The 115,343-nt window shown below is 66.3% G+C and carries 105 protein-coding genes, 1 tRNA gene and 1 riboswitch (1 of these 107 running past the window's edge); of the genes, 65 read left to right on the forward strand and 41 right to left on the reverse strand.

Going from position 1 to position 115,343, the window contains the following annotated elements; all coding sequences use genetic code 11:
* Positions 1-79: 79 nt before the first annotated feature.
* The 6 genes from ASC63_RS07890 to guaA all read left to right on the forward strand — a co-directional run bounded on the left by ASC63_RS07890 (position 80) and on the right by guaA (position 6,963).
* Positions 80-1,810 (forward strand): glycerol-3-phosphate dehydrogenase/oxidase, encoded by a 1,731-nt coding sequence (locus ASC63_RS07890; RefSeq protein ID WP_055811632.1) that lies wholly within the window; start codon positions 80-82, stop codon positions 1,808-1,810.
* 141 nt (positions 1,811-1,951) lie between these two features.
* Positions 1,952-2,509, forward strand: a complete 558-nt coding sequence (locus ASC63_RS07895; protein ID WP_055811634.1) for a cation:proton antiporter regulatory subunit — start codon at positions 1,952-1,954, stop codon at positions 2,507-2,509.
* Between the two features lie 2 nt (positions 2,510-2,511).
* A complete protein-coding gene (locus tag ASC63_RS07900) occupies positions 2,512-3,912 on the forward strand; it encodes a cation:proton antiporter (RefSeq protein ID WP_082487389.1) in 1,401 nt (466 codons plus the stop codon).
* A complete protein-coding gene (locus tag ASC63_RS07905; RefSeq protein WP_157487629.1) occupies positions 3,872-4,756 on the forward strand; it encodes an SURF1 family protein in 885 nt (294 codons plus the stop codon). The genes ASC63_RS07900 and ASC63_RS07905 overlap by 41 nt, the downstream gene beginning before the upstream one ends.
* 4 nt (positions 4,757-4,760) lie before the next feature.
* The gene (locus ASC63_RS07910) at positions 4,761-5,291 is read left to right on the forward strand and encodes a DUF3817 domain-containing protein (protein WP_082487391.1); all 531 of its coding nucleotides are present in this window, start codon (positions 4,761-4,763) and stop codon (positions 5,289-5,291) included.
* Between the two features lie 85 nt (positions 5,292-5,376).
* Positions 5,377-6,963 carry a glutamine-hydrolyzing GMP synthase gene (gene guaA / locus ASC63_RS07915; RefSeq protein ID WP_055811642.1) on the forward strand — a complete coding sequence of 529 codons (1,587 nt, stop codon included), beginning with the start codon at positions 5,377-5,379 and terminating at the stop codon, positions 6,961-6,963.
* Between the two features lie 7 nt (positions 6,964-6,970).
* Here guaA and ASC63_RS07920 read toward each other — a convergent pair whose 3' ends face one another.
* Positions 6,971-9,556, reverse strand: coding sequence for a LuxR C-terminal-related transcriptional regulator (locus ASC63_RS07920; protein WP_162242886.1), 2,586 nt, complete (start codon positions 9,554-9,556; stop codon positions 6,971-6,973).
* A 430-nt stretch (positions 9,557-9,986) separates the two neighbouring features.
* Here ASC63_RS07920 and ASC63_RS07925 point away from each other — a divergent pair, with 430 nt between their 5' ends.
* The 4 genes from ASC63_RS07925 to acs all read left to right on the forward strand — a co-directional run bounded on the left by ASC63_RS07925 (position 9,987) and on the right by acs (position 18,864).
* Positions 9,987-15,701: a beta strand repeat-containing protein gene (locus ASC63_RS07925; RefSeq protein ID WP_157487630.1), complete on the forward strand. Its 5,715-nt coding sequence runs from the start codon at positions 9,987-9,989 to the stop codon at positions 15,699-15,701.
* 89 nt (positions 15,702-15,790) lie between these two features.
* Positions 15,791-16,102, forward strand: coding sequence for a hypothetical protein (locus tag ASC63_RS07930; protein WP_055811649.1), 312 nt, complete (start codon positions 15,791-15,793; stop codon positions 16,100-16,102).
* A gap of 137 nt (positions 16,103-16,239) precedes the next feature.
* Positions 16,240-16,872, forward strand: coding sequence for an acetate uptake transporter (locus ASC63_RS07935; protein ID WP_055811652.1), 633 nt, complete (start codon positions 16,240-16,242; stop codon positions 16,870-16,872).
* A 12-nt stretch (positions 16,873-16,884) separates the two neighbouring features.
* On the forward strand, positions 16,885-18,864 hold the full coding sequence (gene acs, locus ASC63_RS07940) for an acetate--CoA ligase (protein WP_055811655.1): 1,980 nt from the start codon (positions 16,885-16,887) through the stop codon (positions 18,862-18,864).
* A 104-nt stretch (positions 18,865-18,968) separates the two neighbouring features.
* Here the strand turns inward: acs and ASC63_RS16280 are convergent, their stop codons facing one another.
* The 3 genes from ASC63_RS16280 to ASC63_RS07950 all read right to left on the reverse strand — a co-directional run bounded on the left by ASC63_RS16280 (position 18,969) and on the right by ASC63_RS07950 (position 20,699).
* Positions 18,969-19,139 (reverse strand): hypothetical protein, encoded by a 171-nt coding sequence (locus ASC63_RS16280; RefSeq protein WP_157487631.1) that lies wholly within the window; start codon positions 19,137-19,139, stop codon positions 18,969-18,971.
* Between the two features lie 95 nt (positions 19,140-19,234).
* On the reverse strand, positions 19,235-20,050 hold the full coding sequence (locus ASC63_RS07945; RefSeq protein WP_055811658.1) for a Bax inhibitor-1/YccA family protein: 816 nt from the start codon (positions 20,048-20,050) through the stop codon (positions 19,235-19,237).
* Positions 20,051-20,123: 73 nt separating this feature from the next.
* Positions 20,124-20,699, reverse strand: coding sequence for a hypothetical protein (locus tag ASC63_RS07950; RefSeq protein WP_055811660.1), 576 nt, complete (start codon positions 20,697-20,699; stop codon positions 20,124-20,126).
* A gap of 60 nt (positions 20,700-20,759) precedes the next feature.
* Here ASC63_RS07950 and ASC63_RS07955 point away from each other — a divergent pair, with 60 nt between their 5' ends.
* The 4 genes from ASC63_RS07955 (at position 20,760) to ASC63_RS16865 (ending at position 26,086) form a co-directional block, all read left to right on the forward strand.
* Positions 20,760-21,785: a glycerophosphodiester phosphodiesterase family protein gene (locus ASC63_RS07955; protein ID WP_055811664.1), complete on the forward strand. Its 1,026-nt coding sequence runs from the start codon at positions 20,760-20,762 to the stop codon at positions 21,783-21,785.
* Between the two features lie 155 nt (positions 21,786-21,940).
* Entirely contained in the window at positions 21,941-24,439 is a 2,499-nt protein-coding gene (locus ASC63_RS07960) for an ATP-dependent helicase (RefSeq protein ID WP_055811667.1), read from the forward strand.
* Between the two features lie 73 nt (positions 24,440-24,512).
* The gene (locus tag ASC63_RS07965; protein WP_055811669.1) at positions 24,513-25,553 is read left to right on the forward strand and encodes an FUSC family protein; all 1,041 of its coding nucleotides are present in this window, start codon (positions 24,513-24,515) and stop codon (positions 25,551-25,553) included.
* Positions 25,554-25,567: 14 nt separating this feature from the next.
* Positions 25,568-26,086 (forward strand): YbhB/YbcL family Raf kinase inhibitor-like protein, encoded by a 519-nt coding sequence (locus ASC63_RS16865; RefSeq protein WP_442915066.1) that lies wholly within the window; start codon positions 25,568-25,570, stop codon positions 26,084-26,086.
* Between the two features lie 52 nt (positions 26,087-26,138).
* On the opposite strand, the gene ASC63_RS07975 is transcribed toward ASC63_RS16865, so the two are convergent.
* Genes ASC63_RS07975 through ASC63_RS07990 form a run of 4 tightly spaced genes read right to left on the reverse strand, consistent with a single transcriptional unit; the run spans position 26,139 to position 29,179 of the window.
* The gene (locus ASC63_RS07975) at positions 26,139-26,561 is read right to left on the reverse strand and encodes an acyl-CoA thioesterase (RefSeq protein ID WP_055811675.1); all 423 of its coding nucleotides are present in this window, start codon (positions 26,559-26,561) and stop codon (positions 26,139-26,141) included.
* Complete coding sequence (locus tag ASC63_RS07980) at positions 26,558-27,469, reverse strand: SDR family NAD(P)-dependent oxidoreductase (protein WP_055811678.1); 912 nt, start codon at positions 27,467-27,469, stop codon at positions 26,558-26,560. Before ASC63_RS07980 ends, ASC63_RS07975 begins: the two co-directional genes overlap by 4 nt.
* Positions 27,466-27,939: a MaoC family dehydratase gene (locus ASC63_RS07985; protein WP_055811681.1), complete on the reverse strand. Its 474-nt coding sequence runs from the start codon at positions 27,937-27,939 to the stop codon at positions 27,466-27,468. The genes ASC63_RS07980 and ASC63_RS07985 overlap by 4 nt, the downstream gene beginning before the upstream one ends.
* A 49-nt stretch (positions 27,940-27,988) precedes the next feature.
* Entirely contained in the window at positions 27,989-29,179 is a 1,191-nt protein-coding gene (locus ASC63_RS07990) for a thiolase family protein (RefSeq protein WP_055811683.1), read from the reverse strand.
* 226 nt (positions 29,180-29,405) lie between these two features.
* On the opposite strand from ASC63_RS07990, the gene ASC63_RS07995 reads away from it, so the two are divergent.
* The 7 genes from ASC63_RS07995 to ASC63_RS08025 all read left to right on the forward strand — a co-directional run bounded on the left by ASC63_RS07995 (position 29,406) and on the right by ASC63_RS08025 (position 35,009).
* Complete coding sequence (locus ASC63_RS07995) at positions 29,406-30,623, forward strand: ABC transporter substrate-binding protein (RefSeq protein WP_157487632.1); 1,218 nt, start codon at positions 29,406-29,408, stop codon at positions 30,621-30,623.
* A 2-nt stretch (positions 30,624-30,625) separates the two neighbouring features.
* On the forward strand, positions 30,626-31,387 hold the full coding sequence (locus ASC63_RS08000) for an ABC transporter ATP-binding protein (protein WP_055811689.1): 762 nt from the start codon (positions 30,626-30,628) through the stop codon (positions 31,385-31,387).
* The gene (locus tag ASC63_RS08005) at positions 31,384-32,061 is read left to right on the forward strand and encodes an ABC transporter ATP-binding protein (RefSeq protein WP_082487395.1); all 678 of its coding nucleotides are present in this window, start codon (positions 31,384-31,386) and stop codon (positions 32,059-32,061) included. Before ASC63_RS08000 ends, ASC63_RS08005 begins: the two co-directional genes overlap by 4 nt.
* A 2-nt stretch (positions 32,062-32,063) precedes the next feature.
* Entirely contained in the window at positions 32,064-32,918 is an 855-nt protein-coding gene (locus ASC63_RS08010) for a branched-chain amino acid ABC transporter permease (RefSeq protein ID WP_055811692.1), read from the forward strand.
* Complete coding sequence (locus tag ASC63_RS08015; protein ID WP_200936817.1) at positions 32,915-33,967, forward strand: branched-chain amino acid ABC transporter permease; 1,053 nt, start codon at positions 32,915-32,917, stop codon at positions 33,965-33,967. The genes ASC63_RS08010 and ASC63_RS08015 overlap by 4 nt, the downstream gene beginning before the upstream one ends.
* Complete coding sequence (locus ASC63_RS08020) at positions 33,957-34,460, forward strand: MarR family winged helix-turn-helix transcriptional regulator (protein ID WP_082487397.1); 504 nt, start codon at positions 33,957-33,959, stop codon at positions 34,458-34,460. The genes ASC63_RS08015 and ASC63_RS08020 overlap by 11 nt, the downstream gene beginning before the upstream one ends.
* A 102-nt stretch (positions 34,461-34,562) precedes the next feature.
* Entirely contained in the window at positions 34,563-35,009 is a 447-nt protein-coding gene (locus ASC63_RS08025; protein ID WP_055811695.1) for a MarR family winged helix-turn-helix transcriptional regulator, read from the forward strand.
* Positions 35,010-35,038: 29 nt separating this feature from the next.
* Here ASC63_RS08025 and ASC63_RS08030 read toward each other — a convergent pair whose 3' ends face one another.
* From ASC63_RS08030 to ASC63_RS08050, 5 genes are all read right to left on the reverse strand, one after another.
* Positions 35,039-35,503, reverse strand: coding sequence for a MarR family winged helix-turn-helix transcriptional regulator (locus ASC63_RS08030; RefSeq protein WP_055815168.1), 465 nt, complete (start codon positions 35,501-35,503; stop codon positions 35,039-35,041).
* Between the two features lie 44 nt (positions 35,504-35,547).
* Positions 35,548-36,300: a maleylpyruvate isomerase family mycothiol-dependent enzyme gene (locus tag ASC63_RS08035; protein ID WP_055811697.1), complete on the reverse strand. Its 753-nt coding sequence runs from the start codon at positions 36,298-36,300 to the stop codon at positions 35,548-35,550.
* A gap of 1 nt (position 36,301) precedes the next feature.
* Entirely contained in the window at positions 36,302-37,171 is an 870-nt protein-coding gene (locus tag ASC63_RS08040; protein WP_055811700.1) for a fumarylacetoacetate hydrolase family protein, read from the reverse strand.
* Positions 37,168-38,253, reverse strand: a complete 1,086-nt coding sequence (locus ASC63_RS08045; RefSeq protein ID WP_055811703.1) for a cupin domain-containing protein — start codon at positions 38,251-38,253, stop codon at positions 37,168-37,170. Before ASC63_RS08045 ends, ASC63_RS08040 begins: the two co-directional genes overlap by 4 nt.
* Before the next feature lie 99 nt (positions 38,254-38,352).
* Positions 38,353-38,844, reverse strand: a complete 492-nt coding sequence (locus tag ASC63_RS08050) for a DUF3237 domain-containing protein (RefSeq protein ID WP_235492007.1) — start codon at positions 38,842-38,844, stop codon at positions 38,353-38,355.
* Positions 38,845-38,984: 140 nt separating this feature from the next.
* Here ASC63_RS08050 and ASC63_RS08055 point away from each other — a divergent pair, with 140 nt between their 5' ends.
* The 11 genes from ASC63_RS08055 to purH all read left to right on the forward strand — a co-directional run bounded on the left by ASC63_RS08055 (position 38,985) and on the right by purH (position 52,799).
* Positions 38,985-40,805, forward strand: coding sequence for a CocE/NonD family hydrolase (locus tag ASC63_RS08055; RefSeq protein ID WP_055811707.1), 1,821 nt, complete (start codon positions 38,985-38,987; stop codon positions 40,803-40,805).
* A 3-nt stretch (positions 40,806-40,808) separates the two neighbouring features.
* Positions 40,809-42,365, forward strand: coding sequence for an ABC transporter substrate-binding protein (locus ASC63_RS08060; protein WP_055811710.1), 1,557 nt, complete (start codon positions 40,809-40,811; stop codon positions 42,363-42,365).
* Between the two features lie 73 nt (positions 42,366-42,438).
* Entirely contained in the window at positions 42,439-43,380 is a 942-nt protein-coding gene (locus ASC63_RS08065; protein WP_055811713.1) for an ABC transporter permease, read from the forward strand.
* Positions 43,377-45,128, forward strand: coding sequence for a dipeptide/oligopeptide/nickel ABC transporter permease/ATP-binding protein (locus tag ASC63_RS08070; protein WP_055811716.1), 1,752 nt, complete (start codon positions 43,377-43,379; stop codon positions 45,126-45,128). The genes ASC63_RS08065 and ASC63_RS08070 overlap by 4 nt, the downstream gene beginning before the upstream one ends.
* Positions 45,128-45,961, forward strand: coding sequence for an ATP-binding cassette domain-containing protein (locus ASC63_RS08075; protein WP_055811719.1), 834 nt, complete (start codon positions 45,128-45,130; stop codon positions 45,959-45,961). The genes ASC63_RS08070 and ASC63_RS08075 overlap by 1 nt, the downstream gene beginning before the upstream one ends.
* 87 nt (positions 45,962-46,048) lie before the next feature.
* On the forward strand, positions 46,049-47,035 hold the full coding sequence (locus ASC63_RS08080) for a LysR family transcriptional regulator (RefSeq protein ID WP_055811722.1): 987 nt from the start codon (positions 46,049-46,051) through the stop codon (positions 47,033-47,035).
* Positions 47,036-47,167: 132 nt separating this feature from the next.
* Complete coding sequence (sucC, locus tag ASC63_RS08085; protein ID WP_055811725.1) at positions 47,168-48,331, forward strand: ADP-forming succinate--CoA ligase subunit beta; 1,164 nt, start codon at positions 47,168-47,170, stop codon at positions 48,329-48,331.
* Positions 48,332-48,346: 15 nt separating this feature from the next.
* Complete coding sequence (sucD, locus tag ASC63_RS08090) at positions 48,347-49,234, forward strand: succinate--CoA ligase subunit alpha (RefSeq protein WP_055811728.1); 888 nt, start codon at positions 48,347-48,349, stop codon at positions 49,232-49,234.
* 115 nt (positions 49,235-49,349) lie between these two features.
* Positions 49,350-50,564: a cell division protein PerM gene (locus ASC63_RS08095; RefSeq protein WP_055811731.1), complete on the forward strand. Its 1,215-nt coding sequence runs from the start codon at positions 49,350-49,352 to the stop codon at positions 50,562-50,564.
* A 52-nt stretch (positions 50,565-50,616) separates the two neighbouring features.
* Positions 50,617-51,210: a phosphoribosylglycinamide formyltransferase gene (gene purN / locus ASC63_RS08100; RefSeq protein WP_055811733.1), complete on the forward strand. Its 594-nt coding sequence runs from the start codon at positions 50,617-50,619 to the stop codon at positions 51,208-51,210.
* The gene (gene purH, locus ASC63_RS08105) at positions 51,207-52,799 is read left to right on the forward strand and encodes a bifunctional phosphoribosylaminoimidazolecarboxamide formyltransferase/IMP cyclohydrolase (protein WP_055811740.1); all 1,593 of its coding nucleotides are present in this window, start codon (positions 51,207-51,209) and stop codon (positions 52,797-52,799) included. Before purN ends, purH begins: the two co-directional genes overlap by 4 nt.
* A gap of 108 nt (positions 52,800-52,907) precedes the next feature.
* Here the strand turns inward: purH and ASC63_RS08110 are convergent, their stop codons facing one another.
* Positions 52,908-53,387, reverse strand: coding sequence for an Lrp/AsnC family transcriptional regulator (locus ASC63_RS08110; protein ID WP_055811741.1), 480 nt, complete (start codon positions 53,385-53,387; stop codon positions 52,908-52,910).
* A gap of 94 nt (positions 53,388-53,481) precedes the next feature.
* On the opposite strand from ASC63_RS08110, the gene ASC63_RS08115 reads away from it, so the two are divergent.
* The 4 genes from ASC63_RS08115 to ASC63_RS08130 all read left to right on the forward strand — a co-directional run bounded on the left by ASC63_RS08115 (position 53,482) and on the right by ASC63_RS08130 (position 60,013).
* Positions 53,482-54,576, forward strand: coding sequence for a Glu/Leu/Phe/Val dehydrogenase family protein (locus ASC63_RS08115; protein WP_055811742.1), 1,095 nt, complete (start codon positions 53,482-53,484; stop codon positions 54,574-54,576).
* Positions 54,577-54,585: 9 nt separating this feature from the next.
* The gene (gene ddaH / locus ASC63_RS16795) at positions 54,586-55,836 is read left to right on the forward strand and encodes a dimethylargininase (protein WP_327063341.1); all 1,251 of its coding nucleotides are present in this window, start codon (positions 54,586-54,588) and stop codon (positions 55,834-55,836) included.
* A 515-nt stretch (positions 55,837-56,351) separates the two neighbouring features.
* Positions 56,352-58,202 carry an ABC transporter ATP-binding protein gene (locus ASC63_RS08125; protein ID WP_055811743.1) on the forward strand — a complete coding sequence of 617 codons (1,851 nt, stop codon included), beginning with the start codon at positions 56,352-56,354 and terminating at the stop codon, positions 58,200-58,202.
* The gene (locus tag ASC63_RS08130) at positions 58,199-60,013 is read left to right on the forward strand and encodes an ABC transporter ATP-binding protein (protein ID WP_055811744.1); all 1,815 of its coding nucleotides are present in this window, start codon (positions 58,199-58,201) and stop codon (positions 60,011-60,013) included. Before ASC63_RS08125 ends, ASC63_RS08130 begins: the two co-directional genes overlap by 4 nt.
* A gap of 16 nt (positions 60,014-60,029) precedes the next feature.
* On the opposite strand, the gene ASC63_RS08135 is transcribed toward ASC63_RS08130, so the two are convergent.
* A complete protein-coding gene (locus tag ASC63_RS08135) occupies positions 60,030-60,347 on the reverse strand; it encodes an MGMT family protein (RefSeq protein WP_235492010.1) in 318 nt (105 codons plus the stop codon).
* 28 nt (positions 60,348-60,375) lie between these two features.
* Positions 60,376-60,828, reverse strand: coding sequence for a GNAT family N-acetyltransferase (locus ASC63_RS08140; protein WP_055811748.1), 453 nt, complete (start codon positions 60,826-60,828; stop codon positions 60,376-60,378).
* A gap of 137 nt (positions 60,829-60,965) precedes the next feature.
* Here ASC63_RS08140 and ASC63_RS08145 point away from each other — a divergent pair, with 137 nt between their 5' ends.
* From ASC63_RS08145 to ASC63_RS08160, 4 genes are all read left to right on the forward strand, one after another.
* Complete coding sequence (locus ASC63_RS08145; RefSeq protein ID WP_157487634.1) at positions 60,966-62,603, forward strand: beta-N-acetylhexosaminidase; 1,638 nt, start codon at positions 60,966-60,968, stop codon at positions 62,601-62,603.
* A gap of 21 nt (positions 62,604-62,624) precedes the next feature.
* Positions 62,625-64,130 (forward strand): glycoside hydrolase family 3 protein, encoded by a 1,506-nt coding sequence (locus ASC63_RS08150; protein ID WP_235492011.1) that lies wholly within the window; start codon positions 62,625-62,627, stop codon positions 64,128-64,130.
* 53 nt (positions 64,131-64,183) lie between these two features.
* Positions 64,184-64,969 (forward strand): glucosamine-6-phosphate deaminase, encoded by a 786-nt coding sequence (locus ASC63_RS08155; RefSeq protein WP_055811751.1) that lies wholly within the window; start codon positions 64,184-64,186, stop codon positions 64,967-64,969.
* An 87-nt stretch (positions 64,970-65,056) separates the two neighbouring features.
* On the forward strand, positions 65,057-67,267 hold the full coding sequence (locus ASC63_RS08160; protein ID WP_055811754.1) for an NADP-dependent isocitrate dehydrogenase: 2,211 nt from the start codon (positions 65,057-65,059) through the stop codon (positions 67,265-67,267).
* 95 nt (positions 67,268-67,362) lie between these two features.
* Here the strand turns inward: ASC63_RS08160 and ASC63_RS08165 are convergent, their stop codons facing one another.
* From ASC63_RS08165 to ASC63_RS08175, 3 genes are all read right to left on the reverse strand, one after another.
* On the reverse strand, positions 67,363-67,782 hold the full coding sequence (locus ASC63_RS08165) for a hypothetical protein (protein WP_157487635.1): 420 nt from the start codon (positions 67,780-67,782) through the stop codon (positions 67,363-67,365).
* 140 nt (positions 67,783-67,922) lie between these two features.
* Positions 67,923-69,101: an N-acetylglucosamine-6-phosphate deacetylase gene (nagA, locus tag ASC63_RS08170; protein ID WP_055811759.1), complete on the reverse strand. Its 1,179-nt coding sequence runs from the start codon at positions 69,099-69,101 to the stop codon at positions 67,923-67,925.
* The gene (locus ASC63_RS08175; RefSeq protein WP_055811762.1) at positions 69,098-69,451 is read right to left on the reverse strand and encodes a YrdB family protein; all 354 of its coding nucleotides are present in this window, start codon (positions 69,449-69,451) and stop codon (positions 69,098-69,100) included. Before ASC63_RS08175 ends, nagA begins: the two co-directional genes overlap by 4 nt.
* 254 nt (positions 69,452-69,705) lie before the next feature.
* Here ASC63_RS08175 and ASC63_RS08180 point away from each other — a divergent pair, with 254 nt between their 5' ends.
* Positions 69,706-70,914 (forward strand): MFS transporter, encoded by a 1,209-nt coding sequence (locus ASC63_RS08180; protein ID WP_055811765.1) that lies wholly within the window; start codon positions 69,706-69,708, stop codon positions 70,912-70,914.
* 16 nt (positions 70,915-70,930) lie between these two features.
* Here the strand turns inward: ASC63_RS08180 and ASC63_RS08185 are convergent, their stop codons facing one another.
* Both ASC63_RS08185 and ASC63_RS08190 read right to left on the reverse strand, forming a co-directional pair.
* Positions 70,931-72,859, reverse strand: a complete 1,929-nt coding sequence (locus tag ASC63_RS08185) for a sigma-70 family RNA polymerase sigma factor (RefSeq protein WP_055811767.1) — start codon at positions 72,857-72,859, stop codon at positions 70,931-70,933.
* A 449-nt stretch (positions 72,860-73,308) separates the two neighbouring features.
* Positions 73,309-74,340 carry an N-acetylglucosamine kinase gene (locus ASC63_RS08190; protein WP_055811769.1) on the reverse strand — a complete coding sequence of 344 codons (1,032 nt, stop codon included), beginning with the start codon at positions 74,338-74,340 and terminating at the stop codon, positions 73,309-73,311.
* Positions 74,341-74,505: 165 nt separating this feature from the next.
* Here ASC63_RS08190 and ASC63_RS08195 point away from each other — a divergent pair, with 165 nt between their 5' ends.
* The 7 genes from ASC63_RS08195 to ASC63_RS08225 all read left to right on the forward strand — a co-directional run bounded on the left by ASC63_RS08195 (position 74,506) and on the right by ASC63_RS08225 (position 82,116).
* On the forward strand, positions 74,506-75,471 hold the full coding sequence (locus ASC63_RS08195; protein WP_055811771.1) for a MurR/RpiR family transcriptional regulator: 966 nt from the start codon (positions 74,506-74,508) through the stop codon (positions 75,469-75,471).
* Positions 75,468-76,241, forward strand: coding sequence for a sugar isomerase domain-containing protein (locus ASC63_RS08200; protein WP_055811774.1), 774 nt, complete (start codon positions 75,468-75,470; stop codon positions 76,239-76,241). Before ASC63_RS08195 ends, ASC63_RS08200 begins: the two co-directional genes overlap by 4 nt.
* A gap of 85 nt (positions 76,242-76,326) precedes the next feature.
* A complete protein-coding gene (gene ngcE, locus ASC63_RS08205) occupies positions 76,327-77,733 on the forward strand; it encodes an N-acetylglucosamine/diacetylchitobiose ABC transporter substrate-binding protein (RefSeq protein WP_055811777.1) in 1,407 nt (468 codons plus the stop codon).
* On the forward strand, positions 77,730-78,731 hold the full coding sequence (locus ASC63_RS08210; protein ID WP_055811780.1) for a carbohydrate ABC transporter permease: 1,002 nt from the start codon (positions 77,730-77,732) through the stop codon (positions 78,729-78,731). Before ngcE ends, ASC63_RS08210 begins: the two co-directional genes overlap by 4 nt.
* Entirely contained in the window at positions 78,728-79,633 is a 906-nt protein-coding gene (locus ASC63_RS08215) for a carbohydrate ABC transporter permease (RefSeq protein ID WP_082487401.1), read from the forward strand. The genes ASC63_RS08210 and ASC63_RS08215 overlap by 4 nt, the downstream gene beginning before the upstream one ends.
* Positions 79,634-79,747: 114 nt before the next feature.
* Positions 79,748-79,870, forward strand: a riboswitch (ZMP/ZTP riboswitch).
* 73 nt (positions 79,871-79,943) lie between these two features.
* A complete protein-coding gene (glyA, locus tag ASC63_RS08220) occupies positions 79,944-81,236 on the forward strand; it encodes a serine hydroxymethyltransferase (RefSeq protein WP_055811783.1) in 1,293 nt (430 codons plus the stop codon).
* Between the two features lie 4 nt (positions 81,237-81,240).
* Complete coding sequence (locus ASC63_RS08225) at positions 81,241-82,116, forward strand: bifunctional methylenetetrahydrofolate dehydrogenase/methenyltetrahydrofolate cyclohydrolase (protein ID WP_055811786.1); 876 nt, start codon at positions 81,241-81,243, stop codon at positions 82,114-82,116.
* A 10-nt stretch (positions 82,117-82,126) separates the two neighbouring features.
* Here ASC63_RS08225 and ASC63_RS08230 read toward each other — a convergent pair whose 3' ends face one another.
* Positions 82,127-82,657: a gamma carbonic anhydrase family protein gene (locus ASC63_RS08230; RefSeq protein ID WP_055811789.1), complete on the reverse strand. Its 531-nt coding sequence runs from the start codon at positions 82,655-82,657 to the stop codon at positions 82,127-82,129.
* A gap of 101 nt (positions 82,658-82,758) precedes the next feature.
* On the opposite strand from ASC63_RS08230, the gene ASC63_RS08235 reads away from it, so the two are divergent.
* The gene (locus ASC63_RS08235) at positions 82,759-84,291 is read left to right on the forward strand and encodes a purine-cytosine permease family protein (protein ID WP_055815178.1); all 1,533 of its coding nucleotides are present in this window, start codon (positions 82,759-82,761) and stop codon (positions 84,289-84,291) included.
* A gap of 8 nt (positions 84,292-84,299) precedes the next feature.
* Positions 84,300-84,836: a cysteine hydrolase family protein gene (locus ASC63_RS08240; protein ID WP_235492012.1), complete on the forward strand. Its 537-nt coding sequence runs from the start codon at positions 84,300-84,302 to the stop codon at positions 84,834-84,836.
* A gap of 12 nt (positions 84,837-84,848) precedes the next feature.
* Here the strand turns inward: ASC63_RS08240 and galK are convergent, their stop codons facing one another.
* Together galK and galT are read right to left on the reverse strand one after the other, a co-directional pair.
* Complete coding sequence (gene galK / locus ASC63_RS08245) at positions 84,849-86,009, reverse strand: galactokinase (RefSeq protein ID WP_055811795.1); 1,161 nt, start codon at positions 86,007-86,009, stop codon at positions 84,849-84,851.
* Entirely contained in the window at positions 86,006-87,169 is a 1,164-nt protein-coding gene (galT, locus tag ASC63_RS08250; protein ID WP_442915053.1) for a galactose-1-phosphate uridylyltransferase, read from the reverse strand. Before galT ends, galK begins: the two co-directional genes overlap by 4 nt.
* 53 nt (positions 87,170-87,222) lie before the next feature.
* Between galT and ASC63_RS08255 the strand changes: the two genes are divergently transcribed.
* Together ASC63_RS08255 and ASC63_RS08260 are read left to right on the forward strand one after the other, a co-directional pair.
* The gene (locus ASC63_RS08255; protein ID WP_055811798.1) at positions 87,223-87,996 is read left to right on the forward strand and encodes a DeoR/GlpR family DNA-binding transcription regulator; all 774 of its coding nucleotides are present in this window, start codon (positions 87,223-87,225) and stop codon (positions 87,994-87,996) included.
* A gap of 9 nt (positions 87,997-88,005) precedes the next feature.
* Positions 88,006-88,941, forward strand: a complete 936-nt coding sequence (locus tag ASC63_RS08260) for an aldose 1-epimerase family protein (RefSeq protein ID WP_055811800.1) — start codon at positions 88,006-88,008, stop codon at positions 88,939-88,941.
* 67 nt (positions 88,942-89,008) lie between these two features.
* Here ASC63_RS08260 and ASC63_RS08265 read toward each other — a convergent pair whose 3' ends face one another.
* Both ASC63_RS08265 and ASC63_RS08270 read right to left on the reverse strand, forming a co-directional pair.
* Complete coding sequence (locus ASC63_RS08265; protein WP_055811803.1) at positions 89,009-89,581, reverse strand: YceI family protein; 573 nt, start codon at positions 89,579-89,581, stop codon at positions 89,009-89,011.
* Positions 89,582-89,731: 150 nt separating this feature from the next.
* On the reverse strand, positions 89,732-90,145 hold the full coding sequence (locus tag ASC63_RS08270) for a hypothetical protein (protein WP_055811806.1): 414 nt from the start codon (positions 90,143-90,145) through the stop codon (positions 89,732-89,734).
* A gap of 114 nt (positions 90,146-90,259) precedes the next feature.
* On the opposite strand from ASC63_RS08270, the gene ASC63_RS08275 reads away from it, so the two are divergent.
* Complete coding sequence (locus tag ASC63_RS08275; protein ID WP_055811809.1) at positions 90,260-91,336, forward strand: DNA glycosylase AlkZ-like family protein; 1,077 nt, start codon at positions 90,260-90,262, stop codon at positions 91,334-91,336.
* A gap of 81 nt (positions 91,337-91,417) precedes the next feature.
* Here the strand turns inward: ASC63_RS08275 and ASC63_RS08280 are convergent, their stop codons facing one another.
* Complete coding sequence (locus ASC63_RS08280) at positions 91,418-91,846, reverse strand: hypothetical protein (RefSeq protein WP_157487637.1); 429 nt, start codon at positions 91,844-91,846, stop codon at positions 91,418-91,420.
* A 378-nt stretch (positions 91,847-92,224) separates the two neighbouring features.
* Between ASC63_RS08280 and ASC63_RS08285 the strand changes: the two genes are divergently transcribed.
* Positions 92,225-92,827 (forward strand): hypothetical protein, encoded by a 603-nt coding sequence (locus ASC63_RS08285; protein WP_157487638.1) that lies wholly within the window; start codon positions 92,225-92,227, stop codon positions 92,825-92,827.
* A gap of 62 nt (positions 92,828-92,889) precedes the next feature.
* Here the strand turns inward: ASC63_RS08285 and ASC63_RS08290 are convergent.
* Positions 92,890-92,962 (reverse strand) — tRNA-Lys (locus ASC63_RS08290).
* Positions 92,963-93,027: 65 nt separating this feature from the next.
* Complete coding sequence (locus ASC63_RS16500; RefSeq protein ID WP_200936819.1) at positions 93,028-93,192, reverse strand: hypothetical protein; 165 nt, start codon at positions 93,190-93,192, stop codon at positions 93,028-93,030.
* A gap of 71 nt (positions 93,193-93,263) precedes the next feature.
* On the opposite strand from ASC63_RS16500, the gene ASC63_RS08295 reads away from it, so the two are divergent.
* Entirely contained in the window at positions 93,264-93,893 is a 630-nt protein-coding gene (locus ASC63_RS08295; RefSeq protein ID WP_055815184.1) for a hypothetical protein, read from the forward strand.
* Positions 93,894-94,257: 364 nt separating this feature from the next.
* On the opposite strand, the gene pstB is transcribed toward ASC63_RS08295, so the two are convergent.
* The 8 genes from pstB to ASC63_RS08335 form a co-directional block, all read right to left on the reverse strand.
* On the reverse strand, positions 94,258-95,037 hold the full coding sequence (pstB, locus tag ASC63_RS08300) for a phosphate ABC transporter ATP-binding protein PstB (protein ID WP_055811818.1): 780 nt from the start codon (positions 95,035-95,037) through the stop codon (positions 94,258-94,260).
* 17 nt (positions 95,038-95,054) lie between these two features.
* On the reverse strand, positions 95,055-96,143 hold the full coding sequence (gene pstA, locus ASC63_RS08305; RefSeq protein WP_055811820.1) for a phosphate ABC transporter permease PstA: 1,089 nt from the start codon (positions 96,141-96,143) through the stop codon (positions 95,055-95,057).
* Positions 96,143-97,084 (reverse strand): phosphate ABC transporter permease subunit PstC, encoded by a 942-nt coding sequence (pstC, locus tag ASC63_RS08310; protein ID WP_055811823.1) that lies wholly within the window; start codon positions 97,082-97,084, stop codon positions 96,143-96,145. The genes pstA and pstC overlap by 1 nt, the downstream gene beginning before the upstream one ends.
* Positions 97,085-97,196: 112 nt before the next feature.
* Positions 97,197-98,294, reverse strand: coding sequence for a phosphate ABC transporter substrate-binding protein PstS (gene pstS / locus ASC63_RS08315; protein ID WP_055811826.1), 1,098 nt, complete (start codon positions 98,292-98,294; stop codon positions 97,197-97,199).
* A 126-nt stretch (positions 98,295-98,420) separates the two neighbouring features.
* Positions 98,421-99,356 (reverse strand): NUDIX hydrolase, encoded by a 936-nt coding sequence (locus ASC63_RS08320; RefSeq protein ID WP_055811829.1) that lies wholly within the window; start codon positions 99,354-99,356, stop codon positions 98,421-98,423.
* A complete protein-coding gene (locus ASC63_RS08325) occupies positions 99,353-101,530 on the reverse strand; it encodes an RNA degradosome polyphosphate kinase (RefSeq protein ID WP_082487403.1) in 2,178 nt (725 codons plus the stop codon). Before ASC63_RS08325 ends, ASC63_RS08320 begins: the two co-directional genes overlap by 4 nt.
* 135 nt (positions 101,531-101,665) lie before the next feature.
* Positions 101,666-102,688: a GNAT family N-acetyltransferase gene (locus ASC63_RS08330; protein WP_055811835.1), complete on the reverse strand. Its 1,023-nt coding sequence runs from the start codon at positions 102,686-102,688 to the stop codon at positions 101,666-101,668.
* Complete coding sequence (locus ASC63_RS08335) at positions 102,657-103,349, reverse strand: response regulator transcription factor (RefSeq protein ID WP_055811838.1); 693 nt, start codon at positions 103,347-103,349, stop codon at positions 102,657-102,659. Before ASC63_RS08335 ends, ASC63_RS08330 begins: the two co-directional genes overlap by 32 nt.
* A gap of 89 nt (positions 103,350-103,438) precedes the next feature.
* On the opposite strand from ASC63_RS08335, the gene ASC63_RS08340 reads away from it, so the two are divergent.
* The 3 genes from ASC63_RS08340 (at position 103,439) to ygfZ (ending at position 105,698) form a co-directional block, all read left to right on the forward strand.
* On the forward strand, positions 103,439-103,735 hold the full coding sequence (locus ASC63_RS08340; RefSeq protein ID WP_055811840.1) for a hypothetical protein: 297 nt from the start codon (positions 103,439-103,441) through the stop codon (positions 103,733-103,735).
* A 174-nt stretch (positions 103,736-103,909) separates the two neighbouring features.
* Positions 103,910-104,557, forward strand: coding sequence for an FABP family protein (locus ASC63_RS08345; protein WP_055811843.1), 648 nt, complete (start codon positions 103,910-103,912; stop codon positions 104,555-104,557).
* Positions 104,558-104,561: 4 nt separating this feature from the next.
* Complete coding sequence (gene ygfZ / locus ASC63_RS08350) at positions 104,562-105,698, forward strand: CAF17-like 4Fe-4S cluster assembly/insertion protein YgfZ (RefSeq protein WP_055811846.1); 1,137 nt, start codon at positions 104,562-104,564, stop codon at positions 105,696-105,698.
* Here the strand turns inward: ygfZ and ASC63_RS08355 are convergent, their stop codons facing one another.
* Entirely contained in the window at positions 105,699-106,520 is an 822-nt protein-coding gene (locus ASC63_RS08355; protein ID WP_055811849.1) for a hypothetical protein, read from the reverse strand.
* A gap of 44 nt (positions 106,521-106,564) precedes the next feature.
* Here ASC63_RS08355 and ASC63_RS08360 point away from each other — a divergent pair, with 44 nt between their 5' ends.
* Positions 106,565-107,332 carry a phosphoglyceromutase gene (locus tag ASC63_RS08360; RefSeq protein ID WP_055811852.1) on the forward strand — a complete coding sequence of 256 codons (768 nt, stop codon included), beginning with the start codon at positions 106,565-106,567 and terminating at the stop codon, positions 107,330-107,332.
* 25 nt (positions 107,333-107,357) lie between these two features.
* Here ASC63_RS08360 and phoU read toward each other — a convergent pair whose 3' ends face one another.
* Complete coding sequence (phoU, locus tag ASC63_RS08365) at positions 107,358-108,011, reverse strand: phosphate signaling complex protein PhoU (protein ID WP_055811856.1); 654 nt, start codon at positions 108,009-108,011, stop codon at positions 107,358-107,360.
* A 200-nt stretch (positions 108,012-108,211) separates the two neighbouring features.
* On the opposite strand from phoU, the gene ASC63_RS08370 reads away from it, so the two are divergent.
* Positions 108,212-109,393 (forward strand): sensor histidine kinase, encoded by a 1,182-nt coding sequence (locus ASC63_RS08370; protein ID WP_055815187.1) that lies wholly within the window; start codon positions 108,212-108,214, stop codon positions 109,391-109,393.
* The gene (locus ASC63_RS08375) at positions 109,390-110,070 is read left to right on the forward strand and encodes a response regulator transcription factor (protein ID WP_055811859.1); all 681 of its coding nucleotides are present in this window, start codon (positions 109,390-109,392) and stop codon (positions 110,068-110,070) included. Before ASC63_RS08370 ends, ASC63_RS08375 begins: the two co-directional genes overlap by 4 nt.
* 18 nt (positions 110,071-110,088) lie before the next feature.
* Here ASC63_RS08375 and ASC63_RS08380 read toward each other — a convergent pair whose 3' ends face one another.
* Positions 110,089-110,616, reverse strand: coding sequence for a hypothetical protein (locus tag ASC63_RS08380; RefSeq protein WP_235492013.1), 528 nt, complete (start codon positions 110,614-110,616; stop codon positions 110,089-110,091).
* Positions 110,617-110,735: 119 nt separating this feature from the next.
* Here ASC63_RS08380 and ASC63_RS08385 point away from each other — a divergent pair, with 119 nt between their 5' ends.
* From ASC63_RS08385 to rlmB, 4 genes are all read left to right on the forward strand, one after another.
* Entirely contained in the window at positions 110,736-111,218 is a 483-nt protein-coding gene (locus ASC63_RS08385; protein ID WP_055811864.1) for a CarD family transcriptional regulator, read from the forward strand.
* An 81-nt stretch (positions 111,219-111,299) separates the two neighbouring features.
* A complete protein-coding gene (gene ispD, locus ASC63_RS08390; RefSeq protein ID WP_055811867.1) occupies positions 111,300-112,502 on the forward strand; it encodes a 2-C-methyl-D-erythritol 4-phosphate cytidylyltransferase in 1,203 nt (400 codons plus the stop codon).
* Between the two features lie 9 nt (positions 112,503-112,511).
* Complete coding sequence (gene cysS / locus ASC63_RS08395; protein WP_055811870.1) at positions 112,512-113,945, forward strand: cysteine--tRNA ligase; 1,434 nt, start codon at positions 112,512-112,514, stop codon at positions 113,943-113,945.
* Positions 113,942-114,976 (forward strand): 23S rRNA (guanosine(2251)-2'-O)-methyltransferase RlmB, encoded by a 1,035-nt coding sequence (rlmB, locus tag ASC63_RS08400; protein WP_055811873.1) that lies wholly within the window; start codon positions 113,942-113,944, stop codon positions 114,974-114,976. The genes cysS and rlmB overlap by 4 nt, the downstream gene beginning before the upstream one ends.
* Before the next feature lie 69 nt (positions 114,977-115,045).
* On the opposite strand, the gene ASC63_RS08405 is transcribed toward rlmB, so the two are convergent.
* On the reverse strand, positions 115,046-115,343 hold the 3' end of the coding sequence (locus tag ASC63_RS08405; RefSeq protein WP_055811876.1) for a DUF4032 domain-containing protein. The gene runs 995 nt beyond the window's last position; the window shows 298 of its 1,293 coding nt (coding positions 996-1,293); its start codon lies off the right edge, out of view; it ends in the stop codon at positions 115,046-115,048.

Here is a 115,343-nt window from a genome sequence, read left to right on the forward strand (position 1 = left end):
ACAGACGGCCCCGGAGGCTCGCGCGCAGGGGCTCGAGCTTACGGCGGTGCTCGCCTCCCCGCCGCGTGGGAGTGTACTGATGGTCAAGCAGCCTGAACCTGTCTCATACCCGTCGAAGCTCGGTCCGGCCGAACGTACCAAAGCCATCGCCGCGCTGAAGGGCGCGGAGCTCGACATCCTCGTTGTTGGCGGAGGAATCGTGGGCACCGGCAGCGCCGTGGATGCCGTCACTCGCGGCCTCAATGTCGGCCTCGTCGAGGCGCGGGACTTCGCCTCCGGCACGTCGAGCCGGTCCTCGAAACTGGTGCACGGAGGCATCCGGTACCTGGAGCAGCTGGACTTTCGGCTGGTGCGCGAGGCCCTGATCGAGCGCGGACTGCTGCTGCAGCGCATCGCGCCACACCTCGTAAAGCCGGTTCGTTTTCTGTATCCGCTGAAGCGCCACGTGGTCGAGCGGGCCTACATCGGGGCAGGCATGCTGCTGTACGACATTTTCTCCTACACGGGCGGCCGACCACCCGGGGTGCCGCACCACCGCCACCTGTCGAAGCGCCAGGTGCAGCGGCTCATTCCGAGCCTCGCGAACGACGCGTTCATCGGCGGCATCACGTACTACGACGCGCAGGTGGATGACGCCCGTTACGTGGCGAATCTGGCCCGCACGGCGGCACACTACGGTGCACACGTCGCCAACCGTGTGCGCGTCGAAGGCTTTCTCAAGGTGGGGGAGCGCGTCGTCGGGGTCGAGGCCCGCGATCTGCTCACCGATGAGTTGTTCGAGATTCATGCGAAGCAGGTGGTGAACGCCACCGGCGTGTGGACCGACGACACGCAGTCGATGGTGGGCGAGCGCGGCCAGTTCAAGGTGAGGGCTTCGAAGGGCATCCACCTGGTGGTGCCCCGCGATCGCTTCCAGTCGAAGTCGGGGCTGCTGCTGCGCACCGAGAAGAGCGTGCTGTTCGTCATTCCGTGGGGCAGGCACTGGCTCATCGGCACGACGGATACGGACTGGCACCTCGACAAGGCGCACCCCGCGGCGACGGCCGCAGACATCGACTACCTGCTCGAACATGTGAACTCGGTGCTCGGGGTTCCGCTCACGCGCGAGGACGTCGAGGGCGTCTATGCGGGTCTGCGCCCCCTGCTGGCGGGTGAGTCCGATCAGACCTCCAAGCTGTCGCGGGAACACCTCGTGGCGCATTCGGTGCCGGGGCTGGTCGTGATTGCCGGCGGCAAGTGGACCACATATCGCGTGATGGCGAAGGATGCCATTGACGCCGCCGCCGACGCGCTCGACGGCAAGGTCGCGGCCTCGACGACCCAGGACATCGCGCTGGTCGGGGCCGAGGGGTATCAGGCCGCATGGAACAAACGGGGGCGGATCGCGGCGCGCAGCGGGCTGCATCCGGCGCGTGTCGAGCACCTGCTGAACCGCTACGGAACGCTCACGGAAGACCTGCTCGAACTGATTCGCCGCAGGCCCGAACTGGGCGAGCCGCTGCCCGGCGCCGACGACTATCTGGGCGCGGAGGTCGTGTATGCGGCGTCGCACGAGGGCGCCATTCATCTGGACGACGTGCTCGCCCGGCGTACCCGTATCTCGATCGAGGCGTGGGATCGCGGTGTGTCCGCCGCCCCGGTCGCGGCTGCGCTGATGGCGGATGTTCTGGGCTGGGACGCGGACCGGCAAGACCGCGAGGTGGCCTTCTACCTCGAGCGGGTAGCGGCCGAGCGCGCCAGCCAACAGCAGCCCGACGACGAGTCGGCCGAGCGCATCCGCCTGAGCGCCCCCGACATCGCGAACGCGTAGCGCCTGCGCCCGCCGCGGGACCCGGCACAGGACCACCCGCGCCCGCCCGGCGGTGGGTGCGGGCGGGCGGAGCCCGAGGCAGGCCGGGGCAGTGCTCAGATAGGATTAAGGCACTACCTAAAAACCTCAGGAGACACCACCATGGTCGACGTTCGACGGGTCAAGCTTCCCGGGGTCGGAGTGCTGCATACCTTCGTGACGGATGATGGCGGCAAGGTCGGCGTCATAGCCCACCGCTCCGGCCACAGCGACCTCATCACCTTTTCAGACGACGCCGACGGCGCGGATGTCACGAAGGTCTCCCTGAGGCTGAGCGAAGACGAGGCGCACACGCTTGCCGAACTGCTCGGCGGCACCCAGATCACCGAATCGCTGACGGCTCTCGATCAGATTCCCGGGCTCTCCATCGACTGGTTCACGGTGGACTATGACGACCACATCGCCGGGCAGACGCTTGGTCGCCCCGGCGACCGCGGCCTGGTGGGTCTCACCGTCGTCGCCGTTGTGCGCGGGGACTCCGCGAACCCCGCACCCTCGCCCGACTTCAAGGTCTTTCCCGGAGACACCCTGGTCGTCGCCGGTTCCCCTGAGAAGGTCGCCAAGGCTTTCGTCTTCTTCCGCTCCGGTGAGCTGCCCACGGCAACCACCTCCATCACCGCAACCGCAACGACCTCGTCCGACTCCCCGCCCGGGGTCTGAGCATGCACCTCGGCGAAGACCTCATTGTTCTCGGCATCCTGCTGGTCGTCGCGTATGTATTGGGGCGCCTCGGTAAGCTGATCGGCCTTCCCGCCATTCCGATCTACATGCTCGTCGGCGTGCTTGCCAGCCCGCACACGGGGTGGTTCCCGCTCAACTTCGATTCGAACTACATCGAGCTCATCGCCATTTTCGGGCTGATTCTGCTGCTGTTCAGTCTCGGCCTCGAGTTCGATCAAGACGAGTTCTTCGGCAGCGCGGGCAAGCTGCTCATCTCAGGCGGCCTCTACATCGTGCTCAACATCGGTGTCGGCTTCGCCTTCGGCATGATGACGGGCTGGGGTACCCGCGAGGCGCTCGTGATAGCCGGCATGACGGGCACGTCCTCCAGCGCCATCATCACCAAGCTCCTCATCGAGCTGCGGCGCCTGCCCAACCGCGAGACCCCCATGATTCTGGGCGTGACCGTGGTGGGCGACATCTTCATCGCGATCTACCTCGCCATCGTCTCTGTCGTGCTCAGCGGTAAGACCCAGATCTGGCCCATCGTCTTGCAGCTCTCCATCGCCTTCCTGTTCCTCATTGTCATGTTCACCATCGCCCGCTGGGGCGGCAGGGTCGTCTCCCGGCTGGTGCGCACCAAAGATGACGAGCTCTTCACGATTCTCTTCTTCGGTCTCGCCGTTCTGTTCGCCGGTATCGGCGAGCTCATCGGGGTGACGGATGCGATCGGCGCGTTCCTGATCGGCCTCGTGTTGGGAGCAAGCAGGTACCGCAACCGCATCGAGCGGGTTGCCGTGCCGCTGCGCGACGTCTTTGCCGCCTTCTTCTTCCTCAACTTCGGGCTCTCGTTGAACGTCGCGGAGTTTCCCCAGGTGATTCTGGTCGTGGTTCTCGCGGTTCTGATGACGTTCGTGCTCAACATCGTCTCGGGGCTGCTGATAGCCCGGTTGCACGGCTTCGGAGTGGCCGAGGGGGTCAACGCGACGGCCATTCTCATCAACCGCGGTGAGTTCACGCTGATTTTGGCGACGCTCTCGCTCGCTGCCGGCCTCGACTCGCGGCTGGCACCGTTCGCCGGGCTCTACGTGCTGGTCATGGCCGTGCTCGGCCCCTTGTTTGCAGCGAATTCCGAGCGAATAGGTGCTGTACTGGTGCGCGGAAGGCAGGCAAAGGTGCCCACGAACCGCAACCCGATGCTCGATGAGGAGATCGCCCTGGTCGAGGCTGCAACTTCCGGTAAAGACCTGGAGACGGATCTCGGCACCAGGCAGGCCGTCGATCGGGTGATCGAGCAGGCGATGCGGCAGGCCGATCCTGGCAACAGGGCAGACCCGGGCCGCAGGGCTGAGCGAGGCGATCGTGCCGAGCGACCGAGCACAACGAACAGGAACGACGATTAGCGAGACACTGACCCCCGAGACCTCGCTGCTGCGCATGATGGTGCGCCCCCGCTGGATCGGCGCCCTCGTTCTCGCCATGGCGGTCGCGGCCGGTTTCGCCTGGCTCGGCCAGTGGCAACTCGGGCGCGCCATTGACTCCGGCACCGAGGTCGTCTCCCCGACCGAGCACCTGGCCGAGTTGAGCAGCATCGCGAAACCGGGAGGACCCATCCGCGATGCCGTGACGGGCCAGCGTGTCACGGTGAGTGGCACGTTCAACCCGAACGACTATCACCTCATCGAAGACCGACTCAATCGCGGCAGATCCGGTTACTGGGTGGCGGCGCACTTCACCCTGAGCACACCGGATGCCTCCGGCCGGCCCGTCGCCCTCGCCGTCGCCCGCGGGTGGGCGCCCAGCAAGGCCGCGGCAGAGGCCGCCGTCACACGGCTCGAGTCCGAGCCGGCGACCACCGTGACGCTCACCGGTCGCCTCCTGCCGACGGAGGCACCCGTGGTGCCCGACCCGAAGGCCGACCCGCTGACGATGACCATGATGTCGGCCGCGCAGCTCTACAACCTGTGGTCGGATGTCGATGGCACCGACGTGTACGACGCCTACCTCGTCGATCACGAACCCGTGCCCGGTCTGGATGCGATCTACTCGCCGCCGCCCATCCAGCAGGTCACGCTGAACTGGCTGAACATCTTCTACGCCGTGGAATGGGCCGTGTTCGCCGGCTTCGCGCTGTACTTCTGGTATCGCCTCGTGAAGGACGCGAAGGAACGCGAGGATGAGGACCGAGCGGAGACACTCGCATCCGGTGACATCGGCGAGGGTGACATCGGCGAGAACGTAGACTGAAACCATGCCCTCCGACCTTCCTCCCGAGCGCAGCCAGTCCCTGCCCGGCCGCATTCTGGCCCAGCTTTTCGCACCAGAAAAGGCGCGGACGCGAGCCGTCGACATCCCCAAGATCCCGGGCGCGCTGAAGTGGTACCAGGTCTCGGCGTACGTCACCGGCATCATGCTGCTGCTGCTCGTGGCCGAGATGATCGTCAAGTACGGCTTCCACTATTCGCTCTACGCATTCGGCAACCACGGCGCGCTCGCGCTCGTGTGGTGGGACCCCACCGGCACGCTGCCGACCGCGACCGGCATGGACGTGAGCACGGCCATCCTCATCGTGCACGGCTGGCTCTACGTGGTCTACCTCTTCTGTGACTTCCGGTTGTGGAGCTTCATGCGCTGGTCGGGACCGCGGTTCCTCCTGATCGCCGCCGGCGGCGTCGTACCGTTCATGTCGTTCATCGTCGAGGGCATCATCACCAAGCAGGTCAAGGCCTTCCTCGCCACGCACCAGGCGCAGGCCAGATCAACCGTGGAGGCATCCCATTAGCACCGAGCCCGCGGCCACGACCGCGCCCGACGCCGAGCGTGAGGCCGGCGCGTCTGAGACCACCGAGTCCGCACGCACGGAGTCGGTGAAGAACACCGACGGCAGCCCTGTTGTCTCGCACCCGGTTCTCGTCGTCGACTTCGGGGCGCAGTATGCGCAACTGATCGCCCGGCGCGTGCGCGAGGCATCCGTCTATTCGGAGATCGTGCCGCACACCATCACGGCGAGCGAGGTCGCGGCGAAGAGCCCGGCCGGCATCGTGCTCTCGGGCGGGCCGTCGAGCGTGTACGAAGAGGGCGCCCCGAGCTTCGACCCGGCGATCTTCGACCTCGGCGTACCCGTGCTCGGCATCTGCTACGGCTTCCAGGTGATGGCCACGGCGCTCGGTGGCGAGGTGGCGCACACCGGCCAGCGCGAATACGGCTCGACCGACGTGCGGGTGACGGATGCCGGCGTGCTGCTGGCGGGCCAGCCCGACGCGCAGACGGCCTGGATGAGCCACGGCGACTCCGTGTCGAAGGCGCCGGAGGGCTTCTCCGTGCTGGCATCGTCGGACTCGACGCCCGTCGCGGCGTTCGGGAACGATGAGCGGCGTCTCTACGGCGTGCAGTGGCATCCGGAGGTGAAGCACACGGCGCACGGGCAGCGCGTGCTCGAGAACTTCCTGCACCGCGCGGCCGGCATCCCCGCCGACTGGAACAGCGGCAACGTCATCGCCGAGCAGGTCGCGGCCATCCGCTCGCAGGTCGGTGGCGGCAAGGTCATCTGCGGGCTCTCCGGCGGCGTCGACTCCGCCGTCGCGGCGGCGCTCGTGCACGAGGCCGTCGGCGACCAACTCGTGTGCGTCTTCGTCGACCATGGCCTGCTGCGCCAGGACGAGCGGCGCCAGGTCGAGGAGGACTACGTGGCTGCCACGGGCATCCGCCTCGTCACCGTTGACGCCCGCGAACAGTTCGTCGGCGCGCTCGCCGGCGTCAGCGACCCCGAGCAGAAGCGCAAGATCATCGGCCGTGAGTTCATCCGCACCTTCGAGAAGGCGCAGACCGACCTCATCGCCGAGGCGGCGGAGGAGGGCGACCCGATCCGGTTCCTTGTGCAGGGCACGCTCTACCCCGACGTCGTCGAGTCCGGCGGCGGCAGCGGCACCGCGAACATCAAGAGCCACCACAATGTTGGCGGACTGCCGGAGGACCTGCAGTTCGAGCTGGTCGAACCGCTGCGCACCCTGTTCAAGGACGAGGTGCGTACCATCGGCCGGCAGCTGGGCCTGCCCGAGGAGATCGTGGCACGTCAACCGTTCCCGGGGCCAGGGCTCGGCATCCGCATCGTCGGTGAGGTCACCGAGGAGCGCCTCGAACTGCTGCGCAAGGCGGATGCGATCGCTCGCGCCGAGCTGACCGCCGCCGGTCTCGACGGCGAGATCTGGCAGTGCCCGGTGGTGCTGCTGGCGGATGTGCGCTCGGTTGGAGTGCAGGGCGACGGACGCACGTACGGGCACCCGATAGTGCTGCGGCCCGTCTCGTCGGAAGACGCCATGACGGCGGACTGGACGCGCCTGCCCTACGACGTGCTCGCGAAGATCTCCAACCGCATCACCAACGAGGTTGACGGTGTGAACCGGGTAGTGCTCGACGTGACGTCGAAGCCGCCGGGCACCATCGAGTGGGAGTAACGCGGCCTCACGGCGCGGCCGGTGTTGCGAGCAAACCGAACTCGTGTGCCCGCGCTACCGCGCCGTCACGCGATTTCACGCCGAGCTTGAGGTAGAGGTTGCGCACTTGCGTCTTGACCGTATTGCGTGAAACGAAGAGGTCATCGGCCACTGCCTGTGTGCTCATCCCTTCTGCGATGCGTTCGAGAATCACCTGTTCGCGTTCGGTCAGTTCGACCAAACGCAGTTCACGTGGAAACGGAGTCGGCGTGCTTCCAAGCTCATCGAGCACATCGGATTCATGGCCCGATTCAGCAATCAGGGCGGTCAGCTCGTGGCGCGGTATGGCCATCAACGGGCGAAGAGTCCCGGTGGTTCCCACGCTATCGAGGGCGTGTCGCAGCAGTTCGCGCGCGGCGGCTGTATTGCCTAAGCGGCCTTCGGCACTGGCAGCGATAAGCAGCAGTTCCTCCGGCGAGTATTGCGTGCCTGTACGGGCCAGCCCCGCGGTCGCGCTTCGAAGCGCACGTTCGGGCTGTCCGGAGAGCAGGGCGAATCGGGCTCGTACGGAGTCGAGAGCGGAATGATGTGGTGCGCTTGTCAATAGTCGCTCGGCTTGGTTGGCCAAGCCGAGCGCGATGAGTAGGTCCGCCTCGACGGCATCGAGCAGCGGCTGCATGGTGGACTGATGGCGGAGCCACGGGGCCCGGTTTCGCTTCTCTTGCCGCACCAGGGCAAGGGCGCCGAGCCGATCCCCCCACTGGAGGGCGTACCGTGCCCGCGTGTACGCGACGAAGGGGCTCCAGCTCTGTTCGACGCGGGCAGTGATCTCGACACGGGCCATTGCATCGGTCGCCGCCACCCGGTCGAGCCGATCAATCGCTATCAGCGTTCGAGCCAGTGCGCCGCTGAGCGAAACCCATCGCGCCATCCAGTCGCTTTTGCTGTACGGACGATCGTGGCGGTCGAGCCAGATCAGTGCCTGCTTTGTGCTGCCGAGCAGCGAAAAGAAGAGCGCGATTTTGCCTGCGGCGTCGACCGACACGTGTTCTGATGTGGAGGCCGGGGCGAGCTCGTAGGCAAATCGGAGAACCTCGATCGCACGAGGGAGGTCATCGGCAAGACCTCGGGTGATGCCGACCTGCAAGAAGCTATTCGGCGCCTGCGCTACCACGGTGTCCGGCTGATGAAACCGGCCGACGCGTCCGATGAGTTCGGCTTTGTCGGCGTAGCGGAGGGCGTGCGCCAGTCGTCCGCGCATACGCATGGCGATCATCATGGCTGTCGCCGTGCCCAGTGCCTGTCGCGATAGAGGCGACCGGGCAAGGGCTTCGAGCTTGCGCGGTGTCTCTGGCAGAGGATCGGGCAGCGAGAGTAGGAGGTCGTCCGTCGGCGATGCCAGGTTCATTCGGATGTCACGTACCGCAGCGGCTTGCGGGTGAGTGGCGATGAGCGCGTGCGGAATAGCGGCGAATGCCACATCGAGCTCCGGCATGTGCATTTTGAGCAGCTCGGGCCAGCCATGCTCGATGATCTGAACCGCGTGCTTCAGATCATTTGCCTTCAGCGCGTGCCTGAGTGCCGGCGCGAAAGCGCGGCGGTCAAAGTACCAGGACGCGAGTCGGGAATGGAGCGCCGTCACCCGCTGCGGCTGTCGTCGTTCGAATTCCTCGCGGAGTGCGGCCCGGGCAACGGGAAGCCAACGATAGACGAATTCATCGCCTTCCCAGTTGGTGGTGAGGACCCCTTCCTCTTCGAGTCGTCTGAGATGGCATGCGGCCCGCTCGTCACCGCTCACCGCCACAGTGAGCTCCTCCGTCACCGAATCGGGCAGCGCTGTTGCGAAGATGACATTCAGCCGTTCATCCATTTCGAACTCCGGGACGAGGCGACGCCGCAGGTAATCTCGAGCGACTCGAGCCGACACCGTCTCAATGTCGATGGGCCCTGGTCCCGCACGGCCCAGCTCGAGGGTGAGCGCCCGGGTCGGCTCAGGCCAACCTTGACCAGCCGCGTGCACGGCGCGGATCTGACCTTCGTCGAGTTCGGCCCCGAGCACTTGTGCCAACTCGGCAGTCTCTCGAAAGTTGAAAGCCAGGTCGCGGGCGCGGATCATGGTCGCGCTGAGGTCGGACCAGACGACCGAGTCGAAGATGTCATTGCGTCGAACGCACACGATGACCTTCAGCCCGCGCCTCCGCGCGATCAATTCGTGCAGGCCGTCCTGGATCTCCCGATCGGCAACCGTGTCGAACCGATCGAGGATGATTGTCAGCTCGGAAGAACGAACATGCACGACCGAGAGGATGGCGGCGTACGGCGATGCGGCGGACGCATCGAGAATGATGCCGCTCACCGTGAAAGCGCTGGCGAGATCCGACCAAAAGGTTCGCGAGGTCGAGTGCTTTGCATCCATCCAGATGATAGCGGCGCTATCGTCACGGCGTGTGTTCGCCCATACGGAGACTGCTGTTGTCTTGCCGAACCCGGCAGGACCCTGAATAACGATGAGCGCGGAGTCCTTCTCAATCGCCGCGTGCAACCGCTCGCGGCGGACGACCTTCTCCGGGGCGCGGGGGAGTGCTCCTCTCCAATGGAAGGCGACGTCGTCCACGTCGCGAGCGCCACTGTCCCGCTTGTGCTCGCGATCTCCTATGCCTGCCGTTGACCGCACCGTCCTCCCCCTGTCCCGAGAACGGTCCCCCAACGCCTCCTCGGCAGATCGCCCCGAACGGCGAGGCGACGGCCGCGCCGTTGTGTTCATCTCCGTAGTGCCCGGGACCGGTCCGGTCACGAGCCTATCGGATCGCCCCATTCACGTGCTCGTCATCGTCGGACGACGTCCCACCCGGCGTCTGACCGGATTCCGCGACCTCCGTCTTTGCACGAGACCGCGCAGCGACCAAGGGTGAGGACCGGGGTGATTTATTGGCTCCCTACCGAGAACGCCGGTATGCAGCCAGTTAGATGGAGATGTGGTGGGCCGTCTGGACGATTCGCCACCCCTCGCGCTCGTCATCGGATGGCTTTGGAGGCCTCTGAACATGAATACTCTTTACGCCCTCGGTGGCACGCTGGTTCGCCGGGCAATGGCCGTTGTCGGTTTGCTCAGGAAGCGTCCGATCCTGGCCTCCGTCGTCGCAGTGCTTCTCGCCGTGACGACCATCGGCGGCGTCGCGGCCGCACCGGCGATGGCGGCGCCCGGCGACCTCGGCGTGACGGTCGAGTGGGTGGATCTGAGTGGGAATGGCGTCACGGATCTCACCGCTTCGACCAGCTCTCAGACGGACCTGCAGGAGCGGTTGGTGGGTGTCCGCGTGGGCTACTCGTGCGGTTCGACCGCGTGCGCGTCGGCGTCGGTCAAGGTCGACGCTATGCCCCTCGACCCGACGTACTCCTCCTACCGGTTCGCGGCGTTCAGCAGCGCGACCCTTCCCACCGGCGCCACCCGATCGGGCAATGATGCCAATGGGTACACCATCGCTCTCGGCAACCTTGGCGCGGGTTCGAGTGGTTCGTTCGTGATGTTGTACACCTACCAGGTGCGCGCGACGGCGCCGTCGCCGCAATCGTTCTTCCCCGAAGGCTATGCGGCGCGGACAGCCGCCACGATCACCTCACCCGGGCTGACCTCGGCATCCGCCGCGGATGCGGTCACGTGGCACATCGTGACTCCCGACCCTCAGATCAGCTTCTTCACCGCAAGCACAGCAGGCACCCAGCTCGTGACCGCCCGCGCGGATTCGGACTACACGTACACCGATTACATGACGTCCGGCTGTTTGTGGGACGGTGGAGGACACGGCGAACCCGTGTACGAGTGTGCCAGGAGTTACACCGCCAGCCAGACACTCCCAGCGGGCGCCGTGTTCGTCTCCGCCTCCAACGGGGGCGACTACAACGCCCAGACCAACACGGTCACCTGGACCGACACCGGCAAGGACGCGGCGACGGGATGGGGCCTTCTGTCGGGAGTCGGCAGCCCGCGCACGGTAGTCGTACGGTTTCCGTCGTCGATGATCACGGACCCGAACAACTGCGTGATCAACGTCGATACCTCGCTCGCCGTCGACACCACCTACCTCAGTGGCGCGACAAGGTCGGCCTCGTCGTCGACCCGGCACACCGTCAACGGATGTACCCCATTTGCCTCGGGTTCATCGGAGAAGTTCTCCACATCGAGCTTCGCGACCGGAACCTCCGACACCGTGGTCTGGGCGGGCAGCAGCCAGCAGTGGACGGTGCGGGTCTACAACCGCTCGAATGTTCCCGCCGTCGGCACGATCACCGAGACCCTCGACCAGGCCGGTCTGCCGGTGAATCGAATCACCAGCCCCAATGGTTCCGCGACCATGACCCTCACGCTCGATGACGCCACTGTCGTCACATACACGGGCGCCGACTACACCGCGCCGGCCGGCCGCACGATTGCGTCGGCCACCGTTGTGACGCCGACAATCGCTGGTCCGAACAACGTGGTGACCGACCAATCGAAGTCAAACTACGTTCCGATCCGGTTCTACTACACGGTCACCGGCACGGTGCCCCTGGACGGGTTCAGCCGCACCAACACCGCACAGGTCTCGCTCGCCTTCCCCGACAATCCGGAACTCGGCACCCTGAGCGCAGCTCCGGCGAACGCCACGGTGCTCGTCACGCGAAAGCCGGCCGTGTTCGCACCGACCCTCACCGCGGCGGTGCCCGGGGGAGGCAACCCCGTTTCCGGGCAGCTGGTCACCTTCACCATGACCGGCGTCACGAGCAATCAGGAAACAGGAGTCGCCTCTCAGCCGCAGTATGTGTTCGTCGCTCCGGCCGGATGGACGATTCAACCGAACTCTGCTGCGATCGTCGGGCTCTCCGACGCTACCTTCACGTACAAGACCGTTGTCGTCAATGGCGAGACGCGGCAGGCCGTCTACGCCGCCCGTCCCGCGGGCACGGTCTGGGGCATCAACGCCACCTGGCCTGCGATGACGGTGAAGGCCTCGCCCGACGCATCGCTTCCGGCCAATACCCTGAGCACCGCCCAGTTCTATCAGGGCGACGCCGGGCACAACTACGGCGCGAAGAGCGCCGTCTGGGGAGCGACACTCGGCAACGCGTGGGGCTCGTACCGCTACGATGACGCGGCCGACCTCGATGGTGATGGCGTCACCACCGAGTCGTACGCGTACGTCGAGACGCAACTCAGGATCGGCTCGGCGTCGGGACTGGTCGTGACCAAGGAGATCTGCAAGCCCGACAGCAGCCAGAGCGACGGCTGCCTCTGGGTGTCGGACCCGTCCAGCGCAGTCCCGGTCTCGCCGAACACCCCCGGCATTAAGTACCGCGTGACGATCAGCAATGGCGGTAACACAGCCTTGTCGAACGTCGTCGGCTACGACATCCTCCCGTACCCGGGCGACACGGGCGCAACGTCCGCGTCGGCCGCGACCTCGCGCGGGTCCACCTTCACCGAGCACATCAAGAGTGCGAGCGGTGTGACGGGCGTCACGCTGGCCTATTCGACCTCGGCGAATCCGTGCCGAGCGGAGGTCTACCCGAGCGCGCCCGGTTGCGTGAGCGATTGGGGCAGCACCGCGGCTGGCGCACAGGCGGTCAAGATGACGGTCGACGCCCTCGCCGTCGGCGCATCCGCGCAGTTCAGCTACCTTGCCGACGTGATCGGCGATCCCGCCGCAGGCGACAAGGCGTGCAACTCGGTCGCGGTCTCCTCCTCGAGCACCCCGGTCACCGAGCCGCCCGCCGTCTGCGCGGTGGTGGAGGCTGCCGATCTCTCCGCAAGCGGACCGGCCACGATCGACACGCAGATCGGCCGCCCGACCACCGTGCCGTTCACCTTCGAGAACATTGCGGGCACTTCGACACCGGCAACGGTGAAGATCACGCTGACAGCCGGGGTGGATGTCACCGACCTTGCGCCCGCCGGCTGGACCTGCACGGCGGCTACGGCCGCTCCGGTGACCGGTCCGGCCGAACTGAACTGCACCCGCACGCCCGATTTCGCGGTGGGCTTTCCGGCGACGATGAACCTGGACACCATCGTCACCGCCACCGGAGCATCCATCACGTCTGCCATCGCAGGCTCGATGTTCGACGCGAACGCAGACAACAACGAGCACACCACGAAGTTGGTCGCCACGGCGGCCGCCACCAGCCTCGCGGTGACCAAGGGCGACGGTGTGAGCGCGGCGAGCGTCGGAGAGAACCTGACGTACTCGATCGACGTCAAGAACCCGCTCGCCTTCGAGCCGCTCGGCGCCGTCACCATCACCGACACGCTTCCGGCGGGTCTGCAGTTCGTCTCGGCGAGCAACGGCGGTAAGTTCGACGATGGCGTCGTCACCTGGACCCTCAAGGCTCTGAGCCCCGCCGCGACCGGCACCGTCTCCGTCACCGTTCGCGTGCTCGACTCGGTGGCGGACCACTTCACCAACGGAGTACAGGCAACGGCGGCCGATCCGGCCTTTCCCGGTCAGAAACTCACCGGTTCGGCGACCGATACCGACGCCCTCGCCGCGCTCAGCCTGACGAAGACTGGATCGGCATCCAACGCCACCAACCCGGCGCCCGGCGACACGATCACGTACACCTTCACCGCGCGCAACACGGGCGGTGCACCTCTGTCTGGGGTGGGGATTACGGACACGATGGCCGGTCTGTCGGCTATTACGTTCGGGGCCTGGCCGTCGAGCGCAGGCACTCTCGGCGAAGGTGAGCAGGTGAAGGCCACGGCCACATACACGCTCACCCAGACCGACATCGATGCGGGCAAGGTTGTCAACACGGCCCAGACCTCCGCGACGACGGCCGACAAAGCCGCCGTGGACGCCACGGCCGGCACGACGGTCAATCTGGGGCAGGCTCCGGCCATCCAGTTGACCAAGTCCGGCGAGGCACTGATCGCGACCGCGGGTGATCAGGCCACCTTTACTCTGGTGGCGAAGAACACCGGAAACGTCACCCTCACTGGAGTGGATCTGACCGACTCGCTGGGCGGCCTCTCGGCGCTCAGCTACAGCTGGCCCGCGGGGCCCGGCCTGCTTGTGCCCGGCCAGTCCGTGACGGCGACGGCGGGCTACTCGCTCACCCAGGACGACGTGGATGCCCACTATGTGGAGAACGACGCCACCGTGACCGGCACTGCGCCGAACGGCGCCGCCGTCGCCGCTGACGCCACGGTGCGCGTGAATGTTCCATCGACGACGAGTCTGAAGCTGACGAAGTCCGGCACCGTGAATAGCGCCGGGGACGCGGCTGTGGGCGACATCATCACCTGGAGCTTCGAGCTGGTCAACGACGGCGACGTCACCCTGACCAGCGCCGATATCGACGATACCCTCAACGGCGTATCGGCCATTTACTACACATGGCCGGCGGCAGACGGCGTCCTCGCTCCGAACGCGACCGTGACAGCCACGGCCACATCGACGATCACGCAGGCAGACGTCGATCGTGGCTACGTCATCAACGAGGCGACCGCTTCCGCGAAGCCGGCGAGCGGTCCTGCCGTAATCGCCACAGGGGAGGCGCGAGTCAACCTCGCGCAGCATGGTGCGCTGACCCTGACCAAGAAGGGAACGATCGGCGCCGGCGAGGTCAAAGCGGGTGACAAGATCAGCTACACGTTCGATGTCGAGAACACCGGAAACGTCACCGTCGACGGCGTCGACATCGCCGATCCGCTCCCGGGGTTGACGTCCGTCACCTACGGGGCGTGGCCGGGCGCAAGCGGCGTGCTCGCGCCCGGCTCGAAGGTCAGCGCGACCGCCGTTTACGCGGTGACACAGGCCGACATCGACGCCGGCACCGTGCACAACGCAGCCATCGCAAAGGCTAAGACGCCGACGGCCGGCGACGTGCTCGGAACCGCGGAGACGGACGTTCCGCTTGCCGCGACCGCGAGCATCCGACTGGTGAAGACGGGAAACTATGGCGGCGCTGCTCTCGCCACACCGGGTGGGCTCGTCGACTTCACCTTCGAGATCACCAACACCGGAAACCTCACCCTCACTCGCCTGGGTATCACCGACGGGCTCACAGGGCTCTCGAACATCAGCTACGCGGCCTGGCCGGGTTCATTCGCGACGCTCGCGCCTGGGCAGAAGGTGACGGCAACGGCCACTTATGCAGTGACCCAGAAGGACATTGACGCGGGAGCAATCGTCAACGCCGCTACGGCGGTCGGCACTCCTTCGCGCGGCTCCGTTGTCACCAGCGACAGCGAGGTGACCGTGGCCTTGCCGAGCACGTCCGGGCTGGCTGTCGTGAAGACCGCGACCCTGAGCGACGCGAACCACGACTCCAAGGCAAATCCGGACGAGGCCATCGGGTACACATTCGCGATCACGAACACCGGAACGGTCACCATCACGGATGTCGGAATCGACGATCCGAAGGTGGCTGTCACCGGTACGATCGCCGCGATCGGGCCGGGCCAGACGCTGGTGCTGACGAGCAAGGCGTACACCGTGACGCAGGCGGACGCCAAGGCGGGCAAGGTGGTCAACACGGCCACTGCGCATGGCACGCTGCCAAACCAGATCACGATCGTCTCCGATCCGTCTACAGCGACCACTATCGCCGGAATCGTGCCGGCTCCGATCGTGCAGACACCGACTGAGGTCGCCGCCGATGCGGCGCTCGCTCGCACAGGCTCCGACGTCGGCTTGGGCGTGCTCGCGGCGAGCCTCTTGTTCGTCTTGGCCGGACTCCTGCTCGTGGTGATCAACCGTCGTCGACGTCGAAACGCCTAACATGCCGAGCGGCTCCTCGACGGGCCTCAGCTGGTCGAGGAGCCGCGAGCGTGGAATGGTGGAGGGATACCGTTCGCCGAGGAGGTACCGTGCGCAATTCGAGCAGAGTACGTGATCAGCCGGCGCTGACGACGTCGAGCGGCAAGAGCTGGCTCATCATGGGGGCGCTGCTCGCGATCATCAGCGTGATAGTGCTGATCCCGTTGATGCAGCGGGAACCGCGGGCGGTCGCCGTCATCGGCGTCATTGCCGTCGTGGTGCTCTACGCGGTCATCGTCGTGGCGCGTCTGCTTGTCGGGCCGGGACGGCTGCGACTGGGCATCATGGCCATTGCGATGCTCTGCATGGCGGCCAGCGCGCTGACCTGCGTGCTCATCATCGCCGGCGCGCAACCCCGATAGTTGTCCTGAGCCTCACTGCCGCCGTGGGAGCGCCCACCCTCGATGGGCGGATGCGCCCCTGCCTCTGGACGGCTCCTGAGCGTATCGTGTGAATCGCGGACCGGCATCGTGGCCGATCGCGGAAGGAGGCGACCGAGATGTCGCATACCCAGAACACAGGATTCCCCGCCGTTCCCGAGGCTCCGGCTTCGCCCGCAGCCGCCGTCGCCGCGGCGTTCGGCGACCCCGCCGGGCTCGGCCTCGGCGCATTCGCGCTCACCACCTTCGTACTCAGCGTCGTCAACGCGGGCTGGGTCGCCGGCGGAGCCGTCGGCGCCGTCATGGGCCTCGCGCTCTTCTATGGAGGGGTTGCGCAACTCTTCGCCGGCATGTGGGAGTTCGCCAATCGCAACACCTTCGGTGCCGTGGCATTCAGTTCGTATGGTGCTTTCTGGCTGTCGTTCTGGTACTTGGAGACCTTCGTCAAGGTGCCCACCGCCGACGCCGGTGCCGCGGTCGGGCTCTACCTTCTGGCGTGGGGAATCTTCACGCTGTACATGACCATCGCGGCGTTCCGCACGAACTGGGTGGTCTTCCTGGTGTTCGTCTTCCTGACCCTCACCTTCTTCGCCCTCGCGATCGGCGAATTCTCCGGCACGAAGGGCATCTCGACGCTCGGTGGCTACCTGGGCATCCTCACCGCGCTGCTAGCTTGGTATGGTTCGTTCGCAACGGTGACCAACTTCACCTTCAAGCGGGTCGTGCTTCCCGTCGGCCCGTCAAGCAAGTAGCAAAGGCGCACTATGACAGACGCATCGGCACAGTCCGACCAAACGATTTCCAATCTGCTGCACGAGAACCGGCGTTTCGCCCCGAGCGACGCGTTCGCCGCTCAGGCGAATGTGAAGGCGGATGCCTACACGGAGGCATCCGAGGATCGCCTCGCGTTCTGGGAGAAGCAGGCCAAGAGGCTGTCGTGGAGCGAGCCGTGGACGCAGGCCCTGGACTGGTCCAACCCGCCGTTCGCCAAATGGTTCGTCGGCGGCAAGCTCAACGCCGCATACAACTGCCTTGACCGGCACGTGGAGGCCGGCCTCGGCGATCGTGTCGCGTACTACTTCGAGGGCGACCGTGGCGACACCCGCACGATCACCTACAGGGAGCTGACCGAGCTCGTGTGCCAGGCGGCCAACGCGCTCACCGAGCTGGGTGTGAAGACCGGTGACCGGGTGGCCATCTACATGCCGATGATTCCGGAGACGGTCGTCGCCATGCTCGCCTGCGCGCGCCTCGGCGCCCCGCACACCGTCGTGTTCGGCGGCTTCTCCGCCGATTCGCTGCGCAGCCGCATCGACGACTGCCAGGCCCGCGTTGTCATCACGGCCGACGGGGGATTCCGCAAGGGCGCCGCGTCGCCGCTCAAGCCGGCCGTCGACCAGGCCATCGCCGATGGCGCCGACGTCGACACCGTGCTCGTCGTCAAGCGCACCGGCGACGACGTCGAGTGGACCGATGGCCGCGACGTCTGGTGGCACGACACGGTGGAGAAGGCCTCGAAGACGCACGAGGTGCAGGCGTTCGACGCGGAGCATCCGCTGTACGTCATGTACACCTCGGGAACCACGGGCAAGCCGAAGGGCATTCTGCACACCACCGGCGGGTACATGGTCGGCTGTTCATACACGCAGTGGGCCGTGTTCGACCTCAAGCCCGAGACGGATGTCTACTGGACCGCCGCCGACATCGGCTGGGTCACCGGGCACAGTTACATCGTGTACGGCCCGCTCGCCAACGGCACCACCTCGGTGCTGTATGAGGGCACGCCGGATTCGCCGCACCAGGGCCGCTGGTGGGAGATCATCGACAAGTACAAGGTGACGCAGCTGTACTGCGCGCCCACCGCCATCCGCACACTGATGAAGTGGGGGGCGCAGGTACCGGCCAAGTACGACCTCTCCTCGCTCAAGCTGATCGGCTCGGTCGGCGAGCCCATCAACCCGGAAGCGTACGTCTGGTACCGGCACCATGTCGGCCACGACAACACGCCCGTGGTCGACACCTGGTGGCAGACCGAGACGGGCATGATCATGATCAGCCCGCTGCCCGGTGTGACCGCCGGCAAGCCGGGCGCCGCCATGAAGGCCCTTCCCGGAATCGTGGCGGACGTTGTCGACGACGCCGGCAACTCGGTGCCGAACGGATCGGGCGGGTACGTCGTGCTCACCGAACCGTGGCCCGCCATGCTGCGCACGATCTGGGGGGACGACGACCGCTACGTCGACACGTACTGGTCGCGGTTCCCCGGCAAGTACTTTGCCGGCGATGGCGCGAAGAAGGACGAGGACGGCGACATCTGGCTGCTCGGCCGGGTGGACGACGTGATGAACGTCTCGGGTCACCGGCTCTCGACGACCGAGATCGAGTCGGCGCTGGTGTCGAACCCGAAGGTTGCGGAGGCGGCGGTTGTCGGGGCATCCGATGAGATGACCGGCCAGGCTGTCGTGGCGTTCGTGATTCTGCGCAGTGAGGCCGCCGACGGCGGGCCGCACGTGGTCTCGGAGCTGCGCGAACACGTCGCCAGTCAGATCGGCAAGCTCGCCCGGCCGCGCCAGATCATGGTCGTGGCCGAACTGCCCAAGACCCGCAGCGGCAAGATCATGAGGCGGCTGCTGCGCGATGTGGCCGAGAACCGCGAGATCGGCGACGTCACAACGCTGGCCGACTCCACGGTGATGGATCTGATCCAGACGGGTATGGCGAGCGGCTCCCACACCGACGACTAACGCGTTTTGCGCGTGGGCTACCCGCTCACGAGTCGCGCCAAATGGCCCTCTCCGTATGCTGGGGAGGGCCATTTGGCACGAGTCGGCATGACGACGGCAGCGGGCTATGGCGTCTCGTCGGAATCGGCCCCGCCGGGCGGGGCGGGGATCGGGTTCGCGCGGGCGCCGAGCTCGTCCCGAATCGCCTTGCGCACGATCCAATAGACGAGAAAGAGCACGACGGCGACCGGCACGAGGTATAGCGCAAGGGTCGCGAGCATAGCGAGAATCTGCATGCTGCAGCGTACCGCGCCTCACAAGCACGGCGACGGATGCGCGCTAGCTGCGCGCGGCATCGGGCGTGTGAAGCGGCCCCGCCCCCGAAGGCGGGCTAGTTGCGGGAGAGGGCGAACATGCGCAGGAACTCGATGTAGAGCCAGATGATCGTGACCATGAGGCCGAATGCTCCGGTCCAGCCGTACTTGCGCGGGGCGCGGTTCGCGACGCCGTTCTTGATGAAGTCGAAGTCGAGCACCAGCGAGTACGCGGCCATGATCACGGCGAGCACGCCGATGATGATGCCCAGCGGGATGCCGAAGACCAGCTGCGAGCGCCAGCCGAACGCCATGTCGCTGTTGCCGAAGATCATGAAGCCCACATTGGCGAGGCTGAACACCCCATAGCCGATCATGGCGATGAGAAAGACCTTGGTGGCCTTCTTGGAGGCGCGCACCTTGCCGCTGGCGAACAGCGCAAGCGTGACGCCGAAGACCACGAGCGTGGCGAGCACGGCCTGCATGACCACGCCGCCCCAGTTAGCCTCGAAGAACGCCGAGATTCCGCCGATGAACAGGCCCTGTGCTGCGGCGTACGCGACGATCAGCGGCGCGGATGGCTCCTTCTTAAAGGCGTTGACGAGACCGAGAACGAGGCCGACCACAGCGCCGGCGATCCAGACATACGGCACGAACCAGCCGACGCCGGCAGCAAGCAGCAGCACGATGAAGAGCACCACCGTCTTGCCGATGGTGTCTTCGTAGCTCATGCGGTCGGTGTCGGAGGAGGTTGCCGACGGAGACTCATAGAGGTTCTGCAGGCCCTCGGCGGTGGCCAGCTGCGTGGCCTGGGCGGTCTCGGTGGCGAATGCTGCGCCGTTGCCGGGCTTGAACGCCGGGTTCTTCGAAAGGGCGGGGTTGCGGGATGCCATGTGTTCCTCTGCTCTCGCGTACATCACGTGATGCACGTAATGGGCGGGCATGAACGCCGCCGTTCACCTCAATCTATCGGAGATCACCCGTGTCGCGGCTGATAGTTCCATGGGTGCTTGATGCTGCGCGGGATGCGGTCCACGCGGAGAACGCGCGGGCGGTCCAGGCGCATCCGACTGTCACGATGGCACCCGCGGTAAGCACTACCCACCCCGAGTTGTAGTCGACCTCGATGCCATCGGGGATGGTACCGCTCACGAGTATCCCGAGCAGAATGGGGGCTATCGCGAGCACGAACGCGAGAGGCGGGCGGTGCCGCACGAGCAGCCAGGCAGCGAGGATGACCGCCAGCGACCCCGCGAATCCGCCGCCGCCGAGAAGCAGGCACGATGCCAGGATCGCCGGAACGAACACCGTCATGCGCCTCCAGCCGACCGAGGGCAGAATCGTCCAGCCGATGGCCTGCAACAGGCATCCGAGGGCGAGAAATTGCAGGCTGTACGTCGTGGTGATCTGCACGGATGCGACGCCCAGCGTGACGAGCGCGAGGCCGGCGAGAACACGTGGCCGGTAACGACCCCAGCGCAACGGCAGCAGCGACGTGGGCTCGACCCAGCGCGGGGCGGTCGGAGTGGGCGCGGCGGTCACGATATCGATTGTGGCACTCTCGCCAACGGAGCTCGCGAGGGCGCGTCATAGTATCGAGCCATGGGCTCGCATCCGTCTCCCGTCGTCATCGGTCACCGTGGAGCGAGCGGCTACCGCCCCGAACACACCGCCGCAGCGTACGAACTCGCCTTCGCGCTCGGCGCCGACGCGGTTGAGCCCGACATCGTGGCCACGCGCGACGGTGTGCTCGTGATTCGGCACGAGAACGAGATCTCGACCACCACCGATGTGGCCGACCACCCCGAGTTCGCCGATCGTCGCGCGACGAAGACCGTCGACGGCGTCGAGCTCACCGGCTGGTTCACCGAGGACTTCACCTGGGCGGAACTCTCGGGTCTGCGAGCCACGGAGCGGCTCGGCCCGCTGCGACAGGCGAGCAGCACCTTCGGCGGCCTCTACCCGATTCTGCGCCTGGCCGACCTGTTCGAGATCGCGGATGCCGCCTCCGCGCTCGCGGATCGCCCCATCGGCATCGTGGCCGAGATCAAGCACCCCAGCTATTTCGCCGGCATCGGCCTGCCGCTGGACGAACTGTTCGCGGCCGAGGTGAAGGAGAGCGGCTGGGACCAGGACATGCTCACGGTGGAATGTTTCGAGAAGACGGTGCTCTCGCAGGTTCATGCGCGCGGCATCCACAGCGAACGGGTGTATCTCGTGGAGGCGAGCGGTGCGCCGTACGATCGCGTGGCATCCGCGGGCAGTGCGGCGGTTGAGTATGCGCACGATGTGACCGAGCGCGGCCTGTACGAGCTGGCATCGGCTCCGCCCGTCGAGCGCGTGAACGGGGTGAGCGTGAACACCTCGATGCTGTTCGAGACGGATGCCACGGGTGCGGCAATCGGTGTCACCGGACTTGTCGACGATGCCCACTCGGCCGGACTCGGCGTGTTCTGCTGGACGCTGCGCGCAGAGAACCGCTTTCTCGCCCCGAACTTTCGCCGCGGCGAGCGCGATGCCGACTACGGCGACTGGCGCTCGCAGTTCGGCCTGCTGCTCAGCTCGGGTGTCGACGGCGTCTTCGCCGACCAGCCGGACCTGGCCGTGGCCGTGCGCGACGGGCGGTAGCAGAGCCTCTTCGCTGGTTGAGGAGCGGTCGAGGGACGAGGCCGCGTCTCGAAACCTGCGTGGCGCGGCTGGTTTCGAGACGCGCTCGTTCCTCGCGCTCCTCAACCAGCAGAGGCGGGCGCTTGTCAGGGGCCTCGCCTAGAATTGGCTTCACGATGACCTTTCTGATCGAGCCTGACTCCGGCGCGCCCGGGCGTACCGCCGCGACCCCCGTGATTGTGGACGGAGCGGCAGGGCCCGGCGGCTCGGGCGAGGCATCCGACCGCCTGCTCGACGGGCTCAACCCGCAGCAGCGCGAGGCGGTCGAGTACCGCGGGCCAGCCCTGCTCATCGTCGCGGGCGCCGGCTCCGGCAAGACGAGCGTGCTCACCCGACGCATCGCGAGTCTCATCGATGCCAGGGAGGCGTGGCCCAGCCAGATTCTCGCCATCACCTTCACGAACAAGGCCGCGGCCGAGATGCGCGAGCGCGTCGAGGCGCTCATGGGCCAGGCCGCGCAGGGCATGTGGATCTCCACCTTCCACTCGGCGTGCGTGCGCATCCTTCGCCGCGAGGCCGAGAGCCTCGGCAAGACGACCAGCTTCACCATCTACGATTCGGGCGACACGCGCGCCCTCACCAAACGCATCATCAAGCAGCTGGATGCCGACACGCTCGGCTTCACCGTCGCATCCGTCTCGGGCAAGATCTCCAAGCTCAAGAACGAGCTGGCCGATGTCGAATCCTACGCGCGCGATGCCAACCTGAACGACCCGCAGGAGGTCATGTTCCTCGAGATCTGGCGGCAGTACACGCGCGAGCTGCGGCGCGCAAACGCCTACGATTTCGACGATCTCATCGCCGAGACCGTGTACCTGTTTCGGGCGTTCCCGAAGATCGCCGCGCTGTATCAGCGCCGCTTCCGGCACATTCTGGTTGACGAGTACCAGGACACGAACCATGCGCAATACTCGCTCATCCGCGAACTCACCCAGCCGGTCACGGCCGAGCTTGCAGATGACATGGAGGCGCAGGGGCTGCATGTGAGGGCGATGCAGGATGCCACGGGCGCGATTCCCGGCGCCTCGCTGACCGTCGTGGGCGACTCCGACCAGTCGATCTATGCGTTCCGCGGGGCGGACATCCGCAACATCTCGGAATTCGAGCGGGACTTTCGTGGCGCCAAGGTGGTGCTGCTCGAGCAGAACTACCGCTCAACCCAGAACATTCTCTCCGCGGCCAATGCGGTGATCTCGCACAACTTCGATCGCAAAGACAAGAAGCTGTGGACGAGCGTGGGCGACGGCGAGAAGATCGTGGGATTCACGGGCTATTCCGGTCATGACGAGGCGCAGTTCGTGGCCGACGAGATCGAGAAGCTGCACGCCGCCGGCACCGATTACCGTAACATCGCCGTCTTCTATCGCACCAACGCACAGACGCGCGCGCTGGAGGAGATTTTCATTCGCTCGGCGTTGCCGTACCGCATCATGGGCGGCACCAAGTTCTACGAACGGGCCGAGATCAAGGATGCGATGGCGTACCTGATCAGCGTCGCGAACCCGCAGGATCCGATGGCGCTGCGCCGCATTCTGAACACACCGAAGCGCGGTATCGGGCCGGCCACCGAGACGCAGCTGAACAACTGGGCCGAAGACAACCAGGTGAGCTACCGCCAGGCCATGCGCGACGCCGGCTCGCTCGGTCTCGGGCCCAAGGTGACCGGGGCGATTCTGCAACTGGCGACGCTGCTCGACGAGGCGGCGGCCATGATCGACCCGGATGCCCCGGGCGGCGTCGAACCCGCCTCTGCGGTGCTGACGTTTCTGCTCGAGAAGAGTGGTTTCATCGAGGCGCTGCGCACCAGCCGTGACCCGCAGGATGAGGCGCGGGCAGAGAACGTGGACGAGCTCGTGGCGGTGACCAAGGAGTTCGCGAAGAACAACCCCGACGGCACGCTCATCGACTTTCTCACCGAGGTCTCGCTCGTGGCCGCCGCCGATGATCTCGACGATTCCAGCGGAACCGTCTCGCTCATGACGCTGCACACGGCCAAGGGCCTCGAATATGACGCCGTTTTCCTCACCGGCGTCGAGGAAGATCTGCTGCCGCACCGCATGTCGGCCGCAGAGCCGGGCGGGCCTGCGGAGGAGCGGCGGCTGTTCTACGTGGGCATCACGCGGGCGCGCAAGCGGTTGTATCTCTCGCTCGCGATGACGCGCGCACAGTATGGCGAGACCGCCGTTGCGATGCCGAGCCGGTACCTGCAGGAGATTCCCGGTGAACTGATCGACTGGCGGCAGTCGCCGGGCACGGCGACCAGCCGTGGCGGCACGCAGACGCGCGCGCTGAACGGTCGGCGTGATTCACTCTCCGGCTCAAGCGGATACGGTGGCCGCGGCGGCGAGACCCGGGCGGGCGGCCGCTGGTCTGAGAGCCCGGCGCTCGCGCCGGGCAAGCCCAAGGCGGAATGGCCCAACCGCGTGACGGGCACGGTGCGCGACAATGGTGACCTGACCCTGGAAGCGGGGGATCGCATTCGGCACAGCGATTTCGGCGAAGGTCGCGTGAACGCGGTGACCGGCGAGGGCACCAAGCGCGTGGCTCACGTGCAGTTTGACGCGGCGGGTACGAAGAAGCTCCTCATCAAGATTGCTCCCATTGAGAAACTCTGACGAGCTTCACCCTCCTTATTGGCGACACAATGCGTCTGTGTCGCCCCCATTGAGAAACTCTGACGAGCTCTAGATGATTCGCCGCTGGCTTCCGGTGGTTCGGGGCCTGGAATTCGAGGTGGCGACCCGGGCCGGAATTGCGGTGGCCGTTCCGCTGTTCGCGCTGTATGCATCCGGGCGCATGGATCTCACCGCGTACGCCTCCTTCGGCGCCATGACTGCCCTCTACGGGCGCAGCGAGCCGTACCGCGCGCGGCTACGCACGGTAACCGCAGCAGGCATCGGTCTTCTCGTGTGCATCGCGCTCGGAGCTGTCATGGCCGCGGCATCGGCGCCGCTCGCCGTGGTCGTGCTGGGCCTGCTCGTCGTGATCGCAGCCGGCATCATCACGGAGGCGCGGGTCGGAATGTTTCCGCCCACGCCCATCTTCTTCGTGTTCGCGTTCACGGTGTGCGCGCTGTTGCCGACTCCGCTCGGAGAGCTCGGCGGCAGGCTGCTTCTGGCGATGGCCTGCGCGGCGTTAGCCTGGCTGCTCGTGATGTCGGGGTGGGCGGTTCGACGGCTGGCGGGCGAACGCAACTCCTCCCTGTTCAAGGCTCTGCCCCGACGACCAGTGCGGCGCCGTCGTGTTTGGCGGGATCGGGCAGTGCTCTTCTCCATCGCGCAGAGTCTCATCGGAGTTCTTGCCGCCGGCGCCATAGCCATGGCGCTCGGAATCGGGCATCCGTACTGGGCCGTTGTCAGCGTGATAGCGGTGCTCCCGCCTCCGGGGGCGAAGCATTCCATCACTCGCTCACTGCACCGCATTGCGGGAACGACGGCCGGCGTTGTGGTGACGGGCCTCATTCTTCTGCCAGGGCCGTCGCAACTGCTGCTCATCATCGTTGTCATCGTCGCGCAATTCGGTGCGGAGATTCTCGTCGGTCGCCACTACGGGGCAGCGCTGCTGTTCATCACCCCGCTTGCCATTACCGTGTCGCACATGGCCAGTCCGGTGCCGGTCGGGCAACTTCTTGTGGACAGGGTCATCGAGACCGCGCTCGGCGCCGCGATTGGGCTCGTACTTGTACTGCTGGCGCGTGTGGTCGAGCCGCGGCTCGCGCGACTGCGCTGACGCCGAACTTCCTCATCTGCGCCCACGGGCCAGGCGTCGGCGATGTTACCGAGCAGCGCACAGGCGCGGGCGATCGCGCTCTCTCACCCGACCTCGCCTGGACAACGCCGCCGATCGGCACAGCGGAACTCGTGCTCATCGTGCAAGACCCTGACGTGCCTATCGGGAAGGCCGCGACCCATGCGCTCACTCGAGGCATAGACCCGGCGCTGCACTGCATCCCTGAGGGTGGTCTCACCCAGCCCAGCTCGATTGGCGGACTCAAACCCGGCACAGGCGCCCTCGGCCACCGCGGTTGGGCCGGCCCCATGCCGGTACGCTCGCACGGTCAGCACTCCTACGTTTTCCAACTCTTCGCCCTGAACTACCCGCTCGAGCTGCCCGACACCTTCACCCTTGCCGCCCTCGGCCGCGATACCCCTGAGCCCGAGCGCCATGCGCTGACTGTATCTGCGTGCGCTCAATTCAGGAGTTTCTTGGCGACACGCCGCTCGCGCATGCCCGGGCGCGGCGTGTCGCCAAGAAGCTCCTGAATAGTGCGCGGGTCAGGGCGGCTCAGTGCGGCTCAGTGCGGGTCAGAGCGGCTCACTGCCCGCGCGGGGCGGTGAGGGCGGCGCGTAGCTCCGCAGGCAGGGGCTCCGGGGTGCCGTCGGCACCGACGTGCACGGCGGCCGTCGTGCCTTCGAAGCACAACTCGTCGTCGCGCAGCGCCCGCCACGCGTAACCGATCGAGGATGACCCGACGCGCGCGACCTCGATCTCGAGCACGAACTCGTCGTCGAAGGCGAGCGCCCGGTGGAACGTCGCCTCCACGTGACGGCGAGGAAAGACCGTGAGAACGGATGCCCCCGCCGCACGCAGCAGCTCATGCTCGGCCAGCTCCGCCCAGCGGAACGCGGCGGTGTGATGGATGCGGCCGCCGGCATCCGTGTCCACCCACTGCACGCGCAGACGCACGCGCACGAGTGGACCGGTGCCGCCGCCGGGCTCGGCCGCCGCCTCGGTCATTCGATCGGGGGAAGAACGATGCCGGATTTCTGCTGGTGCTCGGCAAAGGTCGCGGGCCACGCTGCCGAGATCTCGTCTGCGCTCCAGCCGCCTTCGCGGTATTCGAGCGAGATCTCATCGGAGTGTGAGTACAGCGACAGCTTGTCTCCGCCGATGCCTATTGCCTGCCCCGTGACCGACGCCGAGTCGTCTGAGGCCAGCCACACGAGCACGGGGGCCACATCCTCCGGCCCGCCGAGCGCGTGTTCCTGGCGCACCACGCGGGGCAGCGGCTTGCCCGCCTCGTAGTCGGCGTAGACATCCTTGTAGATCGGAATCGTGGCCGTCATGGCGGTGAGCGCCGTGGGCACCACCGCGTTCACGGTGATGTTCGCGCGGGCCAGCTCGAGCGACCAGGTACGCGCCATCGCCACGATGCCGGCCTTCGCCGCCGAGTAGTTGGTCTGGCCGAAGTTGCCGTGCTGGCCGGCGGGGGAGCCGATCACGATGATGCGCCCGCCCTCGCCCTGCTCGCGCATGCGGATCGCTGCGGCGCGCCCCGTGGTGAACGTGCCGCGCAGGTGGGTCTGAATGACGAGGTCGAAGTCGTCGTCGCTCATCTTCCACAGCACGGTGTCGCGCAGCACTCCGGCGTTCGTGACGAGAATATCGAGGCGACCGAACTCCGAGACAGCCGTCTCGACGAGCTTGTCGGCCGTTTCGGTGGGGCCCACCGGCGCGACGACGGCGACGGCCTTGCCGCCGGCATCCGTGATCGAGGCGACGGCGGATGCCGCGGTGTCGGGATTCACGTCGTTGATCACCACGGATGCGCCGGCCGCTGCCAGCGCCTTCGCGTAGGCGAGCCCGAGCCCCTGCCCGCTGCCCGTGACGATGGCGACCTTGCCGTCGAGGCTGATGCCGCTCATGCGTAGTACCTCACGATCATGACGGAGACGGCGACCGGCTTGGCCTGGCCCTCCGCCTCGAAGGTGTTCTCATAGACGGCCTGAACGCCGCCGGCGACATCGGTGACGCTCGTGAGCACCGAAGAGACGCGGATGCGCGCCCCTACCAGCACGGGCGCCGGAAAGCGCAGCTTGTCGAGTCCGTAGTTGATGCCGGTGCCCAGGTCGGTGACCTCGATGAATTCCTCCATGAGCGGCACGATGAGCGCGAGGGTGAAGTAGCCGTGCACGATGGTGCCGCCGAACGGCGTGTTCTTGGCGAACTCCGGGTCGATGTGCACGCGGTTGTGGTCACCGGTGAGGTCGGCGAACTGGTTCACCTGCTCCTGCGTGACGGTGCGCCACGACGATGGGCCGAGCTTCGTGCCGACCAGGTCTTTCAGGCCGGCGATGGTCGTCGAGGTCTTGACGACGGGGGTGTCAGTAGTCATGGACGGTTCCTCTTTCTTGTGGGGATGGTGTGTGGTGATGCAGGAGTGCTCAGTCGCCGACCTTGATCAGCACGGCGCCGGCGGAGTCGCCCGCGGCGCATCCGGCGAAGAGACCGATGCCTCCGCCGCGAATGTGCAGTGCCTGAATGAGCTCGGCGATGGAGCGGGCCCCGGTGGGCCCCTGCGGGTGCCCGTAGATGAGCGACGAACCATACGGGTTCATCTTCTCCAGCGGGTAACCGGTCTCACGCGAGAACCACAGGTCGTTGACGGCGAACGGGTTGTGGCTGGTCATGATGTCGACCTGGGAGATATCGACGTCGGCATCGGCGAGCGCCCGGCGGGCCGCGCCGACGGGAGCCTTGGGCATGAAACCGGGGTCGGCCCGGCTGAAGCCCGTGGAGAGAATCTGCACGCTCACGCCGTCCTGGCCGATCTCGCGTGCGCGCTCCTCCGTGGCGACCACGATGCCGGCTGCGCCATCCGCCGGATGCGTTTGCGAACCGAAAGTGACCACCCCACCCTCCTGCCCCGCTTTGAGCGCGGCGAGGCCCTCGGCCGTGGTCGGGAAGATGCCGTAGTCCTCCTCGAGGAAGGTGTCTGCCTTGCGGCCCGGGATACGCACGGGAACCATGTAACGCTTCTGGAACTCCCGGTCGTTGTCGAGCGCACGGGTGTACTGCTCGTAGCGCTGCAGGGTGAGCTCGTCGATCTGCTGCCTGGTGAAGCCCGCGTCGGCCGCCGTGTTCTCGGCGGTGGAATACATGCCCTTCCTGGTGGTCGGCTCGAAGGCCATCGGGTCGTTCACCCAGTGCTCGGTCACGGGGGCGGCACTCGGTGTGGTCTGGCTGGCGAAGACCATGAGGGGACCGTTGCTGGTGCGGTCGGTGAGCACGCCGATGGTCGTCTCGTGCGCCCCGAGCTCCACCTGGGCGGCGAGGTGCTCGACTACCGCGGCGGATGTCGCACACGCCCGGGCGATCCACGGACCGGAGTACGCGCCGGCACCCAGGCGGCGCGCCATGACCGTGACACCCCAGAAGCCGTTGGGCTGTGGAACGGTGCAGCCCAAGGCCCATTCGGTGATCTCCTCGGCCGGGAGGCCACGCTCGTCGAGAGCCCTGCGGGTTACGTCTTCTGCCATGTCGAGGCTGTTGAGATTGGCGAGCGGCCCCTGCCATTTAGAGAACGGGGTGGCCCACGAAAAGCCCATTGGAACGAACGCTTTGTTGAACCGCATCGAAGCTCCCATGTCGTCGCTGACGGCGGCACCGACACGGCCGCACCTCTAAAGATTATCAGGTTTACTGTTAGTTGCAATACTCAATCGTGACGTCGTGTTTCGTGGACGGAGGCGACTCCATGATCGAGGGTTGACGCGACCCACCGGGTCGTTCATACTTTCTGGTAGTCAGGCAACCTGATAATCGCCCGGCTCCTGCATTCAACGACGAATCGGAGTGACCATGAGGTCCAAGACATTGCTCGCCGTCACAGCGTTTGCGACGGCATCCATCACAGCACTCGCACTGGCGGGATGTACCACCAGCACGGGGGGCGCATCGCCCTCGAGCGGCACCAGCGGCCCCATCAAGATCGGCGCCGTCATGCCACTGACCGGTCCGCTCGCGGCTCTCGGCGCCGGCGACAAGGAGGCGGCCGAGCAGACGGTCGCAGACATCAACAAGGCCGGCGGCATCAAGGGCCAGAAGATCGAACTCACGGTCGTCGACGACAAGACCAACCCCACCGAGTCGGTCAAGCAGTTCAACCAGATGGCGTCTGACAGCAGCTATTCGGCGATGCTGGCGAGTTCGATGACGTCTGCGGCGCTGGCGGTCAGCTCCAGCATCAAGCAGTACAAGATCCCGACGATCGCGCTCAGCCCCGTCGATCAGTATGTCGACGGCAGCAATTCGTACGCGTTCACATCGCCCGGCAGCACGAAGATTTATGCCGCGGCACTCGTGAACTATTGGAAGTCGATCAACGTCAAGACCGTCGCCGTGGCCTACACCGGCACCGACCTGTACGGTCAGACCGGCGAGAAGTCGACCAAGAGCCTGGCCGAGGCGGCCGGCATGAAGATCGTGCTCGACGAGGCCTACGACCCCGCCGCGACGGACTTCACGCCGTTGATCACCAAGGTGGTCGCCGCCAAGCCCGACGCCTTCGTGCAGTGGGGCTCCGGACCGGCGCCCGTCATCATCACGAAGCAGATCGCAGGCAAGGGCGTGCCCTTCTTTGTGACCGGCTCACAGGCGTCGAACCTCTGGCTGCAGCCGTCCGGTGCGGCCGCCGAGGGCGTCATCGGTGCCACGACCGCTGCACTGGATCCTGACGCCATCCCGGCCGGCCCGTACAAGGACCTGGTGATGGCCGTGGCCACTCCGTGGCGCGCCCAGAATAAGAATGTGAACCCGCCCGAGTTCGCGTATGGCGGCGCGACCGCGATCGAGTTGCTCAAGAACGCCATCGAAAAAGCCGGCTCGACCAATCGCGACAAGATCCGCGATGCGCTGGAAACGACCGATCTGCTTACCCCGAACGGTCACTATCACTACAGCAAGACCGACCACATGGGCCTGGACGCCAGCGCCATCGGCATCATGGTCGTCAAGGATGGTGTCTGGAAGGCGACTGACTACCAGGTAAGCGCGTTCAAGACGAACGTCCCGAAGTAACGATGCTCGAAGTCGACCGGCTCTCCCGGGCGTTCGGCGGCGTCTACGCGGCGCGGGATGTCTCGCTTACCGTCGCAGACGGCGAACTTCGCGGGGTGATCGGCCCGAATGGTGCAGGTAAGTCCACGCTGTTCACGATGATCAGTGGGCACCTGCATCCGCATTCGGGCCGCATCACCCTGGACGGTGAGCACATCGACCGGCTCCCGCCGCACCGGCGGGCTCAGCTCGGCGTGGCGATCGTGTTCCAGGGGGCGCGGATCTTCCCGGGGATGTCGGTGCTGACCAACGTTGCCGTGGGCGCCACCGCTCGCACCAGGGCGGGGGCGGCCAGCGCCGTGCTGCGCCTGCCGCGGCACCGGCGCGAGGAGCGTGAGATCTTCGCCGCAGCGCACGAGGCGCTGGGTCGGGTCGGACTGGCGGACTGGGCGAATCGTGACGCCGAGCAGCTTCCGCTGGGCCAGCAGCGGCGACTGCAGCTGGCACGGGCGCTGACCGCCCGGCCGAAGCTGCTGCTGCTGGACGAGCCGGCGTCGGGCCTGCGCGCCAACGAGCGGCGCGAGCTGTCGCAGCTGATCCGCGAGCTGCACGGTGACGGCATGACGATCATGCTGATCGAGCACGATGTGTCGATGGTGACGACCCTCGCCGATCGAATCACGGTGCTGGATCTGGGCGAGGTGATCGCCGACGGTACCCCTGACGAGATTCGCCGTGATCCGCGCGTGATCTCGGCGTACCTGGGCCAAGGGGCCGCGGCATGATGCTCACCGTTGAGGACCTCGTCGTGCACTACGGTGCGGCCACGGCCCTGGATGGAGTGTCGCTGAGGGTGGATGACGCGGAGCTGGTCGCTCTGGTCGGCCCGAACGGCGCGGGCAAGACGTCGCTCGTGAACGCGGTCTCGGGGCTGGTCAAGCCCGTGTCCGGCCGGATCGAGGTCGGCGGACGCGTGGCGCAGGTGCCCGAGGGGCGGCAGATGTTCGGCGAGCTCAGCGTCGAAGACAACCTGCGCCTGGGCGCCTGGCGGCACCGTCCGAAAGACCTCTCTCCGGTGTACGAGCTGCTGCCCGATCTGCAGCGGCTGCGCAAGCAGCGAGCCGATACCCTGTCGGGGGGCCAGCAGCAGATGGTAGCGGTCGGGCGGGCACTGATGGCCCAGCCCGATCTGCTTGTCGTCGACGAGCTGTCGCTTGGCCTCGCGCCCATGGTGGCCGCCCAGCTCGTCGATCACCTCGCCGCGCTCAACCGCTCGCAGGGGACCGCCGTGCTGCTCATCGAACAGGAGATCGGCTTGGCCTTCGAACTGTGCTCGCGCGCCTACGTGCTCGAATCCGGACAGATCGTCGCCGAGGGTCCCACTTCGCGGCTGCGCGACGCCCCCGAGCTGCAGGACGCCTACTTCGGCGGACTGGATGTCACGGAAGTGGAGGACTGATCGTGGAGGATCTGATCACCTATGTGTTGTCCGGCCTTGCGCAGGCCGGATCCTTCGCGCTGGTCGGCAGCGGACTCGTCGTCGTCTACCGGGTCACCCACGTGCTCAACTTCGCGCAGGGCATGGTCGCCGTGTTCGGCGCGATGATCTCATACTCCCTGCTCAGTGGCATCCTGCCGCACGGTCTCGCGGAACTCGTCGCCGTGCTGTGCTGCGCCGTGATCGGCGTGGTTCTGGGCGTCGCGGCGATCGGCAAGCGCGGCACCCCGCCGATGATCTCGCTGCTGATCACCCTCGGGCTCGGCATGATCGCCGAGGCCGTGGTCGTAGCAATGTGGGGCCAGACACCGGTCTCGCCGCCGGGAGTCACCGGCTCGGTCGAGATCTTCGGTGTGAGCCTGGAGACCCAGCGCATCGTCGTCTTCCTGGCTGCGCTGGTCGCCTTCGCCCTGCTGAGCCTGTTCTTCGCACGAACCGACATCGGCAAGGCGCTGACGGCGTCGGCATCCAACCCGCGTGCCGCGCGGCTTGTCGGAATCAACACCCTCGCGATGGGGCTGATCGCGTTCGCGATCGCCGGCGCGCTCGGCGGGCTTGCCGGAGTGCTGATCGCCCCCACCACCGCGATTTCGGTCGCCTCGGACCTCCCGCTCATCCTCAGTGGTTTCGCCGCCGCAATCTTCGGTGGTCTGCGCAGCCCGTGGATGACCTTCCTGGGCGCGGTGATCCTGGGGGTCGTCGGACAGCTGGTCGCCGCGTATGGCAACGGCTCATACCAGACCCCGGTGGCCCTGCTGATGATGCTGATCATCATGATCGTGCGGGCCGGCACCATGGCCCCGGAGGAGGCGAAATGAGTACCAACACCATGCGCGTGCGTGCGGGCGTGGGCCCGGCACGCTGGATCGCCGCCGTCGTCGTGTTCGTCATCCTGGGGCTGGTCCCGCTCGTGCTCACCGATCTGACGTTCTTCGTTCAGACGGTGCTCGCGGCGGTGGTGGTCACCGGACTGTCGCTGTTCATGGGCTACGCCGGCCAGGTCTCACTGGGGCAGAGCGCGTTCGTGGCCATCGGCGGGCTCGCCGTTGCGACGCTGACCGTCAACCTCGGATGGCCGCCGCTGCTCACGCTGGTGCTGGCGCCCGTTCTTGGCGCTTTCGTGGCTGCCCTCATCGGCTGGCCACTGCTGCGCCTGCGCGGACACTACCTCGCCTTCGGCACCCTGGCCGTGCTGCTGATCCTGCAGACGGTCATGGCGACCGTGCCCTTCCTCGGCGGCGGCGTCGGCATCTTCGGTATCCCGCCGCTGTCGGTCGGACCTCTCATGTTCAGCGGTCAGCTGCCATACGCCTACCTTGCGCTTGCCGTTCTGGCCGCCGCCATGGTGGCCGCGCACAATCTCGTGAACTCCCGGTTCGGCCGCGGCATCCGCGCGCTTGCCGGCAGTGAGAGCGCGGCGGCCTCCAGCGGCGTTTCGGTGCTGCGCAGCAAGATCGTGGTGTTCGCGATCGCCGGCGCTTTCGCGGGGCTGGCCGGCGGCATCGGCGCCTTCTTCACGCCGTTCGTCAGCCAGGACACCTACCCACCATTGGCCTCGTTCGGCTACGTCATCATGGCGATGATCGGCGGTCTGGGAACGCTCTGGGGCGGAGTGGTCGGCGCCGTGGCGATCAGTTTGTGGCTGCAGCTGCTGAGCGCGCTGGCCGCACTGCCCGGTCTGCCGCCGACGGCGGGGCCCATCCTGCAGTACGCCGGCTACGGCATCGTGTTGGTCGTGTTCCTGCTGGTGCTGCCCCGCGGCATCGTTCCCTCGGTGGCGTCTGCAGCGTCGTGGTGGCGTTCGCGTCGGCGCCCGCCGCCGACCAGCGAGGCCGCGCGAGAGGAGGACGTCGTCGATGCCCGATAGCGCGCCGTCCGCCGCCACGGTCACGACCGAGGTGCCGCCGGTGACGATGCTGTTCCTCATCAAGCAGGTCGAGCTCGCCGCCCGCTCCCGCCTCGATCAACTGAGCGCAGCGCACGGCATCACCACGATCCAATACACGGCTCTGACGGTGCTTGAACGGCACACGGGCCTGATCGCCGCGCAGCTGGCACGGATGTCGTTCGTGCGGCCGCAGAGCATGACCCAGTTGCTGGATGCCCTCGAATCGCGTGGACTCGTGCGCCGTGTGCCCGATCCGTCGTCGCGGCGTCAGATGCAGATCTCGCTCACCGATGCCGCGCGCGAGCTGCTGGACCGGATGCGCGTGGCCGCCGTCGAGATCGAGCAGGACATGACGTCGAGGCTGTCTTCCGCAGATGTGCAGCTGCTGGGCGGGATGCTGCAATCCTGCCGGTTGGCGCTCGCGGACAGCGCCCACGATCGCCCGTGCGATGCGCCCGTGTCGCGAGCGTAAAGCGGATGCGCCGGGCGCGACACGCGCTCCTGCGGACCGGCGGCATCCGGGCGTGGATAATGGCTGAGTCCGATCGCGCCGAGGTCAGGAAAAGGAGACACCATGACTGCCCAGCCCACCACTGCAGCGACGTTGCTCTATCTCACCAAGCAACTTGAGCTCGCGATGCGTTACCAGCTCGACGATGTCGCCGATGCGGAGAAGCTCACTTCCTTGCAGTACACGGCGTTGACCGTGCTGGAGCGGCATCCCGGCCTGACCTCGGCCGAACTCGCCCGCAACTCCTTCGTGCGCGCCCAGACAATGGCGCAGATGGTGAACACGCTTGAAGGCCGAGGGCTCATCGAGCGGAAGCGCGACCCGGCAAGCAGACGTCAGTATCTGCTGGCGCTCACCGACGAGGGTGCGCGGGTGCTCGACCGGCTGCGTGAGCCGGTCGCCGACATCGAGAAGCGCATGGTCGCCGGTCTGGGAGACGCGGAGGTCGCCGCCTTCCGCCGCGCACTGCGGTTTTGCCGGGTTGCCCTCGGCGGTGGCCAGGCGCACTGACGCCAAGAACACGGGTGCCAGGGCGCGGCTCAGGAGGCGGCGGTGGGCGCGTCGCGAATGACCTCGCGCACATCCGGAGCGTCGAGCAGTGCGGTGAGCAAGCGCTGCAGTTCGCCCCGGTCGGCCGGGGCCAGCGTGTCGGTGAGAATGTGATCAACCCGCTGCACGCGCGGGATCAGTAGCTGCCATTCGGCCTCGCCGCGCTTGCTGAGGTGCAGAATATTGCGCCGCCGGTCCTTCGTGTCGCGAATGCGTTCGATGAGACCGCGGGCCTGCAACCGCGCGACGATGTCGGCGATGGTCGAGCGGTCAAGGTCGAGACCGTCACACAGCTCGCGCTGGCTGGAGCCCGGGGTGCGGTGCAGCAGATTGAGCACACCGAACTGCACGCTGGTGACCTCTGCCGAGACCTCCCGCTGCCACACCGCGACGTGCGCCTGTTGCGCGCGCCGGATGAGAAAGCCGGTGAAGGTGGAGAGGTCGAGAGAGTTCATAGGCGACGATTGTCCCACGGCGTGGAACGTGCGGTCGCTCGCGGTCATATCCAGCGTGGTGCGCGAGCGGCGGCGTCTCCGTCTGCCGTGAGCACGCCCGTGGTGCCGCGGCCGGATGCCCATTGCGCCAGGCGCGCCGCGGTACCGCGCAAGATGACCGGCGTTTCGGATGCCTCGCCCACCGTGATCGACTCCTCACGATCGCTGGGCTCGAGCACGAACGATGGGATTCCCTCCGCCTTCTGGCGCTTCGCCCAGTTGCCGGCGATGTCGGCCAGCAGCCTGTCGAGGAACTCGGGCGGAAAATGCTCGAAGCGGCCGCCGTTGTCGAGGTCAACGGCGTGCAGCCACACCTCGCGGGCCCGCATCCAGGCCGTCTCAGAGACGGGCACGACGCGCCCCTGGGCGGTGCGCACCTGGTTGCTCCAGGCATCCGTCGGCAGGTCACGCCACTCCACGTTCAGGTGCACAATCGCGTGATCGGAGAGGTTGCGCAGCGCGAGCACGTTGAGGGTCGAGCCGTACTCGATCTCCTCGTTGCGCTGCGCCGCGGATGCGTACATCGGCGTCTCGACGCCCGTCGCCGCCCACTCGGTGAGCCGGGTGAGCGCGCGGGCGTTGTAGCCCACGTGGGCAATCACGTGCCGCCGCTGCCAGCCGGCCAGCAATGACGGCCCGTCGTATTCTTCGTCGCTGAGTTCGTTGAGCTTGCGGGAGAAGTACGCGCTGCCGCGGCGTGCGAGCAGCAGGTCGGCGGCTATGCGGGGATCGGTGACCTGATCTCTGCGGGCGACCACGTCACTGCCCCTTGCGCACGGGGTTGGTGAGCGTGCCGATGCCGTCAATCGTGGTGGTGAGCACCGAGCCGTCGGCGAGGTAGCGCGGGGGTTTGCGCGCGTGGCCGACGCCGCCGGGCGTTCCGCTGGCTATCACGTCGCCGGGGTTCAGCGTGAAGATCGTCGAGATGTACTCGACGAGCGCCTCCGGTCCGAAGACGAGGTCGTCGGTGGGGGTGTGCTGCACGAGCTCGCCGTCGACATCCGTGCGCAGCTCGGGGCCGGGGGAGAATTCGTCGGTTGTGACGAGATACGGCCCGAACGGCGTGGTGGCCTCGAAGGTCTTGCCCTGGAACCACTCGGGCGTTCGGTACTGGAAGTCGCGCATGGTCACGTCGTTGATCACGGCGTAACCCGCGATGGTCGCACCGGCTTCGCTGGCCGGCGTGCGACGTGCCGTCGCGCCCATCACAATGGCCAGCTCGCCCTCCCAGTCGACGGCATCCGCGGCCTCGGGCGGCAGCACGATGGTGTCGTACGGGCCGATGAGGGCCTCGGGGTACTTGGCGAACAGCGTCGGAAACTCGGGCAGCTCGCGCCCCATCTCCCGAATGTGGTTGGCATAGTTCAGGCCGACGCAGACGATCTTGCTCGGGCGGGGAACAACGGGTGCCCAATCGGTGAGCGCGAGATCATCGAGTTCATGGATGGTTCCGGATGCGCCGCGCGCGGCATCCTGCCACCCCGCCGATGCGAGCAAGGCTCCCACATCCGCGAAGCCGGCGATCTCGATGGCGATGTTCTCGTCGATGCGCACCGCGACGGTGCCGGTCTCCTGCGTGCTGCCTGTCGCGGCGCTGCTGCTCCCGACGCGGAGCGTGCCGAGCCTCATTTCGTTTCCGCCGGAACGTAGCTGCGGGCGAAGGAGAGGCGGTCGATGATCGGACCGTCATTGAAGCGGAACAGGTCGAAGGAAGCGGTGGTGGAGGCGTGCAGCGACCACGGCACCCAGCTGGGCACCACGAAGATGTCTCCGGTTTCGAGTGTGTGTTCCTCACCGCCGAGAACGACGCTGCCCTCTCCCTCGAAGACCTGCCACACCGAGGATCCGACCTCGTGGCGGGTGGGCGTTTCCGCCCCCGGGCGCAGCCGGTGGAACTCGCAGCGGATCGTCGGCATCACGTCGCCGCCGGTGGTGGGGTTCGTGTAGCGAATGGCGGCGTGGCCCTGTTCGACGGTGGCCGGGTAGCCCTCGTCTTCGAGCTTGAGCTGCTCGCGCAGGGAGGCATCCGTATGCTCCCAGCGGTAGGCCGAGAGCGGGGAACTCGTGCGGTTCTCGAGCCCGGAGAGCGGGCGCAGGCCGGGGTGCGCCCAGAGGCGCTCGGCGCGGGAAACGTCGGGGGAGGCCTCGTCGGTGACACGCTCGGAACCGTATTCGAAGAAGCCGACATCGGTGTAGTTGGAGAACGGAATGTCGAGGCCGTCGATCCAGGCCATGGGGTTGGCCGTGTCGTTGTGGTGGCCGTGGAAGTTCCAGCCCGGCGTCAGCAGCAGGTCGCCGCGGCGCATCGCCACTGGGTCGCCGTTGACGACGGTCCACACGCCCTCGCCCTCGACCACGAAACGGAAGGCGTTCTGGCTGTGGCGGTGCTCGGGCGCCGTCTCGTGACCGCCGAGGTACTGGATGGCGCACCACAGGGTGGGAGTTGCATAGGCCGTGCCTGGCAGGCCCGGGTTGCTCAGGCCGACGGCGCGGCGCTCGCCGCCGCGGCCCACGGGAACGAGGTCGCCGGAGCGTCGGGCGATGTCGTAGAGGGTCTTCCAGCGCCAGACGTATGGGATCGCCTGCGGTGAGGGCGCCATCGGCATGAGGTCGTCGCGCTGGGTCCACAGCGGCGACATGTGGTTCGCGTCGAAGTCGCGGTAGAGCTGCTCGAGCTCCGGGGTGTCTGCTGTGCCGTCCATCTGCTGCATTGCAGTTCCTTCCTGGCGGTGCGTGGCATCCGCGCCACTAAATAGTCAGTACCCCAACTATATGCACGGATGCTCGCTACCGCCACACCCGTCTCGCCGTCAGTCGACGACGAAGACGTTGAGGCGCACCTCGTCGGGGTAGCGCTCGCCCGTGGCGACCAGGATGCGTGAACCCAGCCAGGACCAGCGCTCTCCGGATGCGCTCATGCGTGGCGAGCAACGAAAGTAGATGCGCGACGGATCGACCTCTTCGCCACGAACCAGGGCAGCGATATCGTCGGCGTCGCCGGCGCGCAGGCCGAAGTTGTCCACGTAGATGTGTTCGCCGTCATCCGTCTCGATGGCGTACTTGGCGACGAGCTCGGTCACGCCCGGCGAGCGCAGCAGCTGGTAGTCGGCGCCCGCCGCCAGCACGGTGCCGCGCAGTTCGGGGCCGACCACGCGGCCGCCCGTGATGGGAATGATGCGGCGAGGGCCGTCATCCATCATGCCGAGCTCGATCGGCGTGCCGACCTGCACAGAGATGGTCGCCAGAAAGGTAAGCCCGGGGGTGCCGGTCGTGTGGATCGCCACGTCGCTGTCATGAATCACGAGGGCGACACTAGCAACGGTTCAGCCGCCACCGCGATGACGAATTTACCGGCATCGCACGCCGGAATAATCACCTTGACGACCGCGATGAGCCCCCCTCAGAATCGGTCACAACCCGCACTCTCAACCCAAGGACGGCAATGAAGCCCGAGACTCCCGATGCCGACGTCACCATCGTCTTCGACGCTACGTGCACCCTGAGCGACGGCACAGTGCTGCGCGCGAATGTCTACGCGCCGCGCACAGACGAGAAGGTGCCGGTGCTGCTGCTGCGGCATCCGTACAGCAAAGACAACCCGTTCGTCATGGGCTACCTCGATGTATTCCGAGTGGTGCGTGCCGGCTACATCGTGGTGATTCAGGATGTTCGCGGCCGGTTCGCGTCGGACGGCGAATTTGCGCCGACCACGCAGGAGCAGGCGGACGGCGTCGAGGCTGTCGCCTGGGCTGCGGCTCTTGCCGGCAGCAACGGGATTGTCGGCACCTGGGGGGCCTCATACGGTGCCGAGACGCAGTGGAGCTCGGCGCTCGGGCGCCCCGCGGCATTGAAATCGATGGTCACGGTCAACAGCCCTTCTCATTCGCACACGCGCGGATTCGTGATGCGCGGCGGTGCCCACGAACTCGGCAGCCGGCTGGGATGGGGCCACGGCGCCGTCGGCCTGGAGTCCACTCGACGGCACAACCCACCCGGCGCCGAAGGCTTCGCGAATGCGCTGCGTGCGCACGCCGAGGTGCAGGATCTCTTCGACGACGACAAAATCTTCACGACCCGCCCGCTGCGCGATCTGCCGACCGCGGAGCCGATGCTCACCTGGGTGGCCGAATCACTCGGTCGCGACTCCACCGACCCCTGGCGCAGCATTAATATGACGGCCGGCCACTATGACGACATCGATCAGGCCGTCTTCGTCGTGGGCGGCTGGTATGACGTCTTTCTCGGCTCGACGCTGGAGCAGTACCGCGGTGTGCTGGAGCATACGAAGCGGGCGGGTTTGCCGCTGCCGCACCTCGTCATCGGTCCCTGGTCGCACACTTCCCAGGCAGATCGGCTGGGCGAGCTGGCTTTCGGCACCTTCAGCTCGGCTTTCTTTCCGGGTGCGGATGTCGGCCTGACTGAGCAACATCTGCGCTGGTACGACGCGACGCTCAAGGGGCGCACCGAACTGCTGGAGAACGTACCGCCGGTGCGCATCTTCGTGATGGGCGAGAACCGTTGGCGCATCATGAATGAATTCCCGCCGCGAGCGCACGAGTTGCAGCGGTGGTACCTCGGCGCGGATGGCGAGCTGGCGTTGCAGCCGGGGCACGAGGCATCCGGCTCGAGCTATTCATATGACCCCGCCGACCCCGTGCCCACGCGCGGCGGCGCCACGCTGTTGCCGCCTCCATACCAGCCGGGCCCCTTCGACCAGTCGCCGCTCTACGAGCGCAGCGACGTGCTCTCGTTCACCTCGGCGGCCCTCGACGAGGACGTCACCGTGATAGGCGATCTCGAGGTGACGTTGTTCGCCTCGTCGTCGGCCGTGGACACCGACTTCGTCGCACGCCTGTGCGACGTGTATCCGGACGGTCGCTCCATGCTGATCGCGGACGGCATCATCCGTGCCTCCGCGCGCGAGAACGACGGATCGCTCGGCTCGGCCGGCCCGCGACCCTCGCCCATCGAACCGGGCACCGTGTACGAGTACCGCATCGATCTGTGGGCGACCGCCAACACCTTCCTGGCCGGGCACCGCATTCGCGTGGATGTCACCTCCAGCAGCAACCCGCGCTGGGACCCGAACCCGAACACGGGCAAGACGGCGTACACCTCGGCCGAGAGGGTCGCGGCCGAACAGACGATCTTTCACGATGCGGCTCACCCGAGCCGCATCACCCTGCCGATCATCGGCACGCCCGGCACCGAGACGGGCCGCGCAGTTCCTGCATCGGATTCGACGAAGAATGAGAGGCAATAGATCATGAAGAGCAAGAGATATGTGCTCGCGGCCGTCGTGGCCGCGGCGGCACTCGTGCTGACCGGATGCTCCGGTGGCGGCACGAGCGCCACAAAGTCGGGACCCCCGACCCTGACAGTGGGAATGTCCACGGCGCCGGTGAGTCTCGACCCGCTCAAGGCGGCAAGTGGCAGCCCCAACCGCTGGTTTGAAGACCCCGCGTACGCGGCACTGCTGAACACCGACAAGGACGGCAAGCTGATTGCCGGCCTCGCCACCAAGTGGGGCTACGTGGGCACCGACAACAAGAAGTTCGAGCTGACGCTGCGGCCCGGTTTGAAATTCGCCGACGGCACACCACTGACCGCGAAGGAAGTCGTCGCGTCGTTCCAGTATTTCGTCTCGACCGGCACCGGACCCACGAGAGCCTACTTTCTCGATATGACGTTCACGGCAGAGGGAGCCGACAAAGTCGTCATCACCAGCAAGACGCCCAACCCGATGATCGACAGGCTGATGACTCCGGACTACTACGCGGCTGACCCGATCAGCCCCGCGGGCATCGCGAATCCCAAGGAAACCGCGGCCAAGACTTTCGGGGCCGGCCAGTACGTGCTCGACTCCAGCCAGACCGTCGCAGGCGATCACTACGTTTATACGAAGAACAAGAACTTCTACGACCAGAGCCTGATCAACTATTCCAAGATCACCGTCAAGGTCATTCCCAACGTGACGCAGCAGGTTCAGGCCCTGAAGACCGGGCAGATCGACGTGATGTCCGGTGACTCCACCGTGGGCGGCACCGCGACGGGTGCGAACCTCACAGAGATCCACCACGCGTCGAACTGGAGCGGACTCTATCTTCTCGACCGCGACGGCAAGGTCGTTCCGGCGCTCAAATCGGTGAAGGTTCGCCAGGCACTGAACTACGCGGTGGACCGGGCGGCTATCACCAAGGCGGCCTATGGCGCCTATGGCAAGGCAACTGCGCAGCCAGCAACCGTGGGCGGCCCGGAAAATGGATACGACGCATCATTGGATGACACATATCCGTACGACGTCGCGAAGGCAAAGTCCTTGATGGCCGATGCGGGATATGCCAATGGGTTCACCCTGCCGGTCTTCTACCAGTCCTTCAGCGCCGCCGACACCAAGATGATCCAGGCGGTCTCCTCCCAACTCGGTGACATCGGCGTGAAGCTCCAGCTCAAGCCGAACGCGAACTTCGGCGACTGGGTGAACGATCTCGTCGGCGGAAAATTCGGCGCCACGGTATTGGGCGGCGGCGGGGGACCGCAGTACATCAATACGGCATTCGGATTCCTGCCGACCGGCGTCATGAACTCGTTCAAGGTGGTGGATCCGGCGGTCGTCAGTGCGTACGACACGCTCGCCGCGGCATCCGGCGACCAGGTGGGGTCGGCCGCTAAAGCGGTGACCAAGGTACTCGTCGACAACGCGGATGCGCTGCCCATCGCGCAGACCGACGCGATCTACATGTTCAACACCAAAGTCTCCGGTGTGCAGTTCGTGGGCCAGACCGGCGACCTCACGTCGATCATCGACTGGTCCAACAAGTAAGTCCGTAAGCGGTGGGGCACCGGACGTGCGCCGGTGCCCCGCCATCCATTCGTCATCTTTTCCAAAGGTCAGCATGCTGCGCATCATCGTTCGACGACTCCTGATCTCGATACCGCTGCTCTTCGTGGTCTCGGTGATCACCTTCGTGCTGCAGAGCTTCGTGCCGGGAGATCCGGCACGTTCGCTGCTCGGCGTGTTCGCCACGCCCGAGCAGTATGCGGCGTTGCGGCAGACGCTGCATCTGAACGAGCCGATCCTCGGCCAGTACTGGATCTACCTGACGGGCGTCTTCCACGGTGATCTGGGCACGTCGATCTTCACCGGCGACCCGGTGCTGACCACGCTGGGGCAGCGCGTGCCGGTGTCGCTGTCGATCATCCTGGGCGGCACGCTCGTCTCTGCGCTGATCGGCATCTCCCTGGGCGTATTCAGCGCTACCCGGGGGCGAGTGCTGCGACGCGTCATAGATGTGGTCTCTCTTGCCGGATTCGCCCTGCCGAACTTCTGGGTGGGGCTGGTGCTGGCGTCGATCTTCGCGGTGTCACTCGCGATCCTGCCGGCGACCGGCTACATCCCGTTCGCGCAGTCACCGAGCGGATGGGCGCAGAGCCTCATCCTGCCGGTCGCCGCACTCGCTCTCTACGGCATCGCCTCCATCGCCAAGGTGGCGCGCGACGGCGTGATGACGGCGATGGGGATGGACTACATTCGCACGCTGCGGGCATCCGGGGTGCCGGAGCGCTCGCTGGTGTGGAAGCACGCGCTGCGCAACTCGGGCCTGTCGATCTCGACCATGATCGGGCTGGTCTTCGTGGGCTCTCTCTCGGGCACGATCATGGTGGAATACGTGTTCGTGCTGCCAGGGCTTGGCTCTCTCGCGGTGGATGCCACGAACAAGCACGACATCCCGGTGATCCAGGGTGTGGCGCTGGCCTTCACCGTTCTGGTCGTCATCGTCAACCTGATCGTCGACATCGCGTACGGCATCATCGATCCGAAGGTGCGTCTTTCATGAGTGCTCCCGACACCATCGCTCTCGCGGCCGCCACGACGCGCCCCGCACGCTCGGGGGCGTGGCGCGCGCTGCTCGGCAAACCGCTGGCGCTGGCCGCTCTGATTTTTCTCGTGGTCGTCACGGTCGCGGTGTTTCTGGCGAAGGTGATTGCCCCCTATGGTCCGCTGACACAGCAACTCGATCATCTGCTCGAGGGGCCATCGGCTGCCCACCTGCTGGGCACGGATGCGCTCGGTCGAGACGTTCTCAGCCGCCTGCTGTACGGAGGCCAGCCGGCCCTGGTGGGCGTGCTCATCGCGGTCGTCGCCTTTGTGGTTACCGGTGTCGTTCTGGGCATCCTGGCCGGCTACCTCGGCGGCTGGGTCGACCGCCTCATCGGCGGCATAGTGGATGTACTGATGGCGCTCCCCGGCATCGTGATAGTGCTGGTGGTGCTGTCGGTCTTCAGCCAGAGTCTGTTCGCATCGATGCTCTCGTTCGGCTTGTTGAGTTCGGGCACGCTGGTGCGCATCGTGCGCAGCGCCTGTCTGTCACTGCGCGAGGAGCTTTTTGTTTCGGCCGCGGTGGTCTCCGGTTTGGGCCATATGCGTATCATGTTGCGGCACGTGCTGCCCGGCCTCATCGGCCCGGTGATCGTGCAGCTTTCCCTTTTCAGTGGCATCACCCTGGCCGTGCAGACCGGGCTCGGCTTTCTGGGCTTGGCCACGGTTCCGCCGGCGCCGAGCTGGGGCGGGATGGTCGGTGAAGCCGCGACGGTCATACAACAGGATGGCTATCTGCTGCTGGTCACCGGGGGAACTATCGCGCTCATGACCCTGGCGTTCGGGTTGCTCGGTGATGGCATCCGCGATCTGAACGCCGAGCAGAAGAGCTCGGGCTCGGCGGCGAGAAGGCCCTCGCGTCGGGCGCGTGCCATCGCGGTGCACGCGAGAGGCGCGCTCGCGCCGACGGCTCCCGGCGCGGTGCTGGAGGTGCGCGACTATTCGGTCGGCTTCGATTCGGGTCACGGCGTCGTTCCCGTCGTACGGGAGGTGTCGTTCTCGCTCGCCGCCGGTGAGATCCTCGGTCTGGTCGGCGAGTCAGGCAGCGGCAAGACGGTGACGGCCTTGTCGCTGCTGGGGTTGTTGCCGGCCAGCGGGCGAGTGCTCGGCGGTGACGTGTGGCTTGCCGGCCAGAGCATCGCGGGATCGAGCAGCGCCCAGTATCGCCGGGTTCGGGGGCGTCGCATCGGCCTGGTCTCCCAGGAACCGATGGTGGCCCTGGACCCCTTGTTCACCATCGGCTCGCAGCTGGGTGAGGTGCTGCGGCATCTCTCGGGCGGCTCGTCGGCCGCACGCAAGGCCAGAAGCGTCGAGCTGCTGGCCAGCGTGAGGCTGCCCGATCCTGTGGATGTCCTCCGCAAGTATCCGCACGAACTTTCCGGCGGCATGATCCAGCGGGTAGCGATAGCCATTGCGCTGGCGGGAGACCCGCAGATTCTCATCGCCGACGAACCGACCACGGCACTGGATGTGACGGTGCAGGCCGGTATTCTCGACCTGCTTCGCGAGCTGCGCGAGAGGCGCAACATGGCGGTGATCCTGGTCACCCATGATCTGGGCGTGGTGGCGGATGTCTGCGACCGGGCCGTGGTGATGTCGCACGGCGAGCTTGTGGAGGCCGCGAACGTCGAGGACCTCTTCTCTGCCCCGCAGCACGAGTACACGAAGAAGCTGATCGCGGCGACGCCGTCACTGGTGAGGATCTGATGGACACCACAGCACTGCTCGAGGTCGACTCTCTCGCCGTCGAATATCGCAAGACAGGCCTGCGCGCATCCGTCAACCGCGTCATCGACGATGTTTCATTCCACATCGGCACCGGGGAGACGCTGGCGCTGGTGGGGGAGTCGGGCTCTGGAAAGTCGACGATCGGTAAGGTGATTCTCGGGCTCACCCCTGCCGCGGCCGGCAGCATCCGATTTCGCGGCCGTCAGATCGACTCCCTGAGCGCTCGCGCGCGGCGGCCCCTGGCGAGCGAACTGCAGGTGATCTTTCAGAACCCATACGGTTCGTTGAATCCCTCGCTGAAAATCGGGCGCATCCTGGCCGAGCCCTTGCTGGCGGCCGGCCGCAGCCGCCGCGAGGCCATGGGGCAGATAGCGGATTTGCTGAGCGTGGTGAACATGCCCGCCGACACGGTGGATCGTTACCCGGGTGACTTCAGCGGCGGACAGCGGCAGCGCATCGCCATTGCCCGAGCCCTGGCCCTGAAGCCGAGTCTGGTGGTGTGTGACGAACCCACCAGCGCGCTGGACGTCTCCACCCAGGCGGCGGTGCTCGAGTTGCTGGCCGAGTTACAGCAGAGGCTCGGAGTCTCGTATCTCTTCATCACGCACGACCTCGCCGTCGTGCGCCAATTCGCCGACCGCACCATCGTGCTCCAGAACGGCCGCATTGTGGAGGAGGGCTCCAGCAGCGACGTTTGCGAGAGGCCACAGCATCCATACACGCAACGGCTCGTCGCCGCGGCGCCGGTTCCTGACCCCCGCCTGCAACGTGAGCGGCGGGAACGACGAAATGCGCTCGCGGCCGCCGGGTAGCAGGCACCGGTTCGTTGCCGTGGCCCATCGGCTACAGTACGAAGCTATGCGCCACAACGACGAGACGCGCCGACGGCGGTGCCCCCGATGAGCCAGTTCACGCTGCGCCAGTTGCAGTACTTTCGCGCCATCGCCGCGACAGGCAGCATCAGTGCCGCGGCCGAACGTGAGCGAGTCTCTCGCTCGGCCATCGCATCCTCTCTCGACGAGCTTGAACGCGGGCTCGGCATCCAGTTGTGCACACTGTACAAGTCACACGGTGTCGTGCTCACCTCGGCCGGCGAGGAGGTGCTGGGCCGGGTGATCTCCCTGCTCGTGCAGGTGGAAGAGCTGGAGGCGACCGGCAGCGAGACGAAACTGGCCGGGGCGTTCACCATCGGATGCTTCTCCTCGCTCGCCCCCACCATCCTCCCCACCATGCTCAAACTGTTCGCCGAGACCCATCCGCACGCCCAATTGAACTTCGTCGTCGGGTCGGAAGACATGCTGCTCGAAAAGTTGCGCGCAGGTGAGCTGGAGCTCGTGGTCTCGTACGATCTCTCACTGGACAAGGCGTTCAGCACGGTTTCGCTCTACGAGACGCGCATGCATGTGATCCTCGCCGGGGATCATCCGCTCGCCCAGGCCGACGCCGTGCGAGCCGAGCAGCTGCGCGACGAGCCGCTCATCCTGATGGAAACACCCCCGAGCGCCGATGACATTCTGGGATACTTTGCCGCGCTGGGCATCGCCCCGAACATTCGCCACCGCACCTCGCATTTCGAGTTGGCGCGTGCGCTGGTCGGCGCGGGCCTCGGTTATTCGCTGTTCATTCAGCTGCCGAAGATCAGCCTCAGCTACGAAGGCAAGCCGGTGGTCGCCCGACCGCTGGTGCCCACGCCGCATCTGGAGCGCGCGCAGATCGCCTGGCCGGCGGGTCGACGGCTCTCGGCGAAGGCACGCGCATTCATCGCGCTCGCGAAAGAAAACGTCGACGCGTACGCGCCGGTGTCGGTATACCCGTCGACGGGGGAGGTCGCGGCGCTCGGCGCTGCGGCCGAGCACCATGGCGGTCAGCAAGTGGTCACGGGGTAAAGGTAGAGTGCTTGTGGCGAATTTATCTCGGCATCGAGCTATCTGCCGAGCGATCAGCCGCCCAGGAATGCACAGCAGTCACGGTGCGACACGTCACAAACGTGATCGGGACCATCAGCGGATTGGATAAGCGTGGATCTTTACGAGTATCAGGCCAGAGACCTGTTTGAGCAGTATGGCGTTCCGGTTCTGCCGGGCATCATCGCGGATACCCCCGAGGAGGTGCGCGCAGCTGCCGAGAAGCTCGGCGGCGTTGTCGTGGTCAAGGCCCAGGTGAAGGTCGGCGGGCGTGGCAAGGCCGGCGGCGTCAAGGTCGCCAAGACTCCGGATGACGCCGAGGCCGCGGCCCGCAGCATCCTGGGGCTCGACATCAAGGGCCACGTCGTCAAGCGCGTCATGGTCGCCGGTGGTGCCCGCATCGCGCAGGAGTTCTACTTCTCCGTGCTGCTCGACCGGGCCAACCGTTCCTACCTCTCGCTGTGCAGCGTCGAGGGCGGCATGGAGATCGAGCAGCTCGCCGTCGAGAAGCCCGAGGCGCTCGCGCGCATCGAGGTCGACCCGCTGGGCGGCATCGACGAGGCCAAGGCGGCAGAGATCGCCCGTGCCGGCGGATTCCCCGACGAGCTGATCGCCAAGGTCGCCCCGGTCATCTCCAAGCTCTATGACGTCTACAAGGGCGAAGATGCGACGCTCGTCGAGGTCAACCCTCTCGTGCTCACCGAGGAGGGCGACATCATTGCCCTCGACGGCAAGGTCACGATCGACGAGAACGCTGACTTCCGGCACCCGAACCACGCCGAGCTGGAAGATGCGGCCGCCGCTGATCCGCTCGAGGCGAAGGCCAAGGCCTCCAACCTCAACTACGTGAAGCTCGACGGCCAGGTCGGCATCATCGGCAACGGCGCCGGGCTCGTGATGAGTACGTTGGATGTCGTTGCCTACGCGGGTGAGAAGCACAAGGGTGTCAAGCCGGCGAACTTCCTCGACATCGGAGGCGGAGCATCCGCATCGGTGATGGCTGCCGGTCTCGACGTGATTCTGAACGACGCGCAGGTCAAGAGCGTGTTCGTCAACGTCTTCGGCGGCATCACCGCGTGCGACGCTGTCGCGAACGGCATCGTCAAGGCGCTCGAGATTCTGGGCGACGACGCGAACAAGCCGCTGGTCGTGCGTCTCGACGGCAACAACGTGGAGGAGGGCCGCCGCATTCTTGCCGAGGCCGCGCATCCGCTCGTCACGCTGGCGAGCACCATGGACGAGGGCGCCGACAAGGCCGCCGAGCTGGCTTCGAAGTAAGGGACCAATACACACATGTCAATCTTTCTCAACAAGGATTCCAAGGTCATCGTTCAGGGCATCACCGGCGGCGAGGGCACCAAGCACACGGCGCTCATGCTCAAGGCCGGCACCAAAGTCGTCGGCGGCGTGAACGCACGCAAGGCCGGCACCACGGTGACGCACGGCGATGTCACGCTGCCCGTGTTCGGCACGGTCGTCGAGGCGGTGAAGGAGACCGGCGCGGACGTGTCGATCGTCTTCGTGCCGCCGGCATTCGCCAAGGATGCCGTGCTCGAGGCCATAGAGGCCGAGGTTCCGCTGGTGGTGGTCATCACCGAAGGCATCCCCGTGCAGGACTCGGCCGAGTTCTGGGCGACGGCCAAGGCCAAGGGCGGCAAGACCCGCATCATCGGCCCGAACTGCCCCGGCATCATCACGCCCGGCGAGTCGCTGGTGGGCATCACGCCCGCCACCATCACCGGCAAGGGCGAGATCGGCCTGGTGTCCAAGTCGGGCACGCTCACCTACCAGATGATGTACGAGCTGCGCGATCTGGGCTTCTCCACCGCCATCGGAATCGGCGGCGACCCGGTGATCGGTACGACGCACATCGACGCGCTCGCCGCGTTCGAGGCCGACCCCGAGACCAAGGCGATAGTCATGATCGGTGAAATCGGCGGCGACGCCGAGGAGCGTGCTGCCGAGTTCATCAAGGCACACGTCACCAAGCCGGTCGTCGGCTACGTCGCGGGCTTCACCGCTCCCGAGGGCAAGACGATGGGCCACGCCGGCGCCATCGTCTCCGGCTCGGCGGGCACCGCGCAGGCCAAGAAGGAGGCCCTCGAGGCCGCCGGTGTCAAGGTCGGCAAGACGCCGAGCGAGACCGCCGCCCTGCTGCGTGAGGTCTACGCCGCGCTCTAACCGCACCTCTGCATTACCGGATGGCCCGCCTCGGCGGGCCATCCGTCGTTAAGGCTCGTCCCGCCGCGCGCGCCGCATCCGTCGTTTTCGGAGTCGGCAGGTAGGCTCGGCCCAGATGAACCGCACAACCGTCGCCCTGCTCGCCGCGCTGGAGGCGCTCATCGCCGTAGCCGTCGGGCTCGGCATCGTGCTCGTTCCCCTCACCATCCTGTGGGCGGTGCAATTCGACCTCGGCATCGACTGGGCCGTGTTCTTCAAGGCGGCGGCAGACGTCTGGCTGCTCGGTCACGGCGTCGACCTCACCATCACGCTGCCGGCGACAACCGCCGCGGCGCTGGGGTTGCCGGGGGCATCCGTGCCATTCCCCATGACCATCGCACTGCTCGGCTTTGCCCTGCTGGCGCTGCTCTTCGGCGTGCGCACGGGCCTGCGGGCCGCCCAGACGCCCTATTGGCGCATCGGCATCGTCTCGGCCGTCGTCGTCTACGGCCTGCTCGGCACGGTGATCGCGCTGTCGGCCCGCAGCGCCCTCGTGGCGTTCCCGCTGTGGCAGGGTGTACTGCTGCCGACCTTCGTCTTCGCACTCGGCGTCGCCGTCGGTGTCTGCGCAGGCATCGCCCGGCACGCGCGCGGTGATACGGATGCCGCCGCTCGCGGCATCCGCGCCCGTTTCGCCGCCCTCGCCCCGGCCACCCGCGACGGCATTCTGGCTGCACTGCGCGGAGGCACCGCCGCCACCGCCCTGCTGCTGGCCGCGGCCGCCGTGCTCACCGCCCTGCTCGTCGTGGTGAACTTCGGCACCATCATCGGCCTGTACGAGGGCCTGCACGCCGGCGCTCTCGGCGGCTCGGTGCTCACCCTGGGGGAGTTGGCTCTGCTGCCGAACCTGGTCGTCTGGGCGGCGTCGTGGCTCATCGGGCCGGGCTTCGCGCTCGGCACCGGATCCTCCGTCGGCCCGATGGGCACGCAGTTGGGGCCGATTCCCAGCCTGCCGCTCTTCGGGGTACTGCCGCAGGGCGAACTCCTGTTCGGCTTCATCGGGCTCGTTGTGCCGTTGATCTGCGGCTACCTCGCCGGGGTACTCGTGCGCTCGCGTGTTGCCGCCGTGCCGGGCAGCGCGCGAACCGCAGGGTGGAGCGCGGCAACGGCCCTCGGCATCGGTGCGGTTGCGGGCATTCAGCTCGGTCTGCTCGCCTGGTGGTCCGCCGGTGCGTTCGGCCCGGGGCGCCTGCACGAGGTGGGCCCGAACCCGTGGCTTGTCGGTGTGCTCGCGGCGATCGAGGTTGCCGTTGCGGCCGCAATAGGCCTGCTCTCCCGCGCGCGCCGCTGATCGATTCACGGCCGGCGATCGCTGCTCATTCGAGCACCGCTAGGCTGGGTGGGTGCTCTCACTTGTCGTCCTCATCTCTGGCGGCGGATCGAATCTGCGCGCGTTGCTTGAGGCATCCGAAGACGCCGAGTTTCCGGCGCGGGTCGTGGCGATCGGCGCCGATCGTGACGCAGACGGGCTGGCCCTCGCCGAGGAGTTCCGCATCCCCTCGTTCACGGTTCCGTTCACCTCGTTCGAGTCGCGCGAGGAGTGGGGCGACGCCATGCTCGAACAGATCCAGCAGTGGCAGCCCGATCTCGTGATCCTCTCCGGGCTCATGCGCCTGCTGCCGGTGCGGGTCGTCGACGCCCTCTCGCCCCAGCTGATCAACACGCATCCGGCCTATCTGCCCGAATTCCCCGGCGCGCACGGCGTGCGCGACGCGCTCGCCGCGGGTGTCGCCGAGACCGGCGCGAGCCTCATCGTGGTCGACAACGGCATCGACGCCGGGCCGCTCATCTCCCAGCAGCGCGTGCCGATCGAGCCTGCCGACACCGAGGCCACCCTGCACGAACGCATCAAAATCGTCGAACGCTCCCTGCTGGTGCAGGCCGTGCTCGATATCGCCAATGGTCACATCAACCTCAAGGAGTTACCCACCGCATGAGCGCCCCCAGCCAGGATCCCTCTCTCTACCGCGTGCGCGACGTCGTGCCTATCACGCGCGCGCTGATCTCCGTCAGCGACAAATCCGGCCTGCTCGAGCTGGCGGCGGCGCTCTCCGCGGCGGGCGTCGAGATGGTCTCCACGGGGTCGACCGCCGCGAAGATTCGCGACGCGGGCTTCGAGGTGACGGATGTCGCGGCCCTCACGGGGTTCCCCGAATCCCTCGACGGCAGGGTGAAGACGCTGCATCCTGCGGTGCACGCCGGACTGCTCGCCGACCTGCGTCTCGAGTCGCACGAACAGCAGCTGGCCGAGCTGGGCATTGCGGCGTTCCAACTGGTGGTCGTCAACCTGTATCCGTTCGCCGAGACTGTGGCATCCGGCGCCTCGGAGGATGACACGGTCGAGCAGATCGACATCGGCGGGCCTTCCATGGTGCGCGCCTCGGCCAAGAACTACGCGAATGTCGCCGTGGTGGTCTCGCCATCCGGTTACGAGGAGATCGCCTCGGCGCTGGCCGCCGGGGGAACCACACTGGAGCAGCGCAAGGCGCTTGCCGTCGCGGCCTTTCGGCACACCGCAAGCTACGACGTGAATGTGGCCACCTGGCTCGGCGGCACGGTCTCGAGCGATGCCGGTGACACGGGCTTTGCGGGCTGGATCGGCGGCTACTGGAACCGCGCGAGCATTCTGCGCTACGGCGAGAACTCGCACCAGCGCGGCGCCCTCTACGAGCAGGGCTTCGGGCTGCCCGGCATCGCCCAGGCCGAGCAGCTGCACGGCAAGGCTATGTCGTACAACAACTACGTCGATGCCGACGCCGCCCTGCGCGCGGCATACGACTTCGATGAGACCGCGGTGGCGGTCATCAAGCACGCCAACCCGTGTGGCATCGCCGTCGGCGACGATATTGCGGATGCGCACCGCAAGGCTCACGCCTGCGACCCGGTGTCGGCCTACGGCGGCGTGATAGCGGCCAACCGCACCGTGACCCTGGCGATGGCCGAGACGGTGAAAGACATCTTCACCGAGGTGCTCGTGGCCCCCGACTTCGAGCCGGATGCGCTCGAGCTGCTCTCCACCAAGAAGAACCTGCGGCTGCTGCGCCTGCCCGCCGGCTACGACCGAGCCATGGAGGAGATGCGGCAGATCTCCGGCGGCATGCTCGTGCAGAGTCGCGACAACTTTGACGACTTCAGTTCGGACGGCTGGCAGCTTGTCGCAGGAGACGAGGCGGATGCCGCGACGCGCGCCGACCTCGAGTTCGCGTGGAAGGCGTGCCGGGCCGTGAAGTCCAACGCGATCCTGCTCGCGCACGACGGCGCATCCGTCGGGGTGGGCATGGGCCAGGTGAACCGTGTGGACTCGTGTGCGCTCGCCATCACGAGGGCCGGTGAGCGCGTGACCGGCTCGGTCGCGGCATCAGACGCCTTCTTCCCGTTCGCGGATGGCGCCCAACTGCTCATCGACGCCGGCGTCCGCGCAATAGTGCAGCCCGGCGGCTCGATTCGCGACGAGGAGGTCGTCGCCGCGGCGACGGCGGCCGGCGTCACGATGTACTTCACGGGCGAGCGCCACTTCTACCACTGAGGCCTTCCACTCCTCCGCACCCGCTGGTTGAGGAGAGGTCGACGAAGGAGGCCTCGTCTCGAAACCAAGGGTGCGCGGCTCGGTTTCGAGACGCTCGTTCCTCGCTCCTCAACCTGCGGAGGCCTGGCCGAGCAGGGCGGTCGTGCGGAACGGGATGAGGTCGCGCAGCACGAGTGAGGTCGAGGTGCGCCGAATGCCGGGGCACGCCAGAATCTCCTGGCTCACCCGATACATGTCATCAGGATCTCGCGCCACCACCTGTAGAAACAGGTCGCTCTCGCCGGAGATCGCCGCGCACTCCAGCACCTCGGCGATCTGCGCGAGCGAATCCATCGCGGCGGGGAATTCGGTCTGGTCCAGCTCCGCCGTGATGATGGCGCGCATGGGCCGGCCGAGGGCATCCGGGGGCACGCGCACACTGTTCGGCAGCAGCGTGCCGTCGGAGGCGAGCCGCTCGAGTCGAGACTGCACGGTTCCGCGGGCCAGGCCCAGGCGCTGCGCGAGCAACACCACGGGAACCCGCGGGTCGTCTTCGAGCGCGAGCAGGATGCGACGGTCGGTGGCGTCGAGAGTGGGCACAGTGCACATCCAATTCGCATAAACTGACGGATGACTTGATCATATTGCCTTATGCCCTGTGTCGCACTTGCGCAGATCGCCGCATTGTATTGAGATCAGCATCATGGATGCCCACTCCGCCCAGAACATCGACCTGCTCGCCACCACCGGCGACGCTCTGCCGCACGAACGCCTTCTCGTGGTGAAGGGGCCGCGCAGTGGCCTCACCATGAGCCTCGCGGTGCACTCCACCACACTCGGTCCGGCGCTCGGCGGATGCCGCCTGTGGCACTACGACAACTGGGTCGAGGCCGTCAACGACTCCCTGCGCCTGGCCGAGGGCATGACCCTCAAGAATGCGGCGGCGGGACTCAACCGTGGCGGTGGCAAAACCGTGATCTACCTGCCCACCGGAACGGTGCTCGACGCCGAGCAGCGTCGTGACGCCATGCTCGATCTCGGCGACGCCATCGAGAGCCTCGGCGGTGCGTACATGACCGCGGAAGACGTCGGCACCAGCGCCGAGGACATGGCCGTCGTCGCCAGCCGCACTGCACACGTCTGCGGCCTGCCCTCGGCGGATGGCGGCGTGGGTGAGCCCAGCGACGCAACGGCCGCGGGCGTCTATGCCGCGCTGCTCGCGACCCTCGACGAGGCATTCGACAGCCGCGAGGTTGCCGGCCGTCACTTCATCGTTCTCGGTCTCGGCCACGTGGGCTCATTGATCGCCACACGCCTCGCCGCCGCGGGCGCACAACTCACCGTCACCGACGTCAACCCGGCCAAGCGCGAGTTCGCCACGACGCTCGGCGCGAGTTGGGTCGAGCCGGATGCGGCGCACCGGGTGCAGGCCGACGTCTTCGTGCCGGCCGGCGTCGGCGGCGTGCTCACCGACGAGGTCATCGACGCCCTGCGCGTGCGAGCCGTCGTAGGCCCCGCCAACAACCAGCTCGCGCGCCGTGACGGAGCCGCGCGCCTGGCCGCGCGCGGCATCCTGTGGGCCCCGGACTTCGTGGTGAACGCGGGCGGGGTCATCTTCCTGGCGATGATGAACGAGGAACAGCCCTCGATCGAGGTGACGAATGCGCGCATCGAGGCCATCGGCGAAACAGTTGCGCACATCTTCGCCGACGCGAAGCAGCGTGGCATCACGACCCTCGTCGCGGCCGAGGAGATCGCGGCGGCGCGACTCGGAAAACTCATAGACATCGTCCGGTAGTCTCGCAGCGTGAGTGAAACCGCTGCGCCCGTGCCCGCATCCGTCAGCCCGTCGCAGGGGAGCGGTTACCTGCAGAGGGTGATCGCCTCGCTACTCACCGCACTGGTTGTGGCGTTCGTGGCGTTCGCCGTGAACGTGCTCATGCTGTTCGGTGCCAACGGCGCCTCGTGGGCGGCCCTCGTGAGCCTCAGCGACTACTTCGCGCTCGGCACCGTGATTGTCTTCGTGCTGCTGTTCATCGCGATTCTGCTCGGCGCCCTGTCGCGGTGGTACGTCACCCTTATCGCCGGCGTCCTTGCCGGCGCAATCGGTGCTCTGCTGGGCAGCGTGTTGAAGGTCGACGGAGGCTCGATCACCTCGGCGCTCATCGGGCCACTTTTTGCGACGCTCGGTGGCATCAATCTGATCACCTGGCTTGCCGTCACGGTGGTGTTCGTCTTTCTCGCTCCGCCACTGTACGCGGCGATTCTGCGGCGTGCCGGCCGCGGTGTAGCATCCGGTCGCCGGGTGGCGTTCGTGCGCCTGCCCGCCTCGAACCTGGCCGACGGCCTGACAACGCACATCGACCGCGTGGCGATCGACGCCGAGTTGGCGGACGCGCAGTGGGACGCCTATGTCGCGGCCTTCGTGGCCGCAGGCTGGACGCCCGTCGAGGTCGCTCCCGCCGATGACCTGGCCGACTCCGTGTTCGTCGAAGACACGGCCGTCGTGCTGGGTGACACCGCCATTATCACGAGCCCCGGCGCCGAGTCGCGTCGCGACGAAACCAGCGGCACCGAGGCCAAGCTCAGCGAATACGCGCTCCGCATCACGCGCATCGAGCAGCCCGGCACGCTCGAGGGCGGCGACGTTCTGCAGGTGGGCAAGACCGTCTACGTGGGCCGCGGCGGGCGTACGAATGCCGAGGGCATTCGCCAGTTGCGTGCCATCGCCGGGCCGCTCGGCTACATCGTGATAGCCGTGCCCGTCACGAAGGCGCTGCACCTCAAGAGCGCCGTGACCGCGCTGCCCGACGGCACCGTCATCGGCCACCCCTCGCTGGTGGATGATCCCGGCCTGTTCGAGCGGTTCCTGCCGGTTCCCGAGGTCGCCGGCGCACAGGTCAACGTTCTCGGCCACGACACCGTGATGATCTCGGCCAGCGCACCTGAGTCGGCGGCGCTCATCGAAGACCTCGGCTACCGTGTGATCCGAGTCGACATCAGCGAGTTCGAGAAGCTCGAGGGCTGCGTCACCTGCCTCTCGATTCGCCTCGACTAGCGGCCCGGGCCGTCCGTCCGTCACTGAATAGCGGATGCCGCGCTCGGCGCGCCGCTCCTGCTCGCGCGACACGCGACATCCGCCCCGCAGCTCCGCCGTCCGGCGAATCGCTCACGCCGATCGGCGAAGTTGCGGCGCAGTCTTGCACACGGCTGCCGGTGCGGTATAGCCTGTAGGGCTGCCATGTGCGAGTTGCCGATACGGCCCTCGCGTGTGATTGCCGCGTCGTTACAGACGGTGCTGTGAAGCCGACAAATACCGGGAGTGTGTCATGACAGAGACAGAGAATATCCAGACCGCTGCGTGTGCGGTTCGGGGTGCTGTCTTCGGCATCCCCGCGCTCACGCCAGCCGGGTAAAGGCCGCCAGAGACTCACACTTCGGCGCAGCTCGCGCCGCTCACGACGTCGGATCGTCCCTCGAGGCGACCGACCTCTCGCATCCCGCGGAATCGGAACGTTTCACCTTTCCGGGCGCTCATACATTCATCACCATCACAGAAACTTGAGTTCACCTATGTCTGCCCCCGCTGACCACCAGCATCCGCTCATAGTCGAGCCCGCAACCGCGGCTCGACCGGGAACGGTGCGCACGCTCATGCGCATCTTCCCGTTCGCGAAGAGCGCGCTGCCGCGCATCTGCCTCGGCATGGTCGCCGCCTTGCTCGCCAGTCTCGTCGCGCTCGCCATCCCCCAGGTTCTGGGCTGGCTCGTCGACGGTCCGCTCTCCAGCGGTGACACCGCGCAGGTGTGGCCCGCCGTGATGATCGTCATCGGCCTCGGCGCCGGTGAGGCCGTGTTCATCGCGCTGCGCCGCTGGTTGGTGCTCACGCCCGGCACCCACATCGAGGCGAAGATGCGCAACGCGCTCTACGCGCGGCTGCAGGATCTGCCGGTGAACTTTCACGACCGCTGGCCCAGCGGCCAGTTGCTCTCGCGCGCCGTCAGCGACCTCAACCTCATTCGCCGCTGGCTCTCGTTCGGCATCGTGCTGTTCGTGGTCAACATCCTCACCATCGTGGCCGGCTTCATCATTCTGATCAGCTGGAACTGGGTGCTCGGCCTCATCTTCTTCGTCTGCTCGATTCCGCTGTGGATCTTCGGCTTCGTGTTCGAGGGAAAGTACTCGGTGATAGCGCGCCGTAGCCAGGACCAGGCCGGCGACCTGGCGACGGCCGTGGAAGAGTCGGTTCACGGCATCCGCGTGCTGAAGGCGTTCGGGCGCGGCAAGTACGCCCTCAAGAACTTCGCCTCGCAGGCCGAGCAACTGCGCGGCACCGAGATCGAGAAGGCCAAGGCCATTGCCGGCCTGTGGCTGTGGCTGTTGCTGATTCCCGATGTTGCCTTCGGCATCTGTCTCATCGTGGGTGTCTGGTTCGTGTCACAGGGCGAGATGACCACGGGCAACCTGGTGGCGTTCTTCGCCACCGCGACGGTGCTGCGCTTTCCGGTGGAGTCCATCGGATTCCTGCTGTCGATGACCTTCGACACCCGCACCGCCGCCGACCGCTTCTTCGACGTGATGGACACGGTGAACACCATCACCGACCCCGAGCAGCCGAAGCGCATCGAGAATCCGCGCGGCGAACTCGTCTTCGACGACCTGCACTTTCGTTACCAGGACTCGCCGGATCGTTTCGGCGATCTGCTCGACGGCGTGAGCCTGACGGTGCAGCCCGGAGAGACCATGGCCCTGGTGGGGCTCACCGGATGCGGCAAGTCCACGCTCACCGCCCTGACGACCCGCCTGTACGACGTCACCGGTGGCGCCGTGAAGATCGACGGCGTCGACGTGCGCGATCTCACGCGCGTCGACCTGCGCCGGGCCATAGCAATGGCCTTCGAAGACGCCACACTGTTCTCGGCGTCGGTGCGCGAAAACGTGCTGCTCGGTCGTGACGACATCGCTCTCGATTCGGCAGAAGCGGATGCGGTGCTCACTGAGGCACTCGAGGTCGCGCAGGCCGGTTTCGTCTACGAGTTGCCGGAGGGCATCGAGACGAAGGTCGGCGAGGAGGGGCTGAGCCTCTCCGGTGGCCAGCGCCAGCGCCTCGCGCTCGCGCGCGCCGTTGCGGCGAACCCGAGCGTGCTGGTGCTCGACGACCCGCTCTCCGCTCTGGATGTCGACACCGAGGCGCTCGTGGAGGCTGCACTTCGCCGGGTGCTCGCATCCACCACAGCGCTGATCGTGGCGCACCGCCCGTCGACCGTCATGCTCGCGGATCGCGTGGCGCTCATGCAAGACGGCCGCATCACGGCCGTCGGGCGGCACAGCGAACTGCTGGCCACCAACGAGCACTACCGCTTCGTCATCTCCAGCCTGGAGGACGAACAGGACGAACAGATTCTTCAGGAGGTGAACCTGTGAGCACGGCAACGGTTCTCGGCGTCGAAGGCGAAGAACGCAACGACTTCACGAAGCAGGAGTCGCGTCAGATTCGCGCCCGTTCGCTGCGTCTGCTGGGCTCCCTGCTCGCCCCGCTCAAGCTGCGTGTGATTCTGACCATGCTCATCGTCGTGGTGAGCACGGCGGCGCAGATCGTGGGCCCGATTCTCATCGCGTACGGCATTGACAGCGGTCTGCCGGCCCTGCTCAAGCAGGACTGGATACCCCTGGCCATGGCCGGCGTCGCGTACCTGCTCTCGGGCATTGCCGGTGCGGCGCTGATCGCGTGGTACACGGTGCTTTCGGCGCGCATCAGCCAGGCCATTCTCATCGACCTGCGCAAGCGGGTCTTCCTGCAGACGCAGCGGCTGAGCCTTGAGTTTCACGAGTCGTACACCTCGGGCCGCATCATCTCGCGTCAGACGAGCGACCTCGATTCGATTCGCGAGCTGCTCGACTCGGGCATCAACCAGCTCGTACAGGGCTTCCTGTACATGCTGTTCATCACCATTGCGCTGTTCACGCTCGACTGGGTGAGCGGCGTGGTGCTGCTGTGCTCGCTCGTGCCGCTGTACTTCTTGACCCGCTGGTTCCAGAGGCGTTCGCAGCGCCTGTTCCGCATCTCGCGGGTGGCCTCGGCGAAGGTCATCGTGCAGTTCGTCGAGACCATGACGGGCATCCGCGCGGTCAAGGCGTTCCGCAAGGAGAAGCGCAACGAGAAGGAGTTCGGCACCCTCGTCGAGGAGTACCGCGACGTCAACAACAAGACGATCCAGCTGTTCGGAATCTTCGATCCCGGGCTGGTGATGATCGGCAACGTCACCGTCGGTGTCGTGCTGCTGATCGGCGGGTTCCGAGTGGCCGAGGGCCAGCTGGCGATCGGCGCACTGCTCGGCGTGCTCTTGTACACGCGTCGCTTCTTCGACCCCATGGAGGAGATGGCGATGTTCTACAACTCCTACCAGTCGGCGGCCGCGGCGCTGGAGAAGATCTCGGGCGTGCTCGAGGAGGCGCAGAGCGTTCCCGACCCGGCGCATCCGGTCGACCTGTGGGAGTCGGCGGGGCACGTGCGCTTTGATGGCGTGCGCTTCGCCTACAAAGAGGATCGGGTGATTCTGCCCGATTTCAGCCTGGATATTCCGGCGGGGCAGACCATCGCGCTGGTCGGCTCGACGGGCGCGGGCAAGTCCACGCTGGCCAAGCTGATCTCGCGGTTCTACGACCCGACGGTGGGTGAGGTCACGCTCGACGGCGTCGACCTGCGTTCACTGCACCCGAAGGATCTGCGCCGTGCCATCGTGATGGTGACGCAGGAGGCGTACCTGTTCAGCGGTTCGGTGGCCGACAACATCGCCATCGGCAAGCCGGATGCGACGCTCGAGGAGATCACGGCCGCCGCGCGCGCGGTCGGAGCAGACGAGTTCATCCAGGGCCTGCCGAACGGCTACGACACCGATGTGAACAAGCGCGGCGGGCGCGTCTCGGCCGGTCAGCGTCAGCTCATCTCGTTCGCGCGGGCCTTTCTGGCGAACCCGACTGTGCTGATTCTGGATGAGGCGACCAGCTCGCTCGACATTCCGAGCGAGCGGCTCGTGCAGCAGGCGCTGCAGACGCTGCTGGCCGACCGCACCGCGGTGATCATCGCGCACCGCCTGTCGACGGTGGCGATAGCCGACCGGGTGCTTGTGATGGAGCACGGCATGATCGTGGAGGACGGCACGCCGGATGACCTGATTGCTGGCACGGGCCGCTTCGCCCAGCTGCACGCCGCCTGGCGCGACTCGCTCGTGTGACCGCGCTTCGGCAGGCTCAGCGACCGGTGTCCGGTCGCCAGCGCGCCGTGCGCAGGTCGATGCGGTAGCTGCCGTCGGCGCGATCCGCGAGCGGCGTGTTCTCGGCGCGATAGTGCTCGAGCGCGCGCGCATCGTGGCAGAGGGGCGGTTCGCCACTGGCTCGGATGACCCGCCACCAAGCCACGTCGCTGCCGTAGCGCGCCATCACCTGGCCGACCACGCGCGCGCCGCGCGATCCGAGTTCGGCGGCGATGCCGCCATAGGTCATGACCCGGCCCGGGGGGATATCTTCCACGATGGCCAGAACGTGCTCGACGAAGGATTCGTTCAGCACGGGGCCACCTGCGCCGCGCCGCGATGGCTCAGAGCTGGAGGGCACCGATCGTCTCGCTGTACTGCGTCTCGCCGACATCGGTGAACCCGATGCGGTGGAAGAACGCCTCCGGTCCGTCTTCGCCGGGCTCCCAGATCACGGTGATGCGGTCGAAGCCACGGGCGCGGGCTTCCTCGGCCAGCGCGCGGGTGGCGAAGGTGCCGACGCCTTGGCCCTGGGCCTCCGCGTCGACGTTGATGCGCCAGATGCAGGCGCGGAATTCCTCATGCTCGGAATCCGGGTCGAAGTTTCCATGGATGAAGCCCACCACATCGTCACCGAGGGTCACGACCCGCTGCCACGAGGTGTTCGGATTGATCACCGCGGAAGCCGCAGAATAGGAGACCGGCGCGATGAACTGCTCTTGTCCAGGCTTGAGGGTCAGATTGTTGGCGGCCACGATGTTCGACGCAGACAACTCTTCCAGTTTCAACTCAGCCATGGCAACAGGGTAACCGACCCCGGTGATCGGCGGATAGTCAGCAATTGCGCGGACAGCGAATATGACGGATGAATCGCGTCTCTCCTTTCGGGTTCTGAGGGTGCCGGATGCATGGCGCGGGATGCGAAACTGGGGCCATGCTGATTCCACGGCCGGCCTCGTTCGACGAGCGCGACGGAGAGTTTCTGCTCGACGCTGACACGCGCATTGCCGCGCCCGCCTCCCTCAGCGGCGTCGTCGCCTGGCTGCAGGCGGCGCTGAGGCCGGCAACCGGGCTGCCGCTCGGGCAGATCGCCGATACCGCGTCCGCCGGCGGCGACAACGCAATCGAGCTGTCGCTCGAGCCGTCCCTGGGTCATGAGGCGTTCCGCCTCGAGGTGGTGAGCGAGGGCATCCGCATCACCGGCGGCGACGCCGCGGGCGTCTTCTACGGCTGCCAGGCACTGCTGCAATTGCTTCCGCCGACGGTCTATCGACGTGCAGCGGTGGCCGACGCGCACTGGCGCATCCGGTGTGTGAGCATCACGGATGCGCCGCGCTTCGGCTGGCGGGGTGCCATGCTCGACGTCGCCCGGCACTTCATGCCCAAGCACGATCTGCTGCGCTTCATCGACCTGATGGCCATGCACCGCCTGAACACCCTGCATCTGCACCTGACCGAAGACCAGGGCTGGCGCATCGAGATCAGGCGGTACCCGCGGCTGACCGAGGTCGGCTCCTGGCGCCAGGAAAGTCAGGTGGGGGCCGAGGGCGGCGGCCCAGCGCCGGGCTTCGACGGTCGACCGCACGGTGGCTTCTACACGCAGGACGATATTCGCGAGATCGTCGCCTATGCCGCGGCGCGCTTCGTCACGGTGGTGCCCGAGATCGAGACGCCGGGCCACGCGCAGGCCGCCATCGCCGCGTACCCCGAGCTCGGCGTCACGAGCGAGTCGCTGAAGCCCTGGACGCGCTGGGGCGTCAACGAAAACGTGCTGAATGTCGAGGAGAGCACGCTCGAGTTTTTTACGAACGTCTTCGATGAGGTCATGGAGCTGTTCCCCTCCGCCTATATCGGCGTCGGCGGCGACGAGTGCCCCAAGGTGCAGTGGGCCTCGGATGCGCGCACCCAGAAGCGCATGCGGGAGCTGGGAGTCGAGAACGAGGAGCAGCTGCAGAGCTGGTTCATCACCCGTCTCGACGACCATCTGACCGCACGCGGACGGCGGCTGTTCGGCTGGGACGAGATTCTCGAGGGAGGGCTCGCCCCTGGGGCGACTGTCGCATCGTGGCGCGGCATGGCCGGCGCCATCGCGGCGGCCCGTCGTGGCCACGACGTCGTCTCCTGTCCCGACGACCAGGTGTACCTCGACTACCGGCAATCGGATGCCCCTGACGAGCCCATCCCCGTCGCGACGGTGCTGAGCGTCGAAGACGTCTACGCCTTCGATCCGGTCCCTTCCGAGTTGAGCGCCGCCGAGGCCGCGCACGTGCTGGGCGGGCAGGCCAATATCTGGACCGAGCACATGGATTCGCCACGCATCGTCGACTACTTTGCCTTTCCGCGCCTGTGTGCGCTCGCCGAGGCGCTGTGGAGCACGGGGGAGCGCGACTATGCGGAGTTCTCGACGCGCCTCGACGAACACCTGGCGCGCCTCGACGCCATCGGCGTCGAATACCGCCACCCGGATGGCCCGCGACCGTGGCAGACACGTCCCGGCATCCCGGGGCGGCCGGCCACCCGCGCGCAGCGCGAGGAATACATGGCGCAGATCACCGCGGGCATTGCGGACTGAACTGTGCCGACGATGACCGATATGCGACGCACAGTGGCGGCAACCCTTCTGCCCGGCTTCGAGGGCACGACCCTGCCGGAGTGGCTGCGGGCGCGCCTCGTCGATGGTTTGGGCGGCGTGTGCCTCTTCGGTGAGAACGTCGTCTCGGCGGGCCAGCTGCGCGCGCTCACCGACGCGATTCTCGACGCCAATCCGCTCGCCGTCATCGCCATCGACGAGGAGGGCGGCGACGTCACCAGACTGTTCGCCTCAACAGGATCTCCGTACCCCGGCAATGCCGTGCTCGGCCGCTGGAACGACCTGGAGGCGACCGCAGCAGTCGGGCGTGAGGTTGGCAGGCAGCTGCGCCTGGCCGGCTGTACGGTGAACTTCGCCCCGGACGTCGACATCAATTCGAACCCGGACAACCCGGTGATTGGGGTGCGCAGCTTCGGAATCGACCCCGAGGCCGTGGCCAGGCACAGCGCCGCATGGGTGACCGGGCTGCAGAGCCAGGGCGTTGCCGCAAGTGCGAAACACTTTCCCGGTCACGGTGACACGGCCCAGGACTCGCACCTGGCCCTGCCGGTCGTTGACCGCTCGCTCGAGGAGCTTCGGCAGCGTGAACTCAAGCCGTTCGAGGCGGCCATCGCCGCGGGCACACGCACCATCATGACCTCGCACATTCTGCTGCCCCAGCTCGACGCGCAGAACCCGGCGACACTGAGCCGACGCATTCTGCAGGGGCTTCTGCGCGACGAGCTCGGCTTCGAGGGCGTGATAGTCAGCGACGCACTCGACATGAAGGGCGCGAGCGGCGTGACGGGCATCCCCGTCGCCGCGGTGTGGGCCCTCGCGGCCGGCTGCGAGCTGCTCTGCATCGGAACCAGGAACACGGATGCGCAGCTCGGCGAGATCGAAGAGGAGATTCTGACGGCGCTCGGCGACGGCCGCCTCGAGTCGCAGCGTGTCGAGGCCGCCGCCGCTCAGGTGCGCGGCCTCTCCCGTGCGCTCGCGGCGCAGCGCCGCGACATCCCGATTGCGGCATCCGCCGACCGCGTCGAAGCCGATTCGCACGATGAGGCTGCCGAGGACGCCCGGGTGATCGCCGCCTTCGATGTGCAGCCCGGTGCGCACACGTGGCCCGGGCGTGGCTCCGCACGGTATACCGTGATGCGCATGGACAGCGTTGCGAACATCGCCGTCGGCGCCGCGCGTTGGGGGCCGTTCGCCGAGACCGCGCAGAATCCGGATGCCGCGGCATCCGTCGCATTCAGCGGCCAGCAGCTCCTCGCGTTCGCTGCCGGTGATTCGCTCGATGCGGCGCTCGCCATCGAGACTCCGGTGCTGCTCATCGGCAGAAACAACCACCTGCATGCTTTTGTGCGCGACGCCGTGGACGCACTGCGCGCGGCAGGGGCGTCGGTGCTTGTCGTGGATATGGGCTGGCCCTCGGAGGATCGTCGCTACGCGGATGTTGCGACGTTCGGCGCGACCCGACTGATCGGCCGCGCCCTGCTCGCCTGGCTGCGAGGGGATGCGTCGTGAGACTGACGATTGATCCGGCCCTGATAGGCGCCGGCGACAGGGAGGCGTTCTAAATGGCGGAAGTGGTTATTGTCGGCTCGGAGGCCGAGGCGGGCGAGATCGTCGCCGACAGTATTCAGGAGCTCGTGGCGCAGCATCCGGATGCCGTGCTCGGCCTGGCAACAGGATCGACACCGCTGTCGGTCTACCGCGCCCTCGCCGAGCGCGTGCGTTCGGGAAGGGCCGATCTGAGTGCCGTGCGCGGTTTCGCGCTCGACGAGTATGTCGGAATTGCGCCGGGGTCTCCGCAGAGCTATCGAACCGTGATCGAGACCGAGGTCGTGGGGCCGCTGGGGCTGGACCCCGCGCGGGTGCAGGTGCCGAACGGCACCCTCGAGACTATTCGCGCGGCAGGCGCCGACTACGAACGGGCCATCGTCGCGGCTGGCGGCATCGACGTGCAGATTCTGGGCATCGGAACCGACGGCCACATCGGGTTCAACGAACCGGGCTCCTCGTTCGCCTCGCTCACCCGGGTGAAGACCCTCACCGAACAGACGCGTCGCGACAACGCGCGCTTCTTCGACTCGCCAGACGACGTGCCGGTGCACTGCATCACGCAGGGGCTCGGTACGATTCTGCGTGCCAGGCATCTCGTGCTGCTCGCCTTCGGTGCGGGCAAGGCGGATGCGATCGCCGCCGCCATCGAGGGACCGCTGAGCGCCAGCAATCCCGCCAGCGCCATCCAGCTGCATCCGCACGCCACCGTCGTGCTCGACGAGGCCGCGGCTGCGGCACTCTCCGACCGCGACTACTACCGCTACGCCTGGGCCAATAAGCCCGAATGGCAGGGTCTCTGACCGGCCAGCAGCACACCGTTCAGGTTCTCCCTATATCTTGATATCAAGACAAGTTCAACGCACGCGACGCCAAGGAGTTACCGCACGATGGCAAAAATCATCTACACCTACACGGACGAGGCGCCGATGTTGGCAACTCACTCGTTCTTTCCCGTCATCAGCGCCTTCGCGGGCACCGCGGGTGTAGACATCGAGACGCGGGACATCTCCCTCGCCGGCCGCATCATCGCGGCGTTCCCCGAGAAGCTAACCGACGAGCAGCGGCTCGGCGACGCGCTCGCTGAACTCGGAGCTCTCGCCACCACGCCCGAGGCGAACATCATCAAGCTGCCGAACATTTCGGCGTCGCTGCCGCAGTTGAAGGCCGCCATCGCAGAGCTGCAGGCCAAGGGCTACGAGCTGCCTGACCACCCCGACGACCCGCAGACGGACGACGAGAAGCATGTACGCGCTCGCTACGACAAGCTCAAGGGTTCTGCCGTGAACCCGGTGCTGCGCGAGGGCAACTCCGACCGCCGCGCGCCGCACTCGGTCAAGGAGTACGCACGCAAGTACCCACACCGCATGGGCGCCTGGACGGCAGACTCGAAGACCAACGTCGCCACCATGGGCCACGACGACTTCTTCTCGAACGAGAAGTCGGTTGTCATCGCCGACGACGACGTTGTGCGCATTGAGCACGTGAACGCGGCCGGCGTGGCCACCACGCTGCACCCCGGCCTGAAGGTTCTCCAGGGGGAGGTCATCGACGGGACCTTCCTCAACGTTGCGAAGCTGCACGGTTTTCTCGCCGAGGCGATCGCGCGCGCGAAGGCTGAAGATGTGCTGTTCTCCGTACACCTGAAGGCGACGATGATGAAGATCTCCGACCCGATCATCTTCGGACACGTGGTGCGAGCCTTCTTCCCCGCCGTGTTCGACAAATACGGGGCCGATCTCGAGGCCGCCGGTCTCAGCCCCAACAACGGTCTCGGCGGAATCCTGGACGGGCTCGGCGCGCTGGAGAATGGCGCCGAAATTCGCGCCGCATTCGAGCAGGGTCTGAAAGATGGCCCGCGTCTCGCGATGGTCAACTCCGACAAGGGCATCACCAACCTGCATGTGCCGAGCGACGTGATAGTCGATGCCTCGATGCCGGCCATGATCCGCAGCTCCGGCCACATGTGGGGGTCGGATGGCGCCGAGCACGACACCATCGCGGTCATCCCCGACTCGAGCTACGCGGGCATCTACCAGGCCGTGATCGACGACTGCCGTGCCAACGGAGCCTACGACCCGACCACGATGGGATCGGTGCCCAACGTCGGCCTCATGGCCCAGCAAGCCGAGGAATACGGTTCGCACGACAAGACGTTCGAGATTGCCGAGGCGGGCACCGTGCGCGTCGTCAACGCGGCGGGCGAGACCCTCATCGAGCACGAGGTGCAGGCCGGTGACATCTGGCGCGCCTGCCAGACCAAGGATGTTGCGATTCGCGACTGGGTGAAGCTCGCCGTGCACCGCGCCCGCGCGACAGGAACCCCGACGGTGTTCTGGCTCGACGAGCATCGCGCGCACGACGCGAACCTCATCGCAAAGGTCAACCAGTACCTGCCCGAGCACGACACTGCCGGCCTGGACATCCGTGTGCTCGCACCCGCCGAGGCCGCGACGCTGTCGGTCGAACGCATCCGCCGCGGCGAGGACACCATCTCGGTGACCGGCAATGTGCTGCGCGACTACAACACTGATCTGTTCCCGATCCTTGAGCTCGGCACGAGCGCCAAAATGCTGTCGATTGTTCCTTTGCTCAGCGGTGGCGGTCTCTTCGAGACGGGTGCGGGCGGCTCGGCTCCGAAGCACGTGCACCAGTTGGTGGACGAGGACTACCTTCGGTGGGACAGCCTCGGCGAGTTTCTCGCGCTGGCCGCGAGTTTCGAGCACTTCGCCGACGCGAACGACAATGCCAAGGCCCGCGTGCTCGGCGCGGCCCTCGATCGTGCCACCGGAACTTTCCTTCTTGAGAACAAGTCGCCGGGCCGTGCTCTCGGCACGATCGACAACCGTGGATCGCACTACTTCCTCGCCCGCTACTGGGCCGAGGAACTGGCGAAGCAGACCGACAACTCTGAGCTCGCCGCCGCATTCGCACCGCTGGCTGCCACGCTTGGTGAGAACGAGCAGAAGATCGTCGATGAACTGATCGCCGTGCAGGGTTCGCCCGTCGACATCGGCGGTTACTACAAGGTGGATGCGGCGAAGACCGACGCGGTCATGCGGCCGTCGGCCACGTTCGTCGAGGCCCTCGCCTCGTTGTAAATTCCGGTAACCCGTGTGCGGGGCCCGAGCGGATCATCCGCTCGGGCCAACAATCCGTACGGGCAGCGGCTCTGAGGCAGCCTCGCGCACGTGAATTACAGGGTGCAGGCCTTCTGAAGCGCGGTAAAGGTGTCGCTCATCTTCTGCGACGACTTCTCAACGGCCGCGGTGTCTGGGTTCTTGGGGTCGGCGGCGAGCTTCGCGAAGTCGCCCGAGAAGTCGTTCATTGCCGCCGCAGCCTTGTCGGCCAGCGGCTTGATGTCAGACTGGGTCACCTTGCCTGCCGCGGTCGTGAAGGACGCCGCCATGTTCTTCATGGACTTCGCCGCGCCATCCGGATCGGACTGGAAGTTGCTCATGCTCGACGAGACCTCGCTCGACGCGGTCGAGACGCTCTGGGCGATGGATTTGCATGCGTCGATCTTGCTCTGACCGCCGGCACAGCCGGTGAGCAGCAGCGTCGTCATGGCGACGCCGGCCAGCGCAGAGACGAGAGCTCTCCTGCGATTTTTCATGTGTTCCCCCTGGTTGTGTGCACGGCGTTGTTGGGTGCACGGCGCTGCTCTACCCCCGTTCGGGGGCAGCGCACTTCAGCATACAGATTTGAAACCTACGGATGTGACGTCCCGCGTCAGCGACGCTGCCTCCGGAGCGCCTATTCGCGTGAGCCGGCCGGGAGCGCCGTTCCGGCAGCCCACACTTGCTGTACCGCCCATTCGTGGTCGAGCAGCACGGCGTCGGCGGCGAACCCCGGCCGCAGGTGTCCGAACTCATGTGACAGGCCGAGCGCTGTGGCCGGCGTGGCCGTCAGTGCCTCGACAGCGGCCCTCGGCTCGATTCCGCTCTGCGTGACGGCGATGCGCAACGCGGCATCCTGGGTCAGGGTCGAGCCGGCTATGGAGTTGGTTCCCGAAAGCACCGCCAGACCATCCGTCACCGTCACATTGAGCGAGCCGAGTCGGTAGTCTCCGTCGGTCGATCCGGCTGCGGCCATGGCATCCGTGATCAACGCGACACGGCCCGGTGCCGAGCGGAACGCCAGACGCGCCACCTCGGGGTGCACGTGCAGGCCGTCGAGAATGAGTTCGAGGGTGACGTCATGATTCTCGAACGCCGCGATGATCGGGCCCGGCTGCCGATGATGGATGCCGTTCATCGCGTTGAAGGTGTGGGTGAGCAACCGTGCACCCACCTCGAACGCCCGCTTGGTCTGTTCGTAGTCGGCCTCGGTGTGCCCGATGCCCACGATGACGCCGGCCTCGAGCAGCACCTCGATGGCCTCGAGCGCATTCGGGCGCTCCGGCGCAATGGTGATCTGGCGCAGCGTGCCGCGTGCGGCGCCGATGAGTTCCTCGAGCATCTCGGGCTGCGGGTCGCGAATGAAGGCGGGGTCGTGCGCACCGCGCCGCTCGATGGCGAGGAAGGGGCCCTCCAGGTGCGAGCCCAGAATGAGCGGATCGAGGTCGGTGAGGTCGGCGATGGTGCTCAGGCTCTCGCGCAGCTGCGCCAGCGGGTTCGCCACCAGGCTGATAACCGAGCGTGTCGTGCCGTGTGCCCGGTGGGTCGCCAGACCGGCGAGTATCTCCTCGGGTCCGTTGTCGAAGCCGTGGCCGCCACCTCCGTGACCGTGCAGGTCGATGAATCCGGGTGTCAGCCAGCCCCCGCCGGCATCCGTCACGTTTCTGCCTTCGACGTGCTGCCGCCAGCCGTCGCCGTGGCCGACCGCGGTGATGCGGTCCTCGCTGCTCACCAGCCAGAAATCGTCGATCTGACCGTCGGCATCGAGTTTGCGGGCACCATGAATGACCGCCCCGGATGCCTCGGCCCCGGTCATGCGAGTTCCTTGCGACCGCTGAGAATGCCGCTGGCCGTCGCCACGACCGCGAAGACGATGGCGACGATCGGCTGCCCGAGGTCCCACCATGCGAGCGCGGCAGACGCCATCACGATGATCTCCACCAACGCCCGGCCGAATGGATCGATGCGGAATACTGCGCGAGGGGAGCGGAACAGCGCCCAGAGCACTATCGCGATGGCGGGGGCGCCGATGCCGACCACGATGTTCCATGGCAAGGGCCAGGCCACGAACCCCCAGAAGCAGAGCGTGAAGAACGCGAAGAGTTCGAGCACGAATCTCAGTACGTCGTTGGGGCCGATCGAGGTCTGCGCGCGCGTCTCACTCACCCTGCCATCGTACCGGCACTCCTTTTTCAGGAAATACTGGCCGGTGGCTGGATAATCCAGCCGGGCCGCCGTATTTTCTCTGGGCTGGTGTTCGGGGCGGGCGCGGGCATCCGGGTCTCGGGTAGACTGATGGCGGTCGAACGGATCTCGCACGGCCCTGGGCGCGCACAAGAGCGCGTAGTCGACCCGCACCGAAACGTCGCATGACGCGCGTAGGGAATGAGCGGGGAACGCCTTCTGTTGGCAATCCACGTATGTCTCTTACAGAAAACTCCGTCGTCAAGAAGGCGCAGCGGTTCCCGTGGACGGGTCTGCTCGTGCTCGCTGGGGCCGTTTTCCTGTCGGTCACGAGCGAGATGCTGCCCACCGGGCTGCTGCCCGATATGAGCGAATCGCTCGGTGCGAGCCAGTCTCAGATCGGTCTGCTGGTCACGGTTTTCGCTTTCACCGTCGTGGTCACAAGCACCCCCGTCTCCGCGCTCACGAGGCGCTGGCCCCGGCGCAATCTGATGGTGGCCATCGTGCTCGTGCTGGCACTGAGCAACCTGCTCACGGCGATCTCGCCGAACTACGCCGTCGTGGTCGGCACCCGCATCCTGGGCGGCATCGCGCACGGCGTGTTCTGGGCCGTCGTCGGCGCATATGCCGGGCACCTGGTGCCCAGGGAGCAGATCGGTCGCGCCGTCTCGATCACCCTCGGCGGCGGCACGCTCGCCTTCGTCTTCGGCGTTCCTCTTGGCACGGCACTCGGTCACATCTTCGGCTGGCGGCTGACATTCGCGAGCGTCGGCCTGCTCATGATCGTGGCCGGGATGCTGGTGTGGCGGTTCCTGCCCGGCGTCACGCATAACGACGGGCCGTCGACGGATGCCGCGACCGGCGAGCGTCCGCGGCGCGATCCGACGGTCTTCGCCGTCATTCTCGTGTGCGTGGTGACCGCCATCATCATGACCGGCCACTACACGTTCTACACATTCATCGCCCCGTTCATGATCCAGTCCATGCACGTTGATCGCGGCGATGTCGGTGTGGTGCTGTTCGCCTACGGAATCGCCGGGGCGATAGGCCTCGCGCTTGCGGGATCGGTACTGGGCCGCCGCCCCCAACTCGGACTCATCATCGTCATCGTCGTCAGCGCCCTGGCCATTGCCGCGGTCGCCGTGTTCGCGGCCCAGCCGCTGCTCGGCATGGCCTCGCTCATGCTCTGGGGCCTGGCCTTCGGCGCGCTGCCCCCTCTCTTGCAGACGCGCCTGCTGCACACCTCATCGGCGGCATTCCGCGACGTGGCGAGCGCCATCTACACCACGGGATTCAACGTCGGCATCGGCGGCGGGGCACTGCTCGGCGCGGTGCTGTACGACGTCAGCGGAGTGCGGGATCTGCCCTGGGTGTACCTCGGCATTCTCGTGGTGGCGCTCGCCCTTGTGCTCATGATCGGCGCGCGCAAGCGGCGACCCGCCTGAGGCGTTACCCGCGTCGTTACGAGGCGTTGATGAGCACCAGGACACTCACGGATGTCTCCACCCCGAATCGGGTCGGGTCCCCCGCGTCGACATAGCGAACCGCAACGGTGTGGGTACCGAAAAGGATCAGTCCCGAAATCGGCAGATCGAAGCCCAGCGTGCCGCTCTCAGGGATGAGGTATTCACCTGCATCCCAGATCGCGTCGAATCGTGCTTCGACGCGGGCGCCCGGAGTACCGGAGAGCTGAATGTGTACAGATCCGAGGCCGAGCACGGGAGCGCCGTCGATCGGCTGGTCGAGAACGGGGGCGTGCAACTCGACGGCCGCGGTCGTGCCCGCCGGTGAGGTTCCGGCGAAGTTGGTCTGCGACACGCTGAAGGGGCCCGGATCGGCGATCTGGTCGGTCTTCCACTTTCCCGACGCGTCGACGCTCACCCTCGCGAGGGTCGCGTTCGCCGCATCGGACGTCGCGGCCATGCGAGTCATGGCCGCCCCGCTCGTGGCCTGCGTCACCGTCACCGTTGCGCCCGGTTCACCCGTGCCTGAAAGTACGGGGTAATAGAGCCCGCCTCCCGTGTCGGGCGCGTTCACGACGGGCGCCCCGGGTACCACGACGGGCGGAGGTGTCGTGGGTGGTGTTGGGGGAGTGGTTGGGTCGACGGGAGGTGTGACGGGCCGGGTCGGCTGAGTGACCGGCGGTATCGCTGCTGCGGTCTGCGGCGTCACCCCGGCGCCGGCATCCGGCTCGTCATCGGGGTCGACCCGAGAGCCCGGCGATGGCGCAATGACCGGCGGTGCTGTCACAGGCGGTGTCGTGCCCAATGCGGGTGGCACGACCACGTCGACGGGCGGTGGCGCAGCATCCGTCGTCTGTGTCGGCGCGGCGACGTCGATCGACGAGATCGGTACGGCGTCGCCGCGAAAGAGCACGGGGCCGAATACCAGAGCGGCCGAGACGCCGGCGACAGCGAGTGCCGACACCGTGATGGTGCCGATGACGGCTCCGGATGCGCCCAGCGCCGCGCCTCCAGCGTTCGCGCCAGCGGTCACCGTGCCCGGTGCGCCCGCGCTCCCTGCCGAGCCGCCGACTGCGCCGTTCGCGCCGAGAGCCACCATGGTCACGTGGCCGCCGGATTGGATGAATGCCGAGTACGCGGCCGCCCCGCCCACGCCCGCCACGAGCGGTAGCAGCACCAGGGCGAGCCGCGAGCCGACCTCATCGGCTTCGGCGGCGACGATGGTGCAGCGGGCGCAGCCGGCCAGGTGTCGCTCGATGCGCACGGTCTCGCGTTTGCCGAGGCTCCTGCGTGCGTAGCCGCCGAGACGATCCACGGTCCAGCGGCACTCCGATCCGGCCGGCAACGTGGCGAGGTGCGCCTGGATCCACGCCTGTCGCAGGCCCTCACGTGCGCGATACGTGAGAGCGGCGACGGCGTTCGCCTTCATTCCCAGCAGCGGGCCGATCTGCTGCGGGGTCATCTGTTCGACCTCGCTGTACCAGAGCGCTTCCTGCCAGCGGGTCGGCAGGCTGCGGAACGCGGTGGCGGTGAGTGAGTGGTCGAGAGCGTTCAGCGCATTCTCTTCGCTGAATTCAGGGTCTTCAATCTCCTCCGCGTGCTCGATAGCAATCTCATGCCTGGCCCGCCCCCAACCGGCAGCCGTATTGCGAATCGTGGTGAAGAGGTACGGGCGGAACGCGCCGTTCGGCCCGCCGCCCGACTGCACGGCCTTCAGTATCCTGGCAAACGCCTCGGAGACCACATCGTCCGCATCGAAGCCGCTCGTGTATGAGCGGGCGACCGCGAGCCCTGCGGCCGAGTGCCGCCGCCAGAGTTCCGCGTACGCCGCAGTGTCTCCGCTACGACTCAGGGAGATGAGTTTCTGGTCAGAGAGGAAGCCATCGGAATACGGGTCGTCGGATGCGCGCGCACGGATGCGTGCCACGGCGTCTCCTCTCGTCCCGGGCGTGCTGGGGCGTATCTGCAGGATGAGTCGGGTGCGCCCAGGTTCCCTCTCAAAAGAGACGCGGCAACCGGCCATTCATGACGCCGATCTTTTCAGATCACCGGCATGGACTCAGCCTTCTCCCAGACTATCTTTTCCCAACCCGCGTCATAGATCGGTTGTCGTGCCGTCTCTCTCTATGACGGGGCGATTGTGCGCCGTCAGGTGCTCGCGACAACTGAAAAGACACCCAACGGATCGGGGGATCCGCTGGTGCCCCGCATCATTCGACCGCGTTGCGGGGCGAGCTACGAGAATCCGACCCGAAAGGGTTCTCAGCAGCTGCGGCAGTCGTGGGGGTTCTTCCGGGGGGATGAGCGACAGCCGCAGTACGAGAGGGGCGGATGCCCTGGCATCCGCCCCTCTCGCGGCAGTTCTGGCCGTCTCGTCTAAGCCGGTTGTGGTTCTTGTGGGCCGGCCGTTGCCCGCAGCCGCGTCACATCCGCCTCGATGCGATCGAAGATCGTCTGGTTCACCCGGATGCCTGCCTTCAGCAGGGCGAGAACGGCGGCGCCGACGGTTCCGTCGCCAACCTGCCGGATGTCGGTGGCATCGGAGCGCGCAGTGAGCACGGGGGTCAGCGGCCCGGTCTCCCCCAGCATTCCGCTGCGCAGTACGCTGCCGCCGAGCACGAGGGGGCCGCTCACCTCGGTGCTCTGCACCGCATCGAGCATGGCAACCAGATCGCTTGCAGCCACGGCGAGGATTGCCGACGCCACCTGGTCGCCCGAGGCCTGGAACGCGAGCGGCGCGAAGCGGGAGAGTTCGACGGGACGCAGCTCGTAGAGCGCCTCGATGAGCCGCAGGAGAACGATGGGGCGCCCTTCGACCCGTTCTTCGTTGGGGTCGGGTGTGAGGTTCAGCGCGCTCAGCAGCCCCTCGGTCAGCGCCGTCTGTGGCCCCAGTCCGTCGAGCGCTGCGACGACCGCGCGCGCGACCTGGTGGCCGATCCAGTAGCCTGAGCCGGCGTCGCCTACGAGCCACCCGGTTCCGCCGCAGACGGTCTCGAGGCGATGATCGCGCACCCGGGCCGCCACGGCGCCGGTGCCCGCCGCAAGCGCGTAACCGTTCGGCGACGGGGTGCCCGAGCAGAACATGGCCAGCAGATCGGATTCCAGCACAATGGGGCCGCGCATCCCGAGCGTCTCGAGTCGTGCCGCAATGCGCTGAACTGGCAGCCGTGCGCTCTTGCCCGCCATGGCGATGAGGATCGCGGAGTACGGTTGGGCGGTGTCCGGGTGCCGACGTGAGCCCAGCGCCATCCGGGCGGCGGCGTAGTAGGCATCCAGCGCTTCGTCGAATCCGGCGGAGATCGGGTTGCCCGCCCCGGCGACGCCGAAGCCGTGGCAGTGCCCGTCACTGTCGGCGATAACGGCCCTCGTGCCGGTGCCGCCCGCGTCGATCGCGAGAATCTCTTGCATGCTCTGTCGCCTCCGCGGTCATCCGGTCTGACGCACACAGTACTCCGACATGCCCGAAATATCGCGGGTCTGGCCACAAATCAATTATGAAAATCGCTTGACATGTACGGGTCAGAGGCTAAGAATTGATCTTGTAATACTCACATGGGTGTGAAACGGAGTCTCATGTTGGCATCGTCGCCATCAGCGGTCGCAGAGGGCGCCACCAGCGGCGTGGTGAACCGTATCCTGACCCAGCTTCCGAGCATGTCCGGAACGATGCGCAAGATTGCGACGCTGCTGATCGAGCAGCCGCAAGCCCCTCTGGAACTGTCCATCGGAGAACTCGCCAGGCAGGCGGGAACGTCGCCGGCAACCGTTACGCGCTTCTGCCGTCTCATCGGTTACTCGGGCTACGTGCCGTTTCGTGTGAGCATTGCCACCGATTTCGGTCGTACCTCTGCCCGAAAGACATGGAAGGCCGACATCGGCCGTGCGTTCGGGCCGGATGACACTCCGAGCGACGTTCTGAGCACCCTGCTGAACGCGCACACCAGGTCGTTGCAGGAGACCGCTTCCATCATGGATCTTCCGCTGATGAAGGAGATCTCCACCCGCATCGCGAGCAGTCGTCACGTGGACATCTACGGTGTCGGAGGCAGTGCCACCCTTGCCGAAGAGATGCAGGCGCGCCTGTACCGCATCGGCATCAACTCGCACTACTGGTCGGAGGTGCACGCAGGCCTCACGAGCGCGGCGATTCAGGATGCCGACTGCGTGGCGATAGGAATCTCCAACACCGGTCGCACCGAGGAGACCATTCAGATGTTGCTTCAGGCGCGCGACGCGGGAGCGCTCACCGTGGCCGTGAGCAACAACCCGAAGTCTCAGCTGGCCGAGGCCGCCGATTTGCGCATCATCACCTCGGTCTACGAGCGATTCCTGCAGCCCGACGACCTTTCGGCCAAACACGCGCAACTGCTGGTGCTCGATCTGCTGTACCTGCTGGTCGCACAGGAGAACTTTCACCAGTCCACGACGAACCTGGCGGCATCCGCGGTGGCGGTCTCCTCGCATCGCAGGCCGCAGCGCAGCCGGGTGGCTCGAGCTCAGGGTGAACACGCCGCATCCATCGCAAAGGAGACCCGATGACGCACACCGACCCGCTCGCCGAACTGACGGCGGAGTACCTGAACGAGGTCACCTCGCGGGTGCAGAAGCTGGCCGCCCAGGCGCAGGCCGGCGCCTTCGATGCGGCCATCGACCTGATGGCGGATGCGATCGAGCAGGGCGGCGTCGTGCAGGCCTTCGGCACCGGGCACTCCGAGGCGTTCGCCATGGAGATCGCCGGCAGGGCAGGTGGTCTGATTCCCACGAACAAGATCGCGCTGCGCGACGTGGTGTTGCGGGGGAGCCGCGATGTGGGCATCCTGACCGGCTCGGAACTGGAGCGCAGCCCGGCGGTCGTCGACGAACTCTTCGACGTCTCCACCATCGGCGAGCACGATGTATTCATCATCGCCTCCAACTCCGGTGTCAACGGGTCGATTCTCGGTCTGGCGCTGCTCGCGAAGCAGCACGGGCACAAGCTGATAGCCGTCACGAGCATGGAGCACACCAGCCGCGTCGAGCCGAAGCATCCGAGCGGCAAGCGCCTGCACGAGGTGGCCGATGTCGTTCTGGACAATCTGGCCCCCTTCGGTGACGCAACGCTCGAACTGGGTGACGGTGTTCCGGTCGGGGCCGTCTCATCGATCACCGCAGCGTTCATCGCGCAGCTACTGACCATCGGTACAGCCGAGCGCCTGGCGCGCGGCGGAAAGACGCCACCGCTCTACATCTCGGCCAATATTCCGGGCGGCGACGAGCACAACAAGCAACTCGAAGACCTCTACCGCGGCAAGATCAGGCGCAGCGCATGATGCGGGAGGAAGCACGATCAGCACGCAAGATGCCGGTGGACGAAGCCGTCACGGCAGTCACGTTACGAATGGAAGGCAGTTCATTATGACTATCCAAGACAAGCCGCTGGTGCGACGCGATTTTCTGCGCGGAGCACTCGCCGTAGGAATCATGATTCCACTGGGCGGCGCCCTGGCCTCGTGTGTCGGGGGTGGCGCCACGACGACGGGGCCGACGGGAAAGGTCACGGCAACCAACCCCTTCGGCATGGTCGACAAGTCGACGGTCGACGCGGTCATCTTCAAGGGCGGTTACGGCATCGACTACGCCAACTTCGCCGCCAAGCAGGTCGAAAAGAAGCAGCCGGGCTCCACCGTCAAGGTCACGGCGCAGACGAACATCGCGCAGACCCTGCAGCCGCGCTTCGTCGGAGGTAACCCGCCGGATGTCATCGACAACAGCGGTGCGGGAATCATCGCCATCAACACCATCCGAGACCAGCTGGCCGATCTCACCTCGGTGGTGAATGCGAAGAACTACGAGGGCAAGGTCATCAAGGACACGCTGTACGACGGCGTGATGGCCCCCGGCACCTTCGACGGCAAGTTCGTGCAGCTGAACTATGTGCTCACGGTCTACGCGATCTGGTACTCGGCGTCACTGTTCGAGGCGAACGGCTGGACCGTGCCCAAGACCTACGACGAGATGCTCGACCTGGGAGCGAAGGCGAAGGCCAAGGGCAAGTACCTCTTCGGCTGGGGCAAGGAAGCCGCTACCTATTATCAGACGATGGCTATCGCGTCGGCGATCAAGGAGGGTGGGGACGAGGTTCGTCTGGCGCTGGAGAACCTCAAACCGAACTGCTGGTCGCTGCCGGCCGTCCAGTCGGTCTTCACCGGCCTGAAGAAGATCATCGACGCAGGCTACGTGCAGAAGGGCGGTGCCGGAACCCAGTTCACGGCGGCGCAGGCGCAGTGGAGCAACGATGAGAAGTTCATCCTCTACCCCTCGGGCGGCTGGATCGAGAACGAGATGAAGACTCAGACCAAGGCCGACTTCAAGATGACGGGAGCCCCTGAGCCGACGGTGACCGCGAGTTCGAAGAAGCCGTGGGAGGCACTCCACAGCACGGCCGGTGAGGGCTACATCGTGCCGTCGCAGGGTAAGAACGTTGCCGGTGGCAAGGAGTTCCTGCGTGCCATGCTCTCGCACGACGCTGCGGTCAACTTCGCCAAGACCACGTTCTCGTCGAGCATTGTCAAGGGCACGGTTCCCGACGACGGCTTCGGCTCGACCGCGCTGGTCTCGCAGGTCAAGATGCTCGAAGGAGCGGGCAAAGACGTGTTCTCCTGGAACTTCGTCGACCTGTATGGCATGAACACCGACCAGCTCGTGCTGTGGAACACCTTCCTGCAGGGTGGTTCCGACGTCAAGACGCTCACCGCCGGGCTGCAGGGCATCACCGACAAGATCGCCAACGACTCCTCGGTGAAGAAGGTCACGGTCTCTTGACCGCGCTCGGCACACCGCTTTCGGCACCGGGCGGCGGTAAGACTACCGCCGCCCGGCGTTGGAGCCGTAAAGACCTCACCTTCGACAAGATCAGCTTCATGCTGGTCTTTCTGGCGATCCCGGTCATCGTCTACGTCATCTTCGTCGTGTCGCCGTTCGTGCAGGCCGCCTACTACTCGTTGACCGACTGGTCGGGGTTCTCGACCGGCATGAACTTCATCGGCGTTTCCAACTACGTCAAGCTCTTCCAGGACAGCATCTTCCTGAAGGCCATGGGCAACAGCGTTCTGCTGGCCATCGTGCTGCCGATAGTGACGCTCGGCGTCGCCCTCGTCTTCGCCACGCTCGTCACCATCGGTGGGCCGAGCAACGGTGCGATCAGGGGGCTGCGCAACTCGAGCCTGTATCGGGTCATCTCCTTCTTTCCCTACGTGATTCCGGCCATCGTGATTGGACTCATTTGGGCCCAGGTGTACGACCCGCACTCAGGCATCCTCAACGGCATCCTGACCGGTCTCGGGCTTGGGCAGTTCGACTCGTTCGCCTGGCTGGGGGACGTTCGCACGGCGATGCCCGCCGTGATGTTCGTGATCGTCTGGGGCCTGATCGGTTTCTACATGGTGTTGTTCATCGCGGCGATCAAAGGCATTCCGGCTGAGATCTACGAGGCGGCACGCATCGACGGCGCGGGGAGATTCCGCACGGCTATCACCATCACGATCCCGCTCATTCGGGACAACATCCAGACCGCATACATCTATATGGGCATCCTCGCGCTCGACGCTTTCGTCTACATGGCCGCCCTGGAATCCGGTGGTGGTCCGAGCAACAGCACCCTGGTGATGTCACAGCGTCTCTTCACTACCGCGTTCACGAAGGGTCAGTTCGGCTACGCCTGTGCCATGGGTGTTGTGCTTGCCCTCATCACCCTCCTTTTCGCGGCAATCGTCTTTCTGGTGAATCGACTCACCGGCGGAAGTAATGACGTAGCAGAATGACAACGACACCTCTGGCAACGGATGCCACGGCTCTCACCTCCAAGCCGTTCCTTTCTCGCAAACGCGGCGCGACCACCGGAGACAAGGTGGTCGGTGGCGTCTCGCACACGGTGCTGACCCTGTGGTCGCTTGTCGTCATCCTCCCCATGCTGTGGGTGGTGCTGTCATCGTTCAAGACCACGACGGAGATCTACGCATCGCCTTTCTCGCTGCCGAAAGTGTGGAATTTCAACAACTACGTGAACGCGTGGACGACGTCCGGTATCGGAAGCTTCTTTGTGAACACCATCATCGTGGTGTTCGGCGCGCTGATTCTCACCATGCTGTTCGGGTCGATGTCGGCCTATGTGCTCGCCCGCTTCCAGTTTCCGGGTAGCAGAGTGATCTACTACCTGATGCTCGCAGGGCTCGCCTTCCCGGTGTTCCTGGCCATAGTGCCGTTGTTCTTCGTCTTGCGCAGCATGGGCCTGTTGAACACGCTCCCGGGCCTGATCATCACCTACGCATCCTTCGCTTTCCCGTTCACGGTGTTCTTCCTGTTCTCGTTCTTCAAGTCGCTGTCGACCTCGATCGCCGAGGCCGCCTCGATCGACGGAGCGGGGGAGTGGCGCACCTTCTTCCAGGTGATGCTGCCCATGGCGCGGCCCGGTCTGGCGACCGTCGCCATCCTCAACTTCGTCGGCCTGTGGAACCAGTTCCTGCTGCCGATAGCGCTCAATACCGACCCCAGCAAGTACGTGCTGACCCAAGGCATGGCGCAATTCGCCTCGCAGGCGGGCTACTCGGTGGATGCCGGGGCGCTTTTCGCCGCCGTGGTGATCACCGTCATCCCGGTGCTGATCGTCTACCTCATCTTCCAGCGTCAGCTGCAGGGCTCGGTATCGCAGGGCACCAACAAATAGCCCTAGTTTCGAGACGCTCCTTCGTCGCTCCTCAACCAGCGATACCTCTGCTGGTTGAGGAGCCGTCGAGGAACGAGGCGGCGTCTCGAAACCTGTACGCATCCGTTGGTACACTGGGTCTGTCGCAACTGGCGTATGGACGGCCCCTCGGGTGCCGCCCCAGGATGGCTCACCATCAGGGAGTGACAAGCACCTTCGAGATGGAGGCGGATTCGGCCGCGCGCCTGGGCTGGAACGGATAGCGTTGAAACGTCGCGCGAGCGGCGCATCGGCGAAACACACCGTATCCCAGTCATAAAAGGAGCCAGCCTTGTCCGACACGTTCAATGCCCCTCTCGCCGAGGTCGACCCGGAGATTGCAGCGGTGCTCGAGCAGGAGCTCGGCCGCCAGCGCGACTATCTCGAAATGATTGCGAGCGAGAACTTCGTTCCCCGCGCCGTTCTCGAATCGCAGGGCTCCGTGCTCACGAACAAGTACGCGGAGGGTTACCCCGGTCGTCGTTATTACGGCGGATGCGAGTTCGTCGACATTGCGGAACAACTCGCGATCGACCGCGCCAAGAGCCTGTTCGCCGCCGAATATGCCAACGTGCAGCCACACTCCGGTGCCACCGCGAACGCGGCGGTGCTTTCCGCCATCGCGACGCCCGGCGACACCATCCTGGGTCTTGAGTTGGCACACGGCGGCCACCTCACGCACGGTATGAAGCTCAACTTCTCGGGCAAGCTCTACAACGCCGTCTCGTACGGTGTCGACCCCGAGACCTTCCTCGTCGACATGAACGTGGTGCGCGACAAAGCACTCGAGCACCGCCCGCAGGTCATCATCGCCGGCTGGTCGGCGTACCCGCGTCAGCTCGACTTCGCGGCGTTCCGCGCGATTGCCGATGAGGTCGGCGCCAAGCTCTGGGTCGACATGGCCCACTTCGCCGGTCTGGTCGCGGCCGGGCTGCACCCCAACCCGGTGCCGTTCGCCGACGTCGTCTCCTCGACCGTGCACAAGACCATTGGCGGCCCGCGTTCGGGTTTCATCGTCTCCCGTGACACGACGCTGGCGAAGAAGCTCAACTCCAACGTCTTCCCCGGCCAGCAGGGTGGCCCGCTCATGCACGTGATTGCCGCCAAGGCCACCGCGTTCAAGCTCGCCGCCACGGAGGATTTCGCGAACCGTCAGCAGCGCACGCTCAGCGGCGCGCGGATTCTTGCCGCACGACTCACCGCCGACGACTCCAGGGCGGGCGGACTCGACGTGCTCACCGGCGGCACCGATGTGCACCTCGTGCTTGCCGACCTGCGCAATTCGCCGATCGACGGCAAGCAGGCAGAGGACGTGCTGCACGAGGTGGGCATCACCGTCAACCGCAACGCCGTTCCGTTCGACCCGCGCCCGCCCATGGTCACCTCGGGCCTGCGCATCGGCACGCCTGCGCTGGCCACCCGTGGTTTCGGCGACACCGAGTTCACCGAGGTCGCCGACATCATCGCCCTGGCTCTGATGCCGGGGGCGGATGTCGCCGGTCTGCGTCAGCGCGTCACCGCACTCACCCAAGCGTTCCCGCTCTACCCCGGTCTGAACCCCTTCGGCCAGCCGATCGGAGCATAGGCTCGTGACTGCCATTCGACTCGACGGCGTCGCCACCGCCGCCGTCATGAAGACCGAATTGAAAGCCCGCGTTGACGCGCTGCACGAGCGCGGCATCCGACCGGGGCTCGGCACCCTGCTCGTGGGAGCCGACGCGGGGTCGCTCTCCTATGTGGGCGGCAAGCACCGCGACTGCGCCGATGTGGGCATCGAGTCGATCCGTGTCGATCTGCCGGCCACGGCATCCGCCGACGAGGTGCGCGCCGCGATCGACGAGCTGAACGCGAGCGAGGCCGTCACCGGATTCATCGTGCAGTTGCCGCTGCCCGACGGTCTCGACGAGAACGAAATGCTCGAGCGCGTCGACCCGGCCAAGGACGCCGACGGGCTGCACCCCACTAACCTGGGCAAGCTCGTGCTCGGCGTTTCGGGCGAGCTCGACTCGCCGCTGCCCTGCACGCCGGCCGGGGTGATCGAGCTGCTGCGCCGCTACGAGATACCCATCGCCGGCAAGCACGTTGTCGTCATCGGCCGTGGTATCACGGTGGGGCGCCCGCTCGGCCTGCTGCTCACCCGCAAGGGCGTGGATGCCACGGTGACGCTCACACACTCCCGCACCGTCGATCTGGCCGCCGAGGTGCGCCGCGCAGACATCGTCGTCGCGGCCGTCGGCCAGCCGCACCTCGTGAAGGCCGACTGGGTAAAGCCGGGCGCGGTCGTCGTCGACGTGGGTGTGAGCAGAGTCGGAACCAGCGAAAGCGGCAAGGCCAAACTGGCGGGCGATGTCGACCCCGCGGTTGCCGAGGTGGCTTCCTACCTCTCGCCCGTGCCCGGAGGCGTGGGCCTGCTGACCCGCGCAATGCTGCTCGAGAACGTGGTGACGGCCGCCGAGCGCGTCTGAGTCGAGCCGTTCAGACGGAGGCGTGCACGCGGGTGTGCTCGAGGTACACCTCGGCGTTGTGCCGGATGCCGGCGACCTCGTCATCGCTCAGCTCGCGTCGCACCTTGCCCGGCACGCCCGCCACGAGCGAGCGTGGCGGAATGATCGTGCCCTCCAGAACCACGGTTCCGGCAGCGATGAGCGAGCCGGTGCCCACTATCGCGCCGTTCAGCACCGTGGCGCCCATGCCCACGAGTACGTCGTCTTCGATGGTGCAGCCGTGCAGCACGGCGCCGTGACCGACCGAGACACCGGTTCCGAGCGTCAGCGGAAAGCCCGTGTCGACGTGGCAGGAGACGTTGTCCTGCAGATTCGAACCCGAGCCAATCACTATCGGCACGCCCTCGGAACGCAGCACCGAGTTGTACCAGACGCTCGCCCGCTCGTGCAGCGTCACGTTGCCGACGAGCACCGCACCGGGAGCCACCCAGGCGGATTCGGCGATGCGGGGTTCTCCGTGGGTCGCAAGCGCGATGACGCGTGCGTCGCTGTGAGTTGTCATACTCGACAGCCTATCCGCGGCGATCTTGACGCCGGGTGCGCCGCCCGATACTTTTCGAACAGGCCTACAGTGCGCACTCCGCGCGGAATGAGGGATCGAACGTGGCAATCACAGAACCGCCCCCGGCACGCACATCCTCGTCTCTTGGCGTCGAGACCAACGGACTCAACCCCATAGACGAGAGCGAACGCAAGGGGCGCCCGAGCAGTCTGTTCTGGCCGTGGTTTGCGGCCAACATCTCGGTGCTCGGCGTCAGCTACGGATCGTTCCTGCTCGGATTCGGCATCTCGTTCGTGCAGGCGACCATCGTCGCGGTCGTCGGCATCGTCATCTCGTTCCTGTTCTGCGGATTCATCTCCCTGGCAGGCAAGCGCGGCTCGGCACCGACACTCACCCTCAGCCGGGCGGCGTTCGGGGTGTACGGAAACAGGCTTCCGTCGATCATCTCCTGGCTGCTCACGGTCGGCTGGGAGACGGTGCTCGCCTCACTCGCCGTGCTCGCGACCTCGACCGTGTTCACCGAGCTGGGTCTTGACGGCGGCGCCGCCACCAAGATCATCGCTCTTGTCGTGGTAGTGCTGCTCGTGGTCGGTGGCGGAGTCTTCGGGTTCACTGTCATCATGCGCATGCAGGTGGTCATCACCATCGTCACCGGCCTCCTGACGATCGTCTACATCGTTCTGGTCTGGGGCCAGATTGACTTCGCCAAGGTCGGAGCGGTGCCGAGCGGCAATGTGCAGCACCTGATCGGCGGCTTCGTGTTCATGATGACCGGATTCGGGCTCGGCTGGGTGCAGGCATCCGCGGATTACTCCCGCTATCTACCGCGCACCTCCTCCAGTCGCGGCGTCGTCGGCTGGACGACCTTCGGCTCCTCCCTCGCGCCGGTCATCCTGGTCGTCTTCGGTCTGCTGCTGGCCGCGTCGTCGGCGAAGCTGAGCGACGCGATAGGAGGGGACCCGATCGGGGCGCTCACGAGCATCCTGCCGGTGTGGTTCCTCATTCCGTTCGCGATAGTCGCCGTGCTCGGTCTGATCGGCGGTGCCGTGCTCGACATCTACTCCTCGGGAATCGCCCTGCTCAGCTCGGGCGTGAAGATTCCGCGGCCGGTCGCCGCGGCCATCGACGGCGTCATCATGATTCTTGGCACGGTCTACATCGTGTTCTTCGCCACCGACTTCATCGGGCCGTTCCAGGGCTTTCTCATCACGCTCGGCACGCCTATCGCCGCCTGGTGCGGCATCTTTCTGGCCGACCTGACGCTGCGTCGCCGGGACTATTCGGATGCCGATCTGTTCAACTCGCGTGGGCGCTACGGTCGGGCCAACTGGCTCGCGATAGGCGCGCTCGTCGTGGGCACGGCGCTCGGCTGGGGGCTCATCACCAACCCGATCTCCGACGCGCACTGGCTCGACTGGCTGGGGTACCTGCTCGAGCCGTTCGGTCTCGGCGGCCGCGGGGGCGAGTGGGCCTATGCCAACCTCGGCGTGCTCGTCGCGCTCGTGGTCGGCTACCTTGCCGTGATCCTGTTCGGCCGCTCGGGCATCCGCAGGCAGGAGAATGCACCGGATGCACTGCCCACTGCCCACGTGGCGGTCGCAGACACTCGGCCGAGCGGGTCCGTGGCGCCATGACGTCTGTCGTGCCGAAACTCGTCCTCATCGACATGCAAAACGTGTTCGCCGCGTCGACGAGCCCGTGGGCGACGCCCGGTTATGCGCGGGCTTCGGCGGGCATCCGTCGACTGCTGCCGGCTTTCGCGGGCAACACGATCTTCACGCGCTTCGTCGCACCGCAGCATCCGGTGGGTGCGTGGCAGGCGTACTACCGTGACTGGCCGTTCGCGCTTGTGCCTGCCGATGACCCGCTCTACGAGATCACCGACGAGTTTGACACCGCGGGCGAGGTCATTCTCACTCGCCCGACATTCGGCAAATGGGGCGACGAACTTGCCGAGGCCATGGGCGGCAGCACCGAGCTCGTTCTGGCGGGCGTCTCCACCGACTGCTGCGTGCTGTCAACGGCGCTGCCTGCAGCGGATGCCGGCATGCACGTTCGCGTCGTCGCCGACGCCTGCGCGGGGCTGAGCGACGCCGATCATCGCCGCGCTCTGGACGCGATGGCGCTATACGGACCGCTGATCGAGATCGTGAGCGTTGACGAGGTGCTCGGGCAATAGGCCGGGGTAGCGTCAGGCGTCGCGGTGGGCGCCGTCGTCGGCGACGACCGTGAACATGTCCGGATGCGCGTAGCCGTGTTCCGCGAACGCCCCGTCGAGCGCAACCTGCACCTGCGAGACGAGGTGGCCAGGCACGAGGGCGATGGCCGATCCGCCGAAACCGCCGCCGGTCATCCGCGCGCCAATCGCACCATAGTTTTGAGCGGTCTCCACGGCCAGGTCGAGCTCGGGCACCGAGACCTCGAAGTCGTCGCGCAGCGAGCGGTGCGAGGCATCCAGCAGGTCGCCGATGGCGGTTGGCCCCTGCTCGCGCAGCAGCCGTACCGTGTCGAGCACCCGCGCGTTCTCGGTGACCACGTGGCGCACCCGGCGGAAGGTCTCGCCGTCGAGAGTCTCGCGCGCCCGCGACAGGTCATCGACCGTGAGTTCGCGCAGCGAGCCGACGCCCAGCGTTTTCGCCCCCGCCTCACACGATGCCCGGCGCTCGGCGTAGCCGCCGTTCGCGTGCTCGTGGGTGACCCCGGTGTCGATGACGAGCACCTCGAGCCCGGCGGCATCCAGCCCCAGGGCAATGACCTCGGTATCGAAGCTGCGGCAGTCCAGGAAGATGGCGGAATCGGTGCGGCCCAGCAGCGACGCCGACTGGTCGAGAATGCCGGTGGGCGCCCCCACGAAGTCGTTCTCGGCGCGGTGTCCAACGCCCACGAGCGCGCGGCGGTCGAGCTCGAGGCGCCACACGTCGTTGAGCGCAACGGCGACCGCGCACTCGATGGCTGCAGACGACGACAGCCCGGCGCCCACGGGAACATTCGAGTCGAGAAACAGGTCGAAGCCGGGCACCGCGGCAAGATCCGCGCCATCCTGGCCGAGCGCCCACGCCACACCGAGCGGGTAGGCCGCCCAGCCCTGCACGGTCTCGGGGCTCAACTCGTCGAGGTCAATCTCGACGACCTCCTCGGCGAACGAGCTCGCCACTCGAACGTGCCGGTCTGTGCGCAACGACAGCGCGGCGAAGGTGCGGCGGTTGATGGCGAACGGCAGCACGAATCCGTCGTTGTAGTCGGTGTGCTCACCGATGAGGTTCACGCGCCCCGGCGCCGACCAGACGCCGTCGGCCTTGCCGCCGAAGCGCTGCTCGAATCCGGCGTGTACGTCGTCAATCAGCTCACTCATACGGGGTTCTCCTTGTCGGCTTTCTCGACGGCGGCACGAATGAGTGCGGCGGACGACTCGGGGGGAACGTCGCCGATCCAGGCGCCCATGGCCGCCTCGCTGCCGGCGAGATACTTGAGTTTATCCGCGGCGCGGCGCGGCGAGGTGAGTTGCAGCATGAGCCGGATGTCGTCCCGGTGCACATTCACCGGCGCCTGGTGCCAGGCGGCGATATAGGGGGTCGGGGTGTCGTACAGTGCGTCGATGCCGCGCAGCAGTCGCAGATACAACACGGCCAGTTCGTCGCGCTCGGCCTCGTTCGTGGCCGCGAAGTCGGGCACGTGGCGGTGCGGCAGCATGTGCACCTCGATGGGCCAGCGCGCCGCGAACGGCACGAACGCGCTCCAGTGCTCGCCGCTGAGGATCAGCCGCTCTGAGGCGCGCTCGCTCTGCAGAATGTCCTCAAAGAGCGTGGGCCCATACGACTCGATCGAATCGATCAGTCGGGCCGTGCGCGGGGTGATGTACGGGTACGAGTAGATCTGCCCGTGCGGGTGTCGCAGCGTGACGCCGATGGCCTCGCCGCGGTTCTCGAACGGGAACACCTGCTCGACCGACGGCAGCGCACCGAGGGCCGCGGTGCGCTGTGCCCAGGCCTCGATCACGGTGCGCGCTCGCGAGCGGCTGAGGCTGCCGAACGCACCGGTGTGCTCGGGGCTGAAGCACACCACCTCGCAGCGACCCACGGAGGTGCGGGTGCGACCGAGCCCGACGCGCCTCAGGTCATCGAGGCCCTGCGGGGCGTTCTCGTCGGTGAGCAGCGGGCCGAACGAGGGGGAGCGGTTCTCGAAGACCGCAACGTCGTAGTTGTCGGGAATCTCCGAGGGGTTCGTGGCGGATGCCGGTGCCAGCGGGTCGAGTTCGGCTGGCGGCAGAACCACCCGGTTCTGCCGGGCAGCGGCGATCGAGACCCACTCGGCGGTCAGCGGGTCCTGCCGCATGGTGGCGGTGTCGGGGCGCTCCTCGAGCGGCCGCAGATCGGCCTTGCGCTCGGCGGCGAGCGTCGTGTCGGCATCGTCGAAATAGATGATCTCGCGACCGTCCGCAAGGGTGTCGGCGTGGGCGGTGATCCCGGCGGTGAGCACGGTACTGCGGTCGGGCACAGCGTTACGGTTAGGCACAGTATTACGATACCGAAAAGAGCGCTTTCGAATACGAAAGGAATCGTAAGACGATGCCGACCCGACGCGATCGACTTGCCCGCCTCGTTGCCGAGCGCGGGTTTCTGCACGTCACCGAGGCGAGCGATGAGCTGGGCGTGAGCCTCGTGACCGTGCGCAGCGACTTGAACGCGCTGCAGGCATCCGGTGTGCTGCGCCGCGTGCACGGCGGCGCCGTCTCGAACGGCGGCATGGAGGCGTCGTTCGAGCGCTCGCTCACCAGCTCGGCCGAGGAGAAGCAGCAGATCGCCGAGCTGGCCGCCGGCCTGGTCGAATCCGGCTCGACGGTGCTGCTCGATGTGGGCAGCACGACGGCGCTGGTCGGTCGGGCGCTCGCGGCGCGCCAGGAGTTGCACGACGTGACGGTCATCACCAACGGGCTCACCATTGCGCTCGAGCTTGAACGCGCGATTCCACGCTTTCAGGTGATTGTGACCGGGGGAACGCTGCGACCATTGCAGCATTCGCTGGTCGACCCGCTGGCATCCGTGCTGCTGGGGCACCTCACGGCAGACATTGCATTCATCGGATGCAATGGGGTGCATGCCGAGCGCGGTGTCACCAATGTGAATCTTCCGGAGGCGGAGCTCAAGCGCCTCATGGTTGCCAGTGCGCAGCGGGCGATAGTGGTGGCTGACGGCTCGAAGATCGGTGGGACCCACGTGGGTCGCATTGCGTCCCTCGACGAGGTCGAGTCGCTCATCACGGGCGCATCGGCCTCCGACGACGAACTCGCCCGCCTGCGCGCGGCGGGCCTGGCCGTCAGCGTCGCCCGCGCCATCTCGTAAACTGGCCCCATGCGCGCACCTACAGGGCAACAGTTCGAACTCACCGCACAGACGACGGCAGGCACCGCACGGGCCGTCGTCACCGAGGTGGCCGCCTCGTTGCGGGGCTACAGCGTCGGGGGAATCGACCTGACCGAGCCATACCCCGAGAGCTCGGCGCCGCCATCCGGTCTGGGCATTGTGCTGGTGCCGTGGCCCAACCGGGTCAAGGGCGGTCGTTGGCAGCTGAACGGTGTCGAGCAGCAGCTCGACCTCACCGAGCCCGAGCGCGAGAACGCCATTCACGGGCTGCTGCGCTATGCGCCTTACACGCTCGCCGAGCGCAGCGACAACGCCATCACGTTGGCCGCCACGGTGTTTCCGCAGGCCGGCTACCCGTTCCTCCTCGACACGACCGTGCGCTATGAACTCGTCGACGACGGCCTCACCGTCACGCATACGCTGGGCAACGCCGGTACCGAGGATGCCCCGGTCGCGGTGGGCACGCATCCGTATTTCAAGATCGGTGACGTCGACACGGCCGAACTCACGCTGACGCTGCGGGCCGACACGCACTTCGAGGTCGATGACCGCCTCAATGTGCTGAGCGAGCACGCCGTCGACGGCACCGAGTTCGACCTGCGGGCCGGCAAGCGCGTGGGCGATCTGCAGCTCGACGACGGGTGGGGCGGGGTGCAGATCACGGATGGCCGCAGCGAGCAGACGCTCACCGCACCCGACGGCCGTACCGTCTCGATGTGGAGCGACGAGCACTTCGGCTACGTGCAGGTGTACACCTCGCGCACCCTGAACACGCTGGCGGATGGCGCAATGGCGATCGCCATCGAGCCGATGACGGCGCCGACGAACGCCCTCAACTCGGGCACCGCACTGAAATGGCTCGCGCCGGGCGAGACCTGGTCGGTGAGCTGGGGACTGCGCCACACGGGCTTCGTCGCCCGCTAGCACCGTCGTCAGACGCGCAAGTGGGCCCGGCGATGTGCCGAGCCCACTGTGCGTGCTGCGTGTCGGACTACTGCTGCAGGGCCGCCTGAAGGTCGAGCGTGATGGTGACCTTCTCGCCGAGCAGAACGCCGCCGGTCTCGAGGGTCGCGTTGTACATGAGGCCGAAGTCCTCGCGGTTGATCACGGTCGTCGCGGTGGCGCCGGCCTTGTAGTTGCCGTACGGGTCCTGGGCGAAGCCGCCGAACTCGAAGTCGAATGTCACGGGCTTGGTGACGCCCTTGATGGTGAGGTCGCCGTCGACGAGGAAGTCGCCACCGTTCTGGCGCACACCGGTCGACACGAAGTCGATGGTGGGGTACTTCTCGGCCTCGAAGAAGTCGCCGGTGCGCAGGTGCGCGTCGCGGTTGGCATCCTTCGTGCTCACGGATGCGACCTCGGCCTTGGCCGTCACGGTCGATTCGAGCGGGTTCTCGGCGGTCACGAAGGTGGCCTCGAAGTTCTCGAAGCGGCCCTTGACCTTGCTCACCATCAGGTGCCGGATGCTGAAGCCGACCTCACTGTGTACGGTGTCGATCGTCCAGGTTCCGGCCTTGTATCCGGGGATCGAGACGGTGTCTGCGGCGGCAGTGGTTTCGGACATGCATATCTCCTTGGGAGTCGTCGTGGGATTCAAGGGCAAGGCCCTCGAGTCTATGCAACTGCATAGATCCCGACGTTATTCCGAGCATCCCAAAAAATTTCTCACAATGGATATTGCGCCGAGGTGCTGCCGTGGTCGGCTCGAGTGAGGTCAGGAGTCGACGGCAGCCTTCAGGATGGCGGCGATTCGCTTCGTGACCGTGTCATCCAGCTTGGTCAGGGCGAAACCGACCGGCCACAGCGTGCCGTCATCCAGTTTTGCCGCCTGCTGGAACTCAAGGCTCGCGTAACGAATCTTGAACTTTGACCCCGGCTTGAAAGCGACGACCACCCTGCCGTCGGCATCAGCGTAAGCGGGCATTCCGTACCAGGTTTTTGCAGCCAGCGACGTGTTTTCTTTGACCAGTTGGTGGAACGCCTCGGCGAGTTCCTGATCGGCCCCTGTCATCGCGGCGATCGCGGCCTCGCAGGCAGCCGCGGCGTCTGCGCCTTCCTGGGCGGCTTTCTTTTCGGCGACGGCTGCCCTCATGGCGGCCTTTTCCTCTTTGCTGAATGTCGTAGCCATGAGTGCTCTCCCTCTGTCTGAACTGTGACCAATATTACGGCGGGCCAGGCCCGCGCTTCACCTGTTCCGCGCTGACCTGAACACGGTTCGGCATCCGAGTTGTACCCTCGACACGTGACGCATCAGCTCACGCGAGACCAGGCCCGCCGCATCGCGGTGCGGGCGCAACTGCTCGACGCCTATCGTCCCAGTGAGGTCATCGAGGTCGCCGAGCAGCTCGGCGCGATCAAGATCGATCCGCTGGCAACGATTGCGCCGGCCGAGCGAACCATCCTGTGGTCGCGAATGGGCTCGGCTTTTGAGACATTCCAGCTCACCAAGGCTGCGGAATCGGACCGAACGCTCTTCGAGTTCGACGGAGCATTTCGTCCCGTCAGCCTGCTTCCGCTCATGCTTCCGTCGATGCGGCGCTGGCCGACCCGGCCGAGCACTCGCGAGTGGCTGGACGCAAACCACCGATTTCGCATCGAGGTGCTTGACCGGTTGCGGGCCGAGGGCCCGCTGCTGGCGAGCGACATTCCAGACACGGCAGAGGTCGCGCGGTCGCCGGACGGTTGGTCGGGCTCCAACCAGACAGTGCACATGCTCGACTTTCTGCACCGTCAGGGCGAGATCGCCATTGCCGCACGCGAGGGGCGTCATCGACGCTGGGACCTTGCCGAGCGCGTATATCCGCAGAATCTGCCCGAGTTCGAATATGACGAGGCCGAACGGATGCTGGACGAGCGCCGACTGCGCGCTGCGGGCATCGCGAAGCAGAAGTCGCCGTGGACTCGGGTGGGCGAGGCAGGTGAGCCGGCGGCGGTGGAGGGGTTGCGCCAGAAATATCGAGTCGACCCCGAAGCGCTCGCGGCCATCGAAGAAGACGAGGGAGGGCGCACGGCTTTCCTGAGCCCGTACGACGGCATTTTGTTCGACCGGCCGCGTCTGCGAGAGCTCTTCGACTTCGAGTATGTGCTTGAGCAGTTCAAGCCACAGTCTCAACGCAGGTACGGCTTCTTCGCGCATCCGATCCTGATGGGCGACCGGTTCGTGGGCCTGCTTGAGGCCGAAGTCGATCGAGAGCATGAAGCACTCGTCGTGGCGGCCGTGCACGAGCTGCTGCCGTTCGATGCCGAAGAGCACGACATGGTGCGGGCCGAGATAGCGGACCTCGCGCAGTGGCTGGGCGTCGACGTTAGAGCATGGTGACGACTGCCCCGGTTCGTCGGTCACATGTCGTGAACCGGGGGGAGCCGCATTTCATGACCACTTTCATCCGCACGCGGTCCCCTACCCGCCCCAGTAACCGAGCACGGTTCCCGGTGGTGCCGTGGCGCATATTGCGTTCGCGGGGGTGACCAGAGCGTCGGCACGGATTCCCGCTCCGGAGTCGACCGGGGTCACCTCATAGACCAACCCGTCTCCGGCATCCAGACTGACCGCATACTCGACAATCTTGGCGTCGACGTTCGTGTCGCCGGCGGCGTTGCTGCCCGTTACCTCCGCGAGCGTCAAGCCCTGGGGTGAATGTGTCTTGAGGTAGTCGACGGTTGAAGCGACGGACATGCCGGCAACCGTCCAGTACTGTACTGCGTCGGCCATCGGCTGGCACCAGAAACTCATCGCCAGTGCGGATGCGACGCCGTCGGGTCGTATTGTGCTGCTGACGGCGCCCGGTGGAACAGGGGCGTGCGCAAGTCGGGCTTGTGCGGCTGCCATCGATGCGGCATCCGCTGTTACGCCCGGAGTGGACGACGGGAACACTGGGCCATGCATAGCGGGCGACTGGGCGTCCGGGGTCTGTGTTGGCGTCGCAGGTAGTGACGCCCCGACCCTGTGCGGGCTGGAGTCGATGCCCGCACAGCCGGCGAGGCCCATGCTCAAGCTTGCGACGCACAGAGCGGCGGCGAGGGGTGCAACGCGTTGGCGCCGCCGGCTCGATGCAGACATGGCCCTCCAATGTAACCGCTCGTGCTTCGACACTACTGGCTGCTGGACAGACGTCGCGCCGCGCGTCCCGCTTGCGGGCAGGCGCACCCGATGCAGATCAGTGGGTCTTCTTGTGGCTGCCGTCGTAGGAGGCGCCCACGCGGCCTCTTGTCCGCAGTAAAGACGCACCGACCGAATCGGGAGAACTCTGATGCTGATGACTGCTGCGAGGATTGTTCGGTGAGTTATGACAGCACCGAGAGCGCAACGGACTATCAGGCACAGCGGGTGCAGCTATCCACTAACGCGCGTTTCGAGGCGCTCGTTACGGCGTTCGAGCAGGCGGTGCCCGGGCTGTCCGATGCGGATGCCCTGACTCGGCTTGCCGGGGACGGTGACTGGTCGGGATTCGTGCGGGGTCTGCAGTGGGAGTCGCCGAGCGGATTCGTGTGTGTCTGGTCGTCGAGGCCGGGGGACCTGATGCGCTATGCCGGGAGTTCCGTCTCGAGCATTGTGTGGTTGATCGTCAACCAGGGCTTGGCGGCGCAATTGTTTCGGCATGACCCTGGCGCGATGTTGTACTCGCCGGTCAGAATTGAAGCTCACGCGTCGGCTCAAGCAGGAACGATTCTGAGCTTCGACGTACCGAGCACGCAACTGCGCGGGTTCGGCATTAACAAAATCACCCAAGCCGGCACGGAACTCGATCGAGCTCTTGGCGATCTGATCGAAGACATCGGGTTGCCACGACCGAGTGCATTACGGCGATGAACAGAGTCTCCATCGTCAACGGCCATCCCCCAGTGGAGGCTCGTGCCGTGGGTGCAGATGGGTGCGCCCGGTGGGGCTCGAACCCACGACCCGCGGATTAAAAGTCCGATGCTCTACCAACTGAGCTACAGGCGCCTACGCTTAAATCTAGCGTGAATGCGAGCGCACCTGAGCCACGTAGGGTGGTGCAGTGGGCCCGGCTAGCGGGTCTTGCGACCGGTGATGAGGCGCAGCAGCCACACGATGATCGCGATGATCGCCAGAACGATGCCCACCCAGAGCAGCCATGAGACCGCGTTGGACAATCCTCCGACTATCGCAAGGATGATCGCGACGACAATGATGATGACCAGAAGAATGTTCATAGCCAGACCATACGCTATGGCGACCCGCAAATGGGGGACATTCGTGCACATCGGGAACAGGAGAAATGCGCGTGGCTGACGACTTTCACAAGCCCACCCAGTTCTCGGGCAGCAAGTTCGAGACCTTTCATGGCGGTGACGACCCGGCCGAGACGAGTCGCATCGCACACGAGACCGCGCAGACGTTGCTCGCGCGAGTTCGGGCCGATCCGGAGGCCGACGTTGTGCACCGCTTGGTGACCTTCACCGACGAGAATGGCATCGACGCCCTGGCGGAATTGTGGTCGCGGGCGATGCCGCGAAGCCTGCCCGGTGCGCTCTGGCGCATCTATCTGCTGCGGATGCTCACGCGGCAGGATGCTGAGGGAACGGCATTCCTGTTTCAGCGCGGCATCGACGTGGTCACCACCATCGACCCGATCGTTGCCGGGGCCCCCATTCCCGCAGGGCCGGCCGAGATCACGGAACTGGCCGATCGCATCCTGCGTGGGCTGTTCGAGGGCGATTTCGCGGTCGCCCTGGAACGCGCCGCCGCGTTCTGCCGCGTGATGGCGGCCGGCTGCACGAGTGTGGCCGACGATCTCGATGCCACGGAGCCGGCGCGCTCTACCGAACTCACGACACGGGCACTGCGCTTCTCGCAGACCGCGCAGGAGCTCACCGGATGCGCGATGCTCTGGCGCAGCGACTCCCTCGAATAGCGCCCCGGTCGGCAGATTCACAGCCCATGGGAATGCCTGCTGCAGGCACTCGGTTACACTAGTTCGTGGCCGGGCCGCAGTAACCCCGGGCTCCAATATTCGCCGCTTCGAGCGGCCTCGCGCCGAGAGGCGTTCTGCGGCCCGGCCATAATTGTGCCCGGCATGACTGTGCCCGGCATGACTGTGCACGGCTGTCACGCATCCGCCCTAAGGGGATGACGCTAGACCGGACTTTTGACGCAAGACCGGAGAATTCCTGGGAAAAGTCCGGGGTGTCGTCAAAAGCCCGGTCTAGCGTCATACCCACGCGGGCCGACAACGTAGCCAGAGGCGTGCGAGCTGGTGGACTGCCGAGGTGAACGGCCTAGCCGAAGCGGCCCGACACGTAGTCCTCGGTGGCCTGAACGGTCGGGTTCGAGAAGATCGTGGCCGTGTCGTTGAACTCGATGAGCTTGCCCGGCTTGCCTGTGCCGGCGATGTTGAAGAACGCGGTGCGATCAGAGACGCGGGATGCCTGCTGCATGTTGTGCGTCACTATCACTATCGTGTATTCCTGCTTCAGCTCCTCGATGAGGTCCTCGATGGCGAGGGTCGAGATCGGGTCGAGGGCCGAGCACGGCTCGTCCATGAGCAGCACGTCGGGGGAGACGGCGATGGCGCGGGCGATGCAGAGGCGCTGCTGCTGCCCGCCGGAGAGCCCGGAGCCGGGCAGGTTGAGGCGATCCTTGACTTCGTTCCACAGATTGGCGCTCTGCAGCGACTTCTCGACCAGCTCGTCGGCCTCATCCTTCGGCATGCGCCGGTTGTTGAGCCTCACGCCCGCCAGCACGTTCTCCCGAATGGACATCGTGGGAAAAGGGTTGGGCCGCTGGAAGACCATGCCCACCTGGCGGCGCACGAGCACCGGGTCGACGCCCGGCCCGTAGAGGTCGTTGCCGTCGATGGAGACCGTTCCCTCGACGTAGGCGCCGGGGATGACCTCGTGCATGCGGTTCAGGGTGCGCAGAAACGTGGACTTGCCGCATCCGCTGGGCCCGATGAAAGCGGTCACGGTGCGAGGCTCGATGGCGAGCGAGACGCCCTCCACAGCACGAAACTTGCTGTAGTAGACGTTCAGGTCTGAGACTTCAATGCGCTTGGACACGTGGCATTCCTTGTCAGTTAGCGGCCGTACTTGGGGGCGAAGACGCGGGCGATGATGCGGCCGATCAGGTTGAGCAGCATGACGATGATGATGATGGTGAGCGCGCTGGCCCACGCCCTGTCGATGGCAGCCTGGGCGTGTATGCCGGCCGCCTGGGTGTACTGCGTGTAGATGAAGACCGGCAGCGTCATCATGCGGTCGTTGAACAGGTTGTAGTTCATGCTTGTGGTGAAACCGGCCACGATCAAGAGCGGGGCCGTTTCGCCGATGACTCGCGCGATGGCGAGCATCACGCCGGTCACCAGGCCGGCCAGCGAGGTCGGCAGCACGATCTTGAGAACGGTGAGCCACTTGGGAACGCCCAGCGCATAGGATGCCTCGCGCAGCTCGTTCGGCACGAGGCGCAGGATCTCTTCGCTGGAGCGCACGACGACCGGGATCATGAGCACCGAGATCGAAACGGCACCGGCGAAACCACTTCGAATGCCTGGGCTGCCCGTGATGAGCGCGAACAGGGCAAAGGCGAACAGGCCAGCGACGATCGAAGGGATACCCATCATCACGTCAACGAAGAAGGTGATGCCGCGCGCGAGGTGGCTGCGACCGTATTCCACGAGGTAGATCGAAGTCAGCAGGCCGACGGGCACCGAGATCAGCGTCGCCATTCCTGTGATCTCGAGCGTTCCGACGATGGCGTGCAGAGCGCCGCCGCCCTCGCCGATCACGTTGCGCATCGACTCGGTGAAGAGCGCGATATCGAAACGCGCCAGGCCGTTGGAGACCGTGGTCCAAATCAGGGAGATCAGGGGGAGCAGCGCGACGATAAAGGCGGTAGCCACGAGCGAGGTGATGAGCCGGTCAGTGGCCTTGCGGCGCCCCTCTACGAGAAGCGAGAGCACGTAGATCACCACGTCGAACAGCAGGGTGCCGAAGAACACGGCGCCCACGACGTTGAAGCCCTTCGTGGTGCCGCTGGCGGCCAGAATGCCGAAGATTCCGCCGAACACAACCCAGCCGCCGACGAGCGCTATCCAGGTGGTGCCGCGTGGCAGTTTGCCTGCGGTAAGTGTGTTGCCCATCGGCCGCACGGCCGTCACCGTTGTCATCAATTTGCTCCCGAGAAGGCTTTGCGGCGGCCCACGAAATAGCGGGCCAGCGAGTTGACGGCGAGTGTCACGACGAACAGCACCAGGCCGGATGCGATGAGCGCGTTGATCGAGACACCGGTGGCCTCCGGAAACTGCAGGGCGATGTTCGCGGCAATGGTATTCGGGTTCTGCGGGGTGAGCAGAAAGATGTTCACGACGACGGCCGGGGAGAGAACCATGGCGACGGCCATGGTTTCGCCGAGCGCGCGGCCCAGGCCGAGCATGACGGCCGAGACGATGCCGGCGCGCCCGAAGGGGAGCACAGCCATGCGGATCATCTCCCACCGGGTGGCGCCGAGCGCGAGTGCGGCTTCTTCGTGCAGGCGCGGGGTCTGCAGGAAGATCTCGCGGCACATGGCGGTCATGATGGGCAACACCATGACGGCAAGCACGATGGCCACGGTGAGAATGGTGCGTCCGGTGCCGGAGACCGGCCCGGAGAAGAACGGAATCCAGCCCAGGTTGTTCACGAGCCAGGCATAGAACGGCTGCACAAAGGGCGAGAGCACCACGATGCCCCACAGGCCGAAGACCACGGAGGGCACGGCGGCGAGCAGGTCTATCACGTAGCCGAGCAGCTGCGAGAGGCGGCGCGGCGCGTAGTGCGAGATGAAGAGCGCGATGCCGATGGAGAGGGGCGTGGCGATGATGAGGGCGAGAAAGGCGGCCCAGACCGTGCCGAAGGCGAGCGGCCAGACGTACACCCAGAAGTTTGTGGCCCCGCCCGGCAGATCCTTGGAACCCGCGACGAGGGCGGGCAGGCTCTGCGCAATGAGAAAGATCGCGACGGCCGCGAGAACGACGAGAATGAGCGAACCGGCGACGACGGTGCCGGTCGAGAAGACGCGATCGCCGAGGCGAAGTCTGGCGCGAGGGGCGGCTTGCGTCTGCGTCGTCATGCTGTCTCTCTGCTCGGGTTCTTCGTGTGAGATGTCGGTGTCAGTGGGGGTGAAACCTCGTCAAACCCGGCCCGAGCTCGTGAGAGCTGCGGGCCGGGTTCCATACGAGGATCTACTTGATGGTAGCTATCGCGGCGGCGACCTTCGTGGCCAGTTCCTTCGACAGCGGGGCCGAACCGGCCTGCTCGGCCGAGGCCTTCTGCGCCTCGTCGGTGACGAGATAGCCGGCGTATGCCTTCACGAGCTCGGCCTTGGCCGCGTCCTTGTACTGCTGGCAGGCGATCACGTAGCTCACGAGCACCATCGGCCAGGCGTTCGCGTCGGTGATCGTGCGGTCGATCGCGATGGCGAGGTCACCATCTGCACGACCGGATGCGATCGGGGACTTGGCAACGACATCCGCGGCGCCGGCAGCATTGATCTTCACGAAGCTGTCGCCGACCTTGAGCTGGGCGATGCTGAGGCCAGCGGCACCGGACTCGTCGATGTAGGTGATGCTGTTCTTGGCGCCCTTCGTGGCGTCGGCCACACCCGAGGTGCCCTTGGCCGCGTCACCGATCGTGTACGGGTAGGTCTGGCCAGACGGCTTGGTCCAGACGTCCTTCGCGTTCGCGGCGAGGTACTCGGTGAAGTTCTGCGTGGTGCCCGAGTCGTCGGAGCGGTGCACGACCGTGATGGCGGCATCCGGCAGCGTGGCGCCCGAGTTCAGCGCGGTGATGGCCGGGTCGTTCCACTTGGTGACGGCGCCGCTGAAGATCTTGGCGATGGTCACGGCGTCGAGCTTGAGATCCTTGACCCCGTCAACGTTGTACGCGATGGCGATCGGCGAGATGTAGACGGGGAGGTCGATGCCCTTCGTGCCCGCGGCGCACATGGCGAAGTCGCCAGCGAGTTCCGCATCCTTCAGCGCGGCGTCCGAGCCGGCGAAGTCGGCGGCGCCCGAGATGAAGCTCTTGCGGCCGGCGCCCGAGCCCTGCGGGTCATAGTTGACCGTCACGTCGGGGTTGGTCTGCTGAAAGCTTGCGATCCAGGTGGTCTGTGCCGTGCCCTGGGCGGAGGAGCCGACGCCGTTGATGGTGCCGGAGAGGGTTGAGGCCGACTTCGTCTCGGAGTTGCTGGGCGTGCTTCCTTCGTTCGCCGCACAGCCAGTGAGAGCGATGGCAGCCGCAGCGATGATGGCGACGGGTGCGCCATAGCGGGAGAGTTTCACAGTAGTCCCTTCCGGGGATTGACAACAGGACGTTTCGGGCCGGTGCTGACCCGACTTCGACGCTATTCCGGATGTGTGACCAGCCTCCCCCCACGTGGTAAACGGGAGGTTAACGCGGAGCGAAGCTCAGACGCGGGGGCTGTGCGTTTCGATGGCGATGATGCCCGAACTGGGGTTGGTGGCCGAGAGGTGCACCACGGAGAAGCCGCCGGTTTCCAGCGCGGCCGACTCGCGCACGTAGCTGCCCATGGCCGTGCCGGTGGCCAACGCGATTTCGCGCAGAATCTCCGGCAGCACCGGCCCATGGCTGCAGAGCACGGCCGATTTCATCGACCGCACGCGTTTGCCGACGACCTCGCGCACGCTCGCCGTGCCTTCCTCATACGAGTCCTGGCTGATGCCGGGGGCGTGCTTGGGCACGATGCCGCTCGCGGCCGCCAGCGGCGCGACGGTCGCCACGCAGCGCACGGCCGGGCTCGTGACGATCTTGCGCGGATGCCACGCCTGCAGCGAGAGCGCATCTTCGGCGGCCTGGCGCACGCCGCGCTCGGTGAGCGGGCGTGTCGCATCCGGCCCGTCCCAGGAGCCGGGAGAGGTGGCCTTGCCGTGTCGCAGGGCGATCAGCGCGAAAGTGCTCGTGACGCCGTCGTCGACCAGCCGCTGAAAGTTTTCGAGAATCTCGACATCCGGGGGATAGCTGAGGTAACCGCGGGCCTTCTTGACACTCACCCATTCGAGCGCAGCCACCTCGCCGTTGGGCAGGAATGTCGAGGAGGCGACGGCCTTGTCACTGACCTCCGCGGCCCAGTAGTGCACGATCTTCTCGCGTCCGCTGGCCAGGGGGTAACTGGAGATGCCCACGGGAACACCGAGGGCGACGGTGAGGCCGGTCTCCTCTTTGATCTCGCGCACCGCGGTCTGCGGCAGCGTCTCGCCGGGGTCGACCTTGCCCTTGGGAATGGTGACGTCGCCGTAGCGGGTGCGATGAATGACCAGCACCATGAGCTTGCCGTCGATGTAGCGCCAGCAGACCGCCCCCGCCGCATAGACCGCGTTCGTCACCGGCGGCCCCCTGAGCGGGGCCGATGCGAGATGTGATGCATGAGCCTATTCTGCAGGTCTTCGAGGGGCTCGCCGCTCGCATTCTTGCTGTGACGTGTCCACGTGCCCTCGGCATCCAGCCACCAGGTGGAGGTGCCGTCGTCGAATGCCACGTCGAACAGGTCGTCGAGCTCGCTGATCTGGGAGGCATCCGTCAGTCGCACGAGGGCCTCGACGCGTCGATCGAGGTTGCGGTGCATCATGTCGGCGCTGCCGATGAAGACCTGGGGATCGCCGTTGTTCACGAATGAGAAGACGCGCGAGTGCTCGAGGTAGCGGCCGAGCACCGAGCGCACCCGAATGTTCGAGCTCAGCCCGTCTTCGCCCGGTCGCAGGCTGCAGATGCCGCGCACCCAGAGATCCACGGGCACGCCGGCTTCGCTCGCCTTGTACAGGGCGTCGATGATCGCCTCGTCCACGATCGAGTTCAGTTTGATGCGGATGCCGCTGGGCAGCCCCGCCGCCGCGTTCTCCGCCTCGGTCTGGATGCGTTTGAGCAGCCCCTTGCGCAGGTGCAGTGGCGCAACCAGCAGTCGCTTGAACTTCTTCTCGATGGCATAACCGCTGAGCTCGTTGAAGAGGCGGGTGAGATCTTTACCCACCTGGTCATCGGAGGTGAACAGGCCGAGGTCTTCGTACAGTCGGCTCGTCTTCGGGTTGTAATTTCCCGTGCCGATGTGGCTGTAATGGCGCAGTTTCCCCTGCTCCTGGCGCACGACGAGCAGCAGCTTGCAGTGGGTTTTCAGCCCGACGAGGCCGTAGACGACGTGCACGCCGGCCTTCTCGAGCTTGCGCGCCCACGAGATGTTGTTCTGCTCATCGAAGCGCGCCTTGATCTCCACGAGGGCGAGCACCTGCTTGCCCGCCTCGGCCGCGTCGATGAGAGCCTCGACGATGGGGCTGTCGCCGGAGGTGCGGTACAGCGTCTGTTTGATGGCCAGCACGTTCGGGTCGCTCGCGGCCTGCTCGAGAAAGGCCTGCACGCTCGTGGCGAACGACTCGTACGGGTGGTGCACGAGTACGTCCCGGCGCGCCACGGCCGCGAAGAGATCGGGTTTCGCGTTCGGCTCGCGGGGCATGAACTGGGCGGCGGTCGTGGGTACGTGAGTGGGGTAATGCAGATCGGGCCGGTCGATCTTGGCCAGATCGAAGAGGCCGCCCAGGTCGAGCGGGGAGGGCAGCCGGTAGACCTCCTGCTCGCTCACATCCAGTTCGCGCACCAGGAGGCCCAGCGTTACCTCGTCCATGTCTGCGGTGACCTCGAGGCGAATCGGCGGGCCGAATCGGCGGCGCAACAGTTCTTTCTCCAGCGCCTGCAGCAGGTTCTCGGTCTCGTCTTCGTCGACCTCGACATCCTCGTTGCGGGTCACCCGAAAAATGTGGTGCTCGAGCACCTCCATGCCGGGAAACAGATCGCCGAGGTGGTTGGCGATGAGGTCTTCGAGCGCGATGAAGCGCATCTGGTCGACGGACTCGCGCTGGTCGATGCGCACGAAGCGCGGAAGCATCGGGGGGACCTTGAGCCGGGCAAACTGCTCCTTGCCGGTCTTCGGATGCCGCACCCGCACCGACAGGTTCAGAGACAGTCCCGAGATGTACGGGAACGGATGCGCCGGGTCGACGGCGAGCGGCATCAGCACCGGGAAGATGCGCTGGGAGAAGATTTCGCGCATCTGGGTGCGGTCACCTTCGTCGAGGCGCTCCCAGGTGACGATCTCGATCCCGGCCTCTCCGAGGGCGGGCTTGATGAGATCCTGGTACACGGCGGCGTGCCGCTCCTGCAGCTCGTGCGCCTTTTCAGAGATGTCTGCAAGCACGTCGACGGGAGCGCGGCCGACGTTGGTGGGCACGGCGAGCCCGGTGAGAATGCGGCGCTTGAGTCCCGCGACGCGCACCATGAAGAACTCGTCGAGATTGCTGGCGAAGATGGCCAGAAAGTTTGCGCGTTCGAGCACCGGAACATCCGGATCTTCGGCGAGCTCGAGCACCCGCTGGTTGAATGCCAGCCAACTCAGCTCCCGGTCGAGATAGCGCTCGTCGGGCAGCGTCGGGTCATTCTCGTAGACAAAGGGTGCGAAGTCGTCGTCGACGTCGCTGCCGAGCCCCGAGTCGAGCAGTATGTTCTCGCCGTCCATCAGAACATCATGTCACCATGACTTGTCACCGGGCGATACCTCTGCCAAACCGTCGGTGAACATCCTTTTCAGGAAATACTGCAGGGCGGCCGGATAGTCCAGCCGGTGCACAGTATTTCCTGAAAAAGGACGTGGTCAGAGGGTTCGTCGGTATTGCACGTCGACCGTGTGGTCGGCGAAGCCCAGGGAACGGTAGAGGCGCACGGCCGGCTCGTTGTCTGCCTCAACGTAGAGCGTGGCGCTGGCGCAGCCGCGTTCGGCCAGCCGCGCGAGCCCCGCGAGCATGAGCCGGCGACCGAGCCCGTGACCGGCGGATGCCGCATCCACGCCGATCACATAGACCTCGCCGCTGCTCTCGCCCGGCTCGATCTTCAGCCAGTTGTAGCCGATCATGGTGCCGGATGCGTCGCGCGCGACAAGAAAATCGCCCGCGTCGAACCACGGCTCGGCCTCGCGTGCGCGCAGATCGCCCACGGTGACGCGGCCCTGTTCCGGATGCGCGGCGAAGACGCGCGCATTGAGCGCGACCCACTCGTCTTCGTCGAGACCTCCGCGAAAGCTCGTGATCGAGCCGCCCGGTCCTTCCGGACTGCCCGTCGAAAACGACGGAGTTTTCGACGATAACGGCAGTATTCGGCCCTCAGGGACGGATTTGCTTGAAATCTCCGTCGTTTTCGACAAGGTGGGGCCGGGTGCAGCAGCCTGCAGGGGCGCGAGCTTGAGCTGCAGCAGCGTGCGCACCGGCTCGAAGCCGAAGCGCGGGGCGAGCAGGCGCGCGGCCGGGTGGTCGCCATGCGACCAGGCCGTGAGCTCGCCGTGTGCATGTGACAGCAGCCCCGGCAGCGCGACCGCTGCGTAGCCTTTGCCGCGAAAGACGGGGTCGATCACGAGGTCGAGCTCGCCAGCGCCGACGATCGCCGCGCCGACGGTGTGTCCGTCGAGAGCCGGACTGTCGGCATCCGGCTGCCACACGGCATCCGTCGACGTGACAGTGGCGACCACAGGCGTGCGATGCCCGGATGCGAGGTCGAGACGCGCCTGTTCGTTGAAGGGGTCGTATCCGTCACTCTCGCGCGCGGCATCCGCAACCCGAAAGAAATCGGATGCGGCTGCCGTGTTCGAAAGATCAGGAACCGACAGGCGGAGCGAGTCGCTCATTGTCGTCCTCAGAGACATTGAAGCGGTAGCCGACATTGCGCACCGTGCCGATGAGCGACTCCAAGTCGCCGAGCTTGGCGCGCAGGCGCCGCACGTGCACGTCGACGGTGCGGGTGCCGCCGAAATAGTCGTACCCCCACACCTCGCTGAGCAGTTGCTCACGGGTGAAGACCCGTGAGGGGTGCCCGGCCAGGAAGCGCAGCAGTTCGAACTCCTTGAAGGTGAGGTCGAGCGTGCGCCCGTGCGCCTTCGCCGAATAGCTGGCCTCGTCGATGGTGATGCCCGAGGCCTGAATGGTGGTCTGCGCCGGTTCCAGCGACTGCCGCCCTATTGCGAGCCGGATGCGCGCATCCGCCTCCGCAGGACCAGCCGTGTCTACCACGACGTCGCTGATGCCCCAGTCGGCATGCACGGCGGCGAGACCCCCCTCGGTGAGCACGAGCATGAGCGGAACGCTGACGCCCGTGGTCGTGAGCAGTTTGCAGAGCGACTTGGCGCCGGCGAGATCGGTGCGCGCGTCGATGAAGATGAGGTCGCATCCCGGGGCGTTGACAAGAGAAGCCGGCGTTGCGGGAATCTGCCGCACCTGATGGCCCAGCAATGAGAGCGCGGGCAACACCTCCACGTCTGGCGCAGAGGTCAGGATCAATAGTTGCGCCATGGGGCCTCCTGAGCGTGCGCGCCCAGCCTATCGGACGTCGATTCGTGCCTGCGCCCATCGTGACGCGCGGATCGGGGCAGAATGGATGCATGACGACACCGACACCCGTCCCGCTGAGCCCGGCGCGGCGCTGGGCGAGCATCGTGGCCGTGTGGCTGGCGGCGGCGGTGTGCTCCGTCATCATCATCGCCTTTGCGCAGCCCGCGCACTACACGCCGTGGCTCAGCCTGACCCTGGCGATCTGCGTGGTGGGTGCGCTGTGCGTGCAACTCGCCACCCAGGAGAAGCGCGGTTTCGTCTCCCGGCTCGTCGCCAGCATCATGGGGGCGATCGCGGTGCTGGCCATCGCATCCGTCATTCTGGCGTTCACCGGCCTCGGCGCCTGACGCGCCGCACGAGCCGTGCAGGATAGACTGGCTTCATGCCTCTCGTGACTCTGGAGCTCTTCTTCGTCGGACTGCTCGGCCTGGCCTCGCTGGCCATTGCCGGCGTGGCTGTTCTGGTCGTGTATCGACTGTTCCAGGGCCAGCGCTAGGCATCTGGCCAACCCGGCGAACGCCATGATCGAGATTCCCACCGGCCTGCCGGCAGAGATCGTGCCGCTCTCATGGCTGCTCGGCGTCTGGGAGGGCACGGGCGTGCTCGACTATGTGCTCGACGAGGCGAGCGGCGAGACACATGTGCAGAGGGAGTTCGGCCAGCGCGTGAGCTTCAGCCACGACGGCCTGCCTTACCTCAACTACAGCTCATACACGTGGCTGATCTCCGACGATGAGAATCACGAGGGCGACGAGACGGATGCCGACGACGCCGAGCGCCCGCTCGTCGCGGAAACCGGCTACTGGCGGCTCAGCCGACCGCTGACCGACGGCGATCCCGGGCCGGCGATGCTGCCCGGTGTCGGAGCGCGTCCCTTCGCGAACGCTGAGTCCGTTGAGACGCTGCGCAACGCATCCGGTGGCTTCGACCTGGAGGTCTCGCTCGTGCACCCCGACGGGGTCGCCGAGCTGTACCTCGGCCAGATCACCGGGCCCCGCGTCGACCTGTCGACGGATGCGGTCATTCGCAGCGCAACCGCCAAAGAGTATGCGGCGGCCACCCGGCTCTACGGGCTCGTCGATGCGCATCTGCTGTGGGCGTGGGATATTGCCGCCCTCGGGCAGGACCTGCGCACGCACGCATCCGCTCGTCTCGCGAAGGTGGACTGACGCCATGACCAACCCCTTTCTCGCGCTGAGCGGCGCCGTCGAGGCGGGCGGCCGCGACGCGGGTGTCGCCGCGCACTATGGCAACCCGGTGCTCGAACAGCGCCGTCTGGCCGCTGGAGACGCCATCGTCGACCTCTCCCATCGCGCCGTGCTCACCATCACCGGCCCCGATCGCCTGAGCTGGCTGAACTCGATCAGCAGCCAGAGCCTCACGCGTATGGGTGCGGGAGACAGCTCGGAGACGCTGTTGCTCGCACAGACGGGCCGGGTGGAGCACGCCGTGCGCCTGATCGACGACGGTGAGACGCTCTGGCTGCTCGTGGAGCACGACGAGGCGGATGCCCTGCTCGGCTGGCTGACGTCGATGCGATTCATGCTGCGTGTCGAGCTCGCCGATCGCAGCGAGGAGTTCGCCACGATCGGGGCGCTGGGCTCCGGCGAACTCGTGAGCGCCGCAGTGTCGAACGGCACCGCCTTGGTCTGGCACGACCCGTGGACGGCGGTCGCGCCAGGCGGTCACCAATATGCGACGGCGGCCGAGCACCCCGGCGCGGGCTGGAACTGGAGCGAGACGCTGGTGGCTCGAGGCGAGCTCGACGGGATTGCCGCGCGCGCGGCATCCGCAGAGCTGCCGGTCGCCGGTCTGCTGGCGGTGGAGGCGCTGCGCATCGCGGCGTGGCGTCCGCGCTTCGCCACCGAGGTCGACGAGCGCACGATTCCGCACGAACTCGACTGGCTGCGCAGCGCCGTGCACCTGGAGAAGGGCTGCTATCGCGGCCAGGAAACCATCGCCAAGGTGCACAATCTGGGGCACCCGCCGCGCCGGCTCGTGATGCTGCACCTCGATGGCTCGGATGCCGTTCTGCCCGGCGCCGGAAGCCCGGTGTGGTTCTCGCAGGAGGGCGAGCGTCGCGAGGTTGGGCTGGTCACTTCCAGCGCCATGCACCACGAGTTGGGGCCCATCGCGCTCGCCGTGGTGAAGAGAAGCACGGATGTCTCGCTCACCCTCAACGTCGACGCGGAGGGCATCGTTGTCGCGGCGGCTCAGGAGGTGGTGGTTCCGCCGACGGCGGGCGCCGTGGCCAACGTGCCGCGTATCCCACGCATCGGAGCCGTCACCCGCCCCGCTTCCACGCCATAGCTACCACGTGAACCCGCGCGGTTTCACCGCATCCCACACAACGCTCACCTCGCCGAGCTTGACGCGTGCGCGGTTGGAGCGCAGCGGCCAGCCGGCATCCGTGAGCGCGCGTACCGTCGCTGCCCACCGTTGCGCGGGCCCATAGGTCGCCAGCGCCGCGTTGTACTGCCAGTGCCGATCGAGGTCGGTCATGAATTCGTGTACCTTTTCGCCATCGACGTTGCGATGGATCAGAATCTTCGGCAGCCGCTCGGCCACTATCGCCGGATGCTCAAGCCCGGCCAGTCGCATCGAGACGGTGAGGTGCTGCGGCCCGTCGGCCGTCACATCCACCCAGCTGGCGATGCGCCCGATCTCGTCGCAGGTACCGTCGATGAGTACGCCGCCGGGCTGCAGGCGCGTGACCAGCAGTTGCCACGACGGCAGCACGGCGTGCTCGGGGTACTGGCGCAGCACGTTGAGGGCGCGGATCACGGCCGCGCGCCGACCGCCGGCAAGCGGCACCTCGAAGCCGCCCGTCGCAAAGCCGACGCGGGCATCCGGGGCAAAGCTCGTTCGGCCGGCGCGCACCTCCCGTAGCTGCGCTTGCGCGGTGCGCACACGTTCCGGCTCGATCTCGATGCCGAGCACCTCCACATCCGCCCGACTGCGCGCCAGCCGCTGGTGCAGCTCGAGCGCTGTCACGGCGCTGGCTCCATAGCCCAGATCGACGACGAGCGGATCGGCGGCGCGGCGCAGCACCGCAAGCGTCGCGATCCAGCGATCCACGCGTCGCAGCCGATTCGTGTTGGTGGTTCCGCGGGTGACCGAGCCGACTGCCATGCCTCCATCCTTCCAGCCGCAGGCCGAGCCGGTAGATTGGAGGCATGACCGAGTACTCCACGCAGCCCGCCGCCCACACCCTGATTCTGCTGCGTCACGGCAACAGCGAGTGGAACCAGAAGAACCTCTTCACCGGCTGGGTCGACGTGCGTCTGAGCGAGCAGGGCGTCACCGAGGCCAGGCGCGCGGGCGAACTGCTGCTGGAGTCCGGCCTTGAGCCGGACGTGCTCTATACCTCGGTTCTCACGCGCGCCATCCAGACCGCGAACCTCGCGCTCGAGGTGGCCGACCGGCTGTGGATCGACGTGAAGCGTTCGTGGCGGCTCAACGAGCGCCACTACGGCGCGCTGCAGGGGCTCGACAAGGCCGAGACGCTTGAGAAGTTCGGCCCCGAGCAGTTCCAGACCTGGCGCCGCTCCTTCGACGTGCCGCCGCCGCTGCTCGACGACGACAGCGAGTTCTCCCAGGCGCACGACCCCCGTTACGCGGGCCTCGGCGACGATCTGCCGCGCACTGAGTCGCTCAAGCTCGTGATCGAGCGGATGCTGCCGTACTGGGAGTCCGACATCACGAAAGATCTCGAGGCGGGCAAGACCGTGCTCGTCACTGCCCACGGCAACTCCCTGCGCGCGCTCGTCAAGCATCTCGACGGCATCTCGGACGACGAGATCGCCGAGCTGAACATTCCCACCGGCATCCCGCTGGTCTACAAACTCGACGCCGACTTCCGGCCCGTATCGGCGGCTGAATACCTCGACCCCGAGGCTGCCGCGGCAGGCGCCGCCGCAGTAGCCGCGCAGGGCAAGAAGTAGCGCCCGCTACTCGCCCAGCGAAACCTCAGGCCTCGTCGGCGACCCAGTCGCCGGTGCCGAGGTACTGCACCTTCTTGGCGATCGAGACGGCGTGGTCTGCGAAACGCTCGTGGTAGCGCGAGGCGAGCGTGGCATCCACGGTGTCTACCGCTTCACCCTTCCATTTCTCGCCGAGAACCTTGTCGAAGACGCTCACGTGCAGATCATCGATGAGGTCATCGTCGTTGCGAATCTCCTCGGCGATCGAGAGCTCCTGCGTGCGCAGCAGTTCGGCGAGTTTCGTGGCGATGAGCACATCCAGTCGCCCCATCTCCTTGAACGTCGAGCGCAGGCTCTTGGGGACGACCTTGTCGGGAAAGCGGTAGCGCGCGAGCTGGGCGATGTGCTCGGCCATGTCACCCATGCGCTCGAGCGAGGCACTGATGCGCAATGCGCTCACCACGATGCGCAGGTCGCGAGCCACCGGCTGCTGGCGGGCCAGAATCTGTATAGACAGCTCGTCGAGCACAACCGTGAGTTCGTCGATCTTGTTGTCGTTGGCTATCACGGTCTCGGCGAGTGAGACATCCGATTCGTTGAACGCCCGCGTCGCATTCTCGATCGAGAGCACGACAAGCTCGGCAATCTCCACGAGCCGGTCCTGAACCTCACGCAGCTCCTGCTGGAATACCTCGCGCATGAACTTGTGATCCTTCCCTTTCGGTGCGTTTTCGCACCGCAGACGGGCACCGCACATGGGCGCACTCGCCCGCACTTGTCTCTATGGTGCCCAGAACAGGTTAACGAATGGTGCCGGGCATCTGAACACTGTCTAAAGTATCGCCGTCTTTGCGCCGATCAAGCCGGATGCGACGCTCCGCGTTGGCTACGCTGGGCAGCATGGACTCCACCTGGTTGGTGCTGCTGTCTCTGGCACTGGGCCTTGTGGTCGGCGCCGGTTTCGTGGCCATCCTTCATGTTGCCGCCCGCCGGGGCGAGCAGGCTGCGGATGTCGTCAACTCCGGGGTTCCCGACGGCGTCGATCAAATCATCGACGCGCTCGGCTCTGCCGGCATCGTCGTCGATCCATCGAACAACGTCATGAAGGCCTCGCCCGGAGCCCATTCGCTGGGCCTGGTGTGGAATGACACCCTCGTGCAGCCCGAGTTGGCCGAACTGGTCGACACGGTGCGCCGCAGCGGCGAGTCGATCAGCCGCGACCTCGTGATACCCCGTGGCCCGTTCGGCGACGCGAGCATTCATCTGCACGCCCGGGTCGCCCGACTGGGCAGCCGCTACATTCTGCTGCTGGCCGAAGACCACACCGAGTCGGTGCGACTCGACGAGGTGCGCCGCGACTTCATCGCCAACATCAGCCACGAATTGAAGACCCCCATCGGCGCGGTAGGCCTGCTCGCCGAGGCATTGCAGAGCGCGGCGGATGACGCGGAGCAGGTTCGCCGCTTTGGCGAGCGGCTCAGCCAGGAGTCGCAGCGGCTGGCGCGCATCACCCAGGACATCATCGAGCTCTCCCGGCTGCAGTCCTCCACCTCGCTTGCCAACCCGACACCGCTCGCGATCGACGACGTCGTTGTCGCTGCGGTCAACCAGAATCGCGTGGCTGCGGATGCCCGTGCCATCGAGTTGGCGGTCGGCGGCTCGTCGCGGGCCCACGTCTACGGCGTGGAGTCGATGCTGGTCACCGCCGTGGACAATCTCATCTCGAACGCCCTTCAGCACTCGCCCGAGCGCAGCCGTGTCGGCATCGGCGTCAAGGTGGCCGACGGAGCCGTGGAGATCGCCATCACCGACCAGGGCGAGGGAATCCCCGAGGCCGAACTCGACCGCATCTTTGAGCGCTTCTACCGTGTCGATCAGGCGCGCTCCCGCAGCACCGGCGGAACCGGGCTCGGCCTGGCGATAGTCAAGCACGCCGTTCAGAACCATGGCGGGGAGGTGCGAGTGTGGTCCCAGCCCGGCCGGGGATCCACCTTCACCATTCGGCTGCCGGAAGCATCCACGCAGCTGCCCGCCGCATCCGCTAACGGCGCCGTCCGCGCCTCGATTGGAGACACTCCGTGACTCATCTGCTACTCGTCGAAGACGAAGCGTCCCTCAGTGAGCCGCTGGCCTTTCTGCTGCGACGCGAAGGCTACGACGTGACCGTCGCCGCGGACGGGCCTGCCGCGTTGAGCGAGTTCGATCGGGCCGGCGCCGACCTGGTGCTGCTCGACCTGATGCTTCCCGGACTGCCCGGAACCGAGGTCTGCCGCGAGCTGCGGGCACGATCCGGCGTTCCCATCATCATGCTCACGGCCAAAGACTCCGAGGTTGACATCGTGGTGGGGCTCGAGCTGGGTGCAGACGACTACGTGACCAAGCCGTATTCGACCCGGGAACTGCTGGCTCGCATCCGCGCCGTGCTGCGCAGGCGTACCGAGGCGGATGCCGACGACGAGAATGTGCTCGAGTCCGGCTCGGTGCGCATGGATGTCGACAGCCACACGGTCAGTGTGGACGGTGCCGAAATTGCTATGCCGTTGAAGGAATTCGAGCTGCTTGAACTGTTGTTGCGCAACGCGGGACGCGTGCTCACTCGCGGTCAACTGATCGACAGGGTGTGGGGCAGCGACTATTTCGGCGACACGAAGACGCTGGATGTGCACATCAAGCGCATTCGTTCGCGCATCGAGAAGAATCCCTCAGACCCGGTCATGGTGGTCACGGTGCGCGGGCTCGGCTACCGCTTCAACGCCTGAGGCGGGAAGCTCACCGCGTTACGGTGTGGCGACGGGCGTCGGCGTCAGGGTGCTGTACGCGGGCAGGCCATTGGTGAGCACGGGCACGAGCAACTGCAGGCCGGTTTCGGAGCCGTACTGAAAGTAGACCTTGTGCAGCGTGCCGGGCTTCGCGTCGATGTTGGAGAAGACCACGGCCTCGTCGTCGCTCGTGCCGACCACACGGGTGGCGCCGGGCTCGACCGTGACGAATTCGTTCGTGCTGTCGCCGCCGGTGGTGCTCTGAATCTTCACGCGGTGGCTTTTGGTGTCCTGGTTGACCAGGGTGACCAGGAGGTTCGCGGAGGTGCCGTTGTCGCTGATGAGTATGGCATTGCGCACGTCGATGTTGCCAACAGAGCCGCTCACGCCGTCGCTCGCGTCGTAGTGCTCGGTGGTCGTCTGGGGGGAGATCAGGGTGCAGCCCGTCGCTCCGAGCACAACCGCTGCCGTCAGAACGATGGATGCCGCGATACGACCTCTCACAAGACCCTCCAGAGTCGGTCCGCGGGGGCCGGGAGTGGCCATGCTACGAGCGGAATCCGCTTCGAGTTTAGCGTATGGTGTGGCGTCGCCGACGACGGGGGAGCGAACCTTACCACTAAGCGACTGTGGTATTCTATAAGTTGCTGAAGGGACATCAATCTATGCTTTTCGAGGTTGGCGAGACCGTCGTTTACCCCCATCATGGAGCCGCAACGATCACCGAGGTGAAGAAGAGGATCATCAAGGGTGAAGAGAAGCTCTACCTGAAGCTCAACGTCACCCAGGGCGATCTGACCATTGAGGTTCCTGCCGAGAATGTCGACCTTGTCGGCGTGCGTGACGTCATCGGCAAGGAAGGCCTCGACCGCGTGTTCGAGGTGCTTCGCGCGCCGTTCACCGAGGAGCCCACCAACTGGTCTCGCCGTTACAAGGCGAACCTGGAGAAGCTGGCTTCCGGCGACGTGATCAAGGTCTCCGAGGTCGTTCGCGACCTGTGGCGCCGCGATCAGGATCGCGGACTCTCCGCTGGCGAGAAGCGCATGCTGGCGAAGGCTCGGCAGATTCTCATCTCCGAGCTGGCTCTGGCTGAGAAGACCGACGAAGAGAAGGCATCCACCGTTCTCGACGAGGTTCTGGCTTCCTAGCTTCCGATCACCGAGCCCGCTCCGGTCCTTGAGCTTGTCGAGGGACCGTACGGCTCGGCTCGGTGCCGGTAATCTCGACACATGAGTACCCCGCGCATCGCCGTCATCGTGGTAGCCGCGGGCAGCGGAACCCGTTTGGGCGCTGATGTGCCCAAGGCGTTTGTCGCGCTCGCGGGGTCCACGGTGCTGGCGCGCTCACTGCATGCCGTCTTCGGCATGCAGGAACAGGCCCAGGTGATAGTTGTCGCTCCGGCGAGCGATGAAGCGGACGCGCGCGCGATAGGCGTGCAGGCGGCGGGAGTCGCATCCGCGTCGTTGACCGTCGTCACCGGCGGCGACACCCGGCAGCAGTCCGTGGCCGCCGGTCTTGGCGAGTTGGTCGACGGCATCGAACTCGTGCTCGTGCATGACGCTGCCCGCGCGCTGACGCCGTCGGCGCTGTTCGACGCGGTCGCGGTCGCGGTGCGGCAACGTTCCCACGGCGTCATCCCCGGTCTTGCCGTCAGCGACACCATCAAGCGAACGGATGCCGCTGGCGGCATCATCGAGACCGTCGACCGCTCCGAGCTCTCCGCCGTGCAGACCCCGCAGGGTTTTCCACGACAACAGCTCGTGGACGCGTACGCGAGGCCGAGCGGCGACTTTACGGACGATGCCGCGCTCGTCATGGCCGCGGGGCATCCCGTCTCGGTGCTGCCGGGCGATCCGCTCGCGTTCAAGATCACGACTGCCTGGGACCTGCAGAGGGCCGAGCAGCTTCTGTCGGCCGGATCCGCGGTGCCGGGCGGAGCATCCGGGGCCGAGCGAATCGGTGTCGGGACCGACACTCATGCCTTCGACGCGTCGGCCGAGCTCTGGCTTGCCGGCCTGCACTGGCCGGGGGAGCCCGGACTTGCCGGCCACAGCGATGGTGATGCGGTGGCGCACGCGATCACGGACGCACTGCTGGCTGCGGCCGGCCTCGGCGACATCGGCAGCGTCTTCGGCACGAACGATCCGCGTTTTGACGGCGCGCACGGCAGCGTCTTTCTGACGGAGACACGACGCCGGGTCGAGAATGCGGGCTTCGCGATACGCAACGTTTCGGTGCAGCTCATCGGTAACCGACCGCGATTCGCCGGTCGGCGCGCAGAGGCGCAGACGTTGCTCAGCGAGTTGCTCGGTGCCCCCGTGAGCGTCTCCGCCACCACAACGGATGGCCTCGGCTTCACGGGGCGCGGCGAGGGGGTGGCGGCGATTGCGACGGCGCTGTTGCACGCATCCGGCACAGCATGCGCAAAGTAGGCTTGAGCGGTGACCGTGCGACTCTATGACACCAGGGCCCAGGCCCTGCGTGACTTCACCCCTCTTGTCGGTGGCGCCGTCGGGCTCTACGTCTGCGGGCCGACGGTGCAGTCCTCGCCGCACATCGGTCACCTGCGCTCCGCTCTGGTCTACGACCAGCTGCGCCGTTGGTTCAGCTATCGCGGCTATGACGTGACCCTCGTGCGCAACGTGACGGACATCGACGACAAGATCCTCGTGAACGCCGCTCTCGCGCAGCAAGGCGGCAGCAGCGAGCAGTGGTGGGCGCTGGCATATCGCTACGAGCTCGAGTTCACGGCGGGATACACGGCGCTGGGCATCCTGCCCCCCACCTACGAACCACGAGCCACCGCGAGCATTCCGCAAATGCAGGAGATCATCCAGCGGCTCATCGAAGGCGGGCACGCCTATGCCGCAGCCGACGGTTCAGGTGATGTCTACTTCGACGTGACGAACTGGCCGGCATACGGGGAGCTCACGCGGCAGAGCATCGACAACATGGAGGCTGCGGCGGATGCCGACCCCCGGGCCAAGCGCGACCCCCGCGACTTCGCGCTCTGGAAGGGGCGCAAGGCCGGTGAACCGGAGTCTGTGTCGTGGCAGAGCCCATGGGGCGCCGGGCGACCCGGCTGGCACATCGAGTGCTCGGCCATGTCGGCGCGCTACCTGGGGCAGCACTTCGACATTCATGGCGGCGGGCTTGACCTGCGTTTTCCCCACCACGAGAACGAGCTGGCCCAGTCGAACGCGGTGGGCTACGGCTTCGCCAATTATTGGGTGCACAACGGTCTGGTGCATGTGAACGGCCAGAAGATGTCGAAGTCACTCGGCAATTCGGTCTACGCCGCCGAACTGCTTGCGGAGGCCCCGCCGCTCGCCGTGCGTTACTACCTCGGTGCGGCGCATTACCGTTCAACCATTGACTACCACGACGGCTCCCTGGCCGAGGCCGAGGCCGCGCTTGAGCGCATCACGGGCTTCCTTGACCGCGTTCAGCGCAGGCTCGCCGATACCCGATTCTCCGGAGCGGGCAGTGAGAGCGTGCCCGAGGCGTTCGCCGACGCCATGGACGACGACCTGGCCGTTCCCCAGGCGCTCGGAGTGCTGCACGAGACGGTGCGCGCGGGAAACGCGGCACTCGATGACGAAGATCTCGCGGCCGCGGCATCCGCCCGTTCGGCCGTCGTGGCCATGACCGAGGTGCTCGGCATCAACCCGGCTTCGCCGCAGTGGAGCAACGGGGCGGATGCGCCGGCCCGACGCGCACTTGCGACTCTCGTCGAGCGACTCATCGAGGGCAGGCAGGCCGCCCGAACCAACCGCGATTACGCGGAAGCAGACCGGATTCGCGACGAGCTCGCGGTGGCCGGAATCACCATCGAAGACACCCCCACGGGTGCACATTGGAGCGTCGAATCGTGAAGAACCCAGCAGGCAAGCCCCGTGCGGGCGCCGTGAGAAAGGGCCGCAAGGGCCCGCAGGTCGGTTCGGGCGGACAGGGGCGGCAGGCCCTCGAGGGCAAGAAGCCCACCCCGAAGGCCGAGGATCGCCCGTACCACCCCGCGGGCAAGCGCAAGGCCGCCCAGGAGCGCTACGCGGCGGCCGGTGGCAGGCCGAAGACCGAGCGGCGGCCAGACGGCCAGGGAACACGTGGCTTCGAACAGGGCCGCTCCTCGCGGTCCTCGCGCAAGCAGGGCGACGAGAGCGAGATGGTGACGGGCCGCAACTCCGTGCTCGAGGCACTCCGCGCGAAGATTCCGGCGAGCACGCTCTACATCGCTGCCCGAATCGAGATGGATGACCGGGTCAAGGAGATCCTGTCGCTCGCGACTGGGCGCGGCATTGCCGTTCTCGAGGTGATGCGACCCGAGCTCGATCGCCTGGCCGGGCGCGACTCTGTGCACCAGGGGCTCGCGCTCAAGGTTCCGCCGTACGAGTACGCGCATCCGCTTGAACTGCTCGAACTCACCATCAGTCGCGGCCACAAGCCGCTGTTCGTGGCGCTCGACGGCATCACCGACCCGCGCAACCTGGGCGCGATCATCCGCTCGACGGCCGCGTTCGGCGGCCACGGCGTGATTGTGCCGCAGCGTCGCTCGGTGGGGGTGACGGCTTCGGCGTGGAAGACCTCGGCCGGGGCCGCCGCGCGCACCCCCGTGGCCATGGCGACCAACCTCACCCAGACGCTCAAGGCGCTCAAGGAACGCGGCGTGTTCGTGCTCGGACTCGACGGCGGCGGAGACGTGTCGCTGCCCGGGCTCGAGCTCGCGGATCGCCCGATTGTGGTCGTGGTGGGCAGCGAGGGCAAGGGTCTCTCGCGCCTGGTCACCGAAACGTGCGATGCCATAGTGTCGATCCCGATCAGCGCGGGCACCGAGTCGCTGAACGCCGGCATCGCCGCGAGCGTCACGCTCTACGAGATCTCGAAGCTCCGCGCGGCTGCACGCTCCTAATTCAGGAAATGCGGCAGGGCGGCTGCACTATGCGGTCGCCCTGCAGTATTTCCTGAAAAGGGCGCGGTCTCAGACCTTGGAGCGCCAGTCGGCCGTGTCGTCGTCGTCGACGACGACGGCGTTCGGCAGCGTGATGGCCTCGGTGAGCGGGCCGATCACGGTGGCTTCATCGCGCCGGTGGCGAAGAATGTCGTTCACATAGGAGGTCACGGCCTCGGCGAGCGGCACATCCCGGCCCTCGTTCTGCGAGAGGTACCAGCGGTGGTCGAGCAGTTGGTGGAACACCTCGGCCGGTTCGAGCTTGCCGCGCAACTCCGTGGGGATGGCACGCACTATCGGCTCGAAGACGCGCAGCAGCCATTCGTGT

The sequence above is a fragment of the Leifsonia sp. Root112D2 genome (assembly GCF_001424905.1).
GTDB lineage: Bacteria > Actinomycetota > Actinomycetes > Actinomycetales > Microbacteriaceae > Root112D2.

Bases quoted from the DNA above. Each gene is read 5' to 3' on its own strand.
- ASC63_RS07945 (WP_055811658.1), bottom strand. From the start codon at position 20,050: ATGGCATCCCGCAACCCCGCCCTTTCGAAGAACCCGGCGTTCAAGCCC.
- ASC63_RS07895 (WP_055811634.1), top strand. From the start codon at position 1,952: ATGGTCGACGTTCGACGGGTCAAGCTTCCCGGGGTCGGAGTGCTGCAT.
- ASC63_RS08075 (WP_055811719.1), top strand. From the start codon at position 45,128: ATGGACACCACAGCACTGCTCGAGGTCGACTCTCTCGCCGTCGAATAT.
- ASC63_RS07955 (WP_055811664.1), top strand. From the start codon at position 20,760: ATGGGCTCGCATCCGTCTCCCGTCGTCATCGGTCACCGTGGAGCGAGC.
- ASC63_RS08030 (WP_055815168.1), bottom strand. From the start codon at position 35,503: ATGAACTCTCTCGACCTCTCCACCTTCACCGGCTTTCTCATCCGGCGC.
- pstC (WP_055811823.1), bottom strand. From the start codon at position 97,084: ATGACGACGCAGACGCAAGCCGCCCCTCGCGCCAGACTTCGCCTCGGC.
- ngcE (WP_055811777.1), top strand. From the start codon at position 76,327: ATGACTATCCAAGACAAGCCGCTGGTGCGACGCGATTTTCTGCGCGGA.
- ASC63_RS07975 (WP_055811675.1), bottom strand. From the start codon at position 26,561: ATGACCGAGGCGGCGGCCGAGCCCGGCGGCGGCACCGGTCCACTCGTG.
- ASC63_RS08125 (WP_055811743.1), top strand. From the start codon at position 56,352: ATGTCTGCCCCCGCTGACCACCAGCATCCGCTCATAGTCGAGCCCGCA.
- ASC63_RS07985 (WP_055811681.1), bottom strand. From the start codon at position 27,939: ATGACTACTGACACCCCCGTCGTCAAGACCTCGACGACCATCGCCGGC.
- ASC63_RS08000 (WP_055811689.1), top strand. From the start codon at position 30,626: ATGCTCGAAGTCGACCGGCTCTCCCGGGCGTTCGGCGGCGTCTACGCG.
- ASC63_RS08190 (WP_055811769.1), bottom strand. From the start codon at position 74,340: ATGCAAGAGATTCTCGCGATCGACGCGGGCGGCACCGGCACGAGGGCC.
- ASC63_RS08025 (WP_055811695.1), top strand. From the start codon at position 34,563: ATGACTGCCCAGCCCACCACTGCAGCGACGTTGCTCTATCTCACCAAG.
- ASC63_RS08335 (WP_055811838.1), bottom strand. From the start codon at position 103,349: ATGGCGCAACTATTGATCCTGACCTCTGCGCCAGACGTGGAGGTGTTG.
- ASC63_RS08280 (WP_157487637.1), bottom strand. From the start codon at position 91,846: ATGGCAGCCGCACAAGCCCGACTTGCGCACGCCCCTGTTCCACCGGGC.
- galK (WP_055811795.1), bottom strand. From the start codon at position 86,009: ATGAGTGAGCTGATTGACGACGTACACGCCGGATTCGAGCAGCGCTTC.
- ASC63_RS08095 (WP_055811731.1), top strand. From the start codon at position 49,350: ATGAACCGCACAACCGTCGCCCTGCTCGCCGCGCTGGAGGCGCTCATC.
- ASC63_RS08065 (WP_055811713.1), top strand. From the start codon at position 42,439: ATGCTGCGCATCATCGTTCGACGACTCCTGATCTCGATACCGCTGCTC.
- ASC63_RS07900 (WP_082487389.1), top strand. From the start codon at position 2,512: ATGCACCTCGGCGAAGACCTCATTGTTCTCGGCATCCTGCTGGTCGTC.
- ispD (WP_055811867.1), top strand. From the start codon at position 111,300: ATGAGTACCCCGCGCATCGCCGTCATCGTGGTAGCCGCGGGCAGCGGA.
- ASC63_RS08360 (WP_055811852.1), top strand. From the start codon at position 106,565: ATGACCGAGTACTCCACGCAGCCCGCCGCCCACACCCTGATTCTGCTG.
- ASC63_RS07890 (WP_055811632.1), top strand. From the start codon at position 80: ATGGTCAAGCAGCCTGAACCTGTCTCATACCCGTCGAAGCTCGGTCCG.
- ASC63_RS08385 (WP_055811864.1), top strand. From the start codon at position 110,736: ATGCTTTTCGAGGTTGGCGAGACCGTCGTTTACCCCCATCATGGAGCC.
- ASC63_RS08255 (WP_055811798.1), top strand. From the start codon at position 87,223: ATGCCGACCCGACGCGATCGACTTGCCCGCCTCGTTGCCGAGCGCGGG.
- ASC63_RS08070 (WP_055811716.1), top strand. From the start codon at position 43,377: ATGAGTGCTCCCGACACCATCGCTCTCGCGGCCGCCACGACGCGCCCC.
- ASC63_RS08020 (WP_082487397.1), top strand. From the start codon at position 33,957: ATGCCCGATAGCGCGCCGTCCGCCGCCACGGTCACGACCGAGGTGCCG.
- ASC63_RS08155 (WP_055811751.1), top strand. From the start codon at position 64,184: ATGGCGGAAGTGGTTATTGTCGGCTCGGAGGCCGAGGCGGGCGAGATC.
- ASC63_RS08195 (WP_055811771.1), top strand. From the start codon at position 74,506: ATGTTGGCATCGTCGCCATCAGCGGTCGCAGAGGGCGCCACCAGCGGC.
- ASC63_RS08015 (WP_200936817.1), top strand. From the start codon at position 32,915: ATGAGTACCAACACCATGCGCGTGCGTGCGGGCGTGGGCCCGGCACGC.
- ASC63_RS08260 (WP_055811800.1), top strand. From the start codon at position 88,006: ATGCGCGCACCTACAGGGCAACAGTTCGAACTCACCGCACAGACGACG.
- ASC63_RS08060 (WP_055811710.1), top strand. From the start codon at position 40,809: ATGAAGAGCAAGAGATATGTGCTCGCGGCCGTCGTGGCCGCGGCGGCA.
- ASC63_RS08270 (WP_055811806.1), bottom strand. From the start codon at position 90,145: ATGGCTACGACATTCAGCAAAGAGGAAAAGGCCGCCATGAGGGCAGCC.
- ASC63_RS07965 (WP_055811669.1), top strand. From the start codon at position 24,513: ATGATTCGCCGCTGGCTTCCGGTGGTTCGGGGCCTGGAATTCGAGGTG.
- ASC63_RS08150 (WP_235492011.1), top strand. From the start codon at position 62,625: ATGCGACGCACAGTGGCGGCAACCCTTCTGCCCGGCTTCGAGGGCACG.
- ASC63_RS07925 (WP_157487630.1), top strand. From the start codon at position 9,987: ATGAATACTCTTTACGCCCTCGGTGGCACGCTGGTTCGCCGGGCAATG.
- purH (WP_055811740.1), top strand. From the start codon at position 51,207: ATGAGCGCCCCCAGCCAGGATCCCTCTCTCTACCGCGTGCGCGACGTC.
- pstA (WP_055811820.1), bottom strand. From the start codon at position 96,143: ATGACAACGGTGACGGCCGTGCGGCCGATGGGCAACACACTTACCGCA.
- ASC63_RS16280 (WP_157487631.1), bottom strand. From the start codon at position 19,139: ATGCAGATTCTCGCTATGCTCGCGACCCTTGCGCTATACCTCGTGCCG.
- ASC63_RS08355 (WP_055811849.1), bottom strand. From the start codon at position 106,520: ATGGCAGTCGGCTCGGTCACCCGCGGAACCACCAACACGAATCGGCTG.
- ASC63_RS07935 (WP_055811652.1), top strand. From the start codon at position 16,240: ATGTCGCATACCCAGAACACAGGATTCCCCGCCGTTCCCGAGGCTCCG.
- ASC63_RS07960 (WP_055811667.1), top strand. From the start codon at position 21,941: ATGACCTTTCTGATCGAGCCTGACTCCGGCGCGCCCGGGCGTACCGCC.
- ASC63_RS08340 (WP_055811840.1), top strand. From the start codon at position 103,439: ATGACGACACCGACACCCGTCCCGCTGAGCCCGGCGCGGCGCTGGGCG.
- sucD (WP_055811728.1), top strand. From the start codon at position 48,347: ATGTCAATCTTTCTCAACAAGGATTCCAAGGTCATCGTTCAGGGCATC.
- ASC63_RS08080 (WP_055811722.1), top strand. From the start codon at position 46,049: ATGAGCCAGTTCACGCTGCGCCAGTTGCAGTACTTTCGCGCCATCGCC.
- ASC63_RS08005 (WP_082487395.1), top strand. From the start codon at position 31,384: ATGATGCTCACCGTTGAGGACCTCGTCGTGCACTACGGTGCGGCCACG.
- ASC63_RS07910 (WP_082487391.1), top strand. From the start codon at position 4,761: ATGCCCTCCGACCTTCCTCCCGAGCGCAGCCAGTCCCTGCCCGGCCGC.
- ASC63_RS08215 (WP_082487401.1), top strand. From the start codon at position 78,728: ATGACAACGACACCTCTGGCAACGGATGCCACGGCTCTCACCTCCAAG.
- ASC63_RS08265 (WP_055811803.1), bottom strand. From the start codon at position 89,581: ATGTCCGAAACCACTGCCGCCGCAGACACCGTCTCGATCCCCGGATAC.
- nagA (WP_055811759.1), bottom strand. From the start codon at position 69,101: ATGACCGGGGCCGAGGCATCCGGGGCGGTCATTCATGGTGCCCGCAAA.
- ASC63_RS08230 (WP_055811789.1), bottom strand. From the start codon at position 82,657: ATGACAACTCACAGCGACGCACGCGTCATCGCGCTTGCGACCCACGGA.
- ASC63_RS08345 (WP_055811843.1), top strand. From the start codon at position 103,910: ATGATCGAGATTCCCACCGGCCTGCCGGCAGAGATCGTGCCGCTCTCA.
- ygfZ (WP_055811846.1), top strand. From the start codon at position 104,562: ATGACCAACCCCTTTCTCGCGCTGAGCGGCGCCGTCGAGGCGGGCGGC.
- ASC63_RS08115 (WP_055811742.1), top strand. From the start codon at position 53,482: ATGGATGCCCACTCCGCCCAGAACATCGACCTGCTCGCCACCACCGGC.
- ASC63_RS08165 (WP_157487635.1), bottom strand. From the start codon at position 67,782: ATGAAAAATCGCAGGAGAGCTCTCGTCTCTGCGCTGGCCGGCGTCGCC.
- ASC63_RS08325 (WP_082487403.1), bottom strand. From the start codon at position 101,530: ATGGACGGCGAGAACATACTGCTCGACTCGGGGCTCGGCAGCGACGTC.
- ASC63_RS08180 (WP_055811765.1), top strand. From the start codon at position 69,706: ATGTCTCTTACAGAAAACTCCGTCGTCAAGAAGGCGCAGCGGTTCCCG.
- ASC63_RS08380 (WP_235492013.1), bottom strand. From the start codon at position 110,616: ATGGCCACTCCCGGCCCCCGCGGACCGACTCTGGAGGGTCTTGTGAGA.
- acs (WP_055811655.1), top strand. From the start codon at position 16,885: ATGACAGACGCATCGGCACAGTCCGACCAAACGATTTCCAATCTGCTG.
- ASC63_RS07990 (WP_055811683.1), bottom strand. From the start codon at position 29,179: ATGCGGTTCAACAAAGCGTTCGTTCCAATGGGCTTTTCGTGGGCCACC.
- ASC63_RS08040 (WP_055811700.1), bottom strand. From the start codon at position 37,171: ATGAGGCTCGGCACGCTCCGCGTCGGGAGCAGCAGCGCCGCGACAGGC.
- ASC63_RS07980 (WP_055811678.1), bottom strand. From the start codon at position 27,469: ATGAGCGGCATCAGCCTCGACGGCAAGGTCGCCATCGTCACGGGCAGC.
- ASC63_RS08160 (WP_055811754.1), top strand. From the start codon at position 65,057: ATGGCAAAAATCATCTACACCTACACGGACGAGGCGCCGATGTTGGCA.
- ASC63_RS07995 (WP_157487632.1), top strand. From the start codon at position 29,406: ATGAGGTCCAAGACATTGCTCGCCGTCACAGCGTTTGCGACGGCATCC.
- ASC63_RS16500 (WP_200936819.1), bottom strand. From the start codon at position 93,192: ATGAACATTCTTCTGGTCATCATCATTGTCGTCGCGATCATCCTTGCG.
- ASC63_RS08370 (WP_055815187.1), top strand. From the start codon at position 108,212: ATGGACTCCACCTGGTTGGTGCTGCTGTCTCTGGCACTGGGCCTTGTG.
- ASC63_RS08110 (WP_055811741.1), bottom strand. From the start codon at position 53,387: ATGTGCACTGTGCCCACTCTCGACGCCACCGACCGTCGCATCCTGCTC.
- phoU (WP_055811856.1), bottom strand. From the start codon at position 108,011: ATGCGCGAGGTATTCCAGCAGGAGCTGCGTGAGGTTCAGGACCGGCTC.
- ASC63_RS08145 (WP_157487634.1), top strand. From the start codon at position 60,966: ATGCTGATTCCACGGCCGGCCTCGTTCGACGAGCGCGACGGAGAGTTT.
- ASC63_RS08140 (WP_055811748.1), bottom strand. From the start codon at position 60,828: ATGGCTGAGTTGAAACTGGAAGAGTTGTCTGCGTCGAACATCGTGGCC.
- ASC63_RS08045 (WP_055811703.1), bottom strand. From the start codon at position 38,253: ATGCAGCAGATGGACGGCACAGCAGACACCCCGGAGCTCGAGCAGCTC.
- ASC63_RS08055 (WP_055811707.1), top strand. From the start codon at position 38,985: ATGAAGCCCGAGACTCCCGATGCCGACGTCACCATCGTCTTCGACGCT.
- ASC63_RS08330 (WP_055811835.1), bottom strand. From the start codon at position 102,688: ATGAGCGACTCGCTCCGCCTGTCGGTTCCTGATCTTTCGAACACGGCA.
- ASC63_RS08200 (WP_055811774.1), top strand. From the start codon at position 75,468: ATGACGCACACCGACCCGCTCGCCGAACTGACGGCGGAGTACCTGAAC.